General features: G+C 43.5%; 87 protein-coding genes and 1 tRNA gene (1 of these 88 cut by a window edge). 33 read left to right on the plus strand and 55 right to left on the minus strand.

What is annotated here, in order from left to right:
• The 3 genes from ACFFGT_RS15040 to ACFFGT_RS15050 all read right to left on the minus strand — a co-directional run.
• Window positions 1-584: the 5' portion of a hypothetical protein gene (locus ACFFGT_RS15040; RefSeq protein ID WP_377023354.1), read on the minus strand. It extends 19 nt beyond the left edge of the window; 584 of the gene's 603 nt are visible here — the first part of the coding sequence; its start codon is at window positions 582-584; its stop codon lies off the left edge, out of view.
• A gap of 227 nt (window positions 585-811) precedes the next feature.
• A complete protein-coding gene (locus ACFFGT_RS15045) occupies window positions 812-1,159 on the minus strand; it encodes a cupin domain-containing protein (RefSeq protein ID WP_377023355.1) in 348 nt (115 codons plus the stop codon).
• 608 nt (window positions 1,160-1,767) lie between these two features.
• Entirely contained in the window at window positions 1,768-2,124 is a 357-nt protein-coding gene (locus ACFFGT_RS15050; protein WP_377023356.1) for a winged helix-turn-helix transcriptional regulator, read from the minus strand.
• A 110-nt stretch (window positions 2,125-2,234) separates the two neighbouring features.
• Between ACFFGT_RS15050 and ACFFGT_RS15055 the strand changes: the two genes are divergently transcribed.
• The 7 genes from ACFFGT_RS15055 (at window position 2,235) to ACFFGT_RS15085 (ending at window position 11,470) form a co-directional block, all read left to right on the plus strand.
• Window positions 2,235-3,119, plus strand: a complete 885-nt coding sequence (locus ACFFGT_RS15055; RefSeq protein WP_377023357.1) for a PhzF family protein — start codon at window positions 2,235-2,237, stop codon at window positions 3,117-3,119.
• A gap of 337 nt (window positions 3,120-3,456) precedes the next feature.
• Window positions 3,457-4,377, plus strand: a complete 921-nt coding sequence (locus tag ACFFGT_RS15060; protein ID WP_121228816.1) for a family 2A encapsulin nanocompartment shell protein — start codon at window positions 3,457-3,459, stop codon at window positions 4,375-4,377.
• Window positions 4,361-6,286: a family 2A encapsulin nanocompartment cargo protein cysteine desulfurase gene (locus tag ACFFGT_RS15065; protein ID WP_377023358.1), complete on the plus strand. Its 1,926-nt coding sequence runs from the start codon at window positions 4,361-4,363 to the stop codon at window positions 6,284-6,286. The genes ACFFGT_RS15060 and ACFFGT_RS15065 overlap by 17 nt, the downstream gene beginning before the upstream one ends.
• Before the next feature lie 9 nt (window positions 6,287-6,295).
• A complete protein-coding gene (locus tag ACFFGT_RS15070) occupies window positions 6,296-7,114 on the plus strand; it encodes a serine O-acetyltransferase (protein ID WP_377023359.1) in 819 nt (272 codons plus the stop codon).
• A 10-nt stretch (window positions 7,115-7,124) separates the two neighbouring features.
• The gene (locus ACFFGT_RS15075) at window positions 7,125-8,393 is read left to right on the plus strand and encodes a cation:proton antiporter (protein WP_377023360.1); all 1,269 of its coding nucleotides are present in this window, start codon (window positions 7,125-7,127) and stop codon (window positions 8,391-8,393) included.
• A gap of 249 nt (window positions 8,394-8,642) precedes the next feature.
• Window positions 8,643-9,965: a YncE family protein gene (locus tag ACFFGT_RS15080; protein ID WP_377023361.1), complete on the plus strand. Its 1,323-nt coding sequence runs from the start codon at window positions 8,643-8,645 to the stop codon at window positions 9,963-9,965.
• Window positions 9,966-9,970: 5 nt separating this feature from the next.
• On the plus strand, window positions 9,971-11,470 hold the full coding sequence (locus ACFFGT_RS15085) for a PKD domain-containing protein (protein ID WP_377023362.1): 1,500 nt from the start codon (window positions 9,971-9,973) through the stop codon (window positions 11,468-11,470).
• A 68-nt stretch (window positions 11,471-11,538) separates the two neighbouring features.
• Here ACFFGT_RS15085 and soxC read toward each other — a convergent pair whose 3' ends face one another.
• The 10 genes from soxC to ACFFGT_RS15135 form a co-directional block, all read right to left on the minus strand.
• Window positions 11,539-12,780, minus strand: coding sequence for a sulfite dehydrogenase (gene soxC / locus ACFFGT_RS15090; protein ID WP_377023363.1), 1,242 nt, complete (start codon window positions 12,778-12,780; stop codon window positions 11,539-11,541).
• 1 nt (window position 12,781) lies between these two features.
• The gene (locus tag ACFFGT_RS15095) at window positions 12,782-13,369 is read right to left on the minus strand and encodes a c-type cytochrome (RefSeq protein ID WP_377023364.1); all 588 of its coding nucleotides are present in this window, start codon (window positions 13,367-13,369) and stop codon (window positions 12,782-12,784) included.
• Between the two features lie 12 nt (window positions 13,370-13,381).
• On the minus strand, window positions 13,382-14,638 hold the full coding sequence (locus ACFFGT_RS15100; RefSeq protein ID WP_377023365.1) for a YeiH family protein: 1,257 nt from the start codon (window positions 14,636-14,638) through the stop codon (window positions 13,382-13,384).
• 28 nt (window positions 14,639-14,666) lie between these two features.
• Entirely contained in the window at window positions 14,667-16,112 is a 1,446-nt protein-coding gene (locus ACFFGT_RS15105; RefSeq protein ID WP_377023366.1) for a phytoene desaturase family protein, read from the minus strand.
• An 11-nt stretch (window positions 16,113-16,123) separates the two neighbouring features.
• Window positions 16,124-17,740, minus strand: a complete 1,617-nt coding sequence (locus ACFFGT_RS15110; protein ID WP_377023367.1) for a hypothetical protein — start codon at window positions 17,738-17,740, stop codon at window positions 16,124-16,126.
• Between the two features lie 27 nt (window positions 17,741-17,767).
• Window positions 17,768-19,129, minus strand: coding sequence for a DoxX family protein (locus ACFFGT_RS15115; RefSeq protein WP_377023368.1), 1,362 nt, complete (start codon window positions 19,127-19,129; stop codon window positions 17,768-17,770).
• 29 nt (window positions 19,130-19,158) lie between these two features.
• Window positions 19,159-19,229 (minus strand) — tRNA-Cys (locus tag ACFFGT_RS15120).
• Between the two features lie 8 nt (window positions 19,230-19,237).
• On the minus strand, window positions 19,238-20,593 hold the full coding sequence (locus ACFFGT_RS15125) for a RagB/SusD family nutrient uptake outer membrane protein (RefSeq protein ID WP_377023369.1): 1,356 nt from the start codon (window positions 20,591-20,593) through the stop codon (window positions 19,238-19,240).
• A gap of 14 nt (window positions 20,594-20,607) precedes the next feature.
• Window positions 20,608-23,739, minus strand: a complete 3,132-nt coding sequence (locus ACFFGT_RS15130; RefSeq protein WP_377023370.1) for a SusC/RagA family TonB-linked outer membrane protein — start codon at window positions 23,737-23,739, stop codon at window positions 20,608-20,610.
• 486 nt (window positions 23,740-24,225) lie between these two features.
• Window positions 24,226-25,227, minus strand: a complete 1,002-nt coding sequence (locus tag ACFFGT_RS15135) for a quinone oxidoreductase family protein (RefSeq protein ID WP_377023371.1) — start codon at window positions 25,225-25,227, stop codon at window positions 24,226-24,228.
• 111 nt (window positions 25,228-25,338) lie between these two features.
• Here ACFFGT_RS15135 and ACFFGT_RS15140 point away from each other — a divergent pair, with 111 nt between their 5' ends.
• Window positions 25,339-25,674 (plus strand): winged helix-turn-helix transcriptional regulator, encoded by a 336-nt coding sequence (locus ACFFGT_RS15140; RefSeq protein WP_377023372.1) that lies wholly within the window; start codon window positions 25,339-25,341, stop codon window positions 25,672-25,674.
• 4 nt (window positions 25,675-25,678) lie between these two features.
• Here ACFFGT_RS15140 and ACFFGT_RS15145 read toward each other — a convergent pair whose 3' ends face one another.
• A complete protein-coding gene (locus ACFFGT_RS15145) occupies window positions 25,679-26,716 on the minus strand; it encodes a hypothetical protein (RefSeq protein WP_377023373.1) in 1,038 nt (345 codons plus the stop codon).
• 336 nt (window positions 26,717-27,052) lie between these two features.
• Between ACFFGT_RS15145 and ACFFGT_RS15150 the strand changes: the two genes are divergently transcribed.
• Both ACFFGT_RS15150 and ACFFGT_RS15155 read left to right on the plus strand, forming a co-directional pair.
• Window positions 27,053-27,832, plus strand: a complete 780-nt coding sequence (locus ACFFGT_RS15150) for an SDR family NAD(P)-dependent oxidoreductase (protein ID WP_377023374.1) — start codon at window positions 27,053-27,055, stop codon at window positions 27,830-27,832.
• 262 nt (window positions 27,833-28,094) lie between these two features.
• Window positions 28,095-28,901: a phytanoyl-CoA dioxygenase family protein gene (locus ACFFGT_RS15155; protein ID WP_377023375.1), complete on the plus strand. Its 807-nt coding sequence runs from the start codon at window positions 28,095-28,097 to the stop codon at window positions 28,899-28,901.
• A 263-nt stretch (window positions 28,902-29,164) separates the two neighbouring features.
• Here the strand turns inward: ACFFGT_RS15155 and ACFFGT_RS15160 are convergent, their stop codons facing one another.
• The 3 genes from ACFFGT_RS15160 to ACFFGT_RS15170 are packed head-to-tail and all read right to left on the minus strand — an operon-like array spanning window position 29,165 to window position 32,218.
• Complete coding sequence (locus ACFFGT_RS15160; RefSeq protein WP_377023376.1) at window positions 29,165-29,845, minus strand: phosphonatase-like hydrolase; 681 nt, start codon at window positions 29,843-29,845, stop codon at window positions 29,165-29,167.
• Between the two features lie 23 nt (window positions 29,846-29,868).
• Window positions 29,869-30,960 carry a zinc-binding dehydrogenase gene (locus ACFFGT_RS15165; protein ID WP_377023377.1) on the minus strand — a complete coding sequence of 364 codons (1,092 nt, stop codon included), beginning with the start codon at window positions 30,958-30,960 and terminating at the stop codon, window positions 29,869-29,871.
• On the minus strand, window positions 30,926-32,218 hold the full coding sequence (locus ACFFGT_RS15170; RefSeq protein WP_377023378.1) for a DUF5690 family protein: 1,293 nt from the start codon (window positions 32,216-32,218) through the stop codon (window positions 30,926-30,928). The genes ACFFGT_RS15165 and ACFFGT_RS15170 overlap by 35 nt, the downstream gene beginning before the upstream one ends.
• A 307-nt stretch (window positions 32,219-32,525) precedes the next feature.
• Between ACFFGT_RS15170 and ACFFGT_RS15175 the strand changes: the two genes are divergently transcribed.
• The gene (locus ACFFGT_RS15175) at window positions 32,526-36,848 is read left to right on the plus strand and encodes a hypothetical protein (RefSeq protein WP_377023379.1); all 4,323 of its coding nucleotides are present in this window, start codon (window positions 32,526-32,528) and stop codon (window positions 36,846-36,848) included.
• 437 nt (window positions 36,849-37,285) lie between these two features.
• Entirely contained in the window at window positions 37,286-37,849 is a 564-nt protein-coding gene (locus ACFFGT_RS15180) for a dihydrofolate reductase family protein (RefSeq protein WP_377023380.1), read from the plus strand.
• A 23-nt stretch (window positions 37,850-37,872) separates the two neighbouring features.
• Here ACFFGT_RS15180 and ACFFGT_RS15185 read toward each other — a convergent pair whose 3' ends face one another.
• Window positions 37,873-38,454 carry a TetR/AcrR family transcriptional regulator gene (locus ACFFGT_RS15185; protein WP_377023381.1) on the minus strand — a complete coding sequence of 194 codons (582 nt, stop codon included), beginning with the start codon at window positions 38,452-38,454 and terminating at the stop codon, window positions 37,873-37,875.
• Between the two features lie 131 nt (window positions 38,455-38,585).
• On the opposite strand from ACFFGT_RS15185, the gene ACFFGT_RS15190 reads away from it, so the two are divergent.
• The gene (locus tag ACFFGT_RS15190) at window positions 38,586-39,386 is read left to right on the plus strand and encodes an SDR family NAD(P)-dependent oxidoreductase (RefSeq protein ID WP_377023382.1); all 801 of its coding nucleotides are present in this window, start codon (window positions 38,586-38,588) and stop codon (window positions 39,384-39,386) included.
• Window positions 39,387-39,496: 110 nt separating this feature from the next.
• Here ACFFGT_RS15190 and ACFFGT_RS15195 read toward each other — a convergent pair whose 3' ends face one another.
• Together ACFFGT_RS15195 and ACFFGT_RS15200 are read right to left on the minus strand one after the other, a co-directional pair.
• Entirely contained in the window at window positions 39,497-40,879 is a 1,383-nt protein-coding gene (locus ACFFGT_RS15195; protein ID WP_377023383.1) for a right-handed parallel beta-helix repeat-containing protein, read from the minus strand.
• Between the two features lie 165 nt (window positions 40,880-41,044).
• Window positions 41,045-42,346, minus strand: a complete 1,302-nt coding sequence (locus ACFFGT_RS15200) for a hypothetical protein (protein WP_377023384.1) — start codon at window positions 42,344-42,346, stop codon at window positions 41,045-41,047.
• Between the two features lie 594 nt (window positions 42,347-42,940).
• On the opposite strand from ACFFGT_RS15200, the gene ACFFGT_RS15205 reads away from it, so the two are divergent.
• Window positions 42,941-43,672: a GntR family transcriptional regulator gene (locus tag ACFFGT_RS15205; protein WP_377023385.1), complete on the plus strand. Its 732-nt coding sequence runs from the start codon at window positions 42,941-42,943 to the stop codon at window positions 43,670-43,672.
• Between the two features lie 348 nt (window positions 43,673-44,020).
• Here the strand turns inward: ACFFGT_RS15205 and ACFFGT_RS15210 are convergent, their stop codons facing one another.
• Window positions 44,021-45,292, minus strand: coding sequence for a formylglycine-generating enzyme family protein (locus ACFFGT_RS15210; RefSeq protein ID WP_377023386.1), 1,272 nt, complete (start codon window positions 45,290-45,292; stop codon window positions 44,021-44,023).
• Window positions 45,293-45,440: 148 nt separating this feature from the next.
• On the opposite strand from ACFFGT_RS15210, the gene ACFFGT_RS15215 reads away from it, so the two are divergent.
• The gene (locus ACFFGT_RS15215) at window positions 45,441-46,484 is read left to right on the plus strand and encodes a S66 peptidase family protein (RefSeq protein ID WP_377023387.1); all 1,044 of its coding nucleotides are present in this window, start codon (window positions 45,441-45,443) and stop codon (window positions 46,482-46,484) included.
• Between the two features lie 17 nt (window positions 46,485-46,501).
• Here the strand turns inward: ACFFGT_RS15215 and ACFFGT_RS15220 are convergent, their stop codons facing one another.
• The 12 genes from ACFFGT_RS15220 to ACFFGT_RS15275 all read right to left on the minus strand — a co-directional run bounded on the left by ACFFGT_RS15220 (window position 46,502) and on the right by ACFFGT_RS15275 (window position 64,291).
• Entirely contained in the window at window positions 46,502-47,161 is a 660-nt protein-coding gene (locus ACFFGT_RS15220) for an SdpI family protein (RefSeq protein ID WP_377023388.1), read from the minus strand.
• A 1-nt stretch (window position 47,162) separates the two neighbouring features.
• Complete coding sequence (locus ACFFGT_RS15225) at window positions 47,163-47,432, minus strand: autorepressor SdpR family transcription factor (RefSeq protein WP_377023389.1); 270 nt, start codon at window positions 47,430-47,432, stop codon at window positions 47,163-47,165.
• Window positions 47,433-47,616: 184 nt separating this feature from the next.
• Entirely contained in the window at window positions 47,617-49,704 is a 2,088-nt protein-coding gene (locus ACFFGT_RS15230; protein ID WP_377023390.1) for a CehA/McbA family metallohydrolase domain-containing protein, read from the minus strand.
• A 9-nt stretch (window positions 49,705-49,713) separates the two neighbouring features.
• Window positions 49,714-50,724, minus strand: coding sequence for a glycoside hydrolase family 43 protein (locus ACFFGT_RS15235; RefSeq protein WP_377023391.1), 1,011 nt, complete (start codon window positions 50,722-50,724; stop codon window positions 49,714-49,716).
• Between the two features lie 175 nt (window positions 50,725-50,899).
• Entirely contained in the window at window positions 50,900-51,970 is a 1,071-nt protein-coding gene (locus tag ACFFGT_RS15240; protein WP_377023392.1) for a cellulase family glycosylhydrolase, read from the minus strand.
• Window positions 51,971-52,205: 235 nt separating this feature from the next.
• Window positions 52,206-53,345 (minus strand): sialidase family protein, encoded by a 1,140-nt coding sequence (locus ACFFGT_RS15245; protein ID WP_377023393.1) that lies wholly within the window; start codon window positions 53,343-53,345, stop codon window positions 52,206-52,208.
• A 33-nt stretch (window positions 53,346-53,378) separates the two neighbouring features.
• A complete protein-coding gene (locus ACFFGT_RS15250) occupies window positions 53,379-54,404 on the minus strand; it encodes a glycoside hydrolase family protein (protein ID WP_377023394.1) in 1,026 nt (341 codons plus the stop codon).
• An 11-nt stretch (window positions 54,405-54,415) separates the two neighbouring features.
• Window positions 54,416-56,488 (minus strand): beta-L-arabinofuranosidase domain-containing protein, encoded by a 2,073-nt coding sequence (locus tag ACFFGT_RS15255; protein WP_377023395.1) that lies wholly within the window; start codon window positions 56,486-56,488, stop codon window positions 54,416-54,418.
• An 11-nt stretch (window positions 56,489-56,499) separates the two neighbouring features.
• A complete protein-coding gene (locus ACFFGT_RS15260; protein WP_377023396.1) occupies window positions 56,500-58,341 on the minus strand; it encodes a glycoside hydrolase family 2 protein in 1,842 nt (613 codons plus the stop codon).
• A gap of 88 nt (window positions 58,342-58,429) precedes the next feature.
• Entirely contained in the window at window positions 58,430-59,128 is a 699-nt protein-coding gene (locus ACFFGT_RS15265; protein WP_377023397.1) for a DUF3823 domain-containing protein, read from the minus strand.
• Window positions 59,129-59,147: 19 nt separating this feature from the next.
• Window positions 59,148-61,043: a RagB/SusD family nutrient uptake outer membrane protein gene (locus tag ACFFGT_RS15270; protein ID WP_377023398.1), complete on the minus strand. Its 1,896-nt coding sequence runs from the start codon at window positions 61,041-61,043 to the stop codon at window positions 59,148-59,150.
• A 23-nt stretch (window positions 61,044-61,066) separates the two neighbouring features.
• Window positions 61,067-64,291 carry a SusC/RagA family TonB-linked outer membrane protein gene (locus tag ACFFGT_RS15275; protein ID WP_377023399.1) on the minus strand — a complete coding sequence of 1,075 codons (3,225 nt, stop codon included), beginning with the start codon at window positions 64,289-64,291 and terminating at the stop codon, window positions 61,067-61,069.
• A 194-nt stretch (window positions 64,292-64,485) separates the two neighbouring features.
• On the opposite strand from ACFFGT_RS15275, the gene ACFFGT_RS15280 reads away from it, so the two are divergent.
• On the plus strand, window positions 64,486-68,478 hold the full coding sequence (locus tag ACFFGT_RS15280; RefSeq protein ID WP_377023400.1) for a hybrid sensor histidine kinase/response regulator transcription factor: 3,993 nt from the start codon (window positions 64,486-64,488) through the stop codon (window positions 68,476-68,478).
• A 175-nt stretch (window positions 68,479-68,653) separates the two neighbouring features.
• On the opposite strand, the gene ACFFGT_RS15285 is transcribed toward ACFFGT_RS15280, so the two are convergent.
• A complete protein-coding gene (locus ACFFGT_RS15285; protein WP_377023401.1) occupies window positions 68,654-69,973 on the minus strand; it encodes a vanadium-dependent haloperoxidase in 1,320 nt (439 codons plus the stop codon).
• Between the two features lie 240 nt (window positions 69,974-70,213).
• Between ACFFGT_RS15285 and ACFFGT_RS15290 the strand changes: the two genes are divergently transcribed.
• Window positions 70,214-73,765, plus strand: coding sequence for a VCBS repeat-containing protein (locus ACFFGT_RS15290; RefSeq protein WP_377023402.1), 3,552 nt, complete (start codon window positions 70,214-70,216; stop codon window positions 73,763-73,765).
• Window positions 73,766-73,914: 149 nt separating this feature from the next.
• Here ACFFGT_RS15290 and ACFFGT_RS15295 read toward each other — a convergent pair whose 3' ends face one another.
• The 11 genes from ACFFGT_RS15295 to ACFFGT_RS15345 form a co-directional block, all read right to left on the minus strand.
• A complete protein-coding gene (locus ACFFGT_RS15295; RefSeq protein ID WP_377023403.1) occupies window positions 73,915-74,892 on the minus strand; it encodes a glycoside hydrolase family 43 protein in 978 nt (325 codons plus the stop codon).
• Between the two features lie 314 nt (window positions 74,893-75,206).
• On the minus strand, window positions 75,207-76,211 hold the full coding sequence (locus ACFFGT_RS15300; RefSeq protein WP_377023404.1) for a family 43 glycosylhydrolase: 1,005 nt from the start codon (window positions 76,209-76,211) through the stop codon (window positions 75,207-75,209).
• A 3-nt stretch (window positions 76,212-76,214) separates the two neighbouring features.
• Window positions 76,215-78,185: an alpha-L-arabinofuranosidase family protein gene (locus ACFFGT_RS15305; protein ID WP_377023405.1), complete on the minus strand. Its 1,971-nt coding sequence runs from the start codon at window positions 78,183-78,185 to the stop codon at window positions 76,215-76,217.
• A 7-nt stretch (window positions 78,186-78,192) separates the two neighbouring features.
• Window positions 78,193-79,365, minus strand: a complete 1,173-nt coding sequence (locus ACFFGT_RS15310; protein ID WP_377023406.1) for an aldose epimerase family protein — start codon at window positions 79,363-79,365, stop codon at window positions 78,193-78,195.
• A gap of 213 nt (window positions 79,366-79,578) precedes the next feature.
• Window positions 79,579-81,279 carry a sodium:solute symporter family transporter gene (locus ACFFGT_RS15315; protein WP_377023407.1) on the minus strand — a complete coding sequence of 567 codons (1,701 nt, stop codon included), beginning with the start codon at window positions 81,277-81,279 and terminating at the stop codon, window positions 79,579-79,581.
• 442 nt (window positions 81,280-81,721) lie between these two features.
• Window positions 81,722-83,215, minus strand: coding sequence for an L-arabinose isomerase (araA, locus tag ACFFGT_RS15320; RefSeq protein ID WP_377023408.1), 1,494 nt, complete (start codon window positions 83,213-83,215; stop codon window positions 81,722-81,724).
• Between the two features lie 45 nt (window positions 83,216-83,260).
• On the minus strand, window positions 83,261-84,622 hold the full coding sequence (locus ACFFGT_RS15325; RefSeq protein ID WP_377023409.1) for a glycoside hydrolase family 27 protein: 1,362 nt from the start codon (window positions 84,620-84,622) through the stop codon (window positions 83,261-83,263).
• Window positions 84,623-84,627: 5 nt separating this feature from the next.
• On the minus strand, window positions 84,628-85,326 hold the full coding sequence (locus ACFFGT_RS15330; protein ID WP_377023410.1) for an L-ribulose-5-phosphate 4-epimerase: 699 nt from the start codon (window positions 85,324-85,326) through the stop codon (window positions 84,628-84,630).
• 7 nt (window positions 85,327-85,333) lie between these two features.
• Window positions 85,334-87,040, minus strand: coding sequence for a ribulokinase (locus ACFFGT_RS15335; protein ID WP_377023411.1), 1,707 nt, complete (start codon window positions 87,038-87,040; stop codon window positions 85,334-85,336).
• Between the two features lie 366 nt (window positions 87,041-87,406).
• The gene (locus ACFFGT_RS15340; protein WP_377023412.1) at window positions 87,407-88,855 is read right to left on the minus strand and encodes an arabinose isomerase; all 1,449 of its coding nucleotides are present in this window, start codon (window positions 88,853-88,855) and stop codon (window positions 87,407-87,409) included.
• A gap of 155 nt (window positions 88,856-89,010) precedes the next feature.
• A complete protein-coding gene (locus ACFFGT_RS15345) occupies window positions 89,011-89,151 on the minus strand; it encodes a hypothetical protein (protein ID WP_377023413.1) in 141 nt (46 codons plus the stop codon).
• Here ACFFGT_RS15345 and ACFFGT_RS15350 point away from each other — a divergent pair, their 5' ends adjacent.
• Window positions 89,152-90,048, plus strand: a complete 897-nt coding sequence (locus ACFFGT_RS15350; protein ID WP_377023414.1) for an AraC family transcriptional regulator — start codon at window positions 89,152-89,154, stop codon at window positions 90,046-90,048.
• 125 nt (window positions 90,049-90,173) lie between these two features.
• Entirely contained in the window at window positions 90,174-91,667 is a 1,494-nt protein-coding gene (locus ACFFGT_RS15355) for a family 43 glycosylhydrolase (RefSeq protein WP_377023415.1), read from the plus strand.
• Window positions 91,668-92,132: 465 nt separating this feature from the next.
• Here ACFFGT_RS15355 and ACFFGT_RS15360 read toward each other — a convergent pair whose 3' ends face one another.
• The 4 genes from ACFFGT_RS15360 to ACFFGT_RS15375 form a co-directional block, all read right to left on the minus strand.
• Window positions 92,133-92,678 (minus strand): YbhB/YbcL family Raf kinase inhibitor-like protein, encoded by a 546-nt coding sequence (locus tag ACFFGT_RS15360; protein ID WP_377023416.1) that lies wholly within the window; start codon window positions 92,676-92,678, stop codon window positions 92,133-92,135.
• Window positions 92,679-92,763: 85 nt separating this feature from the next.
• Window positions 92,764-93,630 (minus strand): helix-turn-helix domain-containing protein, encoded by an 867-nt coding sequence (locus tag ACFFGT_RS15365; protein ID WP_377023417.1) that lies wholly within the window; start codon window positions 93,628-93,630, stop codon window positions 92,764-92,766.
• 310 nt (window positions 93,631-93,940) lie between these two features.
• Window positions 93,941-94,732: an alpha/beta hydrolase gene (locus ACFFGT_RS15370; RefSeq protein ID WP_377023418.1), complete on the minus strand. Its 792-nt coding sequence runs from the start codon at window positions 94,730-94,732 to the stop codon at window positions 93,941-93,943.
• Between the two features lie 178 nt (window positions 94,733-94,910).
• Entirely contained in the window at window positions 94,911-95,585 is a 675-nt protein-coding gene (locus tag ACFFGT_RS15375) for an NAD-dependent epimerase/dehydratase family protein (protein ID WP_377023419.1), read from the minus strand.
• Between the two features lie 141 nt (window positions 95,586-95,726).
• On the opposite strand from ACFFGT_RS15375, the gene ACFFGT_RS15380 reads away from it, so the two are divergent.
• From ACFFGT_RS15380 to ACFFGT_RS32910, 3 genes are all read left to right on the plus strand, one after another.
• Complete coding sequence (locus ACFFGT_RS15380) at window positions 95,727-98,240, plus strand: AsmA-like C-terminal region-containing protein (RefSeq protein ID WP_377023420.1); 2,514 nt, start codon at window positions 95,727-95,729, stop codon at window positions 98,238-98,240.
• A 328-nt stretch (window positions 98,241-98,568) separates the two neighbouring features.
• Window positions 98,569-99,429 (plus strand): sigma-70 family RNA polymerase sigma factor, encoded by an 861-nt coding sequence (locus ACFFGT_RS15385; RefSeq protein ID WP_090528912.1) that lies wholly within the window; start codon window positions 98,569-98,571, stop codon window positions 99,427-99,429.
• 509 nt (window positions 99,430-99,938) lie between these two features.
• Complete coding sequence (locus ACFFGT_RS32910) at window positions 99,939-100,283, plus strand: DUF6438 domain-containing protein (RefSeq protein WP_446686299.1); 345 nt, start codon at window positions 99,939-99,941, stop codon at window positions 100,281-100,283.
• 26 nt (window positions 100,284-100,309) lie between these two features.
• Here ACFFGT_RS32910 and ACFFGT_RS15390 read toward each other — a convergent pair whose 3' ends face one another.
• Both ACFFGT_RS15390 and carA read right to left on the minus strand, forming a co-directional pair.
• Window positions 100,310-100,783, minus strand: coding sequence for a helix-hairpin-helix domain-containing protein (locus tag ACFFGT_RS15390; protein WP_377023421.1), 474 nt, complete (start codon window positions 100,781-100,783; stop codon window positions 100,310-100,312).
• 121 nt (window positions 100,784-100,904) lie between these two features.
• Complete coding sequence (gene carA / locus ACFFGT_RS15395) at window positions 100,905-102,005, minus strand: glutamine-hydrolyzing carbamoyl-phosphate synthase small subunit (RefSeq protein WP_377023422.1); 1,101 nt, start codon at window positions 102,003-102,005, stop codon at window positions 100,905-100,907.
• A 300-nt stretch (window positions 102,006-102,305) separates the two neighbouring features.
• Here carA and panB point away from each other — a divergent pair, with 300 nt between their 5' ends.
• Together panB and ACFFGT_RS15405 are read left to right on the plus strand one after the other, a co-directional pair.
• Entirely contained in the window at window positions 102,306-103,121 is an 816-nt protein-coding gene (panB, locus tag ACFFGT_RS15400) for a 3-methyl-2-oxobutanoate hydroxymethyltransferase (RefSeq protein WP_377023423.1), read from the plus strand.
• 146 nt (window positions 103,122-103,267) lie between these two features.
• Complete coding sequence (locus ACFFGT_RS15405; protein ID WP_377023424.1) at window positions 103,268-103,993, plus strand: RluA family pseudouridine synthase; 726 nt, start codon at window positions 103,268-103,270, stop codon at window positions 103,991-103,993.
• A gap of 28 nt (window positions 103,994-104,021) precedes the next feature.
• Here ACFFGT_RS15405 and ACFFGT_RS15410 read toward each other — a convergent pair whose 3' ends face one another.
• Genes ACFFGT_RS15410 through yiaK form a run of 3 tightly spaced genes read right to left on the minus strand, consistent with a single transcriptional unit; the run spans window position 104,022 to window position 105,737 of the window.
• Window positions 104,022-104,480 (minus strand): type II toxin-antitoxin system VapC family toxin, encoded by a 459-nt coding sequence (locus tag ACFFGT_RS15410; protein ID WP_377023425.1) that lies wholly within the window; start codon window positions 104,478-104,480, stop codon window positions 104,022-104,024.
• Window positions 104,480-104,698 (minus strand): hypothetical protein, encoded by a 219-nt coding sequence (locus tag ACFFGT_RS15415; protein ID WP_377023426.1) that lies wholly within the window; start codon window positions 104,696-104,698, stop codon window positions 104,480-104,482. The genes ACFFGT_RS15410 and ACFFGT_RS15415 overlap by 1 nt, the downstream gene beginning before the upstream one ends.
• 55 nt (window positions 104,699-104,753) lie before the next feature.
• Window positions 104,754-105,737, minus strand: coding sequence for a 3-dehydro-L-gulonate 2-dehydrogenase (yiaK, locus tag ACFFGT_RS15420; protein WP_377023427.1), 984 nt, complete (start codon window positions 105,735-105,737; stop codon window positions 104,754-104,756).
• Between the two features lie 89 nt (window positions 105,738-105,826).
• On the opposite strand from yiaK, the gene ACFFGT_RS15425 reads away from it, so the two are divergent.
• The 3 genes from ACFFGT_RS15425 to ACFFGT_RS15435 all read left to right on the plus strand — a co-directional run bounded on the left by ACFFGT_RS15425 (window position 105,827) and on the right by ACFFGT_RS15435 (window position 107,461).
• The gene (locus ACFFGT_RS15425; protein ID WP_377023428.1) at window positions 105,827-106,333 is read left to right on the plus strand and encodes a lipocalin family protein; all 507 of its coding nucleotides are present in this window, start codon (window positions 105,827-105,829) and stop codon (window positions 106,331-106,333) included.
• Window positions 106,334-106,447: 114 nt separating this feature from the next.
• Window positions 106,448-107,026, plus strand: a complete 579-nt coding sequence (gene purN / locus ACFFGT_RS15430) for a phosphoribosylglycinamide formyltransferase (RefSeq protein WP_377023429.1) — start codon at window positions 106,448-106,450, stop codon at window positions 107,024-107,026.
• A 66-nt stretch (window positions 107,027-107,092) separates the two neighbouring features.
• A complete protein-coding gene (locus ACFFGT_RS15435) occupies window positions 107,093-107,461 on the plus strand; it encodes a hypothetical protein (protein WP_377023430.1) in 369 nt (122 codons plus the stop codon).
• On the opposite strand, the gene ACFFGT_RS15440 is transcribed toward ACFFGT_RS15435, so the two are convergent.
• Window positions 107,458-107,643 carry a hypothetical protein gene (locus ACFFGT_RS15440; protein WP_377023431.1) on the minus strand — a complete coding sequence of 62 codons (186 nt, stop codon included), beginning with the start codon at window positions 107,641-107,643 and terminating at the stop codon, window positions 107,458-107,460. The two genes, ACFFGT_RS15435 and ACFFGT_RS15440, sit on opposite strands and share 4 nt — an antisense overlap.
• Window positions 107,644-107,765: 122 nt before the next feature.
• On the opposite strand from ACFFGT_RS15440, the gene purH reads away from it, so the two are divergent.
• The 6 genes from purH to rodA all read left to right on the plus strand — a co-directional run bounded on the left by purH (window position 107,766) and on the right by rodA (window position 115,319).
• Window positions 107,766-109,292, plus strand: coding sequence for a bifunctional phosphoribosylaminoimidazolecarboxamide formyltransferase/IMP cyclohydrolase (gene purH, locus ACFFGT_RS15445; protein WP_377023432.1), 1,527 nt, complete (start codon window positions 107,766-107,768; stop codon window positions 109,290-109,292).
• Between the two features lie 238 nt (window positions 109,293-109,530).
• On the plus strand, window positions 109,531-110,553 hold the full coding sequence (locus ACFFGT_RS15450) for a rod shape-determining protein (RefSeq protein WP_377023433.1): 1,023 nt from the start codon (window positions 109,531-109,533) through the stop codon (window positions 110,551-110,553).
• 129 nt (window positions 110,554-110,682) lie between these two features.
• Entirely contained in the window at window positions 110,683-111,516 is an 834-nt protein-coding gene (mreC, locus tag ACFFGT_RS15455) for a rod shape-determining protein MreC (protein WP_377023434.1), read from the plus strand.
• Window positions 111,509-112,027, plus strand: a complete 519-nt coding sequence (locus ACFFGT_RS15460) for a rod shape-determining protein MreD (protein ID WP_377023435.1) — start codon at window positions 111,509-111,511, stop codon at window positions 112,025-112,027. The genes mreC and ACFFGT_RS15460 overlap by 8 nt, the downstream gene beginning before the upstream one ends.
• A complete protein-coding gene (gene mrdA, locus ACFFGT_RS15465) occupies window positions 112,024-114,057 on the plus strand; it encodes a penicillin-binding protein 2 (RefSeq protein ID WP_377023436.1) in 2,034 nt (677 codons plus the stop codon). The genes ACFFGT_RS15460 and mrdA overlap by 4 nt, the downstream gene beginning before the upstream one ends.
• Window positions 114,054-115,319 (plus strand): rod shape-determining protein RodA, encoded by a 1,266-nt coding sequence (gene rodA, locus ACFFGT_RS15470; RefSeq protein ID WP_377023437.1) that lies wholly within the window; start codon window positions 114,054-114,056, stop codon window positions 115,317-115,319. Before mrdA ends, rodA begins: the two co-directional genes overlap by 4 nt.
• Window positions 115,320-115,343 lie beyond the last annotated feature (24 nt).

A 115,343-nucleotide genomic window follows, 5' to 3' on the forward strand; every position in this document is an offset into this window, starting at 1 on the left:
GAGCTCCTGATGCCAGGATCCCGCCTGATGTTTATGTGTGAAAGCACTACCTTATAAAAGGTATCAATTAGGTAGTCGGCCAACCTGACGATATGTTTTTTTTCTCCGGGATTGCTGTTGTGATCAGGGAAATCTTTCGGATATATCCTGAACCTGTCAGCAACAATATCCATTGGGTTAAAATAGAAATGTAAATTTAAACCGTAACCCCCAATATCAGAAGCGGGAACAACTTCCGGTTCATTAGGTTCAACAAGCATCAGCTGTCCTCCTAAATCACAGATGACTGACTGAAGCTCATTAACTTCCCAAAGATACTTTAAGCCGTAGGTACGCCATGCGTTACTGTAAAAGCTAACAACCAATGAACTTCCCGACAACTTCCTGATCAGCACTGAATCTGGCGTATAAACGTTTGGAGGGATAAATCGACTGAAAGTACCGTTATTTTCAATGTGAGCTTCATGAGCACAGTTGCTTTTTATCGCCCGGAGCACCGATTGCCGGATGACAGGTATTTCCAGCTCAGCGATGATCTCGATTTTATGAAATCCCGGGTATCTTCCGACAGGTTTACACATCATATAAGCTTCTTTAAGTTCTTTATGTATCCTAAAAACTATTTGCCTGCTAATATAATAAATACACTATAAAATCTATAGATTTTATAGTGTATTTATTATGGAGAGTTTATAATTTTCCAGATGAAGGAGATTGCGCAGAATTGACAGCATTTTGGAACAACCTAACCGGGGGCCTTTTGGCTTCTGTTTTAACATTTAATATGGCCACGAACGACCATATCTTTAGTTTATTTATCCCTCTCTACCCGAATGGTCTCCATCGAGGCGCTTTCAAACGTTAGATTTACAGATCGCGGAGAACCGGGCCTTGTACGGTGTATCACATTTCCCGGTACTGTAAATAACTGGTTAGGCAATAATTCTACTGTCGATTCCTCAAGATCAATAAACAGTGAACCTTCAATCACTAAAAAACTTTCGTCGGAGTTTGGATGGAAATGCCAAAAGAAAGGCTCTGTCATAATACTAAGCCGTACAACGTGATCATTTACCATAGCAATTGTTGTATTGCTATACCGCGCATTAATGGCACTCTTTGCTGCAATATCGATGATTTTTGAATGTTCGGCGTTCATAGTAAATTAACCCTCTCCACGTCGGATGGTTTGGAATTGATCCACAATCTTAAAATTCTTTTTCAACCTAAGAAGCTGTTTAAATTTGATAGAGATAATATACCCCCAAACGTCATTACGAGTAGGTAAAATCCGGGGCCCTGACGGAGGAGATACGTTATCTTTCCTTCAGATGCCGCGGATTTTACTTACTACCCACGACATGATAAATAAAAAAGAATCCCGTCAGCAGATAAGCTTCGGGCGAAAACGGATAGAACAATGGTGGCCTTGAGTGCAGGAAAGGGCATAGCAAGTTTTTGCAGAAGCTCGGGTGAGTGGGTGCGAAGCAGGGCAAAATAATTGCAGTCCGTGGTTCTATCCGTTTTGCAGGGCAAAGGCTTGTGCGCAAAGAAGCCTATCTGCTGACTTGATTTTTTGGGTACTTTTGTATCAAGACAAAAGTACCTGGTCACGCGCGGCCAAGAGCGCAACGATGTAAGTTTATAGTACAAAGACCGTTACCTGCCTGTCGGGAATTGCTTCGTACCTCGCAATGACGTTTTTTTTAGCTTTTTTATAATATCAAATTTAAACAGCTTCTAAGATAGAAAGGTACAGGCTCTAAATTATTTAATTTGCTGCCGGTGATTTAACCCCCATTTCACCAGGCTTTCCGTAACCGGAAAAACGCTGAGACCATATTGGGTTATGGCATAGCTTACAGTCACAGGCTTTGTATCCATAACAGTGCGGGTAACTAACATATTGATCTCAAGCTCATGCAGTTCTTTTGAAAGCATTTTAGCAGAGATCCCTTCTACTTCGCGCTGGATTTTTTTGAACGTATTGATTTCGTGGATGTGGTTATTAAGATGCCTCATAATTCTCAACTTCCATTTACCGCCAAGGATTTCCAGGCTATCCCGGATAGCTGTCAACTCCTGCTCACAGGTAACGTCCTTAGTTTCCGCATTCTTTTCCATTATTCAAATATAAGATAGTTAACAAGAGGTAACCGGTTACCTCTTGTTAACCCATGAAGATAGCTAAATGTTACTATTTAAATTTGTGGATACATAAATATCAAACAACAATGAACGAACTAAATTATTATGTGCTGGATGTATTTACCAACCAGCGTTATAAAGGGAACCAATTATCTGTGGTTTACATCGAAAATGAACTGGATCTACAGCAGTACCACGATATTTCAAGAGAATTCGGGTATTCAGAAACTTCGTTTATACATTATAACGCAAATGAAAACATCCTTAAGGTGCGGTCATTTACGCCTGCTAAATTTGAAGTTGCCGGGGCTGGTCATAACCTTTTAGGTGCTGTTTGCCTGGCGCTGATTAAAAAGTGGGATATCTTTAAAAATCAGCACAGCGAAAAATTGGTAAAGATCAAAGACACCAACATACCATTAAAAATTACCGAATTGAATGGCATACCTTATGTGGGTATGAAACAACGGCCAGCCAGTATAAGCGGCAAGCCCCCTAAAGAAATCATTGCGGAGGCAGTAGGTTTAAGCCCAGAAGAGCTTGATCTGAACGGATGGCCTGTCAGCATTGTAAAAACAGAAGTTGCGCACCTGATGGTTCCTGTCCGCAATCTGGAGGCCCTGAAAAAAGCCACCTCTAACAAAACAATGTTAAAGAAAATCTCAGAACAATATGGGTTCGAAGGTTTTTATCTCTTCACTGTAAACGGTATTACCGAGGGGTTCCTTGCCGAATCCAGGTTCTTCAATCCGGGTATCGGGATAGATGAAGACCCGGCTACCGGTACCGCGGCAGGCCCGCTTGCCGGCTACCTTCATCAACTCGGCTACATAAAGCAGGACGAGGATCACCAGATACTCCAGGGTGCCTATATTGAACACCCATCGGTTATCCATGTAAACGTATCCGCAGACGGTGTGTGGATCAGCGGTTCATCAGTCATTGTAATGGAAGGCAAGCTGTTCCTGTAAACAACTGAAACGGAATAGCACAACCACGTTTGATCAACAGTAGTTTTACCACTGCTGATCAACGGCAATTATTCATCGTACACATCGGCATCTCTCCTTTTACAGGAGCAGGAATTAGCACCTTTTACATATGGTAATGTACAGGTTACCAAGACTTCATGATGCCTTCCCCTCCGTTTTTTCTGGATAAGTATTAAAGAACTGATAATGCAAACATGTAATAAAATCTATAATTCCTATAGATTTTATATATTTTTATTTCTTATCATTGCAAAGCAGGTGTTAATAGTTGAAAAACACCACTAAATCAATCTTTAAAACACTTATTAATTATCTAATGCCCGATCAAAAACCCAAACAAACCGCCCTTGGTGATGTAGCCGCCAGACAGTTGGCCGTAGCCACCCGTACCGTTCCGCAATTATCAACCATCACCCCACGCTGGTTAACTCATTTATTAAACTGGATCCCTGTTGAATCGGGCGTTTACCGCTTGAACAAGGTTGTTGATGCCAATAATGTGGAAGTAGATTGCTCCAACCGCGATGAGCGTGAATTGCCGTCGACATATGTTGATTATGAGGAAAACCCAAGGGAATACAACCTGAGCGCTGTAAATACCGTACTGGACGTGCACACCCGTGTGTCCGACCTTTACAGTAAACCTTACAACCAGATCAGCGAGCAGTTACGCCTCACCATTGAGATTGTTAAAGAACGCCAGGAAAGCGAGCTGATCAATAACACCGAATACGGTTTGTTAAGCAGCGTAGCCCCATCGCAAAAAATAAAAACAAGGCTTGGCCCTCCTACACCAGATGATCTGGATGAACTGATCACCAAAGTTTGGAAAGAGCCAGGATTTTTCCTGCTGCATCCCCTGGCTATAGCTGCTTTCGGTCGTGAATGTACCCGCCGGGGCGTACCGCCACCAACCGTTTCCTTGTTTGGTTCACAGTTTATTACCTGGAGAGGCATCCCGCTTATCCCATCGGATAAACTGCCTATCGTCAATAACAAATCAAAAATCATCCTTTTACGCACAGGCGAAAGCAGGCAGGGTGTAGTAGGCTTGTTCCAGCCAGGCTTACCTGGCGAACAATCACCGGGATTATCCGTGCGGTTTATGGGCATCAATAATAAAGCAATTGCCTCATACCTTGTTTCGCTTTATTGCTCATTAGCTGTTTTGGTTGATGATGCTATAGCTGTTTTGGAAGATGTTGATTTAGGTAACTATTATGAGTACAAATATTAATCCGGATAACCTGCCCAACCTTCAGGAACTGGAACAACTGGCCAACCAGTTTTTCAAAGTCGGGCCGGGCGGTATTGTAAATCAATTACCAGCTCAGCAAGCTCCTGAGGCTTTTCCATTGCCGGGCAGTATAGCTGATGCAGGTTTATTTAACCCTCATCAGCATGCAGATGCACCTGCAACTTCAGTTCCTTCAAGCACCATTGGCGATGGCGGCATTTCACCATCGGCCATTAACCAGCATAATGCTATCAACCTCAAAGATCCGCAAACCAGTTTCGCGGATCCTAATTTAAGCGCCCATGCTAACGCTTCGGAGCCTGTTCAGCATAGCCCGGTTAATACCTTTGGCGCGCAATTGCCCTCGAAGCCCGGCTTTGGTTATGATTCGTACCTGGTGAAAACTGATCTCATACCTGATGTAGCTTTAAAGCAAAACTTCCCGGTTGAGCAGCTTTCACCCGCTCCCGAAAACCTGCTTCACTTGCCTTATCAGCAGGATCAGGTTTTTGAGGGAGATTTGAAGAAAATATTGAGTAATATCCATTCATCAGGCCCCTCAAATGCTTTACCGTTTACCGGTGCACCTGTAACAACCGAAATTCCGTTTTATTTTTTATCGGATAACCATGGATTACCCAAGGTAAAATCCGATCAGGAAAAAGTTAAGCAGGTTGGTATCAGTGGGATTATAAGTCCGCCGTTTGATGTAAACATCGTAAGGCGGGATTTCCCGATATTACAGGAGCAGGTGAATGGCAAACAGTTGATATGGTTGGACAATGCAGCTACCACCCAAAAGCCCAAACAGGTAATTGACCGCATCACCTATTTTTACGAGCACGAAAACTCAAACATCCACCGTGCTGCCCATGAACTGGCGGCAAGGGCTACAGATGCATATGAAGGCGCTCGCAAAAAAGTGCAAACCTTCCTGAACGTGGGCTCCATAAACGAGATCATTTTTGTACGCGGCGCCACCGAAGCGATCAACCTGGTAGCCAAAAGCTGGGGCGAGCAAAACCTGGTTGCTGGCGACGAGATCATTGTAAGCCAGTTGGAACATCATGCCAACATCGTTCCGTGGCAGCAACTGGCGGCTAAAAAAGGGTTAAAAATAAGGGTGATCCCGGTTGATGATGACGGGCAGATCATACTTGATGAATATGTAAAACTGCTTGGGCCTAAAACCAAACTGGTTTCATTTACCCAGGTGTCAAACGCCTTAGGTACGGTTACACCGGCAGCACAGATTGTTCACCTGGCACATTTGGCAGGGGCTAAAGTATTGGTTGACGGAGCCCAGTCCGTATCGCACATGCCGGTTGATGTACGGGCTTTAAATGCCGATTGGTTTGTATTTTCCGGTCATAAGGTATTTGGCCCTACGGGTATCGGTGTGCTTTACGGAAAGGAAGATCTGCTAAACCAAACCCAGCCCTGGCAGGGTGGCGGCAACATGATTAAGGATGTTACTTTTGAATATACCCAATATCACGACGCTCCCGGCAGGTTTGAGGCCGGTACAGGTAATATTGCCGATGCTGTTGGCCTTGGTGCGGCCATTGATTATGTAACCCGCCTCGGTATGCCTGCTATTGCGCAATATGAACATTACCTGCTTGTTTATGCAACGCAATTATTAAAAGAAGTAAAAGGGATACGACTGATTGGTACGGCACCCGAAAAAGCCAGCGTTCTATCATTTGTGCTGGATGGCTACAAAACCGAAGAGGTTGGTGCAGCACTAAATCAACAGGGGATTGCAGTACGTTCGGGCCATCACTGTGCCCAGCCTATCCTCCGGCGCTTTGGTGTTGAAGCCACGGTGCGGCCATCACTGGCATTCTATAATACCTGTGCCGAAATTGATTTACTGGTAAAAACGCTTCACAGTCTTAAACGATAAACCACCACAATGAAAGACGATAAGCTCGATAGTTTTATACAACTGCTTTATCAAACCCATAAAGCCGAATGGGAGGCCACGCCAAAGATCAGGGCTTGCGTTGGCTGGCTGTCTGATCTGTTTGAGTTTTTGTTTCCTAACAATCATGCCAACAAGCTATCTATATATGGCGGTCACTTAAAAAAGAACCAGATAGACCTGGAAAACATACTGTTAAGTTATCTTGACCCGAAAGACATTGATGTTGAAGGAGCTGTAATCGCTTTCTATGATTCTTTGAATGAAATATATCAGGACCTGCGGCATGATGCGTCGATGATTTACGAAAAAGACCCTGCAGCTACCAGCGTGCACGAAGTAATTGTATCTTATCCGGGCTTTTATGCTATTGCTGTTTACCGTATCGCTCATCAGCTTACCCGGCTGGCTATACCCATTTTGCCCCGGATCTTATCCGAGCACGCACACGGCAAAACCGGTGTGGATATTCACCCCAAAGCCGAAATTGGTGTGCCGTTCTGCATTGATCATGGAACCGGCATAGTAATAGGCGCTACCAGTATTATTGGAAAACATGTAACTATTTACCAGGGGGTAACCTTAGGTGCGGCACAAGTGAGTAAAGATCTGTCTGAAACAAAACGCCATCCTACCGTTGGGGACAACGTGGTAATTTATGCCCGCAGCACTATTTTAGGCGGCCGCACACTAATAGGCCATCATAGTGTAATAGGAGGCAGCGTGTTTTTAACCAAAAGCGTCGAACCGTTTTCACATGTCTTTAATACCCATCAGTTAAGAATTGAGGTAAAGGAAGGTTTGCAATAATTTTTTAAATATGGTTTCTAAACTTAATTCATCAGAGATAATACATTTCCTGCTTATTCTCCTGATCATCCTGATACCTGCAAGATTATTGGGAGAACTGTGCCGCAGGTATAAACTACCTGCCATTATTGGCGAGATCTTCGCCGGTATCATTGTTGGGCCTACCCTGCTGGGTTTATTATTTCCCGGTCTTTTTAAAAATATCTTCATCTCAACCCCGCATGCTTTTGAAGCATTTGACGGCATTGCCAATATCGGCATCATTTTACTCATGTTTATTGCCGGTTTTGAGGTAGACCTGAAACAGATCAGGCAGAATGGGAAACAAGCTATCAGCATCAGCCTGACAGGCATTATATTTCCTTTTGCAATTGGTTTTGCGGCAGTATGGTTCCTGTACCAAAGTCATTTTGCCAATGGTTTTAATAACCAATTGGTCACTTCGTTATTTTTCGGGACCGCGCTCTCCATAACAGCACTTTCTGTGATCACTAAAATACTGCTCGACCTTGATATTCTTAACACGCGTATCGGCAACATTGTATTAACAGCTGCTATGGTTGATGATTTTCTGGGCTGGATCTTGTTCTCCGTTATCATTCAGCTCATGAACGTTGGCAAAGGCGAGGCCTCATTTTGGGCAGTAAGTGTAGTTATACTTTACGCGGTTTTTATGCTAACGGGCGGGCGCTGGCTTATTCATAAGCTGCTGGCTTTTGCAGGCAAGGGAGAAAAACCGGGCAGGGTACTCACCATGGCCGTTTGCCTTTGCCTCATCAGCGCATGTATTACCGAAGGACTTGGCGTGCGCGGCATATTCGGGGCTTTCCTGGTTGGTGTCGGCATCAATGATTCTGAATATTTTAAAGAGAAACACAAGCATGTATTACATCAGTTCACCATTAATGTGCTGGCACCGCTATTTTTTGCATCAGTTGGGTTAAGGTTGAATTTTATCGCCAATTTTAACCTTGAGGTTGTAGTGATCATCCTCGTCATCGCATGTCTTGCAAAACTTATAGGTGCCGGAATTGGCAGTGCCATGAGCGGCATGAGCAAAAATGAATCGATAGCGGTTGCTTTTGGAATGAATGCAAGGGGTTCGCAGGAAATTGTCCTGGGGCTGCTGGCCCTGCAGGCAAAGATCATCAGTGAGCCGGTGTTTGAAGGCCTGGTGGTAATGACCGTGGTAACCATGATCATATCAGGCCCGATCATGAAACATTACTTTTTGAAAGAGCAAAAATTGCAGTTAGAAACGGAAGCTGTGGTTTTATAAAAAAGGTTACTGATAATTTCTATTAAACTTCTTAGTCGCTGTTTAAAATTGATGACTGTTGTTTACAGGTAGATAAAACTTCATTGCCATTGGTTTTAACCAACGGGAATGAATATTGCATTCTTAAACAGCTTCTTAGATAGTCATAAGAGGCTGTTTTATGCTAAAAATTGTTTCAGATCAGAAAAGTTATGGGCATGCAGAATTTTACTCCAAAATATTACCTTTGCGTAACAACCCAAATCTGTCATGAACCGTGTAATCTATTGTGCTATTGCTGTTGCTTTGTTTATATCATCCTGTAAAAAAGAAACACAAACTGAATATCGCATCGTCCATCCTGATACTACCTCTTCCACATCAATAACTTTATCCATTGAGAAAGTTATAAACGACTCTACCATTACATTAAAATGGAATAAAACCGGAGGCCCGCGTTTTAAGCAATATATGCTTGCGCGCATGTCAACCACTTTTCAAAATGGAAGCTTTATCAATAATTACACTACATTAAAGACTTTCAGCAACCCCGATTCACTGAGTTTTACCGAAAAAAGTATGCCGTTTGCTCCCGACATTCAGTATACTGTTTACTCCCAGACCGACTCTGTACAATACTCCATATATTCGTCAGTAACTTACCACCGCCCTAATACCTACATAACAGCCGCTTTTTCAGACATCGTGCCGGATATTCAACATAAGGTCATGTATATGATCAGCCGGGAATCAGGTACGGTAACTGCCGTCGATTATGCAAACTACAAACTGATCAAAACAGTAAACGTTGGCAATGTTTTGGGTTATAGCGCGCTGGGCAGTTACAATGGGACTAATAATGAACTATACCTGCCAACTGCCGACGGCTGGCTCTATATTTATGATACTGCAACGTTAACCCTGAAAGACAAAATTTATGTACAGGGTCCGGAAGTAGGCTCGGTAGTTGCGGCCGATGGCTTGTTGTTTGTTTCATCATCTGATATGTCGTATGATGGTTTTTATGACAACGCCGTAAAAATTTATGATCGCAAAACAAAAAAAGTGTTAGGTATAACCGGTGTCTGGGATTATACGCGTTTAATGCTGTTACCCAACTCTAAATACAAACTGATAGACATTACCTTTAACCTTGCTCCGACAGATCTGAACCTATATACCATTAGTGCCGATGGCAAGCCGCTTACCAAAACACCTGATAGTTATCATGGTGACCATGCACTGAGCGGTAACATTCTTTCTGCTTTTCCGGATGGTTCACATTTCATTACGGCAGCCTCTGGCGCAGTATACACTAAAGATCTGCTGTATGAGAAAGATATGGCCCGGCCGGGCTCTGCTTACACAGATTTTGCCGTTAACAATGCAGGTAATATAATTTATGCGGCATCGGCCAACACTGCTCAGGTCGATCTGATCTCATACCCTTCGGGCACCATATTAAAAAGCCTGAAAACTAAACTTTATCCGGCAAAATTATTTATTGATGGCAATCAATTGATATGCATCACAGCCGACAGGTATCATGGCACCAACAACTACGCCTTTTTTGTAGAAAAATTCAACCTATAACCCTCATGTTTAAAAATATTAAAACCAAGGCAGTCTTGATATTGCCGCTTATTGTTGCTGTTTATATAGGGTGCAAAAAGACCGAGAAAGAAACCGTTGACCTGAAAGTGCCTAAAAGTACCTTCCAAACCTCTGTTACTGATGCTACGCTTCAACAGAAGAAAATATCGACATTGGCTTATACCGACTCCAATTTTTATTTCAAGAACCTTTCTGAAACCGGTACAGATATAACCTACGGCTGGGATTTTGGCGACGGCAGTAAATCAACTGACAAAAACCCTGTGCACGCATATGCTCAAGCCGGAAAGTATACAGTAAAACTGATTACTACCCGCAGCGCTAAGGCAAGCGATACAAGCAGCATACAACTTACTGCAATCACTGCCGAGCGTACCTTTGATCTAACTGTTTCAGGACAACCCGGCACTTCCTCTGCCATGCAAATAAAAGAAATGCCCAATGGCGGTTATTTATTATTAGGAACAGTAAACAGCAGGAACGGTGCCTATGACAAGGCCACATCTTTTTTAATGAAGCTGGACAATGGGCTAAAGCAAACTGCCATCAAAATGCTTGATGCCAATACCAAACTGAGCAACATGAACACTTGCGGTGATGGCAATTATATTTTTCTGGGCTCAACATCAGGTAAAACAATTTCAAATGAGCTGATCAAGATGACTGCCGATGGATCTGTATTGTGGTCAAAAGAGTTTGGCAACGATACCTTTACAGGGGTACAGCAAACACCTGATAACGGCTTTATTTTAACCGGCGTGCACAATACAACAGATATATACGGAAATCAAATACCGCATACCCTGGTTATTAAAACAGACGCTAACGGTACCGTACAATGGCAAAAATCATTTGAACAGGAGCTTAATACTTCGGGCGCGGTTAATGCAGTAATTGAAAGTGATGGCTATGTGCTGGCTGCCAATAAACCAAAAGATCCACTATCAACAACACATTGCGCATATTGTGACTCTCTTTGCATATTTAAACTCGACGGGCAGGGTAAATTAAAATGGTCAACAGCTGTAAGCTGGGGGCTTAACGGGGCCGGAGGAAGGCAGGTATTCATTTCCAGGCTAAAGAATGGTGGCTATACTGTTGTTACACAATCGGCAAGTGGCTTATTTCTTTTTTCAAATACAGGAACATTCCTCGACAGAAAATTACTTAAATACCCTGCGGCCTATTTAACAACTACCGCCGAAGATAATATTGTTGTGCAGGAACAGGAATACGGCAATGGTTTCAGATCTGAAATAAGCAGCTATTCAAACGTTGGTGTACATATGTGGGATATAGGCATCAATAATTCCCCAACCATGCCCAACGGGGGTTATCCGTGCTGCGGATACGATAGCTGGCCGGTGGTTGTAAACGCTCTTAAAAACGGTGGTGTGATCTTTTTATCAAACCGGGTTGATGTTAATGATTACCATTATGTTATAACCATTGATATGATAGATGCCAACGGCAAAGTCATGTAATAGTTTCACCAATTGTGGTTAGCAGGAGCTAACAAGTTCCTGCTAACATTAATATCTTCTTTATATTACTATTTATAACTCTCAGGTTTAAAAACCACACTACCATCGCGCTTAAGCCGCCAGGCAGTTACCGGGTTCATATGGTATCCGCCGATATCCTTTCCACGGGCATCAATCAGCTGTTTTAGTGTGGGCTGGGTATATCCTGTTTCATCAGTAACACGGCTTAAAATTTCCGTTTCCGAACCGTCCCACTGCCACAAATAGCGAAAATAGGTATGTGCTTTTTCCAGTATGGGCCCCTGCAACCTTGCCTCGTTCCAATTTTTACCGGTATCGGTACTTACTTCAACTTTGACCACCTTTCCCCTGCCGCTCCAGGCGATACCGCGGATCTCGATCCAGCCGCGTTCAACTTTTTGCGGGAAGGATGGGAACGTAATGATCGACCGGCCATCCATCTCAAAGCTGAACATCCTGATCTTATCTTTTACAGCATAGGTATATTTGGAGGTTTCTTCCCGGGTAAAATAAGGCGCGTCTGAAATCTCTATTCGTCGCAACCATTTCACATTGGTATTTCCCTCCCATCCGGGTAACAGCAAGCGCGCTGGATAACCTTGTTCCGGACGGATAGCCTCGCCGTTTTGGGCATACACGATCATGGCATCGTCCCAGGCTTTGTGCATGGGGATACTTCGGGTAAGCACCGAGGCATCTCCCCCTTCGGCTAAAAACCAGGTTGCTTTGGGATCAACGCCAAGCTCGCGGAACAGGGTTGAAAGCATCACACCTGTCCATTCGCTTTGGCTGGTTAGGCCAAGGATTTCCTGTGCGGTCATTTCTTCTTTACCTGTACGGAAATTACCTGCACATTCAATAAAACAGGTGCGGGTTACCGAAGGAAAACGTTTGAGGTCATGCAGGCTAAACTTCATGGGGCGCTCAACCATGCCATGGATCAGCAGTTCGTATGTGTTTGGATCGATGGTTGGAATGCCCGCATGGTGCCGCTCGAAATGCAGATCCGAAGGTGTAATGGTACTGTATAGGTCCTGCAAAGGTGTACGAGATGAAATATCCGAAGGTTTCTTAACCGGGTTTTCAAACAGCGAGCGTTTTCCTAAAGTACCCGGCAACGGACCGGGTTGTTTAGTTGGATCGGGAACAATCGGCACGCCCACCTGCACATATTTAGCAAACGATGATGTTACCGGGATAATAGCCGCGGCCAAAGCTCCACCCAACAAGGTGCGTCTGCTGATCTTCTTTTCAATTATTTTAACCGGTTTATCCTGTTGCTTTTCCATATTACCTTACTTCAGGGCCGCCTTTGCGGTCGTCAATAACAAAAAGTTTTTGCGCGGGCATGATCACTTTGGGCAGTGTTTGTGCATTCATAACCTCAGTAGGCTTAATTATTTTATTTGCGCTCAGCAGCCAGGCCGAAAGGCTGTAAACTTCATCATTGGTTAATGAACCCGGCGCATTATAGGGCATGGCCCGGCGCACATAATCAAATAAGGTAGTGGCATAGGGCCAGTAATTACCTATTGTTTTAGTTTTACCTTTCCCGGTAACCAATGGCGGACCCGGCAATTTAACGCCTTTAATCTCTTTGCCATCAGCACCGTGGCATGACGCGCATTTGTTGGTATAAATCACCTCGCCCAACGCAACCGTACCACTTCCCGGCGGCAGCCCTTTACCATCGGGACGTACATCAATATCAAGGGCGGCTATTTCCTGTTTCGTAGCCGTTTTACCATATCCAAAGCTTTCAGGCCAGTTTTTTTGATCAGATGAAAAAGCAGGCCAAAGCCAAACCATCAACCCAATAATGATGATCCCCGCAAAAATGAGGGCATGGCTCCGCCTTACTTTGAATTTTTTTAACATGGTAACAGCCTGTTAAAACAGTATGAACGCTATGGCCAGCGTAATAAAAATATTGAAGGTTTGTGCTATCAAAAACGCATATAAGGGTTTCTTACTGTTTTCGTTAAACAAGTCGGCAAAGTTGGTTTCGAGGCCGATACTGGTAAAAGCTAATGCAAACCAAAGCCCCTGTAAATTCTTCAGGCTATCCTTAACTGTTGCAGCGGCTACCGGCGACAGGAAGAACGAGAACAGCAATGAAGCACCGATAAACCCAAGCACAAACTTGGGAAAACGCTCCCAGATCACTTTAAGCGTTGGTTTGGTATCTTTATCCTGTGCCGATGGATGCTTGGTATATGTCCAGTAAATGGAGATGGCGAAAGCAGCCAGGCCAAGCAGCACGTTTTGTGAAAATTTTACGATTGTGCTGATCTTCAGGGCAACTTCGCCTACCAATGATCCGGAGGCTACCACCGCACCGGTAGTATCAATACTGCCGCCCAGCCATGCCCCGGTAACTTCCTGCGAAAAATGGAATTTATGGGCGATGATAGGCATAAAGATCATCATTGGGATAGCAGTAATGAGCACCATGGAGATCACATAGGAAAGCTTCTTTGAATCGCCTTTGATGGCACCTGCCGTAGCTATGGCAGCCGATACCCCACAAATGGATACCGCACTGGAGATCATCATGGCTATCTCGTCATCAACCTTGAGTTTTTTACATACCCAGAAAGCGAAATACCAAACCGAGGTTACTACTAATAAAGCCTGGATCAGGCCTAAAGAGCCTGCTTTTAAGATATCGCCAAAAATAACGCTGGTACCTAAAAGCACCAGGCCTATTTTAACAAACAACTCGGTAGAAAGGGATGACTTAAGCCACTCGGGCAGCTTGATAAAATTGCTGATGAGTAAGCCCAAAACAAGACTGAAGATCACAGCTTCAAGATTAAGCGATTTAGCCTGGCTGCTACCGGCAAGTATTAAAGCAATGATAGTAACAATGTATACCAGCGGGAATCCCAAAGTATAATTTTTAATGGATTTCCCGGTTATGAGCGCACCTATCCCGCCAATAATAATAACAAAACCAAATTGGATAAGCACTTTAATTAAATTAGCTGAACCCAGTACTTTACCGGTTAGCTCCGCGCTGTCTTTCCAGCCGAAGCTTGGCACAGGTAAAAGCAGGCCTGCTAACGAAAGGATGATGATCAATGAGCCTAAAATAACTACTGCCCAGTCTTCGTGCAGGGTTAGTTTAGTAGTGGTGGTTGACATAATTGAATTTTTATAGTGTGATAATATGTTATGATTTTATGCTGATGTTAAACACATCTTTTAGCGCGCGTTTGGCCGAATGATAGCCGCACATGCCATGTACCCCCCCTCCCGGTGGTGTGGATGATGAACAGATATATATGCCCTTTGCCGATGTACGGTAAGGCGAACGCCGCAATACAGGCCGGGTAAATAACTGGCCAAGGTCGATAACCCCACCATTGATATCCCCGCCGATGTAATTAGGATTATAGCTTTCCAGTTGCTGTGTATTAAAAGTATGCCTGCCAATGATTCGCTCACGGAAACCGGGGGCGAAACGTTCAACCTGCTTCTCTATGATATCGGTCATATCCTTATTTGAACCGTTGGGGACATGACAATAAGCCCAGGCGGTGTGCTTACCTTCGGGTGCGCGGGTGTTATCAAAAAGACTTTGCTGGGCAAATAGCACATAAGGCTTTTCCGGATGCAAACCGTCCCAGATTTGCTGCTCACCTGCGGCAATTTCCTTTAAAGTACCACCGATATGTACAGTGCCCGCTTTCCGTGCCCCTTCCGCCTTAAACGGAACAGCATCGTCAAGGGCCCAGTCAACCTTAAAAACGCCCATGCCATAGCGGTAACGTTCCAGTTGCCATTTGTACAGCGATGAAAATTTATGCCCCGCAATTCGCAATAATTGTTTTGGTGTAACATCAAACAAAACCGCATTTGCCGATGGCAGCTGATCAAAAGAAGTTATGTAAGTGTTAGTCTCAATCTTACCTCCTATCGATATAAAATACGCAGCCAATGCATCTGCTATTTTTACCGAACCACCTTTGGGCACCGGCCAGCCTTTTAAATGCCCGTTAGCCATCAGCACCAAAGCAATAGCCGATGTGCTCAGGTTGGTTAAGGGCTGAATGCTGTGTGCCGCCATGCCTGCCAAAAGTCCTTTGGCTTCTTCGGTTTTAAAGCGTTTGGCTAAATGAGTTGATGAGGTTAAAGCATCCAACCCAAAAATGGCCAGATCAACCGGGTGTTTCGGAAAAGTAAGCGGCCCCAACACATCGGGTGCCAAACCCGGCCATGATTTTACCAAATGCGCCATCAGTTTGATATAAGCATCCCTATCAGCACCCAACAAATCGGCTGTTTCAATGATGGATTTTTTGAGCACTGCCGCCGTTCCGTTATCAAAGGGATGCGCCGCAGCTACTTCGGGATATATATATTCAAGGCCATGCTCATGCAGGGGCAGCGTTTCAAAAAACGGAGAGCCCGCCGCCAGCGGATGAACGGCCGAGCAAACGTCATGCTTAAAACCGGGCAGGGTAAGCTCTTCGGTGCGCAAACCGCCGCCGATTGTACTCTTCCCTTCAAGCAATAAAACCGAAAGCCCGTTTTGCTGCAACAATATGGCCGCAGCAAGGCCGTTTGGCCCCGAGCCTACTATCACTGCATCATAATCACGTTTTTCCGGTTTCATTGGTATTTGTTTTAGTATTTGCCCGCAACTAACTTACTATCCGTAAGCGCATATTGACGGTTTACACGGTCAAGCACAATATACACATCATTTTTCTTGTCGTCTTTACCGGTCAATACAATGTGCGATCCGCTTGCATCAGCTGTATAATAAAGCACCATGCGGGCGCGTTTCCGTTTGTCCTTCAGCTCCTGCGATACGCCGCGTTCGCGTCGTGTTGATTGTGCTGCCGGGTCAATCGCAGTAACCTCATTACGAATATTCGCCTTTGCTTCGGCAGGGATAAATGATTTTGCAAGTTTGTTATCGCCTCCTTTATCACCTCCCCGGTTGCCGCGTTTACCTTTGCGTTTGGTAAATTCGGGCAGTTTATCCTGTAGGTAAAGTACTTTATTCACCGTATCGGCATCATAATAAAATACCCGTTTCCCACCTGCGACACCGGTTAGCTCAAAATTACGGTTAATATCGCGCATGGCTGCGCCCCCTCCGTTTGACAGGTCGAGATTTAATGGCTTGTTAACATTAAACGTTAATGACGACCATTTTTCAAAAGTTACCCCCTGCCAGCGTACCGAATCTAAAGGTGAATAAGGGATATCCTGCCCGTTAAACTTGAACTCGCTTACGTTATAATTACCGCGCAGTTGTTTCAATCCACTCATAGCAGGCTGCTTATAAGGGTCATATTTAAAGTTTACATATTGCAAATAATACAGCCAAACCAGGAATATACCAATGGTGGCTGTTTTTAAAACTATCCGGGTAACCCTGAGCCATTTTTGGGTAAACACGGGGATCAGCACTGGAGGAACGGTGAAACTTTCTTTAACAATCAGGTTATAAACCGGCACCGCATCATACCATAATAAAAATGCTGAAAACAGCACAAAGTATGATGCATAAACGTGTACACCGCCATCATAAGCAAAGTTTACGTAGGTAATATCGCCTAAAGCACCCAGTAATAATATGGCACCAAAAGTGGTGGTTTTGCGGAAGAACAGCATGGTGCCTGCCGTAAGCTCAACCACGCCGGCAAATACCTGGTACCAGGGCACAATCCCTACCGAAAGCCAGTAAATCTTTTGCGCAGTAAGATCACCAAAATGTGCATTGAGCACACCTAATGATGGATAAGGCATTTGAACCGGGAACAGCTTTGTAAAGCCGAACCCGATTATGCCTATACCTGCCCTGTACCGCACCACCACGCGCAGCCAGTAATACAGGTTATGATATTGCTTGTTTTTATTATCGAGGGCAGTCCAGATCAAACCGCCGACGATACCTATAGCAAGCGCTTCAACCCAGTCAATATAGCCCAACAGGTTATAAGCCGGGTTTTGAAATTTGTAAATACTTGGCGAAAAACGCGCTATATCATACAGATCGCGATAATGCAGATGGAACCAGTTGATGGTTACCAGGTTATTCCACCATTCGGCCGTTACCGGGATACACATGATGATTAAAAAAATGAACGCTATGCGGAACGCAACGCGCTGGGTAGCTGTCCACTCCTCCCTTGCGGCCGGTTCTGTTACAGGGGCCCGTTTACCGGACCTGCTTTCCGGTACAGCGTTGCCAACTTGCTCTGCCTCCGGGGTTATTACTGTTGTTGCCATGATAAATATCTTTTGAAGGTTTACGTCTTAAAGTTTAAGTGCCTTGCTCCTGCCCTGTGCGGCTTCCTGCAACAGGTATTTTTTGTTGATCCTGTCCAACTGCACATATATCGAATCGCGGTTATGATCGATGCCTGTAAGGATGATGGTACCGTTTGCAGGTCTGGTATAATGGAGCGCAAACTGATCGGCCTTGTAATTGCTGTTCCTGTTTTTGAGCAGCAAAATTTGCTTTACCGTATCAGCTGTATAGCTATAGTACGCACGGCCTGTTGTGCCATCAAGTTCGTAACTGCGGTCATTATCGTTCCTGCTGATCTCCTCGGTAACAGCAGTATCTGCCTTATATCTTTTTAACGAACCGATACTGATGGTATTCCATTTTTCAAAAACAATATCGTTCCAGCGGGAAGTATCAGTTTGCGAGTATGGTAGTTGTTTGTTGTTAACCTTAAAATCACTCACATTATATAAACCGGCTACACCTGCCAGGCCTTTAGCTTTTGGATACTGGTAAATATCATGATGATAGGCAGCGTAAGTTTTATATCCGTAAAGGAACACGAAAAAGAAAATGAACAGGCTTTTTAATACCAAACGTGATGTACGCCACTGGCCGCTCAACGAAACTTTTACTGTGTTTGGCGATGTTGGCTTGCGTAAAGCTACCAGGTTATAAATGCGCTGTGCATCATAAACAGTTAAGAACAAGGCTATGCTGATGAGATAAAGTGCATAAATAGCCTCTCCGCCGTCATAGGCTATATTGGAGATGAACACATTGCCCGTAAATACCAGGATAATTACAGCGCCGAAAGTTGTTGTTTTACGGAATAGCAACAATATACCGACCACTATCTCTACCAAGCCTAAAAACGACTCATAACCCGGCACAATACCCAGGCTCAGCGAGAATAGCTTCCAGCGATTAAAATCGCCATAAGATGTATTGAGGTTACTTAATGAAGGCAGCGGTGATTGTAATGGGAAGAATTTAATAAAGCCATAAGCGATAATGCCGATGGCTAAACGGTAACGTAAAATTACACGCAGCCAGTAATACAGGTTATTATAGTTTTCGCTCTTTTTATCGCGAAGGCTCCAGATGATAGCCCCGATCAATGCAATACCGGCTATCAGTGCCCAATCGGCAAGGGTACCGATGCCCCATGTGCCCGGTGTGCTGGCACCTGATATAAACTGGGGCGTGTAACGGCTGATATAAAAGATATCGCCAAAATTAAGGCTGCCCCATTGAATGCGGAACAGGTTGCCGAAGTACTTCCAGTCGAGCGGAAGGGCTTGCAGCACAAAGTAAATGAAGAAGAACCGAAAAGCCCCCTTTTCGTATTCCTTCCATTTGGTTTGGTTGGTGGTTAATGTGCTCATTGTTTTATGTTTTTAAATTGATTCAGAAGACGCCGGGGGCAGATTCGAACTGCCGTACAAGGTTTTGCAGACCTCTACTTAGCCACTCAGTCACCCGGCTTTATGTCCTTAATACCCCGGATTCTGCGTTAAAGCCGGATCAACATTCAGCTGATCAACCGGGATAGGCAATATATTTTTCTTAGTATCGGTTACACCCAATACGGCTGCTGCCCTGCCGGTACGGACCAAATCAAACCAGCGATGTCCTTCCAGCGCAAACTCAATACGGCGTTCGTTTTCAATAGCCAGTAAAATATCGGTTTGTGAAACAGCTGTTGTAGCTGTTAAACCGGCGCGGTCACGTACAGCGTTCAAATCGGTACGGGCATCGTCAAGCTTGCTGAGCTGGGCACGGGCTTCAGAGCGGATCAGGTATTCTTCGGCAATCCTGATAATGTAGGCAGGATCAGTTGCCGGGCTGCGGTAGTACAGGTTACCATACCATAAGCCTGCCGATGTTTTGGCAACTAAAGCACTGCGGTTACCGCCGATTGCAGGGTCATTAACCAAACTGATAAATGTGCTGTTAGGCGCCCATTGGCGGGTACCGCTATTGGCAGGCGGCTGCCATTGCCCGCGGTGACCATTGGTATAGGTAGCACTGTACGACAGTTCAAAAACCGACTCTTTGGTACCAACTACGTTATTGGCAAACCAGGCGCTGTAAGGTTTCAGTAGGGAATAGTTTTGTGTGTCGCCCAATACCAGTGTGGCATAATTTTCGGCATTAGTCCAATCCTTTTGGTACAGGTAATACCTTGCCTTTAAAGCGTAAACAGTTTCCTTATTGGCTCTAACCGGGTTTTGTGCGGTTGGCAATGGCAGCAACGGTTCAGCCGCGTTCAGGTCGCTCAGTACCTGGGCATAAGTTTGCTCAACAGTGCTGCGGGCTATGCCGTTTTTATCTGTAGCCGAAACCGTTGGTGTAGTCACTATCTGCACACCGCCCCAGGTACGGGCAAGGTCAAAATAGCACAATGCCCTGATGAAGTAAGCCTCGCCCAAAAGCTGATTTTTTTCGGCCGTAGTGAGTGTAGCATCGGTAACGCCGGGTAATTTGGCAATTACATAGTTTGCACGGTTTATAGTAGTGTAAATGGCCAGCCAGATGCCTGAAACCGTAGCGTTATCCGCTTTTACATTATGATCAATAAATTGCTGTACGATGGATTGCGAACCCGTCCATTGGATATTATCGCCTGATAAATAGCCTACCGAAACAAAGTTTACGCCGTAGTAATTATCGGCAGATAATGCCCTGTAAATACCACGAACAGCGGTTTCGGCTGATGCACGATCGACAATGGTTTGGCTGTCAGATACCGAATCCTTAGGCTGTACATCCAGGAACTTTTTGCAGGAAGCCAGCGTAACCAATGCTAAAACAGGTAATGTATATTTTATATTTTTTAATATTTTCATGATGGTTGCCCTCCTTATAAAGTAATGTTTACGCCTAACTGAACTGAGCGCGGCTGCGGCGGTGTACCCAGGTCAATACCCTGTACATCCTGCCCTCCACCTACGTTCGCCTCCGGATCGGGCCCTGTGTATTTGGTGAACAGCAGCAGGTTGCTACCCACCACATAAATGCGCAGCGACTGGATGTCTATTTTTTGGGTAAGCGCTTTGGGTAGTGTATAGCCAAGGCTTAATGATTTGAGGCGGATAAAGGAGCCATCTTCCAGAAAGCGGCTGTTTTGCTCAAGCGTATAGTTATTACCGTATGCCGTTAAACGTGGCACATCGGTTATATCGCCCGGTTTTTGCCACCTGTTTAACTGGCTGGCAAATATTACACGGTTGGCATCGCGGGTACCACCACCTTCACCAAAAAAGCGATTGAGGTTAAGCACTTTGTTACCTTCTTCAAAACTGAAGAGGAAGCTGGCGTCAAAGCCTTTGTAGGTGATAGTATTGCTTAAACCACCAAAGTATTTAGGCAGCGCGTTGCCAACTATCTGCCTGTCGGCAGTGTTGATCACGCCATCTTTATTAACGTCCTCAAATATGGCGTTACCGGTTTGCGGATCAACGCCTAACTGTTTGTACATCCAAAATGAGAACATGGAGTAACCCTGTTGCATACGGATCCAATCCCGGCTGTACTGGTTAATTGGTACCGGCAGCGATTTGATCTTATTAACGTTGCCTGAGATGTTGAAACTGCTGCTCCAGCTAAAATCCTTGGTTTTGATGTTGCTTGAGCTGATACTTACCTCATAGCCTTTATTGCTGATTTTACCTACGTTGCTATAATAAGTACTATAACCTGTAATATCGGGCACCGGCAATTGCAGCAGCACATCGCTGGTTTGTTTAGAGTACAGGTCGACAGATAAATTCAGGTGATTGTTCAGTAAACCAAGGTCAAAGCCTACGTTGGCCTGTGCGGTACGCTCCCATTTCAGGTTAGGGTTTGCCAATTGCTGCGGTGCGGTGCCGGCTTTATCGCCGCCGGCTACGTTATCAGGATAACCGGCCCCGCCGCTCCATAAGCCCTGTGCCGCAAAATTGTTGATCCCCGCCTGGTTACCGGTAACGCCATAGCTTGCGCGCAGCTTAAGATCGCTGATGGAATTTACATCCTTCAAAAAGCTTTCTTCCTTGGCGCGCCATGAAGCGCCAACTGATGGGAAATAGCCCCATTTATTATTGGTACCAAATTTAGATGAGCCATCCGCGCGGGCACTTACCTCAAGGTAATACTTACTGGCGTAGTTGTATGAAATACGTGAGAAATATGAGGAAAGGTTAGCCTTTGTCCAGGTTTGATTAGCAGTACGGGTGGAGGCGGCCGAAATATCGGTATAGGCATTATTAGGGAAGCCGGTTCCCTGAGCGGAGGTTAGCTGTACGATATTGCTTTGCAAGGTATTACCCGCCACAACATCTAACGTATGATTTTGGCCAAAAAGATGGTGGTAGGTTAAGGTTTGCTCGTTGATCCAGGCGCTGCTTTGGGTTATGGCCGATGTTGCCAGGCCGTTTGTAGGCGATGCACCCAATTGTGTTTTATCGTTCCAGTATTCAGATTCGTTATAGTTGTTATAATCAACACTCCAGCTTGAACGAAATTTTAAACCTTTCAGGATCTCGATATCCGCATATAAATTGCCTATGTAGCGCAAGCTGGTGGTGTTTACATCGTAGTTGTTAATCAGCACCTGCAGGTTATCAAAACCGGCATATCGGGCAGGTGTGCCATCCGGATTGGTTTCGGGAAGATACGTTGGCGTATGCAATGCCGACTGGAACAAACCACCCGCCGGACCATCACCCGAACGCGCCTGGTTACGGTATGAGCGTGAAACACTGTTACTTGTACCAACCTGTACCCTATCGCTGATGCGCTGGTCAAGGTTTACTTTAAAACCAAGGCGGCTAAAGTCGATTGGTTTGATATCAGCCTGCTGCTTGGTGTAACCGGCTCCTATATAATATTTGGTATCCTTTGACCCGCCTTCTAAGGAAAGGTCATAGTTAGCAAGGTTTCCCGTGCGGAACAGCTCACTCAAACGATCGTATGTATTTTGTTCCGACGGTAAGCCCCTTGGTGCCGGTGATGCTGTAGGATTATCATTTGCGGCGCGAAATGGCACATATTGATAAGTTTTAATACCTGCAGCGTTACCAGCAGCAATAGCATCCGCCTCTGAGTTACGGTAAAACTCGTTTACAATCTCAGCATGCTGAGGGCCGGTGGTCAGTTTCCACAATTTGTCTTTTGGCTGCCATGCTAAACCCTGCGAAACGTTAAAGTTGATCTTTGGCCTGGTATTGTAATTACCGCGTTTAGTAGTAACAATAACAACACCGTTTGCACCGCGCGAACCGTAAATAGCAGTGGCGCTGGCATCTTTCAATACCTCAATATTTTCAATATCATCGGGATTAATATCGGCAATGGGTGATGTTGCCCTGCCGCCGGTATTAACCGTTTGTAAGCTGGTGTTATTTAAAAATACACCGTCAACTATATAAAGCGGATCATTACTGGCATTGATAGATGTGGTACCGCGTACCCGGATAAAAATCCCATCGCCCGGTACACCGGTATTTGAATTGATCTGTACACCAGATGCTTTCCCCTGTAACTGCGCATCGAAACTGGCAACCGGGGCTTTCTTTACTTCATCTGCTTTTATAGTTGATACCGAACTGATGAGGTCTTTACGGGTTTTGGTACCATAGCCTACAACAACCACATCATTAAGCTGCTGCGGGATAGCCTTCAGGTAAATTTCAACAGGGCTGCCGTTAACAACAATTTCCTGCTGCTCATAGCCTATAAAGCGAATGATTAATGTATAAGGGAATTTCTGGCCGGTTATAAAATCGAAACGGCCTTCGGCATTGGTCGATACAGCGTGGGTTGTACCTTTAATGGATACCACAGCTCCCGGCAATACATCATGAGTAGTGGCATCAAATACGCGGCCTTTTAAAATAGAATTAACGGTTGCGGGCGGCTCCTGCTGGGCCGCTACTGCAAAGGGCAAAAAGAACAGGAGCAGGAAAAGATATTTGGAAAGTGCAGTTGTGTTTTTACGGATAAATATTTCCATATTTAACGAGGTTAAAATAAATGTTCAATGCGTTTAGTTTAGCTCAGATGCAGACCGGCGGAGTGATTGGCGTTACGTAGCTGGTCTGTCATTCGGCATACCGGCAAGGCTTCCTTGCCGGTTGTTATCTTAATCAGGGGTATAGTTTTAGTTCATATGTTGTGTTAAAGTACCTCAAAATTCAAATCACGTTTTTTCATAGCGATGCAGGGCCGGTTTGTTAACCTGCTATAATCAATTTCACGAATAGATAATGTTATTTACAACAACTGCACATACATGCTTTTGGAGAAGCGTGCATTCGTTGTATCTGTTCAGGAAGTACTGTTTGTTTAGTAAAAGAAGTGTTCATCACCCTTATTTTTTTATTAGTACGGCGACAAACATAGAAATTAAAAAATAAACTACCAAATCTATAGACTATATATTTAATTTGTTACAATTGTTACGGTAAGCATCAATAAAGGCTTCTTTTGCCCATGTTAATTAAGAAATAGTCATGACCAGTTTTTTGCCATAAATACAATTTGCCTCCATTAAGCGGTGAGCCTGCTGCACGGTTTCAACACTAAGCTCACCAATAACATTAATTTCAGGCGCATCAATTTTTCCATCATCAATCAGCCTGCCTAAATAACGGAGAGTTTCACCATACCAGCTCAAATTATTATTAGCTGCAAACGCATAGGCCGCTATGTTGCAGGTGGTAGCGCCTTTATCAAATAAAATTTGGCGGGTAAGCTCTGTGCCTAAAAAGGTAATATCAATATAATTCCCATTTGTTTTTAAAACAGTTGCCGCTGTTTCGGATATTGAACCGCCGACAATATCAACTACATAATCAAACAATTCTTCACCGTTAGCAGTAATAATCTTTCCTGCCAGATCCTCTTGATTGTAGTTGATAACTTCTGTCGATGAAAGCCCCAGGCTGTAAAGGGTTTTTATGCTTTGTTCGCTCCCGGCTGTGGCAATGATGTTTGATATACCCTGCGCTCTTAGCAGCTTTATCAAAAAACGCCCTACCCCACCTGCTGCGCCGTTAATAAAGATAGTATCGTTAGCCCCGGCCTGCATTCTTGTAAAACTGTGCCATGCCGTTAAACCCGATGAAGGTATTGCTGCTGCCTGTTCAAAACTTATTCCTTTTGGCTTTATCCCAATCATTTGATAGTTAAGTGCCATTAGCCCGGCATAACTCCCGTTTGAACCCCGGCTCCCGGCCAGTGCCATCACTTCATCACCAGGTTTAAAACCAACAACACCGGGCCCCGCCTGCACAATAACCCCGGCAAGCTCACGCCCTAAAACCGGCGAGCACATCAGCCTGCTTTCGCGCAGCCCCAAACGCATCTGGTAATCTATCGGATTAAATGCAGCCGCCTTTATTTGTATCAGTACCTCGTCATTTTTAATTACAGGTGTATCCATTTCAACTAAACTAAAGTTGGATACATCACCAAAACCATTCAATTGTATTGCTTTCATTAGGGTATAACTTTAAATTTGCTTATGGCTCAAAACTAAATACCAGCCATATTAAAAATCCATACTCCTTTAATTGGGAGCAACTCACAAAAAAGGGAGCAGTAAATTATCATGATCAAAGAAAACTCGTCCAATTCCATCAATAAGGCTTTTCTATATAAGTCATGCAGGATTAATGGTGCTTTAGATACCATATCTGGCAGGTGGAAGGCTTTGATGCTTATCCATATTGATGAGGGTAACAACAGGTTTAGCCTGCTAAAAAACGTTATGCCCGGGATTACCGATCAAACCCTGGGCAAACAACTAAAGGAATTGGAAATGTCAGGGCTGATCATTAAAACCATTATACCCGAAGTACCAGTACGGGTTGATTACAGCCTTACCCCAAAGGGAGAAGCATTGTTACCTATACTGGCGCAGCTATCTGAATGGAGCGATATGTAAGCTGTTACCTATAAACCTCATCAAAATTGATGAACAAATCATCTTTATCGCCATCATTGAACACACCGCCTGCTATAATGCTTTGCCCGGTTGTGCCCGGGTTATTGCCGTGGCCTAACGGCCATGAGCCCTTTGAATTGGTTACCCCAAAGCCGGCAAAAGATGCCGCCTGGAGTGCAAAATCAGTACAGTTGTTTTTGGATAGATGATACTCCAGTCCTTCGTACTGACGGGTAAGTTTCAGGATCCTTTTAAACCTGCGTTCGGTTATAAACTTACCCATAACCTCGTCCCATTGATGAGCCGAATCATTTTTGAACCCGCCTGTGCACTCGGGCTCCCAGGGGGTTGCCGAAAATATATTATCTTTTTTAGGATAAAAGCCGAAAGAAACAGATACCGAGGTTGAATCGGTATTATACTTGATCAGGGTAATAAACGTATGCCCCGTATTAGCCCGTATAAACACGGCTGGCTTGCCGGGTTTGGGCTGTTTCACATGAAACAGTATAGCATAAGCAGCTGCTTTTTTCCCATCGTTAAAACTATTGAGGATACGGTTATAGGTGATGGATTTGCTCTTCTTCTCCTTTTTGTCCTTTAGCTGAACCGGATCATTTACAAAAACAGAATCATCTGCGGCATTAATAGCCAACAAACCATTGTTCAGGTTAAGCACTTTGCCCGAAGTATCAGCTATTGTTGAATCACTGCGGTTTTGTCCGTCCCGTTTATAGGCCATCGTTTTAAAAAAACATTTCATAGCCAGCGGATATAAATGCAATTTGGCAAACACGTTGGCCAGCTTGTAATAAACCTTCACTTTTGCCTGGTTATAAGCAGCCTCACTGTTATTATTTTCAGACAGGTCTTTGAGATAATCCAACAATTGTTTACGGCCGGCGCGGGTATCCAGCTGACTTTCTATATTTTGTTCGATGCCGGTAATATGTTCATTGATTGCCAGCTGGTTTGTTTTTGGAATAACAAGTCCTGCCGAATAGTTATCGTTGATAACGTTATGGACTGAGGTATCCGGCAAGTTAACCTTATACCTAATTGAGGCGGAAACCTGAGCGGATGACGGCAATGCAAATAAAATGAAGCTGGTAATTACAAAAGCGCCAAAAAAATACTTTATGCTAAAGGAGGTCATGGTCAAATTTTAAACTGTGATTGTTGTATGGAGTACGAGATATTTAACAGCCTAAGGGCGATCGGTATCAACAACAACAGCCAATCGGGCTACAGCTTAAAAAATGAAAATGAAGCATAATATTTTTCATATTGTATACAAACGTACTAACATTTTAAATAGTCTACAATATTAGTAGATTATTTTTGTTTAAACTTGTCACCCGATCAAATAAGTATATTAATGATGGATGAATACGCTTTAATAACCGGTGCCGGTAAGGGCATAGGCAAATCAATGGCTTTGCAATTGGCGCAAAAAGGGTATAACCTGCTGCTGGTGTCACGCTCAGAAAATGATTTACAGGCACTATCTTCCCGACTAACAACCGAATATCAAATTAAAGTTGAGTATCTGGCGATCGATCTGTCAAATATGGGTGCGGCTTTAAGTGTATTTAACTGGGCAAATACGCTTGCAGTTCCTGTATCCATATTAGTGAACAATGCCGGCCATGGTTTATGGGGCGATTTTGATATACTGGATATCACCGCGCAAACAGCCATGATGCAGGTAAATATGAACGCGCTGGTTGAGCTTTCTTATCATTTTATCCCGCTTTTAAAACAGCAAAATCAGGCATACATACTTAATACAGCAAGCACAGCGGCTTACCAGGCCGTACCAACATTAGCCATATATTCGGCAACAAAAGCTTTTGTGCTATCTTTTAGCAGGGCATTACGATACGAATTAAAAGATACACCGATAGCTGTAAGCTGCCTTTGCCCCGGCCCAACCGATACAGGCTTCGCCCATAGCGCCGGAATGGACGCATTGGCCGAATTGGCCGCCAAATTCAATATGGCTGCCGACGATGTTGCCCGGATAGGCTTAAACGGGATGCTCAATAAAAAAGCCGAAATAGTTCCTGGTTTTTTAAACAAGCTTTCAGCAGCCGCCGCCAGGCACAGCCCTAAAGCATTTATTGAACGCGTAACTGCAGGCCTTTACAAACGTTAAAATTATTTTCACAAAAATTTGGCGTGATTAACAATTTGTTTACATTTGTAATTATCTACTAAAAAGATAGACGTAATATACATTGAACAATAAACACCACATATTATTTGCATGCCCAATGCGAATGTCCTTGACAACAGGGGCCATGTGCAGCTGTTGTTGTTAATTTTCCCTTAAGGATCCTGATCCTTCCACCGGTACCTCTATAGGTAATCATACAGGTTTACATACTCATTTTCAAGCATTTTAATTATTCCGTTTTATGGCTGCGTCATATCAAAAATTTACCTTAGGCTCAACAATTACACCCGAACAACAAGCTTTTTTCAACCTGCACGGTTATATCCATTTTAAAAACTTCATTAAACCCGAAACGGTAAACGATATCATTAACGCAGCCAAACAGGTGGAGCAAAAATGGCTTAACGATAAAACCGAAAAAGTAAACGGCGTTCCCATCAAATTTGGCAAAGACCTTGACGGTTCGCCCATAGTGCAGCGTTTTGCTTTTATCAATAAACATCACAGCCTGTTAGATGAGTTTTCAAAAGATCCGCGTTTCCAGGTGTTACTGAATTTAGTGGGTGATGGTGCACGCTTAGGCACCGAAGAAAAGGACGGAATGGTTTTTAACCACTATGTAAACGGCCCCGAAAGCAGCTTTACTAAAATGGGCTGGCATACCGATGGCTTACGCGATATATTCCATGGGCAAAAATTAAACCCGATGCTTAATGTAGGCATCCACCTGAGCACTTTAAAACCGGAAAACGGCGGACTGCGGATCCTTCCGGGTACTCATAAACAAAACCTTTATCAACTGCTTTTTCGTAAAAAGTATTTCCTTGATCACGATACCGATGAAAACGAGGTTGCTATAACCCCTACTGCCGGCGACCTTACCATACACGATGGCCGTTTATGGCATCGTGTGGCCCAATCGTCAGTAATTGGTGAAGAAAGCCGCCGCAGGGTGATATACATCCCCATTATCGCCGGTAAATTTGAGCCTAAGCATGCCGACAGTCCAACGGCTTTTTATCAACGTTTTGCAGGTATAGTTAAATAAAAAACATGTTAATAGCCTTATTCATCGGCTACCTGGTACGTACCGGTAAAATAGTTGCCGTTAAGAATTTCATCTCAAGCAAATTGCCCGGCAGGTCGGTAATATGAGCCTCTCGGTGCACCTGTTCTTCCTAAAATCGACATAAAAACAATAACAGTAACGGGCGCCACTTCGTGCGTTACTGTTATTAAAATAATTAAAAGCTTTTGTACCCGTGAATTTGCCGGCTACTACGGTATAAACAGAATCCCAAGATAAGCTACTCAATCAATCAGCGGCAGCAAATCTATCAGATCGTCAATAACCGCATCAGGGTTTGCCGACAGCAATTGTTTGGCAGTATGGGCTCCTGTGGTGATGCCGATACTCAGGCTGCAACCGGCATTTTGCCCCTCTTCAATATCGATTATCGAGTCGCCCACCTTTACTACTTCGCTTCCATTTGAAACACCAAACTTATTCATCGCAAAATAGATCATATCGGGGTTGGGCCTGTTTTTGCTCACATCAGATGCGGTAACAAGACCGTCAAAATCTCCCCCTTCCTGCCATCCCAGTTTATTGATGATAGCCTGTGCGGTTGCGCGGTCATACCCGGTATTTAATACTGCATATATATTACGCTGTTTCAATGCGCTGAAAAGTGCTAAGGCATTGTTTTGAGGCAGGATATCGGCTGTGGCATATGCTGCTGTAAGCTGCACCATAAAATTCTCAAAGATTTGCCCGATCAGCTCTTCATCATTATTATTTGCGTAAACAGCTAAAACCGACCTGATGGCCTGTTTTTTTTCTTTACCGGCACCTTCGGCCAGCACCTGGTCAAGGTTAAAATCAAACCCGGCCTCATTAATAGCTTTCTGAAGGGTTTTATATACGAGGTTATTTTCGTTAACTGTTGTTCCGGCCATATCAAAAACGACCATTTTTATGTTATGCTTCATTCTTATATTTTTTAATTGATTGTTTAGCTAATAGTGACCCCTACCCGTACCGGCTTAATTTCAGCAGCGTACCGGAAAGCATTGTCCACTTCATCAAGGGTAAATTCTTTTTCTACAAGTTTTTCAAAAGGATATTTGCGATAGTTGTTTTCAATAAAGATGGCGGCGTTCAAAAAGTCGTCATAATTGTAATTATGGAGCCCTTTTATTCCAAGTACACGGCGTACTATCCGTTGCGCATCAACAGGTACCGGAGCAGCCGGAAAAACAGCCCCTATCCAAATGGCGGTGCCGCCAAGTGCAAGCGACTCAACACCGGCTTTCATCGCCTCCGGATGGCCGGTCATATCAAATACAAGATCAGCATCGGGCCATGCAAAACCCTCACTATTGTTATTTTGCGCAAAGGTAAACATTTCATCAGCACCGAATTTTGGCCCCCAGGTAAGGCGCGCCTCATCATTATCAATAAGTCCTACCCATTTAGCGCCCGCTTCGCGACACATAGCCACACAAGAGATCCCCAGCAGGCCTGAGCCAAAAACAAGCACGTTTTTACCTGCTATATCACCTGCTACCCGCAGCGCACCTGTTACAGTAGCATGTGCACAACTGATAGTTGCTGCAACTTTTAAGGGAATTTCAGGAGATATTTTCAGAAAGGCGGTATTAGGCTTTAATACACAATAATCAGCAAGGCCGCCGTTAAACAGGTCGTCCTGTTTTGCCGGTGCATGCCCGTATTTAAATAATTGTTCGCTTTTTTGCGGCAGATCCGGCCTTGGCGCTTCAACCCCGGGCGGCACAGCAAAAATAGACCAGGTAACCCGGTCTCCCACTGCTACGGTTTCGCCACGGAGATCAGTGACTACCTCTCCCTGGGGCAACCACAGTATATCACCTACAATTTCATGTCCTAAAACTACCTCATCTGGTTCTTTGCGGTGCCCGCAAAAGGTATGAATATCGCTGCCACAAAGTGTGGTATAGCGGTTTCTGACCACTATCGACTCCTTATCGGGGTAAATATTCCCTTCAACCGTACGGAAGGGTTTTCCGGTGCCCTCAAACACGATAGCCTTACCCGGCGGAAAGTTTGGCGTTTCTTTGTACATAAGGTTTTAATTTTGTTTTAAAGTATAAATAACTGAACAGCACCAGCAACAACCCCGCAATACCAAGGAACAGGCATATTTGTAAAAACAGCGATAGTATGGAATCTGCCGTGTGCGTAAAATACCGTAAAAACATCAGGCCGATATAACCCGTATACCCAACCGAGTCAACCACGTACATCAGGAAGCTTACCGTTGCGTGCTCGCGGGTAATAGCGATAAGCCGCTCAAAAATAACCGCATGTACGGCTACATAGGGCAAATAAACCCCCAATCCAACCAATACCATAAAAGTAAATTTGCCCATCCCCCCGTATAGGCCGGTTAAAGCCAGCAGCAGGATAAGGAAACCGGTAAAAGTGGTGAACATTGAAAGGCTGAATGCCTGGTAGTGGTTTTTGATGAGCACCGCAAGGCCCGTGATCAGGATAACACAGAATGAAACTATCAATTCGGAAGTTGTGAACAATTGTGGGGTTTGTTTATATCCAAGGCCCGCCCATAACTCAAGGGCAAAATCGGCCCGTACGCTACGCAGTAAAGTAACAAACAGGTAAATGGCGATAATGGCTATTAAACCCGGCGTGTATTTATTAAAGAAGTGCCAGCGATCGGCAGCGGTCATCGGTTCTCTTGCCGAGCGCGAACTAATATCCATGTCGGAGGGACGGGGAACACAGGCCAGCATCGCAATAAATAACAATGCCGGCAACAGAAACACCAGGCCGGCAACAAATGGCATCCAGTTTTCATTAACGCCAACGGTCAGAAGAAAGGCGCCTACCGATTTTGATACCCCATCCGACAGGATAAAACTTGCGCAAAGCCCGGCAATCAAAAATTCTGTTTGTTTGCGTCCCTCTAAAAAACTGAGCACTAAACCAAATATTACCCCTAAAGGCAGACCATTCAATAACATGAACATTAAATTCCATGGACGCGGCGCCAAAGCAAAAAGCAATAACATGGCTTCAGCAAACCCTATCAGGGCGATGATGGTCCCGATGCGCCTTGAGGGCCTTATCTCTGATACGAATTTAATACCTATCCATTTTGCAAGCACATAGCCAATGGTTTGGGCAATGATCATCCCGAATTTGTAACTTAAACCCCATAAACCAGCGTCTGTGTAAGCTGCGGCGGTATAGGGTTTCCTGTAGCCATACATACAAAAGTAGGTACCGAATGCCGCGATCAATGACCATGCAGGATTCCCAAATATCTTCTTTAATCGATCAGAACTGTTTTGGAAATACATTTTTTGACTCAGGTAAATAATGTTTAGCAAAACTAAACAAAGTTTACTAAAGCAATGCTTAATACATGTTAAGTTTATATTATCAATTAATTTTTTAAGCTCCTGACAGCCTGAAACGTAAAACCCGACATAAAAAAACGTAAAAACACGCTTGCATTAGCCACCGGCGCCAATTACTTTTATAAAATACTCATTATCAGAATACTAATGTAACTGCCGATATTTTTTGACTGTAGAAGTCAATATTTTCTACTGACACTCTCTGGTTTTGGCCCTGGTTCGACAAAAGTTTTTAATAGCCTAAATTATGTTCAAATTCCCCGCTATAGGTAAAAACCAGATGGTTGCTATTGTCACTTTCCTTACATTGATCATGTTAGGGGTAAGTTACTTTTACATATACATACCGGCTAATGAAAAAATAGTACAGGAGCGGCGGTTTCGCTGCCTGCAAAATATCAATATCAATATCCACTCAAAAATTGTAAACAGCACCTGGATGCTGAATAACTTCCTGAAAACCTTTCCTTATGATGATCAACTACAGGATTATCTGAGCAATTATCCCAGAACCAATTTCACTTTACTGCCTGTAACAAGCCGTCTTAACCTACTGACAACTAAAAAATTGCCACAAGCAACCAAAGTTAACTGGACAGACAGCACAGTTAAAATTAATACAAACGTATCTGTGCAGCAGCTAACGATATTTCTCAGCAAAAGAATAGCTGTAAAAAAACAATATGACACCATAAGCATGGGCATTCAATACGGCTTTGATCATTTTATCAAACCGCTCCTGGTGCCGGATGTTTTTGACAATTATATTGTTTTTAACTGCAACATATCGGGCAATAATAAAACCTACGACAACATCGTTTACGAAACCTTCCCGTCGGGCTTAAGTTACCAGTCAAAAGACTCATTATTAACCTTTAAAAACAAAATAAGCAGTCCCGGACTACGCGTTTTAAACATTGGCGGAAAAGATTACCGGGCATTTTCACAGCCCGTTAACCTTGATGGTAAAAACCAATTGATCATAGTTGGCTTAGTACCGGGCAAAAGCTATGACCAGGAACGGAAACGGCTGCCGCTTGTGGTTGTGCTGTTACTGTTAACCCTTGCCACAGGTACTATTATATCCTTACCATGGATAAAGCTTTACCATACAGGCAATAAGGATAAACTCACTGCAACCGATGGCATTGCATCTGTATTGGTTGCAATACTGATGATGGCGCTTACCTTTTTTGTGTTTATGTATTTTGTACTTTTTACAAATACGCACGGCAAAATATCAACATCGTCAAAATCATTGGCAAATAGTATCTCTAACGCCTTTTCTGCTGAACTGGAAAATGCCTATCAAACACTCCAGAATTTTGACTGGCAATCACAAGTTTATGCAAATGATGATATCGCTAATCTTGGCAAACCAAATTTAAAGTTCAGATCAGGATTATGGCCCAGGGAATGTTATTTGGAAAGCAGGGATAAATTAAACGCTATTGCTAAGCCAACCGCATTGGAAGAGGCCTTTTGGATTGATTCGACCGGGAAAGAACTCCTTAACTGGACTACAGACAGCGTCTACACCCCCCACAGCAATTTAGGCTGGCGCGACTATTTCAAAAAGATCAGAAACAACAATACCTACAAGTTTAACGGTCATGAATTATATCTTGATCAGATCTTTTCTGTTACCAACGAAACCTTCAGATCAGTAATCGCCATAAAGTCATCTTCAAAACTGAGCCAGCCGGCTGCTGTGGCAGCAATGACGTTTACAATGAAAAGTTTAGACCATGTTATAATGCCTGATGGCTATCAGTTTGCCATTATTAACAATAGCGGTAAGGTGTTGTACCATAGCATAACCACCAGAAACCTGAATGAGAACCTGAAGAGCGAATTTGCCGACAGCACTAACCTGGTAAGTTGCCTGGAGGCAAAATCTGACACAGGATTTGCAGCAGCATATTACGGGCGGGAATTGAATATTAAAATTAAACCGGTAAAAGACCTGCCTTATTTTGTAGTAATATTTGAAAGCCAGGAATATAATGACAATCGTGATATGCAGGCCTATGCCTTTACAATAGCTATGCTGACATTCCTGCTGATATTTCTCATTATACAATTTGCCATTGTATTTTTTGTATCTGCCAAACGGTCATTTTTTAAAAAGCAGCTTTTTGAAACTTCGTGGATAGGGCCCAAAAGATGTTTTCACCGGCAATACAACCTCATTATTGGTATTAACCTGGTTGTCATTGCGTGCATGCTCCTGAGCATTGATCAAAACTCGTTTCTGAAATCATTATTTGCCATCCTGTTTTCTATTACGTTCATAGGTATTGTTCCCAATATTTTGTTTGCCATTGATTACCGGAAAGACAAAAGCTACAATTTCAATTTTAAGCTGTATGCCATTGTATGGCTGCTGGTGTTTGTTTTGCTCATTGATGTTGCAGCAGCAAAAACACTGACAGCACACCATTTAAATATGTTGTTTTTATATGAGGCAGGAATAACCTTGTTTGTTTTTATAGTTATCTCTGCTATCTATATCGAGACATGCAATAATTGGATAACAAATAAAACACAGTTATACCAGCCCAAACTACTAATATCTATCAGAGCGTTAAGAAAGCTTGATACCCCTTTCTGGACTTATACACATAGTTTCGCCTTTATGGCTACTACACGCCTGGTTATTACAAGCGGCATCCCCGTGGCTTTCTTTTTTATTTATTCATCCAACTATGAACAAAATTTAGAAACCCGGTATAAACAGTTTCATTTTGCCAAGGATTTAGTTCAAAAAACGCCCAAAAATATCATTGAAACCGGTAAACTTCCACAGGGTGTTTACATTGACAGTTCGTTTATCAATGAACACAGTATTATCTCTCAGGAAAAACAGATTGACAGCATTAAACGCAATAACCGGTACCTTAAAGAAGATTTCCTGACTGTACAATTATTAAGTGCCTTTAAGCTTCAGGTAAAAGACATCGAAATAAAAAGCAATAACATGATCTATGCAACTGTTGGTTCTGATGCTTTTTTCAACAAACTCACAAACACCAATGATACATCAACAAGCACAATTTACAAGTTAGGTAAAAATGCTTTCCTCAACCTTAACTCGGCCGGTCTCGGCTACCATCCATCCTTTGATGCCGTATTTCAATTACATTATTTTATACCCCTTTTTGTACTTGTGCTGCTGGTTATCGGTTTCTTTTATATGATCCACAATGTAATAAGGAAATTATTTGCGCTTGGGTTACCCCTTCAGGATGGCTGGCGGGAAATGGACGAACAATTACTGCTTGACGACAGACTTAACTCCCTGTTATTGATAGTAGGCCCTCCGGGTTCAGGAAAATTAAAGAACATACAGAACAAAATAAAAAACAGGCTATTTAAAGACAAACACGGCAAACCCCTATTATACAGTGAAGGCACAAAGCCCGACGACAATGTATACATTGCTGATATGATCAGGATCCCGACAGAAAATGGCGACACGGATGAGGATTGGAAAAAATGCAAGGCAGATGCATTAAAAAAGAGCAACAAACTTGTTATTATAAACCACTTCGAATACAACATTAAAGACTCCCAAACCAATAGTATAAAGCTCAATTTCCTGGAATCGCTGATGCTGCAGGGCAAAAGCAAGATCATGATCATTTCAACAGTTCACCCGCTCACTTTTCTTGATTCATTTACAGAGGAACAAAGGAAAAACAATGCCGATAAACCGCAAAATGCAGAAACTACCAATACAGCAAAGCGGAGCAGCAATGTATCAGAAAGTGAACTGGAAAGGTGGCATGTATTGCTGGGGCATTTCCGTATAATTATCCAGCCCTTGTTCGGTGTTGGCGACCGGTTAAGGAAGAAGAAGAAAAATGCAGTTATGAAGATGCCCTGCAAGCCATCGGAACGGGAATGGCGTTTACATTATTCGCGCAGGGTAAAATTAAAAGAAATGCCGGCAGTACCCGGGTTACCTAAGAATATGATCAATTTAAGGCACAGTATAACGGAAGAAACCCGCTACACGCACTATCTTCATCAAATGAAAGAAAAGGCTATGGATACCTTGCCGTTACTCAATGACGAAGGCGTTGGTATTGCAAGCGACACTTTGATTTTTAAGATGCAGATCAGTTCGCACTATTTTTATACCTACATATGGCAATCGCTTACCAAAGAGGAAAAGGTATTGCTTTATGACCTGGCCGAAGACGGACTGGTTAACCCCTATGACGATTATAACCTGAGCATGCTCATATATAAAGGCCTTATCACCAGGGCACAGGGAACCCTGATGCTGTTTAATAAGGGCTTCCGTAACTACATCCTCACAGCTATTGGTAACAGCGAGGTTGAACGTATTAAAGCCCAGGTAAAAGATACAGGCAACTGGAGCAGTTTAAAAGTCCCTTTAAATCTCTCTATAGTAGGCATACTGATTTTCCTGATTGTATCGCAGCAGGAAGCTTACTCGCAGATACTAACTTATATTACTGCACTTGGCGCAGGGATCCCGGCTGTTTTAAAGGTTCTTTCTTTGCTCGGCAGTAATAGCAATACACAAAAAACTGCATAGGTTATAATACGTGTCTGTCAATTTGCAGGTCCGTATTAATAAATCACTGCAACGCCGTTAATTTCTCATTATTTGATGAAGTAAATTCCGAAGACAATTGCAAAGAAAATAGCATAAAAAAGTAGAGCAAGGATAATAACAATACAGCCTACTAATAACAAACGGGGATTACTATATTCCTGATTACTCATAACTCAAGGCTTTTATACTAAAGTATACGGATATATAGTGCTTCCGGTTGTATACTATTGAAAGTTTGCATCTTAATTGGCATTTCATTTATTGAACAAGCTATATTAATACCGTCATTTGGCATCGATAATTGGTTTTTATAAATTTGTCTGGAGGCCATTAAGTTACTAATTTTTATGATATCCTCATAAACAGGTTATCTGCCCAACCAATTACAGCCCGCTACAGCTATCAATAATGCACAAATGACTACTCACCCATTTAAAATAACCATCCATATGGTCTCAAGCCTCGATGGTTACATTGCAAAAAAAGACAATAGCATCTCCTGGTTTGAAACATCAGATAACTACGAGAAAGGGGTTACTGTTACAGAACAGGATGCTGCGGAGTTTCTTAAAAAGATAGATTGCTATATCATGGGCTCCCGCACCTATGAACTCGCGCTTGAACTTTCAAAATTGTATGGGTGGGCTTATGGAGATGTGCCGACTATTGTATTAACTCACAGAGCGCTGCCGGTTGAAAGAGAGAACGTTGAAATTTATTCCGGCGATTTAAACACGTTTGTAAACGAACAACTAAAACCAAACTACAGTAATGTATGGCTTGTAGGCGGCGCTGAGCTTGCTAAAGATTTCCTTCGATTAAACCTGGCAGATGAAATAAGGCAATCAATACTGCCGATTATTTTGGGCGACGGAACACCATTTTTTGATCAGATTGGCCAAGAAAAAACACTACATCTAAAAAACGTAACAGCCTATAAAAACGGAGTGGTGGAACTATGTTATGAAATAATAAAATAGCATATCTGCTCAACAACTTTGCGTTATTGATTACAGATGAGTTTTGCAGCCTCTTTTGCCAACCTAACCGATTGGGAATTTCCAGTTGCCTTACTTCGGATAATTGCCCCTTCAAAAAGCATCACCACCTGTATAGCCGCTGATTTGCTATTTGTTACGTTTCCCTCTTCTAAATAAAGCTCAATAAGTTGCTGAACCGCCGCAACATAAGCCTCATAAGCTGCTTCTATTTCCCTGGCCTTGTTTGCATATTCGGTTTTGGCATTCATTGCAAAACACCCATCTAACATTCCTGAATCAACCAATTCGGCCAAAAAATCAAAAAGCACTAATATCTTCTCTACAGGATTTTTCAAAGTCGATTTTTTAAGGTAGCCGGAAATCGTCTCATACCTCATTGCATGATAATAATCAATGGTCGCCACAATCAGGCCTTCTTTAGATGTAAAATGCTTGTATAGTGTGCGTTTGGAAATACCGGTACCTTCTGCAATAGTATCTACCCCTGTAGCATGAAAGCCATTTTTATAAAAAAGATCATAGGCGTATTTAATCATTTCATCCCGTTTTAAGGATTTTGAAGCTGGTTCCAATTCTTTATTCACAATCAGTAATATTTTATTGCAAATGTAAACAAACCTGTTTACATTTGCAATGTGTAAACAGATCAGTTTACTATCTCTTCATAAAAATATAAGCACTGATCAAAATAATCAACAATTTAAAAACACTCAAAATGAACGGAAACAAAGAAATGGGGACTGCAGTAGTAACTGGAGCATCTTCAGGCCTCGGCGAAGTATTTGCCGAAAGATTGGCCAAACGCGGCTATAATTTAAAACTGGTTGCGCGCCGTAAAGACAGGCTGGAAAGTATTGCAGATAAGCTGCAAAGCAAGTATGGTATAACGGTTACCAACCTGGTTGCAGACCTCGGCTCGGAAACAGACCTAAAAAACGTGGTTAATGACTTATCTGCTGATAAAAGTATTACCCTGCTTATAAACAATGCGGGCACCTCTACACTTGCATCAACCACAACAACCAGTGTAGCAAAACAAAAGGCTATGGTTGATGTAAATATTACCGCCTTAATGCTGCTGTCGAATGCGGTTATACCCAATTTTGTCGAAAAAAATGAGGGCACCTTAATCAATATAGCTTCTGTACTGGGATTTTATTCATTACCAATCAGCGCGGTTTATAGCGGTACAAAAGGTTTTGTAGTTCAATATACCCATGGGTTGCAGGAAGAGTTAAAAGGAACAAATATTAGGGTTCAATTGGTAAATCCTGCTACTACGGCAACAGAAATATGGGAAGTTGGCGGAGTTCCGCTATCTGCATTAGATCAGGCTACAATTATGACAACCGAAAATTGTGTTGATGCAGCCCTTTCCGGATTAGATCAGGGTGAGCTGGCCACACACCCATCAGTAAATGATCAAAAATTAATTGACGCTTATGAAGATGCCCGGATCAAATTATTCCAGGGCTCACAAAGCGGCAGGCCTGCTGATCGTTATATCCAAAACTAACCGGGCAAAAAACCAGTTTGAAGATTTGTATAGTAACTATCAAAAGCAAAAGCTCCTTAGCACTAACCAGGGAGCTTTTGCTTTTGTATAAAAAAGCTACCGGCAATATATTAATACTCCGTACCCCCAATATCAAAAGCAGTACCCGAAGGCCGTGCGGCGCCGAAATAATCAGCTTTTACACCGTATGATAAAACATTTGCCCCTTTATCAATAAGCGGTGATGAGGGCAGTAAGTGGAACTCATCTTTGTTAAAATTCACATACATGCAAACACTTATATCTGTATTTACATAGTTATTTGAAGCAGTAAGCTTAACATCACTGCTCTTTCTAATTATGGCCTCTAAGGATGCCGACTGTATAATAACGTTGTTGATAACGGTATTCATCGGGATAGTTTCGGAGTTTAATTTTATACCCCCCAAAGCCGAACCAACAATGGTATTATTAATAAACTGAAAGTTGGGGCCGGGGGTATATCGTGAATCTGCAAAAATGCCGTAAGCTTTTGAATTTACAATATAGTTATTGTACACGAGGTTGTCTCCCAGTCCAAGAACTATAATACCATTGCCGGGAGCATTTTTAATCAGGTTATTATAACATTTGCCGCCGGTACCTTCCCCTATTTGTATACCGTTATCCTGGTAAGCAGCAAACGGACTTTGTCCCGGATTTTTAACCGTATTATTATAAACTTCGCAGGTTGAAGTAGCACTGCCAACCTGGATCCCTTCAGAACCTGTTGAATCAACAAGATTTCTGTGGATCTTAAGATTGGCCACATCATGGGGCAAAACCGTACCACAGGAAGTCGAAACCCCATCTTCATAAAAAGAATTTCCTACATAAAGCCCTTCACCGCCGGTTTTATGAACATAATTATCATGAATTACTACGTTTCTCATAGTAAAATGACCGCGCCATGTAGCAGGATCACATGATGGATCTGTTTTTGCCATGATCCCGGCAAACCCGCTGTTACGGACTTCAACAAAAGCAATTTCAAAATCCGAACTCAGATCATCCATTGTCATACCGATATTTCCGCCGTTTACATCAAACCCGTACCTGATTGTGGGAAAGCCATTCCCCAGCACCTTAAAGTACTGGCAATTTTGAGTCTTAAATGCGTATGAAGCTGTGGTTTCGGCAGTAAATGACACCCTGCCTCCCTGGTTAACAACAAGGATAGGAGCTGCGGCCGTTCCCTTAAAATTTTTAAGCAATAAAGAGCCTCTTTTGCCTGCAGGGATATATATTATAGCCCCTGCAGGGATACTGCTCCCATCAACCATCCACTCGGTAGTTTTAACCGTATAAGTATAGTTAGTTACCTCCTGTGTGTTTAAACTTTGCTTTGCGGTATTCTGTTCCGGAATTTGGGCTGCCGGTTTTTCAATTTTATTTACGCTTTTTGAACACATCGCAAAGCTTGATATAATCAATGCCCCTGCTATTATGCGGATCAAGTAATTGCTATTTCCCATTTATGAATCTAAAAGTATCCTGATTATTGAATTAAAATTCCCGATAACCGACTTATCTGCACTGCGCAGAATCTCGTGTTATACGTCAAATTTTTAATATTGTTGCCTGGCAATTATCACAGCAAACTACAGCATCGGGAGGTTTTATTAAAACAGGTAATTATTTTACTTATGCACTTTTGCCCAATCGCGCAACCTGGTTATAGCCGAGTAAAGCACACCGGCTTCCCCCCTAAAATCGCCGGAACCTTTCGCCTCGCCTGTTTTTACATCATACCATTCAAAAAAACCTTTATTTTTTAGTACGCGGTCAATCATTGGGCTCAACTCATTACAGGCCTCATTTGCCATATTGTTTTCAATTAAGGGAGCAATCATGCGGCCGCCAAACCATGTCCAATCGCCGCCGTTTTGGTAGGTGAACGGTGGCATATTCGGAAACTCTTCAAGGGGATAAGGCGGGTAAACGGTGAGACCGATAGTAGCATATTTTTCCTGCGAGGCAGCTTTCAAAAACTGATTGTTTATATCGATGATCTCCTTTGGAGTATTCAAACCGGCTTGTATTGCACATATAGTGCCGCCAAGGTAAAGGATCTGTTTTTCATTAAATAATGGTGGAAAAGGCGAGCCATCAAGATAGATGTGCGGGATATACTTGCCTGCTTTTGCATCCCATAAGTGACTTCTGGCGCTGAGTTTCATTTCTATGGCTAAATCGCCCCAATACCTGGTTGCTTTATAACCGGCAGGCTTCATAGCCAAAAAATCATGTATAGCCATTAAAAACATGGCATTATCATAAATATCAATGGCCCATTTTGTTTTGTCGTTGATAGCTACGCCCCAGCCTTTTTGGGTTTGCACGTCGCCCCAGTCAACCGTAGTGGCGCCGATAACCAAACCATACTTAACCGACCAGCGCTCTTTCCTAACGTAGTTCATGGCATCTTCCATCCGCTGCTTTACTGTACGCCCACCAATGGTATCTGTCAAAATGCTTTTATCTCCGGTTATATCGATATACTTTTTTACCGCCTGGATCAGTGAGGATTCTTGGTCGGTTTCAACAGTGTTTTTATGGATAGCCCAACCAGGCGCCAGGTCAGAATACAGATATTGATACCCTACGTTTGCCTGGTCTTTATGAATAGCGCCGTCGGGAATATTACCGTCTTTACCCTGGATCTTAAAAAACAGCAACAGTTTATCTTTAACCTCATCCCTGCCGCGTGCACGCAGCGAACCCTCAATAAAAGTGTTAAAATCGCGGATCCAGATCTCGCCGTATGAAGTACCAGCCGTAAAGCCGGTTAGCAAACGCAATGCCCGTGCTTCAACTGTATCCAAACGGCTGTCGTTCATGATCTTGTTTGCCAGCTCCTTTTGAGATGCGGGACTTTGCGCTAACAGGGCTCCCGGAACAGTTAGTGTAATAAATAGCAGTAATGTTTTTAGTAAATTCATCGAAGACAATAATCAGGTAAATTTATAAGTAATTAAAGATTATTTGCCTGCACCTTATGTTTTAGATCTATAGCTCCCTGCATACTATACATTTATTAAAACTTACTTCTCTTTATTTATTGCGATAAAACTGCAATAATACCAAAACAACAAAACAGTTATTTGTATGAACATTTAATTTCAAAAGCCCTGAAAAGCAATTACCCAATAGAAATAACCGCTAATAGTTAAGCAAATAAAAATAAATCAAATCACTATGCGCAATATCATTATTAAAAAAAATCCCCGGAGGGGGAACAGGTTTGTAGCAACATAGATATAGAAAATAACCGTGCCAGAGGTACGGAACACCGGAGTTGTGTACCTCTGGCACACTAAAAATTCATTCATTTTATTTCTACAAACCTTTTGCACCTCTGGTGCAACCTGTCAATTTCTTAAATAGTGACATTGCACTATACTTCTAACACACTATACAATCTAATTCATTGTATACAAAAAATTATAAACACCGGCTTAAATCATGTAAATACATAGTTCAGCTTTTTACTATCTTTACTGGAATTAAACTCATTAAGGTTAGTAAAAACCACTATGAAATTATCCATCGACCACAAAAGCCCTATACCTCTCCATATCCAGGCCGAGCAACTGCTTCGCGAACTGATTAAAGACCCTGCTTACCAGGCCGGCAAATTACTGCCTAACGAGGTTGAGCTGGCTAAAAAGCTGGCCATATCCCGCACAACCCTGCGCCAGGCAATTAACAAGCTGGTTTATGACGAGTTGCTGATCCGCAAAAAAGGCTTCGGCACCAAGGTTGCCAATTCAAAAATCAGCTCGAAATCAATGAACTGGCTTAGCTTTTCGCAGGAAATGAAAGCAAGGGGCATCAACGTAAAAAACTATGAGCTGCATGTAAGCTGGGTATTTCCGGATGAAAGCACTGCCAGTTTTTTTGATATCAGCACAGAGAAAAAAATCGTAAAAATGGAACGGTTGCGTGGCAGCAGCGATAATCCTTTTGTTTACTTCATATCCTATTTTCACCCGCGGATAGGCCTTACCGGGGAAGAAGATTTTAAACGCCCGCTTTACGAAATGCTTGAGGATGAATACTCCGCAATTGCAAACCTGTCAAAAGAGGAAATCAGCGCCCTTTCGGCAAATAAATTCATAGCAGGAAAGCTTGAAATTGAAACCGGCAGCCCTGTATTATTCAGAAAAAGATTTGTTTATGACCAGGGCGAGCGCCCTATGGAGTATAACCTTGGCTATTACAAAGCCGAAAGTTTTGTATACACCGTTGAAAGCCGCAGAACATAATCTTGTCCGTCATATTGAACTTCGCGTATTCCGGGACACTTCAAATACTGTAATTCATTGCCAATTATCCATCAACTAATTGCCATTTATAAAAAAATACCAATAAAAGTAATTTTTTCATATTAAGATGACAATAAATGTAAGGATTACACGTATATTTGCACCATCATGTGAATAGCTGACAGGCAGCGAGACCGGTTCGACCCCGGGTTTACATCTCTTCTCATAATTTAGGTTTATAATTGGTTAGAACGCATTCCTGCCCATCAGGAGTGCTTCTTTTTTTTATACCCTTTTTAAACTAAAAGCAGAGGGCATAAAGCTTAAAGCTATTATCCACATAGTAATTTAAAGTGATTTTGGAGCAACCCGCATTTGATTATTGCTTTGTTTAGCGTCCTGCACACACCGAAAGCCCACATGATTTGTTGCCGAACGATATTCACCTTTACCCCTTGAGCCTACCATATACCGTGTACAGTATTGATCGGTACACAAAAACGATCCCCCTCTTTGTACCTTCTTTTTTTGCCCGGGCTCCTGCGGATCTAATGAATTGGCCGGGCCTTTTGGATTATATGCAACTGTATTTGGATTAAAACTATTATAATAGTCACTACGGTACCAATCGGCACACCATTCCCAGGCATTGCCGGCCATATCATATAAACCATAAGCATTCGCCGGATATTTTTTCACGGGGCCAAGACCGGTTTCACCATCTTCGGCATTATCATGATCAGGGAAAGATCCCTGGAATGTATTGGCCATCCAACGCCCTTTTTGTTGTAACTGGTTGCCCCATGGGTACAGCTCGCCCGCTTTGCCTCCCCTTGCAGCAAACTCCCATTCGGCCTCGGTGGGCAGGCGCTTTCCGCTCCATTTGGCATAGGCAACGGCATCCTCCCAGGCCACTTGTACAACCGGGTAATCCTCTTTTTCCTTTAAATCAGAGCCCGGCCCAAGCGGGTGTCTCCAATCGGCCCCTTTTTGGTACGACCACCATTGCGAAATATCATTTAGAGGAACTTTCTGACTTGGAGGGGTAAAAACAACCGATCCTGCAACCAGATCTTCGGGCGGTACACCCGGAAATTCAGCTGCTGTGGGCTTTTGCTCCGCTACAGTTATATACCCGGTAGCTTTTACAAATTTGGCAAACTGGGCATTAGTCACCTCGGTTTTATCCATATAAAAACCATCAACAAATACCCGATGAACAGGCCTTGCATCGTCCATAGCTTCCATGCCGCCATCCGTCATTCCTGTTGGATTAATACCGCCCATGCTAAAAGTACCACCGGGAATCCAAGCCATATCTGCATTGGATTTCCCGGTTGTCACATTAACCACCGTAGGTTCAAACGCCTCGCCACCCTGGTGCATGTACAAAATACTATCCTCTTTGATCATCCCGTTTTTGGTGCAGGAAATAGCGGCCTTTATTTTATTGAAACCAGTCGCGGAGGCATTAGTCGCTCTACGTGAAATTGCAGTATCAGCTTCATTATGATTCTTATTACCGGCAGTGTGGCAACCCTGAAAAACCAACAACAATAACAGCAGTGCAGGCACTGTCAGTAATGCAATTCCATGAAATTGGCTGAGCTTAATTTTCATTAAATTCAAACTTAATGATCTTTATGCAAAGGCAAACGCGTTTTTTGTAAAGATTACGGGAGGTAGTTTAAAACACCATTTAATTATCTGGCTTGTGCCCCTACTTGTATCCCGTTTTTCATACTTTTATAAACCATGCTGCATCAAAATGCAGCAATACAAAATGGACAGAAAACGCTTCATCTCCTCTTTAGTAACTGCCGGTGCCGCATTATCAACCTCAAAGGCATGGGCAATTACGCCTGAAATTCCTTATGCCGGTACTCACCATAAAATCCCGCCCTATTTACAACCGGGCGATACTATCGGCATTACCAGCCCATCCGGATATATCAGCTTAGCTGATATTATGCCATCTGTGCAACTCATGAAAAGCTGGGGTTTCAAGATAGAGATTGGCGATAACACCGGCAAAAAGGATTTTATATACGGCGGAACCGATGAAGAACGCGCGGCAGACCTGCAGCAGATGCTCGACAACTCGGAGATTAAAGCCATTATGTGTGCAAGAGGTGGCTATGGATTGGTGAGGATCATTGACAGACTCAACTTCAGGCATTTTAAAAAGAACCCCAAATGGGTCATCGGCTTTAGCGATATCACCGCTTTGCATTGCCATATTAACCGCAATTTTGGAATTGCAACCATCCATTCAAAAATGTGCAACAGCTTTCCTGACGATTGGACAAAGGCCGACCCGATCCAGGTTGCTACAATTCAATCCATCAGGCAGGCCCTTGTTGGCGAAAGTCTTGATTATTCATCGCCTGCCGTTGTGCAAAACCGGACAGGCAAAGCCGAAGCACCCATAGTTGGCGGCAACCTGAGCCTGATCGCGACACTTTCGGGTACTCCGTCCGATCTGGATACCGATGGCAAGATCCTATTTATTGAAGATACGCATGAATACCTTTACAATATCGACCGCATGTTCTGGAACCTGAAACAAAGTGGCAAACTTTCGCGCCTGGCCGGATTAATTATCGGAGGTTTTCAGTTAAAGCCTGATATTGAAGGCGAAGAATTTGGCCGTACCATTTATGATATCGTTACCGAAAAAGTAAAAGAATACAGCTATCCTGTTTGCTTCGATTTTCCGGTAGGGCATCAAAAAAACAATTTCGCACTTAAATGCGGCGTACAGCACACACTTGAGGTAGGCGCAGAAGGTAGCACGCTAAAATCAATGTAATCTTTATTTTTCACACACTATTGCGGCCTGTGCTTTTTGAAATATACATAAGAGTATATAACCGGTACAAGTACCATTACCGCTACGCCGCTCATAAATACTGCCGTGCTCGCTTTTGCAGGCAGAAACAATACCAGCGCCGTTAAGGCCAAACCACCGGTGAACCAAAGCTTACCTGCAAGTCTGTGAGTAGCCCGCCAGGTGTCATTATCTTCCAGGGTCCATGGGGTACGGATGCCGGCGAAGTAGTTAGGTTTAATGCTGTGCATTACGTTACCAATAAAGGCCAGCAGCATGCCTATAATAGGCAATATCAGTTTATCAATTTTAAATTCGCTGTTTACTGTGGCAAAGGCTATGGCAATATCAAGCAGCGTCAAAAACACCACTATGCCAAAAGCAAGTTTTTGAAATGTAGCCTCACCATATTTTACATACTTTTTAGGGTCGATAGCAGGCAGATACTTCATCAGCAGGTATACCAATGCCGATGCACCCATCAAAATGGCTTGCGTACCAATAAATTCATCCTTGCTGCCATACCTGTCGGGCTTACCACCCATACCAAAATGTACCGGTACCGAAGCAGGGAGCGATGAATAAATATAAGCGATGTATGCAACAGGGAGCAGCCATATTAATAATGCGGCAGCATCAACCCAGGTAAACTTTTTCATTTTATTTATTGTTTTGTGATGATTTAAATTGCATGATCCATTTCAACATTTCGTCCATTACGGTAGTGTTGATCGAGTAATAAATAAACTGTCCCTCTTTTACCGAAACCACCAAACCCGCCTGCCGCAACAAGTCAAGATGATGCGAGATACTTGGCTTTGAGATAGAAAACTGGTCGGCAATATCACCGGCTGTCATGTCTTTATCTTTCAACAGTTCAAGTATTTCCCGTCGGGTGGGGTCGTTCAGTGCTTTAAACAGGGCATTCAAATTATTGGCTATTTATATATTTAGACAAATATCTAAATACTTTGTTACAAAAACAATTAAGTATAAAGTTATGTCATTGCTGTAAGGGGGAACGACGAAGCAATCACGTAGCTATGCAAATCGGCTATGCATTGGCTACGAGATTGCCACGCTACGCTCGCAATGACATATTGTATTTGATTCTTTACCTAAACCAAACAGTTTGTGTAAAAGCACCATCCACAGCAGCATCCCAAACTTCCAAACGTACCCATTTGCGGCCTTTCAGGTTCAACACCTTGTTGAATGTTTTTGTGCCGAAGGCTTGCGTTGAGGTGAGATCAATCTGCTCACGGTAAACCTTCTTCCCATCCCCTGATATGATTTCAGCAAAATTGAGCGGGAATGTCCAGCTGGTTTTAAAACTCACGGTGCATTTGCCATTGGCAGGCATGGCGATGGTTTCGCCGGAAGAATGACCGTTTACGGTGAAATCTGCTATCAAAACCTCGCCGGTGGTGGAAAAGAATTTGCCCTGCTCCAGTACATCAAGTACCGGCTGCCAGCCGTTTTTATATTGCGGCTGTTTGGCAAGTTTCAGGTAGTTTACATTAAGGTGGGCGTATATTTCATTTTCAGGTTCAATGCTGAACAGATCGGCTTCAGAAAGCACCTTCTTTTTCAGGCCCCAGTTATTCATATCATCCATCAGGTCAAGCACACGCTTGCCTAAACGGGGCTGGGATAAATCGGCAGGCATCGCTTTCCAGGCAGCACCTAAAAACCTATCCGACAGGTAAAAATCTTCTTTCTTATAAGCATCCGGAAAACCGGTAGAGCCCTTGGTACGAGCATGCGCCGTCCAGGCTAACCCTTTTTCGGCTTTGAGCAGGTTCAGCATATCAGCTTTATCACCAATATGATAAATCTTATCATGCTCGGCATCTGTACTTTCAAATGGCGTACCCGCTTTGCGCGACATGATCCAATAAACAGGCTTCGGAAAAAACGCCAGCCAGTGCCCGCCGAAAAACTCGTTAGGTTCCTCGCCCGGTAACAGTAAAAAATTGCTGTCCGATAAACGGCTACACTGGTCGAACAGCGCTTTCAATTCTTTAAGGCGTTGCTCATCCGGCCCTTTGGGATGGGCGGTGTAATGAAACTCAGCCAAATGAACAATATTGATACCCTGCCTTTTCAGCACCTTCACAAACGAGGGACTATCAGGCACAGGTTTACCAGCCAATACAACGCTCATGATAAACTCGTTATGAAAATGGCTCGCCATGGTTTTATAGCCGGGCAGTGGTTTGTAACTGTCATCATGGGTAAATTGCTTCACCTTATCCAGTAAAGCCCCTGCTCCATCGGTACCCAGCAGACAGAAGAAATTGAGGCGTTGTTTGGTTCCGGGGGGCGCATTAAACCAGGGGACATAACGCTTATCGCCCTGCAGTTCCTGCCTGATACCCATGCCATAACCCGGAAGCAGGTTGCAGTAATTATCGCCATACCATACAAATTTGAGGTTAAAGGCTTCATCCAAAGGGTAAAAATACTGGTGCGGTGCGGGGAATATAGCAATGCCCGCTTTATCATTTGTGCCGATAATGGTACGGTATTTTACAGCAAGGTTTTTAGCAGTGTCAGGCTTGCTGATCTCATCTGTTTGCAGGTGTTCATAAACATCGCTGTAATTGATTGCTTTAACCGGCCGACTTTTTGCAACCAAACCGGCATCATACAAAATAGCGGTTGAATCCATTTGGGTTGAGATCACTGCTGCCACGTTAAATAAAGGTTGCCCATTATAAAGCGTGATCTCCAGGTCGCCTTTAAAATTGGGGGCTTCCAATCCTGGTATAGTAATTATAGTGCGTGAGCCTTTATTATTAACACTAATGGTCTTTTTATGAAAATCGATCTTGTACGAGTGGTGAGGTTTCAGCGGTACTTTATCAAAAAAGATGTTCCAGCCATTTTGGGAGATCAGATCGCGCTTACCTTCGGTAAGGATAAACTGCGGGTCGACGTTTTCAATTACCTTTTGATATATCTCCCCTTTGCCTACTTGCACGCTACTGAAGAGCGGCTCACTATCCTTCAAATTTAAAACGAGCCTGCCATTGCGGTTATCCCCTGCCGGCCAGGTTACTGTTACATTCGTGGTATTTGTATTTAGGCTTACCCCGGCTGCCGGTTTAAAGTTTTTATCGCTTATAACCTGTGCATCGGCTTTACAAGCAAATGCTATCAATCCGTAAAATACAAGGTATTTGATCTGGTAAATCATTGCGCTCCTTTATTTAGTTACAACCGGCCAGCCATTTTCGTATTGAATGGAGCTGATACACATTACCCTGCCTTTTTCCTTATGGGCTATTTCGATGGCATGATAGGCTATGAATTTGTTCCCCTTTTCATCAGTAAAAATAGAATTATGGCCGGGTGCTGTATAAACGGCATCTTTAATCAGGATAGCACTATTCAGCGTTTGATTACTCTCCCCCAATCTTACAAACGGACCAAGCGGATTGCTGGCCTTAGCAATCATCACAGCATAGTTAGCCCCGGCACCGCAGCAATTGTCGCCAGAATAATAAAGGTAATAAGTGCCATTATCATAGTCGAGCCATGAGCCTTCAACAAGACTGCTGTAGCTTTTATCCTTACCGGGAAAAACAACCGCCGCAGCTGTAGAGCCATCGGCAAAATCCGACCAGTCGTCTTTCATCTCCCGTACCCTCAATGGTTGAAAATCCGATCCCCAGTAAAGAAAATGTTTACCGCTTTTAGGATCAACAAACGCTTTGGGATCGATACATTGAAAACTTGGCCCTTTCATCAATGGCGTGCCCCTATCGGTAAACGGCCCAAGCGGGTTATCGGCATAGGCCACACCCATCCATTTACCGGTTAATTCATTAGGATCGGCAGAGAAAAGCATCACAAACTTTTTGAGTTTGGCATCAAAGAATACATCAGGCGCCCAAAAGTTTTGGGTATTGGAAGCCCAGGAAGGTTTTTGCGGCAGGGCATCGCCGGCATGAACCCAATGTTCATGATCGGTTGACCAGGCCACCTGGATATTGATCATCCGGCCATCGCCGCCGGGTGATTGCGTTGCATAGGCGTAATATTTCCCCCCGTAACTGATTACGGTTGGATCAGGAAAATCCCTGTCGAGCACAACGTGAATGAGCCCGTTATAAGGTGCCGTTTGTTTGACAGGCGCCGCCTGCTGTGCATGACTGCTGCAGGCACTTAGCGTGCTGACCAGGCCCAACATCAGGTAGATCAATGTTTTTTTCACAGGTATAATTGGTTTAAACTTAAACAAAAACGTCATTGCGAGGTACAAAGCAACCCCCGATTAGCAGGTCTGCCCTGTATAGTTCGCGATTGCTTCGTACCTCGCAATGACGTTTTTATTATTCACTTTTTGCAAAATCATCTGCACATCTGAAATCTGCATATCTGCACATCCACTACCTTCCGGTCAATTTTTTGATCAGCTCAGTTTCTTCCGTTTTATAAGCGGTACCATCCTTGCGGAAAATATCATGAAACCATAATTTAGGTTCGCTGCCATCAGGTATCGGGGTATCCCAGGCGTAAATGGTATTGGTTTTACCGCTTACAAAACCCCAGTTTATTGCACCTACATTTTCTTTTTTAAGCATTGGCAAAACAGTGCTGAATAAGCTATTTCGTGGACGGGCCATATACTCGGTACAAATTAGCGGGCGACCGATCATTTTCAAAAACTGTACTGTTTTTAAATGGTCATCAACCGGCGAGTAATCATGATAGGTAACAACATCCGAATTAGCAGCCTGAAATTTATTCAGATCTTCCAATCCCCAAGACCAGATTCCGGCACTAACCGGTTGGCTTGGGTTTACCTGCCTTGCCCATTTGAAAACGCTTTTAAGCAGCGGCAAAGTTTTGTTGCCTTTGCCTGAGTTGCCTGGTTCGTTGTACAAATCCCAAAGCAAAATGCGTTTGTCATTGGCGAAACGTTTTAATACATCCTTTACATATTTTTCAAGCACCGGAGAGTTTGCCGCATTATCAGACGCCGGCTGACCCGGGTCCTGCATCCAGCCTGAATTATGGATGCCCGGTTTTGGGGCCGGTTGTTTACCTGTTTTTGGTTCTTTGTTCCAGCAATCGTCAAAAAACACAAACATGGTTTTAACGCCGTGTTTGCTTGAAATGGTTAAGTACTCATCCATGCGTTTTTTAAAACCTTCAGGATCTTGTTCCCAGGCTAAATGATGGAGGAACACGCGCATTACATTCATGCCGATCCCCTGTGCATACCCTAACTCCCTGTCAATTGTTTTAGGATCGAAAGTATCGGCCTGCCACATTTCTAACTGGTTTATGGCGGTGCTTGGGATAAAATCGGCACCTACCAGCCATTGCTGCTGCGCATACCACGTTGTTGCCTTTTGCTGCGACCATACCTGCGCCGGTGCCTTCTGCTGCGCCATTACCCTCATCCCCAACGGCATCGCCAAAGCCAGGGCCAATACTTTTAATTTTGTTTGCATGTATATTTATTTAATAGTTTAATTCTGTTTTATAAATCACCAAAGCCAATTGTCATTTCGACGAATCAGCTCGGGGCATGTGTGGCGGAGTAAGGAGAAATCTTATACACCCTGCTTTAAACTGTACATAGTTATCATGCGTGGTGTATAAGATTTCTCTTTCGCCCCAACGCTCGCCTCTCCACTGCTCTATCGAAAAGACAATTTTTTATTAAAAAGAAGAATCGCTCCTCTTTTATTTCTTCTTTACCACCCTCCCTTTTATCATCCAAACCTCCGTTTTATCCCCATAAGCATTAGTTGATGTAAGTGCGATAATGGTATCATCATCGAGCACACATAACGAATTCCAAAGCCCCTGCTTGTTAAGCGGGATGCTGAATGGCGTTGGTACACCTATAAAATCCTTAGCATCACTATTGCCTATTGCTACCTGCATACAGGATTGCTCCCAATTGTGGTTACGGTTAAGCGTGCTTTGGTATGATAATATCGTTTCGCCGCCGTGTAATTGTCTTAAATAGGGTGCGCCCGCATAAACCGTATCGGGGAGCTTTGGTGTAAGCGCGTAGGTGCGTTCAGCATCATCAGGCCCAACAGCTTTTTGCCAGTTTTGGCCGATGCTGTTACGGATGGTGGATGGCTTAAAACTCGCACCGGCATTATCCTCTATCGAAAACACGATCTCGCTTTTCCCTTTCAGGATGATGGGTACCGGCATACCATCCCGGTGACCGGGCCTGAAGGACACTATCTCGGGTTGCTTTGTCCAGCTTAAACCATTATCCTTTGACCGGAAAATGGAAATATTCTGCTCGTTTGATTTGGTATAAACACCCTCGTTTGAAAAGAACAACTGGATTTCGCCCGATGGCAGTTGAATTTGTGATGGCTCCCAGCAGCCATCATCAAAGTTGTAATGCGCTTCGTAAATCAGGCGTTCATCTGTCCATGTTTTGCCCTTATCGTAGCTTTTTTTAGTACAGATGGCAAAGTGTTTGGTGGTATCCCAACTGCCGTTAATCTTATAGGGCCTCGGATTGTATGATAACAAAAGCGAATGATCTTTAAGCTCCAATACCTCGGGCACAGCCATTTCCATACCTTTAAATGAGGCCGTAACAACCTCCGGCTTCAACCATGTTTTGCCGGCATCATTACTCGTGGTACATATAATACCAGCCCTGCTTTGATAAACACAAAGCAGGCTACCATCCTTCAACTGGATCATGCGGGCATAATTACCATCTGTCAAGCTTACCTTTTTTAAAGTAGCCTGATCCCAAACAATGGTTTTATCCTTAACGGCATTGTGTTGCCCCAGAACCATCACCGGGGCAAACACACCCATTAACCAAATGAATATCTGCCGCATAACCAATTATATTCTCTTTATTTATATTGATATTTATTGAACATCAGCAAGCCAGAAACCAAATGGCTTATCCCTGTCACATACCAGCGTTTCGCCGTCAAATTCCAGTTCGGCGGCATGGATGGATGTACGCTTGGTTGAATAGCTGTAATCACCATCTGTATCAAGCCCGCCATCTTCAAAATGCTTTTTACGGCCTGGATGGGTAAAATAAATAATGTAAGCATGTCCATCACTCACTACCACATCGGCATGTGCCCCCGTCGGCGTATCCTCCGGCCGGTGACCGGGCTTATCCAGTACCAGTCCCTGGTGTTCCCACGTTTTGGCATCCTTTGAACGGTAAACCCGCTGGCCCTGCCACTCATCGGTTATCATCCAATAATAATCTTTAAACCAAAATATCTTAGGGCCTTCGTGCGCCCTGCCTTCAATGACAGGCTTATCAGCTACTTTCCAATTCACAAGATCATTGCTTTCGGCGGTCATGGTAATGCTGCCCAGCTTTTGATCCTTATACCACATATGCCATTTACCGTCGGGCAATTTCATGAGGGTTGGGTCGATGATATTATGATCGGGCAAGTTCAGCGGACCTTCGTATTTCCAGTCCCATAGGTTTTTACTGGTATAATGTACCAGGTGTGAGTCACCGCCCCATTGGCTGTATACTCCACGGATATACACCACAAACATGTGGTAAACGCCTTTATCAAAAACCACATCGGGAGCCCAAAAAGTGTTTTGCCCGCGCTCATGCTCCAGGTTAAGCGCACCCCGGTAAGCCCAGGTATGTCCATGATCTTTTGAGGTAGCAACGCCAATAGCAGTACCATAACAAAAAGCCACTCCCGGCGATTGTACATTAGCCCGGCGCTGGGTATATAACATCGTCCATTCCTTTTCGCCCTTGTTGTAAACCAGTACCGGATCGGCGGCACCATCATAAATCGGGTCGCGGTATAGCGGCGATGGTGGCTGATTTTTAACCGCAGCATCCTGGGCTACGGCAGTTAAACCAGCCATCATCAGCAAACCGCATACTATTCCTTTTACCATCGGCGTGTTCATTATTCGGTAACCGGGAAAGCCGAAATCCTTAACCTTGCGCCGCCCATAGGTACCAGCGTAAGTGTTTTGGCAGGTTCTTCTGTTTTTACCGGGCTTTGTGGTAACACGCCGCATAAACCAGTTTCGTCAATTTTCCAACCTGGGATCTGTTTGCCTTTTGCTTTCAGCTCTATCGGGGCATTGGTATTGGTAAAGGGATTATTATCCTTTGGCCATGCACGGTGAACTATTTCTATTGATTTTTCAGGGTGCTGCTCATCTATCAGCAAGCCATAGTTCCATGGTGATGCGGCGTAGATGTTAAAAGATGGCCATTTTTGAGGATCCGCGCCTGGTTGCCAGTGCGAATCGCCCTGGGCATCTTTCAGGTTATCTCCCTTGGTATACTGCTCCTCAATTTTCAATGAATAAGTAAGCGGACCATAGCTAACGCTCACGCTGTTCTTATTCTTTGCCCATTCCTGTACTTTCAACTGCATTGGCAATTGCAGGGTTACTTTATCGCCGTTTTTCCAGCTTTTAGCCAGACGGATATAATTGCCTGTCGACGTGTTCATATTTACAGCAACACCATTAATTTTTACTGATGCGCCTTTACACCACTCTGGTATCCGCAGGTAAAGCGGAAAGTCAACTGCTTTTGGCGTGTTGACCGTAAAATTGATCTGATCCTGGAAAGGGTAATGACTTGTTTCGGTAATACTTACCGCAGTACCATTACCAACTTTTGCCTTAACCTTGCCTTCGGTATAAAGCAAAGCAGCTATGCCATTATCAGGTGTGGCCATCCAGCTGTTTTCGGCATAATATACCCAGCCAGCTGCGTGGTTATGCTGGCAGCAACGGCTGCCGAAAGGGTTCATCATTAAAAACGGCCCTTCGTTAGCTATACCCGGATGGTGATTTTTGCCATCACTTACCACCATGTTTGGAGCAGTTAAATAACGCAGTGCGCGGTAATCGGGCATAAAGGCCGCCGGGAAAGTATTGAAAGCAACATCCTCGCAATTCTCGGCCCAGAAGCGGTCGCCGGTGTTACCAAGCAGCATTTGGTCGGATGTCATTTGTTCAACCAGTCCGCAGGTTTCAACCGCCTGGCGCGGACCATCATAACCTTTGCGGGCGTTTTCATCGGCACCAAACATACCACCTGGCACCTGCCCGTAAATATTACGGATCAGCTTAAAGTCGTTGTAGGTTGCATCCAGATCTTTTTGATCATGGCTTTGCAGATAATATGTTGCCGGCTCGCGGAAACACTGGGCCACGTTAACATTGTGCCAGTTGGGCAAGTTATTGGCCTGGCGCCAGTCTGCAGTGTTTTTATCCAATTTGGTAGCCAGGTCAAGCAAAAACTTATCACCGGTGCGGTTGTACAACCAGTAAACACTCAGCATATTATCTCCGCCGCGGCTGTTTTCCCAGTAATCTTTCAAAAACTTACTATCGGGTACTGATAGCTCGTATTTGAAATATTTGGTCATGAAAGGGATTACCCTCGGATCCTTAGTGTATTCATAGTACGATTGCAGGCACCAGAGCATCGGCATGTTAGTCCACAGATCGCGGTTACCGTTATGCTCAACCGCTGGGCCAAAATCACCGTTATCACGCTGGTTATTCAGCACGGCATCTATCCAGAATTTGGTTTCGGCCATCATCTTTTTATCCTTCAGCATATAGGCTATATCGGCATAACCTTTTAGCCAGTAAGGCAACTCTTCCCAACCGTATTCGCCTTTACCCTCTTTATTAAGCCAGGCATTGTTAGTTTTTGAAAGCCATACACTGATCTCGCCAAGGTTACCGGTCAAGCCATCCCGTTGCAGCTCCATCATTTTTTTTAACCAGCCTCCGGCCTCAATGCTACCTGTAGGCAGTTTGGTAAAATATTGCCTTTGCAGCGGGGCACGGTTATTTACATAAAAAGCATTTGCGCCTTTGTTATCAACTGTTGTAACCGTGGTTGCTTTCACGCCCTGGGCGTTCACAGTTGCAAAGCCTGCACATATCATCGCCACAGAAAGACAAGCCTCCCTGCGTATCAGTTTTATACTGTTTTTTATAGTCATATGTAAAGATATTATTTCACTAACGCCGGGTTATATAGTTTGGCGTTGGCTTTTTGTAACAATTCAACAGGCATTTTAATCACTTTACGGTCATAGGTCATGAAGCCGTTCACCTCTCCCTCCACATCTGTTGTTTGTGTGTATACCGCCGCCGAAAGGCCAACTTTAATCAGCTCTTCCAACCTATCGGTAAAGGTTGAATATCTTTTAAACAGGTCGTCACCATTTTTAAAGTTTTGGTAGCCCCAGTTTTTATTGGCTTGCCAGGTATGGCCATCCACGGGCCAGCCAAGACCACCAAACTCGCCTAAAACCACCGCCTTGGTCTTGCCGAAAATTTCGGGGCGCGGCATGGCCGGGTGCGGGTAATTGTGCAGATCAACAATGTTACCGGTATCATAAAAATTGCCTCCGCTGGCGCTGTTCACCAGTCGCGACGGATCTTTTTTCATTGTCCATTCGGTAATTTCAACAGTTTTAAACTGTCCCCAGGCTTCGTTGAATGGCGTCCAAACCACAATGCACGGGTAATTGTACAATGAGTTCATGATGGCGTTCCACTCTTTGCGGTAGTAACCCTCTGATTCGGGCGTGCGCTGCTGATCGGTAGCGCGGTCAAGCACGCCGGGACGGTTTTCCCAATGGTTGCCCAAATCGCCGCTTGGCATATCCTGCCAAAGCAGCATCCCTGTTTTATCGCAATAAGCATAATAACGGGCAGGCTCAACCTTAATGTGCTTGCGGATCATGTTAAAGCCCATCGCCTTCAACTTATCAATATCAAAGCTCATGGCCTCATAAGTTGGCGGGGTGTACAAGCCATCGGGCCACCAGCCCTGATCAAGCGGGCCGTATTGAAATACGAATTTGTTGTTCAGCAGCATGCGCTGAATACCGTTAGCATCAGGACCAAGCGAAATTTTACGCATAGCGAAGTAGCTGCCCACTTCGTCAATAGATTTGTTACTGCGGATAACAGCAACTTTCAGATCGTATAAAAACGGATCGGTAGTTGACCATAAGTGCTGATCCTTGATATCCAGTACGGCGGTTTCGCCGGCATCAATTGTTTTTTCGGATACGAGGGTTTTGCCATCCCAGGCACTGATCTTCAGCTTATCGCCTGGCTGGCTATTGGTAACTTCGGCTGAAACCGAAAGTGTGTGATCGTCAATGTTGGGGGTTTGTCTGGTGGCTTCGATGTGCGTTTTAGCTACACCTTCCAGCCAAACAGTTTGCCAGATACCGGTAACCGGTGTGTACCAGATCCCCTCGGGCTTTTTAACCTGTTTACCGCGTGGCTGAGGACCGTCATCTGTCGGGTCCCACACGCTTACGGTAATTTCCTGTTTTGAACCGCCTTTTAAGTAAGGGGTAATATCAAATGTAAAAGGATCAAAGCCGCCTTCGTGGATCCCGGCGCTTTTACCATTTACAAATACTTCGGTACGCCAGTCAACTGCACCAAAATGCAGTAGCACATCTTTACCGTTTAATGTTTTGTTTAAGCTGATGGTGGTTTTGTACCATAACATGCTATCCTTGCCAACCGTTTTACCAACTCCCGACAGTGCCGATTCAACCGCAAAAGGCACCAGGATCTTTCCTTCGTATCTGGCAGGCCCGGTTGCTGCTTTGGGCACTATAGCATAGTTCCATAAACCGTTTAAATTTTGCCAGTTGCCGCGTACCAATTGCGGACGGGGATATTCGGGGAGGGGCGCCTTAGGGTCAACCTTTTCGGCCCATGGGGTGGTGATCCTGTCTTTTATCAAATGCCATTCGCCTTGCTGTGCATTGGCAGATAGATAAGTAGTAATAAAAAGAGACAGGCAAAGCGATAGTTTCTTCATCAGTTAAACGGGTGGATTATTTATAACAATTAAAATTATTCAGGGGGATAAAAAGGGCCCTGCCTTGCAGCAGGGCCCGCTTAATTATTTAGTAGGTCACCTTAACCACAGGCGAGAAGATCATATCCTCTACACCGGAAATCTTGATGCCAACACGTGCAAAAACATAATTTTGCGTTGGCGAAATGCCAGGGATGTTCACACTCATGCTGATATTGTTTAAGCTGGTGATGGCAGAACCGGCAAGGTCTGTTCCTGCTATCTGATCGCCACCCGATACAAACTGGGTTTTGTTAATATACAAGCTCACCCTGTCAATATCTTTGGCATTAACATCGGTAATTACCTTTTCGATATTGAAAACGGCAGTTACAACTTTTGCTGCAGCTGTTATTTTGGCATCGCGCACCATGTAGTAAGGTGTTACCTCAATATTGAGGGTTTGGTTACCGTTAACTACAACTGCAAGGGTATCGCGTTTGTTGGGGCCAAGCTCCTTCCACATAAAAGGGCCCTGATTTGGCGGTATGGTAAACTTATAGTTACCGTTAAAAAGCAAGGTTGAATACGTGCCATCCTGTTGAAATGTACCAACAATGGGGGCTGACTTACCAAAGCCAGGCTGATATAAGTTAAAAGGCACCTGGTTATACTCAACACCAACCGGCGAGCCCTTGTAGGTTAACTGCCCGTTGAGGGTTGCCGAGGGCGCAGCGTAATTATCTTTCTTACAACCTGTGGCCGCAAGTAAAAGACCTAATATAATATGATGAAATCTTATTTTCATGATGTTAATTTATTAAAACCTATTGATTTGGTTGCCTAACAATTTTAGGGTTTGCCGCTAATACATCATCACCTATTTGTGAATAATAATTACCTAACTGAAACCTGTTTGCGCCTGTTACCGCGCTTGGCAATACCTCTTTAAAGAGCCATTTACCATTGTTGGCATTACCCGGATTGTAATATTTATATGGCCATAAGCCGTAAGGCTGCGTGTTGCGTTTGGTAGCCTTACCAATATTGCTAACCAGATCGGCAACTGTCATGTGGTTACCATCCCATACTACGTTTGCAAGTCTCCAGCGTTTCATATCAAACAGGGTATGACCTTCAAATACCAGCTCAACACGGCGTTCGTGAACTATCCTGTCAAAAGTAATCTGGGCAGGGGTTAACGGTATAGTTAAACCCGCACGGGCCCTTACCTGGTTCATATAACCTGCGGCTACCGCATTTTGCCCTAATTCAAAAGCAGCTTCGGCAGCATTCAGCAATACTTCGGCATAACGGTAGCGGATAAAGTTAACATCGCTACCACGGCCACGACGGCCAGAGCCCACAGTTGGGTCGAGATATTTACGGATATAAAAACCGGTTTGCGTTCTAAACTCTAAACCATTTACCGGGCCATCTTTACCTACAACCTGTACCGGTGTGCTGGTACCAGGCAGGGGTTTTAACTGCACAGCATCGCCGCTGGTTAAGATACTGCCATCGGCTAACTGGTAACCTGCCCATACATCGGTACGTTTGCCTTTAAATAAACCGTTTGGCAACAGTACGGTACCGGCAAGCCTTGCATCCCTGTCAGCAAAAATATCCAACTGGTTGGTGTAATAAATAGGATTACCTGAACCATCTTTGGTTGCCATTGGCGCGTAGGTATTATCCAGCTTTTCAAATGCTTCCACTAAATTTAATGAAGGGTCTAAACGGCCGGCATCCAAACCTTCGTCTGATATGGAATAGGGCTGATCGTTAGTAGTAAAGCCGTGGGTTTTACCACCGTTTGCTTTAAAATCCTCCACAAATATTGATTCAGAACTGCTTTTATCAAGGAAAAGGTTGGCAAAGTTATCGCTTGGATCAGGCAATTGTTTGTAAAGCGAATAGTTGCCTGCTGCGCCTGTTATAATAGCCTGTGCTGCGGCCAATGCTTTGGTATAGTATCCATTAGCCATGCTTGCCGGGATGCCTACCTCGCCACCAGGTAAAGTAACCTGTGGTGTAGTAGCACCATATTTAGCAATTGAACCTGCATATAATGCCGCCCGTGCTTCCATTGCTAAAATAGCGCCAGGGGTAGCCCTTGATTTTTCTTCTGGTTTTGGAGGCAGCAAGTTTTTGATTGCTTCAGCTTCACTTATAACAAAATCATAGATCTCAGATTCTTTGGCACGCGGCTTTTGTAATATTGCCACATTGCCCGAAAAATCATATTCCAACGGTTCGGTAATAAGCGGTACACCGCCCATACGTTTCACCATTTCAAAATAATAGTTAGCGCGTAAAAACCTGCCTTCGGCAATAAATTGGTTTTTATCGGCATCGGTAAGTTTAGTTGCGGCGGTAGCACGCTGTATAAACAAGTTCAGGTCGCGGACATACTTATAATCCCATGTTCCCCATTCGCCGTAGCCCCAGCCGGTTCTTTGTACAAAAAAGGAACTGCCGTTTTCTGAAGGGAAGGCTTCGCTAAAATCAACAAATGAAGCCCATCCATTATCAAGGCCCGAAAAATCGACCGTACGGTTATATAAATCTCCCAAAATAGAAAGTACCAGTGCGGGGTCTGAAAACGCCACATCGGCAGTAATCACCTGCTTGGGCGGTACATCTAAAAAGGAACTGTCTTTTCTGCACGATCCCGTTACTATCAGGAGTGCAAACATTGTTAGTATTGATATCTTTTTCATTGAAATTTAAACTTAAGGAGTAATTAAAAGGTTAAATTAACACCGAAGTTGAGGACCTTGCTCTGCGGGAACTGCAGTCCGTTATCGTCAGTAGTTTCAGGATCAACCGAGTATTGTTTAAGGTTATCAAATGAAAACATGTTGTATGCGTTAACATAAAATCTCGCCTTTCTTATCTTCACTTTTTTCAGCAACTCAGTAGGCAATGAATAGCCCAGCTCAAGCGTACGCGCACGCAGGTACCTTACGCTATGCAACCAAAAGGTGGAGTTATTTTGCCCGTTGAGCGAGTAATCGCTATGGCCAAAGCCAGGGTTTATCCTGTTTGCCGGGTATTTGCCCGGTACCCAGGCACTGTTTATATCAAACGGATCCTGACGGTGCCACCTGTCTTCAAAAATGGTGTTTAAGTTACCGTTGTTCTGGAACGCCCAGCGCGACTCATAGTTTTGGAACCAGGTATAACCCGCACCTCCCGAGAAATCGGCGTGAAAATCAAAACCTTTATAAGCTGCGCCAAACGTAAAGCCAAAGTTAATGTTAGGCTGTGTGCCGTAACCATACCCTATAGGCCGCTCATCATACTGGTCAATTTTACCATCACCGTTTTGATCCTTATACATCAGGTCCCCTGGAATTAAACTGCGGTTACCTTTTCCATCGTTGTTAATGGTGTAATTATTGATCTGATCCTGGGAAGTAAACTGCCCGATAACCTGGTAACCCCAGTCGATATGAGAATACCTGTTTTCGGTAGAGTTACGGTATTGGTCCCACGAGTTGTAAAACAATGGGTTATAAGATTGCAGGTTTTTTTGGCGCGAATACGAAAAGTTACCACCAACATTAAAATTAACCTTGCCAATAGTACTGTTGTAGGCAAGGGAAATTTCCGCACCTTGCTGTGAGTCACTGCTGGTATTTTCCTGCGGCAGGCCATAACCTACTTCAATAGGTAATATCACATCATTTTTTGTACCGATGAGGCCTGTTCTTTTACGATAAAAATAATCGACAGTACCTGATAATTTGCTGTTAAACAAGCTAAAATCGGCACCTACATCGGTTATCTTACTTTTTAACCAGGATATGTTTGTAGTAACAACACCCTTATCGGTTGAAGTTACAACTGCATTACCATCAATAATAGCGGTACCTGTATTATAGTTGTAACCCGGTAAATAAGCGTAAGGAGTAACAATTGGGTTACTTGTATTATTAGGATCACGGTCATCCCCTAACACACCATATGAAGCCCTGAATTTTAAATCGCTCAGGATACTGTTGTTACCCAGCAATTTCTTCATAAATCCTTCCTGCGTAATGCGCCAGCCCACAGATACACCGGGGAAGTAACCAACACGCTTATTAGGTGCAAAAAGGTACGATGCATCGCGCCTGGCCGAAGCCTCTAAATAGTACTTATTATCGTAGTTGTAGTTAATACGGCCAATGTAACCGATACGCGCTTCCTTGTTATCGCTATCCTGGTACTGATCGGCAGTTGGGAAATAAATAAGGGGCAGGTTATTTGAAATTGGCGAGGCATGTATCCAGTTACGTAAATGCTGAAGCTCAATACGTTCAGATACGAAAGTAGCACCAACAGTATGTTTGCCAAACGAGTTGTTATAATTAATCTGGAACTGGTATGTTTTTGCAAACTCCTTACGCTGCTCACGCTCGCGCCACGGATTTGTACTACCTCCTGTTACATCATAAGTATCAGTTGCCGGTCTGTAGGTATATGCATTGTAAGTATACTCCTGGTTATTCAGCAAATAATCGGCAATGTAATAAGAATACAAACCTTTTAAATTTAAACCTTTTACACCCGGTACCTGGTATTCGGCGCCAAAGTTGGTTTGTAATACGCGCCAATCACTATGATAAACCCCCGAAAGCTTATCATTCAGGAAAGCATAATTTGATTCTGTGTGGCCTATATCATTAAGGTATGCCGGGTTATCATTGGCGTAAGGACGCTCAAGCGGCGTATTCCTTAATACGGCAAATTTGGCAAGGAAGTAATCGTCACCACCCGGTACACCAGGGTTTTCACGCGTTTCGATACGGCCATTAATGTCCAGGCTTACTTTTAAACCATTGGCAACTTTAACCGAAACGTTCGACTGGATATTTGAACGGTTAAATTTATACTCTTTACCTAACTGCGAGTTTTGATAAAGGTTAGTTGCCGATACATAATAGTTAACCTTGTCGTTACCGCCGGTAAAATTGGCGTTAACCGAGTTCTGCGGAGCGTTATTATTACTTTTCAAAACATAATCGCGCCAGTTAAAGCTTTGGTATCCTTTTTCGGTACCGGCTTTGTATTTATCAAGCTCGGCCTGGGTAATGCTGGTTGAACCATTGGTATTCACTTCTGCATCAGCACGGTAACGCATATAATCATACGAATTGGTAAGCACGTTAGGGAACCTGTACCAGTTTTGGTAACCGGTATAGGCATCAATATTAATGCGTGCATCACCGGCTCCTTTTTTGGTAGTTACCACCACAACACCGTTAGCCGCACGCACACCATATATGGCGGCAGATGCGTCCTTCAGTACGGTGATACTTTCCACGTCGTTAGGGGCAAGGTTATTAAACTGGCCTTCATCCTGCTGGATTCCGTCAATTACATATAAAGGTGTACCCATGTTACGGATCTGGATGCTGGCGCTTGCTCCCGGCCTGCCTTCAGACATCCTGAACGTTACACCCGGAATTTTACCCGCCAAACCCGTACTTACCGTCGAACCGGCATGTACACGGTCAAGGTCTTTACTGGTAACGGTTGAAATAGCTCCCGTTAGTGATCCTTTTTTCTGTGTACCGTAACCCGTTACTACAACTTCCTGCAAAGCAGCGTTTGATGCACGGAGACGCACCCGGATTGTGGTTTGGCCGTTTAAAGGCAACTCCTGGCTTATGAAACCAATGTAAGTAAACACCAGCGTACTGTTTGCACTGGGTACACTAATAGTAAAATTACCTTTAACATCACTTGTTGTGCCTCCCTGCGTGCCCTGCACCCTGATGGCCACACCGGTAAGTGCTTCGCCGGTGGTGTCAACAACAGTACCTGTAACCTTAATTTTATTTTGCGCCGATGCACTAAATGAAAAAAGGAAAGCGGTCATGATGAAGAAAGCAATTAGTGTTACTTTTGGGCCCCACTTACTGGGCGGCCACTGCACATGAGGACATCCCCCATGCCTGAGTAGTAAAAATTTTCTCATAAATGATCTATTAATTGGTTAAGTTTTGATTTTAAAAATGTAGAATTGACATATCTAAAATCATATTGTAAAGAAAAAGGATTTTGCCCCCGGCGATTAACCAAATCATATCAATACTTAGTCGAAAAGTATCAATTTTCAGGAGGGTGAAAACGCTGCAACAGATTGGTTATATTTGCTTTAAGCTAATTATTTTGAAACCACTATACATATTTTTATTCCTTTTTACAGTATCATGCGGCATGTGTAATGCCCAGACTTACTACTTCAGGCATTACCAGGTTGAACATGGTTTATCGCATAATACCGTTTACTGCAGCCTGCAGGATAAGCGCGGTTTTTTGTGGTTTGGCACCAAAGACGGGCTTAACCGTTTTGACGGTTATACCTTTAAAACATTCAGGCATAACCCAAGTGATAAAAGCACCATTTCCAACAATATGGTGCATACCCTGTGCCTCGATAAGGAAGGTACACTTTGGATAGGCACCGATGAAGGGCTGGATAAATATGATCCGCAATCCGAAACATTTGCACATGTAAATCCGGCAAACATTAATGGCGTGCGCAGCATCACTTTTGATGAACATAATAACTGCTGGTTTGTAGCCGGTGCTTCATTAATAAGGTACAATACCCAAACCGGCGAAAAAACCGATTACTGGCCCTGGCAGCACTTTGAGGCTACATCTGTAGTTATCATTAATAGTACAGTTTGGACATCTTCTTCATCGGGCGTTATGGAGAAACTGGACCTGGCAAGCCGCACCTTTACAGCTTACAATGTGTTTAAGCCAACAGATAAGGTTACATCAAAGTTTATAGAGAAGATTTATTATGCCGGCAATAACAAAATATTTGTAGCCACCAACAGTCATGGCTTTAAGGAGTTTGATGCCGAAACCGGTACATACAAAGACCTGCTTAACTACAATCCGGATAAAACGGCGCTTTACGTACGTGATTTTTTGAAATACAGTGATACCGAATACTGGATAGCAACAGAATCGGGCGTGTTTATTTACGACTCAATAAAGGGAACGTTCCTTAATCTCAGAAAACATTTCAATGATCCTTATTCCATATCAGATAATGCTGTTTATTGCCTTTTTAAAGATTCGGAAGGTGGTGTTTGGATAGGCACTTACTTTGGCGGCCTTAATTATTATCCTAAACAATATTCAACTTTTAACAAATTTTATCCCGACACCGAGCCAAATTCGCTTAAAGGAAACGTAGTGCGTGAAATTAGTAAAGACATGTACGGCAACCTGTGGATGGGGACTGAAGATAACGGCCTTAACAAATTAGCGCCTGATAAACATACCTGGACCCATTACTATCCCAAAGGAAATGCCACCATCTCCAATACTAACATTCACGGCATATTACCCATAGGCAATGAGCTGTTTGTAGGCACTTTTGAACGGGGCCTGGATATCATGAACATTAAAACCGGCAAAGTTGAGCGCGTTTACCTGGCCGGGAACCAAAGTAACGACCTTAAAAGTAACTTCATCATTTGCTTTTGTAAAACCCGTAACGGGTCCATTTTTGTTGGTACCACCCGCGGCATGTACAGGTACAATTTAGCAACTAAGGATTTTACCCTGATAGATAAATTACCTCCGTATGATTTCGTTTATGCCATGACCGAAGATCATAACGGTAAAATATGGGTAGGTACTGTACGGGATGGCATTTACTGTTACAACCCGGCTAATAATACAAGCACTAAACTAAACTACCGGTACCCGGTTAAAAATGTGCTTAACACTACCACAGTTAATGGCGTTTTTGAGGATAGCAGCAATAAATTATGGTTTGCTACCGAAGGCCTGGGCTTATGGAGATATGACCCGGATGCTGATACTTATCAATTTTATGACAGCAATAATGGCTTTCCAAGCAATTACATTTTCAGGGTGGAAGAAGACAATCACAAAAACTTATGGATCAGCACTACACGCGGCCTGGTTTGTTTTAACCATGATAGCGGGAGCATAAAAATTTATACAAAAGCAAATGGTTTGTTAAGTGATCAGTTTAACTACAACTCATCTTTTAAGGATGCCGACGGTACGCTGTACTTTGGTTGTGTACGTGGTATGGTTAGCTTTAACCCTGCCAATTTTAAGTTAAACCACTTTGTGGCCCCGGTTTATATAACCGGTTTCCAGGTACACAATAAAGAGATCTCTGTTAATGGCGCCGATTCGTTGCTAAAGCAATCTATCATCAGCACAAAAAAAATCAATCTTAATTATAACCAATCTTCATTTAGTATTGATTTCGCGGCATTGAGTTTTCCATCGCCCGAAATGACCCAATATAAATACATGATGAAAGGATTGGATAAGGGCTGGACCGAACTTAAACGCAATCGTAAAGTTTACTTTACCCAATTACAGCCCGGTCATTACACCTTTGTAGTAAAGGCGGCAAATAATAACGGCATCTGGAACCAAAAAGAAACAAGCCTTGAAATTGATATAGCCCCTCCCTTTTGGGAAAGTATTTGGGCATACATTGCTTATTGCATATTGTTTTTATTAACAGGCTATTACCTGCTCAGAAGCTACCACCGCAAAACCCGCGAAAAAAACAAACGCATTATCGAAACCCTTGAAAATGATAAGGAAAAAGAGATCTACAATGCTAAAATTGAATTTTTCACCAACGTGGCCCATGAAATCCGTACACCCCTAACCCTTATTAAAGGGCCAATGGAAAAAGTGATCAAAAAAGCCGAGCATGTTCCGGAGATTCAAAACAACCTGAAGATCATGGAAAAGAATACCAACCGGCTCCTTGACCTTACCAACCAGCTGCTTGACTTCCGGAAAACCGAAACCAATGGTTTTAGCCTCAGCTTTGTTAAAACCGATATCATCGATATGCTTGCCGATACGTTTGTTAGATTTAAACCCATGGCCGAACAAAAGAACCTCAGCTATACCTTTAAACACCCGGTTAAAACTGTTTATGCCTATGTTGATATTGAAGCATTCACTAAAATTGTAAGCAACCTGATCAATAATGCCATCAAATACAGTACCTCTGTTGTTGAGATCGAACTGCTTGACCACCCCGTCAACGATCCTACTTTTACTATCGAGATAAGGAATAACGGGCACCTGATCCCTTATGAAATGCGTGAAAAGATCTTTGAGCCTTTCTTCAGGATGAAAGAATCAGAAAAGCAAATTGGTACGGGAATAGGGCTTTCCTTGTCGCGTTCACTTGCCGAACTGCATAAAGGTTTACTGGTGTTGAATAAATCTATTAACGATTTTAATATATTTAACCTTACTTTGCCTGTACACCAGGAAAAAGAATTCGACCTGCATATTACCCCCGATGAATATGAACAGGCAGACCTAAGTAACAGAGAGGAGAATATTGACTTTATGAAACCAGTTATACTTTTAGTGGATGATAACCCGGAAATACTTGATTTTATTTCGGATGATCTGAGCGACAAATATTCGGTTATTAAAGCCCTTAACGGCCAGGAAGCGCTGGATATGATAGGCATTGAGAACATCCAGCTTATTATAAGTGACGTAATGATGCCCGGGATAGATGGGTTTGAACTATGCAAAACCATTAAAACCAATTTTGATTACAGCCATATCCCCATCATACTTCTTACTGCAAAAAACACCCTCCAAAGTAAAATTGAAGGCCTGGAAGTTGGCGCGGATGCTTATATCGAAAAACCGTTTTCGCCCGAGCATTTGCAGGTGCAGATAGCAAACCTGCTTATCAACCGCAATAAAATCAGGGAACATTTTGCAAGCTCGCCGCTGGCGCATATCAAGTCGATGGCTTACTCAAAACCCGATGAAAGCTTTTTGGATAAGCTTAATGGGGTTATCTACAAAAACATTCAAAATGCCGAGCTTGATGTGGAGCAGATAGCCAACCTCATGAACATGAGCAAGCCAACACTGTACCGTAAGGTTAAAGCTATCTCAAACCTTACCATTAACGAGCTCATCAATATCACCCGCCTTAAAGCCGCTGCCCAATTACTGGAAGAAGGTGATTATAAGATTTATGAAGTGGCCAACATGGTGGGTTACAGCTCACAATCGCACCTGGGCCGCAACTTCCTGAAACAGTTTGGTACTACACCTACGGAGTATCAGCAGGCTAAGCGGAGTAAGGTGAAGCAGGTTTAGTACGCAGGGTCAAGCGTCTCACGGCTATTCGAAGTCTCTGACTTCGAATCCAATATGCATGTAGTTTGTAACTACATGAAACCACTGTAGTCTGAAGACTACAAGCATAATCGTGCGAAGTCAGAGACTTCGCACAGCCGATAGCGGTTTATTGAATTGAATCAGAGTTCTTCAGCTACTTCCTCGTATGCAGTTTAGTTAAAGCAAACTGCCCTATCCTATCACCTTCATCAACACCGTTAGTTATAGATGGCATATAATGGATGCCACCATAAAACCTGCTGATGGCTGCTTCTTCTGCCGCGGCTTTAAACGATTTGAAGTTACGCGCAGGTATAGAAAACTCCATTTCTGTTGAATCAATAAAAGGAAATTCATCACCAAATAGCTTGCTCAGCACCACCGCCGAAGCAGTAGATACAACACTATGCCCGCTGGTATACTCGGGGAAAGGCGGCGTTTGCAGCAGCGGCATCCAGCTTTGATCAATATATTGATTAATATAAGTTTCGGGCCTGATTACCTTGCTTCGGTATTTTTCGTCCCAGCAGTTTATAAAACTATCGGCAATAACCACCGCTATACTGGCATACGCTTCAGCGCTCCGCATATAATCGGCCTTTGCTTTACGGCATACCAGCGCAGTGATATTGATCCAATGGCCGCCCGGTGAGATCTTTTTGGTGGCAAACATAGTATGGCCATTGATATTCACTTTAAAGGGGTTATCATCCCAAAAAGTAGCAATGGTGGCCTCGTCATCAGTGAGGTGCTTGCCGGTGTCGTATACTTCCATAGCCAGCTTGTAAAAATTACTGCCGGGAATATTACTAAAAGTAAAGGGATGTGATGGTTTAAACTGCTGTGCCGAATCGAGTAAAAAAGGGCGGATCTCGTTCCAGTGCGGTTCAATGCCTTTCATGTAGGCCGGCGGTGTAGGTTTCCAACTGGCATCGTCGGTTTGCACATCGTATTTTGACAGTGAGCGGGTATGTTTATAATTATCCTTACCCGCCCATTTAATGATCCTGTCGGCAATGAGTTTACCGTATGCTATCGAATTATTATACACACTATCGGGCATCCCGGTGTCTTTAAACTCCTGCATCAGCTTGTCATGGAAACCTTCAATCCTACCCTCACTCATCACCAGGATTTTGCCAACGGTTAAAATAGCATGCGATGCCGACAGCGTAAAGCAATATTTTTTACCGGCGATAGGCTTAGGTACCGAGTCGAGTCCTTTCAACTGCCCTTCAAGCGACTGGTAATGATTATCTCCATTACGTGAAGCCTCGTATGCCGCTACACTGATATAGGCATAAATCCGGCTTGCAACCGGCGGCGAATAAATATCATGCCGTACCACATCAGTAACATCTTTTATAGACCGATGAATAAAATCCGGATTTTCGGCCGGTTTTTCCCAGCTTTTTTTACCGCATGATGAGCAGGTTATAATAACGATAAGGGCAAAGTATAGTCTCTTCATCATGATGAACAGGAAGGGATTGATCAGTTTAATTGGTTTACCCCTCAAAACAGGGTTCAGATCAAAGCTAACAGTTAATAAATATTTAAGTATGAGCCGATAGTAAATAACTAACTTTTGATACAATTTGCAGAATCAGGAATTATAAAATCTGTTTTCTTTACAGTGGCTTGTTGCATTATAACCAATAAGTTAAAGCTTAACCAAGGCATAAACCATCAATCAATTATTAACCATTTCTGCATGATAAAAAGTTTACCCAAAGCGTTTAAGCTATCTGCCTTATTGTTATTGTTTTTAGGTGCCGGATGCTCCCAAAAATCATCTGGGCCAACGCTGTTTAAACTGCTGGATGCATCACAAACAGGTATAGATTTTAAAAATACCATTACCGAAAGTGACAGCATCAACATCCTCAATCATCCCTACCTGTACAATGGCGCGGGTGTTGGTATCGGCGATTTTAATCACGACGGTCTGCCCGATGTTTACTTTGCGGGTAACATGGTTGCCAATAAATTATACATCAATAAGGGTGCACTTACCTTTAAAGATGTTACCGATGCAGCCGGTGTAGCCGGTAATGGCGACTGGTACTCAGGGGTATCAGTAGTGGATATAAACAATGATGGCTGGCCGGACATCTACGTATGCTCGTCGTTTAAAAGTGACCCCAACCATCGCAAAAACCTGCTTTACATTAACCAAAGAAATAACAAAGACGGCATACCGACTTTCAAAGAGTCGGCAGCAGCATATGGACTGCAGGATACCGGCTACAGTACCCAGGCCGTATTTTTTGATTACGATCATGATGGCGATCTGGACATGTACCTGCTCACCAATTTTTTAGGCAAGGAAACACCGGTTGCCTATCGCCCAAAATTAACCGATGGGAGCGCCCAGAATAATGACCGGCTATACCGTAACAATGGTAACGGCACGTTCACCAATGTAACCAAAGAGGCAGGTATTTTGATTGAAGGCTTTGGTAACTCGGTTTCCATATGCGATGTAAATAACGATGGCTGGCCGGATGTGTACGTAGGTAACGACTTTATATCAAACGATCTGCTGTGGGTGAACAATAAAAACGGAACATTCAGCAATCGCGCAGGAGAGTATTTTAAACACACGGGCTGGTCGGTAATGGGTTCGGATATGGTTGATATCAATAATGACGGCAAGGCCGACCTGGTATCCTTAGAGATGCTGCCCGAAGAGAACGTCCGTAAAAAAACCATGTTGGTTGGCGATAATTATATCACCTACATCAATAATACCAAGTTTAAATATGAGCACCAGTACATTCGTAATGTGCTGCAGCTTAACCAGGGGCAAACACCGCTTGGTCACCCGCAATTCAGCGAGATTGCCTACCAGGCCGGTGTTTATCAAACCGACTGGAGCTGGACGCCCCTCGTAGCCGATTTTGATAACGATGGTTACCGCGATATGATGATCACCAACGGATACCCTCGCGACGTAACAGACCTTGACCACGCCCTGTACAGTAATGATCAGGGCCGTACCGTTAAGGAAAATACTACTTTGGCGGCTGCCGATTCATTCCCGGTAGTAAAAACACCGAGCTATGCTTTCAGAAATGCAGGCGGATATCTGTTTAAAGATCAATCCAAAGATTGGGGAATTGTGAAACCTACCTTTTCAACCGGCGGCGTTTATGCCGATCTGGATAATGATGGTGATCTTGACCTGGTGATCAACAATATCGATGATGATGCCTTTGTTTATGAAAACACTGCCAACAGCAAAACACAGGTATCCAAAGATCATAACTACCTTACCGTTGCGCTGCAGGGTGACAGTAAAAATATTGGTGGCATTGGCGCTACAATACGAGTTTATTATAAAGACAACCAGCAATTTTATGATCAGCAACCCTGCCGCGGCTATATGAGTACAGACGACGCCCGCGGACATTTCGGTATAGGTTCATCAACTACTGTCGATTCGCTGCGGGTGCGCTGGCCCGATGGTAAAACCCAGTTACTTACCAATGTAAAGGCAAACCAAACGCTTACACTGCAATACAAAAATGCTTCCGGCTATTTCCCGCCCGAAGCACCCGGCAAAGTTACCCCGGTGTTTCAGCCTGCTAACAACCAATCGGGCATAAAATATGTACACCAGGAAAAAGACGCTATCGATTACAATATCCAGCCTACGCTTCCACACAAGTTAAGCCAGTACGGGCCTGGTATTGCCGTTGGCGATGTGGACGGCAATGGCTATGATGATCTTTTTGTGGGAGGATCGGCAGGCAACAAAGGAGTATTTTTCATTCAGGATGCCAGCGGTCATTTTACTATGGATAACAATCGCTTTGTAAACGAAGAAATCAAAGATGAGGAGGACATGGGCGCCTTGTTATTTGATGCCAATGGCGATGGCTTCCCGGATCTTTACATCGCAAGCGGTAGTTACGAATTTCAAAAAGGCCATACAACCACGCAGGACAGGCTTTACATCAACGATAAAAAAGGCCACTTTACCCGCGACCTCGCAGCCGTGCCTGTTGAATACGATAACGGCTCATGCGTTCGTGCTGCTGATTTTGATGGCGATGGTGATCTTGACCTTTTCGTAGGCTCAAGGTCGGTTTCGGGGGCCTACCCTTCATCGCCGGTTAGCCATCTGCTCAGGAACGACGGCGGGAAATTCACAGATGTTACCAATGAACTTTGCCCAGATTTGATCCATGGCGGCATGATCACCGATGCCTTATGGTCGGATTTTGACAAGGATGGTAAAGTTGATCTTGTAATTGTTGGCGAATGGATGCCAATTACCTTTTACAAAAACACAGGGCATGGTTTCAGCAAGATCAAATCCGGCATCGATGATCATGTAGGTTGGTGGAATAGCATTGTAGCCGGTGATTTCAACAACGATGGTAACGTAGACTACGTAGCCGGTAACCTCGGCCAAAACTCAAATTACAAAGCATCATTTGAACAACCTATGACCATTATGGGTAAAGACCTTGACGGCAACGGCTCATTCGATGCCATGATATTTTGCTATATGAAAGATGAGGACGGCTCACAGAAACCTTTCCCTATGCATACCCGCGATGACCTGATCAGTCAGCTGATCTCCATCCGTAAAAAATATCCAAGCTATCGTGGTTTTGGGCATGCCACCATGAATGACCTGTGGGCTGAAAAAGATAAAGAAGGTGCCGTCATCCTTAAAGCTACAGATATGAACACCAGCCTTATCACCGGTAAAGGCACTGGTACTTTTAGTATCAGTGCACTACCGCAAAATGCACAGATGGCTCCGGTTTATGGCATGATAGCCAAAGACGTTGACCGTGATGGTAATCTCGACCTTGTAATGGTTGGCAACGACTTCGGCATGGAACCTTTTACCGGCCGTCATGACGCCTTTATGGGTTTATACATGAAAGGCAATGGAAAAGGGGGATTTGCTTCGTTATCGGTAGCCAACAGCGGTATTTATGTTGCGGGGGATGGTAAAGGTTTGGCAAGTATACAATCACCCAAAGGTGATTTACTGATAGCTACGCAAAATCAGGACAGCCTTAAGGTATTCCGCAGTACCGGTGTTAACATTGGTAAGCGATACATCAAATTAAACCCTGATGATTTTTATGCCGATATCACGCTTAAAAACGGCAGTAAAAAGCATGTTGAGTTTTATTATGGATCAACGTATTTGTCGCAATCATCAAGGGTATTGGAGTTAGATGGCAATGCTGGTGATGTAACGATTACAAGTTATAATGGTAGAAAGAGGAAAGCCTAAATACTCCCTTATAAAAGACTTACGAAGTTTAAAAACTTCGTAAGTCTTTTATCAACAAATTTAGGATGGGCCTTTATGGCTATTAGGACAATAAAATGTAGAGACGCATAATTGCATCTCTACAGTAATAAATAATTTAATAACGCGCACTACTTCACCGGTTTCACTCCTTCACTGGTCATTATCACACGTTTAATACTGCCATCTTTGTTGTAGTACAGATAATCGATACAAACCGAACGGTGAAAACTACCTGCATCAGGCACCAGCGCACCATTGTGATATATAAAATACCATTTGCCTTTAAAATCAATAATAGCCTGGTGATTGGTATTGGAGTTACCGGCAATCTCATTGATAATCCCCTTATACTCCCAGGGGCCATTGATGTTCCGGCTCATGGCATAGGCTATTTTTTCGGGAAACTCATAGGCGTATGATAAATAGTACCAACCGTTGCGTTCATGGATCCACGGCGCTTCGGTGTAATGCGGCAGGGTGATGGTTTTGATCTCGCCGTCGAGTTCGGTCATATTGCTTTTAAGTTTGGCATAATAGCAAATACCATTGCCCCAAAACAGGTAGGCCTGTCCATCTTTATCAATGATAACAGTCGGGTCGATATCATCCCAGGAATGTTTTACAGCTTTGGTCATATCGTTGGTAACCAAAGCGCTGCCACGGGCATCCTTAAAAGGACCCAGCGGACTATCAGATACCGCCACACCGATAGCTTTACCTGGAATCGTGCCATGTTCAACAGCCACATACCAGTAAAACTTACCGTTTCGTTCTATCACCTGCGAAGCCCAGGCATCGGCCTTTGCCCACTTAAATTCTTTAACATTCAGTGGAGATGGATGCTCTGTCCAGTTCACCATATCGGTTGAAGTAAAGCAGGTCCAGTCGTGCATGGTATAACCGTTATGGCCCGGTGCCGCCTCATCATGCCCTGTGTACAGGTAAACCTTGTCCTTGTAAACCATAGCCGCCGGATCGGCAGTGTACTTATGTTTGATGATGGGGTTACCATCGGCGTGGAAAGTGGTATCACGTGGAGTGGCTTTGACCGAGGCTAAACTACCAACAGCTATGGCTAACACGATTAATTTTTTTAATATTTTCATATTGTTCCTATCGCATGTTCAAGCGTCCACGCTTGAATAATACAAAATGTGAGCGTCCACGCTCACGTTATTAGTTATTTCAGGTGTGTAAGCGTGGACGCTTAACCTGCGGAGGCCAACAAGCCTTTTCAATTCCCTCCCTCGGGAGGGGTGCGGCAGGTGAGTGTAGTGGCGGGGAGGGGTTTGTACGGTTTGCCAAGGAATATGCGTGGTGAAGAAACCCCTCCCTACACCCTCCCAAGGGAGGGAATCGCAATGCCCGGCCCTCTTTTTCCATTCCTTTATCCCGTGTCCTCACGGGCTGCATTATTAACTCACTTACCCACCTCAGGCCATCCATCAACCCAATCCAGCTTCTCTACCCTCAACTTCGAGATCCCCCTATCCGCAGCGTCATACCCGTGGAAGATGATATAATCAACCCCATCAAAAGTACTTACACCATTATGCCCTACGCCGTACCAGTTGGCATCACCTGCCAGCAGGATACTCCCGCCACCTTTGTTCATAGCAATACCCTCTTTATCCAGATACGGACCTTTCAGGTTTTTTGAGCGGCCGATGATCATTTTATAGGTACTCTTCGGCCCTTTACAGCAATAATCTATCGAGGCAAACAGGTAAAAGTATTTATCATGTTTAAAAATAAACGGAGCTTCAATAGCATTACCGCCCGCATCAACCGGGTTACCATCAACAGCGGGAAGGTTTTCTGATATGACCTTCCGCCGGGTGGCGATAGTTGGGATCTTATCAAGATCTTCTGCAACGCTTAGCCTGTCTTTATTCAGCTTTACCAGTTTCAGGCCATCCCAAAACGAACCAAAAACAAGGTATGGCGTACCGCCATTATCCGTAATTAAGTTCGGATCGATGGCATTCCAGTTGGTTTTACCGGGGATGGATTGGAGCACTTTACCGTGATCAACCCATTTATAGGCCGGGTCATCGGTATGCAGCGTCGTGTTTGTTGCTACCCCAATGGCCGAAGTGTTTTTACCAAAAGCCGATACCGAGTAAAACAGGTAGTAAGTGCCTTTATAAAGTGAAATATCCGGTGCCCAGATGTGGCCTTTAAAACCGGGGATAGCATCAACTGCCCATTGCGGCGCTGCTGCAAATACAGGTTTCTCCGCCTTCCATTGTACCCTATCTGCCGACGACCACATAGCGATGCCGTTACCTGTACAGAAGATATAATAGGTACTGTCTTGCCGGGTCATTACCGGGTCGTGCACCGATATATCAGTCCTTAGTTCCTGGGCATTACTTACAATGCCCGGGAACAATAAGGATATGATCAGAAAGATCTTTTTCAACGGTTATTTATTTTTAAGCCTTACTATTTTAAACGAGTATGGCTCAATTGCAAGCTTCAGGGTATTGCCTGAAATATCAACAGTACTTTCAACAGGACTAACAGCTGTTGGCGCGGCCAATGAATTTTCAGCGTCTTTACTGTCAGCTTTCAGCGTAGTAACGGTAGCTTGTTTTTGATAACCTTTTGAACCTGTAATTTTAAAGCTCACGTTTTGTGCCGATGTGCTGGTATTCACAAATTTGATCACCAGTTCGTTCGTGTTTTTGTCTAAACTGGCGGTGGCGTAGCTGTCATTTTGCCCGGCCACGGCTTCATTATTCAGGGTAAGCGGCACTACATCGGTGCCTTTGTTTAGCGAGAACAATTGCTGCACATAGTAATTCGGCGTGGCATAGCTTTTCAGGTTATCAAACCAGATCAGGTTTGGTGTCCATTGCCAGCCTTCCACATGGGCGAAAAGCGGGGCATATGAGGCCATGTTCACTACGTCGGCATTACGCTCCAGGCCGGTCATAAATGCAGCTTCAGAAAGTGCACACTCCCAGTTATTTTTATTTTGCGGGCTTACTGTTGCAACACTTTGTGCCGCATATTCGCCAGCGAAGATCTTAGGGCCTTTACGGTCGTAATTATCATAACGGCGGGCATTATCCCTGAACCATTTTGGCGGCGCATAATAATGCTCGTCTAAAATATCAGCACCCAAACTGCGGAATGTTGTATTTAACAGATCAAATTCCTTTCCTTCAGGCGATGGCCCTAATGCCGATACGATCTTGATATTCGGGTATTTTGTTTTGATAGCCTTGGTAAAAATTTTCCAGCGGTCAACATATTGCTGTCCCCATTGCTCGTTACCCACACCAATCATTTTTAAATTAAACGGTGCCGGGTGACCGAGGTCTGTACGCAGCTTACCCCATTTGGTGCTGGCATCGCCATTGGCAAACTCAATCAGGTCGAGCGCGTCCTGCACATAAGGATCAAGCTTATCCAAAGGCACCAGCTCAGCCGTATTAAATTCGCAGGCCATACCGCAATTCAAGATCGGCAAAGGCGACGCACCGATATCTTCGGCAGTCATGAAATACTCCATAAAGCCCAGACCGAAAGTTTGATAATAATCAGGTGCCGGACGATGCTTAAATTCGGTATTCCAACGGTTAATGATATTCTCGCGTTTATCAACTGCACCTATAGTTTTTTTCCACTGATAACGGTTGTTCAATTCACGACCTTCCACAATACAACCACCAGGGAAACGTAAAAAACCGGGTTTTATATCCGCCAGCTTCTGTACCAGGTCAGCACGTAAACCACCAGGACGGTTTTTCCAGGTATGCTCGGGGAACAGGGAGATCATATCCAGATCAATAACGCCCTTGCCGCTCATCCAAACATATAGTTGTGCTTTGGGAGTTGTAGCGCTTGACTTAAATTTCACGCTGTAACGGTTCCATTCCTTATCGGTTGGGGTAAGCTCGGCGTTACCTATAATGGCGTCATTATCGCCGTGCAGCTCAATGTTCAGCTTTACGTTGGTATCGCCTTCCTGTTTAGCTATCACCGAAAAGCTGTATTCTTCGCCTTCCTTAACGCCCATCCCCCCGCGGAACCCTTCATTTGAGAAACCGTAAAAACCGGCATCGCTTGTGATGTAGCTTTTTATAAAATGCGCGTTCTCCGGCCGTTCAACAGCACGGTTAATTACCTCTGTTCTGCCATCGCCCCCATCCTTTTTCTGTTCTTTCCATCCCATCAAAGGCATATTGAACTCAAACGAACGGTTTTTTACCAATTCAGCGTATACACCACCATCGGCAGCAAGGTTAATATCCTCAAAAAAGATCCCATACATAGTAGGCTGAATGTGTGCCTTCACCTTATCTGCCGCAATAGTATATTGTGTTTGCGCATGTACCGCGGTAAAAGTACCGGCAGTACACAGCATTAAAAAAGCTCTTTTTAACATAGCTTATTTATTTGGAGAATTTGTAAATGGTAACCGTATGGTAAGTTTGGCCCGGCTTTAACACGGTTGAAGCAAACGCTGCCTGGTTTGGCGCATCCGGAAAATGCTGGGTTTCCAAACAAAATGCCGAGCGGTACGGATAAGCTTTACCGCCTTTACCATCTTTGGTTGCGCCGGTTAAAAAGTTACCCGAGTAAAATTGCAGACCAGGCTCTTCAGTAAATACTTCCAAAGTGATACCGGTAACAGTGCTTTTAACCGTGGCTATTGGGGTTGTAAGATCATGTTTGTTCAGTACAAAGTTATGATCGTAACCTTTGCCATTTTTCAGTTGCTCATCGGCGGTGCCAATGTCCTTACCAATAGTTTTTGATACAGTAAAATCAAAGGGCGTGCCTTTAACCGGTTGCAGCTTGCCGGTTGGGATAAGTGTGGTATCCACGGGCAAAAATGCATCGGCATTTATTTGTAATACGTTGTCGGTAATGGTTGGGCTACCCGCACCGTTCAGGTTAAAATAGGCGTGATTAGTTAAGTTAACGACCGTGGTTTTATCGGTAGTGGCTTTATATTCTATTTTAAGTGAATTATCATCGCCTAAAGTATAAACCACGGTTGCAGTTAAATTACCGGGATAACCGCCTTCACCATCTTTTGAAACATAAGTAAGTTCCAGCTGCGAAGCGCTCAATTGCTTAGCCGAAAACACCTTGCCATAAAAGCCATTAAAGCCGCCATGAAGGGTATTAACACCATCATTTATATCCAGTTGATAAGCTTTGCCATCAAGCGTAAATTTACCTTTAGCTATCCGGTTACCATAACGGCCAATGATAGCACCAAAATAAGGTTCTCCACGTTTTTGATAACTTTTAACCGAGTCGTAACCTAAAATAACATCGGTAGCTTTGCCGTCTTTATCGGGGACTAACAAGCTTACCAGCCTGCCGCCATAATTGGTAATGGCCACAGTAGCGCCGCTGGTGTTTTTCAGGGTGAAGAGTTTTACTTTTTGTCCCTGTAAATCAGCCTCAAAATTGGCCGAATCAGGTACATGTTGAGTGGTTGTTGATGCCGAATCTTTCACGGTTGAATCAGTTGTTTTTGGATTACCGTTACAAGCCGCAAAAAGCGCTGCCGAACAGCTTAACATCATTAGTAAATTCTTGTTATTCTTCATAATTTGAGGTTGTTAGCTTGCCTTTTTAAAGCATTGCTGTTTAACTATTATAATTTCCGGAATAAATAATTGGGTTTAACTGATGGTTAGCAATCAGTGAGACCAATGTATAAAAATTAATTTATAATTGTTAAAAAAACACTTAAAATATTAATTAAAAAAAGCCCGCCTCGCGCGGGACTTTCTTATTCAAAAATCAAATATTTCAACTATTTACCAGAACTTCACATAAAGCATGGTAAGCAGTATAAGTGTAACTATAATTAATGCCATGGTCGATTTCTCAACCTTGAACATAGTGCGCGGAATTTCGAGCGCTTTAGGATTAACTTTAGGTCCGGCTAAGCTTACTCCTATTGTCACGATCATTGTGAACAGGAATGATAGGCCCATACAAATCAGGAAAGGGATCTCATAACCACCTTTACCGTTAGGGAATGCCGTGTAAAGGAAGGTTTCGTGACCGAACAGCTTAGGCGCGTAGTTATTAAACAGAACCGACATGCCGAAACTTGTTAAAATACCTGCTATGGCTGCAGCACTTGTAGTGCGCTTCCAAAAGAAACCTAAAATAAAAATAGCAAAGATCCCCGGACTGATAAAGCCGGTATACTTTTGAATGAAGGTAAAACCACCTTCGCCGCCTATACCCAACAGGTCTTTCCAGGTAAGTATGATAGAGAATACCAGGGCAGCTACAATAGTAAGCCTTCCAAAAACTACCATGCTTTTTTCACCAGCTTCTTTATTGATGTGCTTTTTGTAAATATCCAGTGTAAAAATGGTAGAGATACTATTAGCTTTACCTGCCAGCGATGCCACAATAGCCGCCGTAAGCGCGGCAACCGAAAGGCCTTTTAAGCCGGTAGGCAGAAAGCCGAGAATGGCAGAATAAGCATTGTCTATTTTAAAATGTCCGCCCGAAGCCATTTCCTGATGTAAAGCACCGTTCTTGTATAATACGTAAGCGGCAATACCCGGTAAAACCACAATTACAGGCATAGTCAGCTTCATTAAACCGGCAAATAAAATCCCGGTACGGGCAGTTTTCAGGTCGGCTCCAAGTGCACGCTGGGTGATATACTGGTTACATCCCCAGTAGTTAAGGTTTACTATCCACTGACCGGCAAAATACATCGCAATACCAGGCAGGGCCAGGTATTTATTGATCTCTTCCTGCGGCGCTCCCGGTTTAGGCTTAGCCATCATCATTTTAAAGTGATCAGGCGCATCGCTCATCATTTTGTTTAAACCAGCCATGGCGTCTTTACCCAAACCAAAATGTTCACTCACCAGGGTAAGCGCTATGTAAGTAGTAGCCAAACCGCCAATAACCAATACCAAAACCTGTATAACATCGGTAAAACCAATCACCTTCATACCACCAAGGGTAATGAACAGGGCAAAAATAGATAGTGCGATGATGATCTCATGCAGGTAGCCGCCACCCATCAGGTTGTTAATAGCTAAAGCGCCGAGATAAAGTATCGAGGTAAGGTTCACCAGAACGTATAGCAATAACCAAAAGATAGCCATAATAAAGCTCACCGTTTCGTTATAACGGTTATGCAAAAACTGCGGCATGGTGAATATCTTATTTTTCAGGAAAATAGGAATAAACCAAACGGCCACAATAATGAGCGCAATAGCTGCAACCCATTCGTAAGCAGCAACGGCAAGTCCTACTTCAAAACCCTGTCCGCTGGTGCCTATAAATTGCTCGGCAGATATGTTCGAGGCAATCAGCGACGCACCAATAGCCCACCAGGTAAGTGAACCCTCGGCCAGGAAAAAATCATGACTATCAGATACGCCTTTGACCTTTTTACGACTGTATACCCAGTACCCGTAGCTCGTAACTACAATAAAATAGATTACGAAGATCACGTAATCGATAGTGGAAAATTTGTTCATTATTTGGTTTAAAATTTAGTTTAGTTTGCTTTTGGTTTAGTTTAGTTTACTTCTTCCTGTTAATGTTATAGCCGTAATACCCATTATTAATAGGCTATGTATTTGTTTTATCAGGGTTATCTTTTTAGTTTTTGTTAATCAATATATTAATTAGGGCGTTCCTGCGGCCGGGCTATCCGCTCATACTGCACAGGCCTTAACCACGTGGCCGGTATCCGCTTCTATCCCTAACGCGTTGTATTCGTTACTTTAACCATGTCATTGCGAGCGTAGCGCGGCAATCTCGTAGTCATGCTATTAACACTGCAAAGTGGCCATGCATTGCTACGAGATTGCCACGTCGCCCCGTTTACACAATCCCTTCACCGCTCCTCGCAATGACATTTTTATTTTTTAGTCCCCTCAGGGTCTCTCATAGAGGACCCTGAGGATCTTTGCTTCGCTACAACTTATAAGCCGCATCATTCCACCTGATCTCGTTCCTGAACTGATCAAGCTTAGTATCCTTACCAATCCGTAAAAACTCAATACCGGCCATATCAGCAAAATCATTGATCAGCTCGGCAGATAGGTTTTGGCTGTAAGCAGTATGGTGAGCACCACCAGCGTAAATCCAGGCTGCGCAACCGGTTTTCATATCCGGCAGTGGTTTCCAAAGCACTCTTGCAACCGGCAGGTTTGGCAGGTCTTCAACCGGCTCAATAGCTTCAACTTCGTTAACGATCAAACGGAAACGGTTGCCCATATCTACAATTGATGCATTGAGGGCTGCGCCACCGGCTACGTTAAATACCAAACGTGCAGGATCGGCCTTGCCGCCAATACCAAGCGGATGCACCTCTAACGATGCTTTGCCGTTAGCTAAGCTGCTGTCAACCTCCAACATGTGCGAGCCTAACACCAACGCATTGTTTGGGTCGAAATGATAAGTATAATCTTCCATGAAAGCGTTACCGCCTGGCAGGCCTGCACCCATTACTTTAAAGGCACGTACTAAAGCAGCAGTTTTCCAGTCGCCTTCACCGGCAAAACCGTAACCATCGGCCATTAAACGCTGTGAGGCAATACCCGGTAACTGGATCATGCCATGCAGGTCTTCAAACGTATCGCTGAAACCTTTAAAGCCGCCATCCTGTAAAAACTTGCGTAAACCAAGCTCAATTTTGGCAGCGTCATAAACCGAAGTATGACGCGAGCCACCTTTTTTCAGGTCGTCGGCAACGTTATAGGTAGTTTCGTATTCATCAATCAGGGTGTTAACCTCAGCATCGGTTACACTCTCGATCACCGCAACCAGGTCGCCAATACCGTAAGTATTTACCGAGAAACCAAATTTCAGTTCGGCCTCAACCTTATCGCCATCTGTTACCGCAACAAAACGCATGTTATCGCCAAAGCGGGCAAATTTTGCACCCTGCCAATCGTACCACCCGGCGGCAGCGCGGGTCCAGCTTTCAATGTCTTTCAACACTTCGCTATCCTGCCAGTGACCAACAACTACTTTGCGGTTAATGCGCATACGTGATACCATAAAACCAAACTCCCTGTCGCCATGGGCGCTTTGGTTCAGGTTCATAAAGTCCATATCAATTGAGCTCCATGGAATATCGCGGTTATATTGGGTATGCAGGTGCAGCATCGGTTTTTTAAGAATACTTAAACCCCTGATCCACATTTTGGCAGGCGAAAAAGTATGCATCCAGGCAATAACACCGATACAGTTTTCGGCAACGTTAGCTTGCTGTAAGGTGTTATAAATTTCTTCGGTTGATTTAACAACAGGTTTGTATACCACACGCACTGGAATATTGGCTGCGCCGTCAATTCCTTTAGCTATTTCCTGCGAGTGCTCGGCAACTTTTTTAAGTGTTTCCTCTCCGTATAAATTCTGGCTCCCGGTAATGAACCATACTTCAAATGTTTTCAGATCGATCATTATAATTAATTATTGATTTTGCTAATTAGTGATTAGTGAATTGGTTTAGTTTTTTGGCGACAGTCTTAAAAGCGCTGCACCGTGTTTATTTATTTTTTGCTGATAGCCTGAGCTATACTGGCCAACATCCTGTTTTTTCCACAGGTCGCGCACAGTTACTTTTCCTTTCAGGCCCAGGTCTTTAAAATTCAGAGATACCGATTTGTCATCGTCGCCGATGTTGAAAAAGGCTGCGTAAATGTCCTTGCTGCCGGGGATCTGTGAGTACCAGATCATGGCGCCGTCCTTTTTATACAATTGTTTGGGGCTTGATCCTTTTTGGTTTACCGCAATTACCTCATCATTGGTAAAAAGATTCAGTTCAAAGTCGCGGTTTTCGGGTAGATTGCCGCCTATCATCAGGGGAGAACGGAAGATGCTCCAAAAGGTCATGTGGGTATACTCTTCATCCTCGGTAAAGCGGCTGTAACGCTCCTGACCTACCGGACCACGTTTGCTCAGCTTACCGATCTGGATCATGTCACAATCGGGCCAATGACCGGGGCCGCTTACGCCTTCCCAGCTTTTGGCATAATCAAACATATGCAGGATCTCTTTCCAGTTATCCCAAAAATCATCGGCCATTCGCCACATATTGGCATATTTGGTGGCGTGAGCAGCTTGCGCAACCGGGGTTTCGCCGGGCGAAAGACTTAGCACAACCGGTCTGCCGCATTGTTGGATGGCTTTCTGGTAACCTTCAACCTCAGCATTGCTATAAGGGCGCGAAAGGTCATCTACCTTAATAAAATCAACTCCCCATGAGGCATAAAGCTCCAGCAGCGAGTTCAGGTATTCCTGGGCACCAGGCTTTTTCATGTCCAAACCATACATGTGGTTCATCCATGGGCATTTTGAGTTGGTATCGGCCACCATATCGGCAGTGATGCCATTGGTGCCTTTTACCGGCGATTTTGACCAAACGGCCTGTCTCGGGATACCGCGCATCACGTGGATACCGAATTTTAAACCTTTGCTGTGGATATAATCGCCCAGCGGTTTAAAACCGTTACCACCAAAAGCCGATGGGAATTTGGTAGGCTGGGGAGTTAACCTTCCCCATTTATCCATAGTAAGCCATGGCACGTATGAACCATCTTGCAACCGTAATTGAAATGGATTGCCGATGTTACTGCCCGGAGGGTTATCGTACGACCATAAAAAATCGACCACTACATACTCCCAGCCGTGTTGTTTGAGATGTTCTGCCATGTAATCGGCATTGGCCTTTACTTCATCTTCATGTACTGCCGAACCAAAACAGTTATAACTGTTCCAGCCCATAGGCGGTGTAGCTGCTACCTGTGCGGATAAACGGGTGCAGGCAAAAAAACAAAGCAGCAGGAAAAACAGGTTTATTTTTTTCATCAGGTTTATTGTCCGTAATATGAATCAGGTCCGTGTTTGCGCTCGTAATGCTTTTTGATCAGCGCATCTTTTAAGCGGGGGGCGCTTTTATCAATTTGCTCGGTGAGGTAGGCCATTTGGGCAACAGCCTCCAGCACTGCACTGTTATAAACTGCTTTCTCGGCAGTTTTACCCCAGGTAAATGGTGCATGATTACCAACCAATACCATTTCAACCTCTTTATAATCCAGGCCTTTTTCTTCAAAGCATTCCATGATCTGGAAACCGGTTTGGTACTCGTAGTTGCCTTTGATCATTTCATCATTCATGGGAGGGGCACACGGTATATCAACCGTTAAATGATCGGCATGAGTGGTGCCGAAAATAGGAATATCCCGTTGCGACTGCGCCCAGGCTGTTCCGTAGGTGGAGTGCGTATGCACAATACCGTTGATACCTTCCCAGTGTTTGTAAAGCACGGCGTGTGTTTTGGTATCGCTTGAAGGACGAAGATCGCCCTCGATTGTATTGCCTTCAAAATCAACGATCACCATTTTTTCAGGTGACAGGTCTTCATAAGGTACGCCGCTTGGTTTAATGGCGAACACGCCTAATTCCCTGTCCGCAGCACTTACATTACCAAAGGTGAACAACACCAGGCCCAGTTTGGGCAGCTGCATGTTGGCATTATAGGCACTACGCCTTATATGATCATACTTACTCATTACTTTTTTATGCGTTTTGCAGTTCAGGATTATTTTTCAAAGCAACTTCGGCAGCTACGAACTTGCCCAGTATACTGTATTGGTTATAGCGCTGCTGATATACTTCTTTCAGCGCAATGTTTGGTTCATAAACCACATCAAAACCGCGGCCCATAGCGGCCATAGCTTCTTCAACAGTTGGATAGATGCCTGCAACCACAGCAGCAAACATGGCTGCACCTAAAGCACAAGTATGTTTAAACTGGTGGATGCGGATAGGCATTCCCAAAATATCGGCCATCATTTGCATTACGAATGGTGACTTTTTAGCCACACCACCAATACCGATGATCCCTTTAACAGGGATCCCTTCACTGATGAAGCGATCGACAATGCTTTTAGCGCCAAAACAGGTAGCCTCGGCCAATGCACGGAATACCCTTGGCGCATCGCTGCCCAAACCTAAACCGGTGATAGCACCTTTCAGCTCCTGGTTGGCATCAGGCGTACGACGACCGTTAAACCAGTCTATAGCCAGCTCATTGCTTTCTTCAATTGGTAACAAAGCAGCCTGCCTGCTCAGCTCAGGGATGATCATTTCAGAAATTTCTTCCTTCAAAGCTTCGGCAGTAGCCGCATCAATTACCTGCGATTGTGAAAGCAGGTTATTTAATGGCCAGGCCAGGATATTTTTAAACCAGGCATAAGTATCACCAAAAGCCGACTGACCAGCTTCTAAACCTGCCATGCCGGGAATAACTGAACCGTTAACCTGTCCGCAGATCCCACGAACCAGCTTGCCTTCCATTTCTGATGATGGGGCTACTAAAATATCACAGGTTGAAGTGCCCATAACCTTACTCAGGTGATAAGGCTCAATCTGGCCACCAACAGCGCCCATGTGCGCGTCAAAAGCGCCGGTACCTACAACTACATCGGTTGAGAGTCCCAATATCTCCGCCCACTCTGCGCTGAGGTTTCCGGCTGCTTCATCGGCAGTGTATGTATCTTCATATAATTTATCCCTGAAACCAGCCAGCACAGGGTCGAGGGAAACAAAAAATTCTTCAGGAGGCAGGCCGTCAAATTCTTCTGCCCAAAGGGCTTTATGCCCGGCAGAGCAGCGGCCCCGTTTAATAGCCTTAACATCGGTACCTCCGGTTAACAGGAAGGGGATCCAGTCGCAATGCTCCACCCATGAGGCAGCAGCATCACGTACGCTTTTATCAACCCTTAATACATGCAGCAGCTTTGCCCAAAACCACTCCGACGAGTAAATACCGCCAACATATTTCAGGTAATTGGTATCAAATTTTGTAGCGTGCTCGTTGATCTGCGCCGCTTCTTTAACCGAGGTATGATCTTTCCACAATACAAACATGGCATTGGGATTACTTTCAAAACCAGGAGTTAGGGCAAGCGGTGTTCCGGTAGCATCAACCGCAACGGGGGTTGAACCGGTAGTATCTACAGAAATACCTTTTATATTTTTTGCGATGGCCTCGCCGCCGGCCTGTGCTATACAATCTTTAATGGTGGCCTTAAGCCCGTCGATATAATCCTGCGGATGCTGGCGAAACTGGTTTTCGGCAGGTACGCAATACTTGCCATCGCGCCAGCGGGGATAATTAAATACAGATGAAGCTATTTCTTTTCCGTTGGCCGCGTTTACTATCACGGAGCGCACGGAGTCAGACCCGTAATCAACCCCGATCACTAATTGGTTATTGCTCATATAAAGATTTATAATTATTGTCGAAATAACACTTAATTATTGACAAAGAAAAATTTTATTTAAAATTTTATTCAGATAAAATGCATTATTAGTTTAACAAGATCATTACCCCCGTAAAAAAGTCATTACATAGCAAAAGTAACCCTGAAAAAGGTTGAAGGAGAGATTAAACCCGGAAGCAATAATTAGTGTTGTTTTAACAATATAAAGATATCATTCTGTAGCAGATTAGGCGTTTTGAGGTGATAAAACGTTTAATTTACAAAAGTAATATAGAGATCATTTTGCAGGAAATGGGATTTTATCCCCCTCAAACCTCCGCGTCATTGCGAGGCACGAAGCAATGACGGGATTAAGAAATCAGTGTCAACAAACCTTCACTATCTCCACCCCTAACAAATCACCTAATTTTTTCACTTTTGATGCGATATGCCCCTTCCCCACGGCGCAATGGTGTGCAGGCCCGTGCGAGTTCCAGGTTTCAACAAAAGCCCTTGCCCCAATTGTAAATTTATAGCGGCTGTTGGTATTACCTATTTCAAGAATTGGCCCCGGTACCGATTCGGCTTCGGCTACCAGGAAAATGATCTTGCCACCTGCGGTTTCCACAACGGAAAGCATGGTTACAGGGCCATGGCTTACCGACATTTCAACCGAAAGCCCGTTGCCAACCTTTCCATGATAAACCTGCAGTGGCTTTACTTTAATCTTACCTTCGGCAATGGCAGGGTGACACGGGCCATCATGCCCCATCAGTACCACATCGTCATTAAAATCCATGGCATAGTATTCGGTAAAGGAACCTCCGGCACCGAAACTATCCATTATTTTCATGGCCTGGGCATTCTTGATCTCGTACTCGCCAGCCACCGGAATGCCCGCGGCAGTGAGCAGTGAGTTACCTAAAATCACCGAACTCATGGTGTCCTCGTTAACCGCATTGCCTGTTCCTTTATGGTAATAAGCCATGGAGCCCAGGTTATATTTTGCCACCAGTTGATCCAGGGCTACGGCGGTTATTGCAGCACGTTCCAATTCTGCATCCGGACAATCGGGTTGTACATCAAAACGTTCATGAAACTCTTTAATCTTATCCTGTACTTCAACCGCCTGAACGGTGCCACGTAAACCCGATAACTCATCCACTTCCATAATCTCAATATGCCCGCCAAATGTGGCGCATTGCAAGGTAAGATCCGAGTAAATATCCAGCATACCGCCATAGTAATTGCCCATAACCCCCAGTGTATTGTGATACATGATGTGGGCTACTTTAGCTGCTGCAATCCACTCTTCAACCTGCTGCCAAACATGCGGGTCATTATGCAGCATGCCTGTTATTTGGTAAAACGGGATCGTAGCCCGTTTAAAAACATTGGCAATTTCGGGCACAGGACAGGCGGAACAATAGGCCAGCCATTCGCCGGTCATGGCTGTACGATTTTTCATTTGATTAAATGAGGCGTAATCAATTGCTGCGCCTGGTGTAAGATTCAGGATCACAACCGGAACTTTAGCCCTTTTTACAACAGGTAATACAGTTGATGATAGCGCGTAGGTGGTAACATACAGAAATATCAGGTCGACATCCTCACGCCGGAAACGGCTACCTGCCTCCAATGCTTTTTGCGGCGTGTCAATCAAACCCAGGTTAACCACACCGGCGCCAAAACCCGCCAGTTTACCCGCCACCTCATCTACATAACCCGAAAGTCGTTGTTCAAGGCCTTCAAACTGATCCCAATAGGTATTGAGCCCTATGCCGAAAAGTCCTATTTTGAGGGTTGAGGTTATTTGATTGCCGAAGGTATTCATTGTATGTAGTTTATTTTATTGGCGATGGGTGGATAATCGGTTATTGATTAATAGTTAAAAAACTATAAAAGATATATTAACTTAGATGTTGTTTAATTAGTGCCAAAGATTGTGTTATACAATATACAGTGCGAATTTGTAAATGGGATATACAATTATGTATCTCTGCAATAAATATCGTTTTTAAACAACTCATCATAATTGGGGATGAGCCAAATATTGCCATATAAACCCTGGGCATCAATACACTTTTTGATATTTAAGATGTATTTATTGATGCCGGTAAAAAATGCCATATGATCAACTATTACAAATACCTGCCCGTAAGTAAGGAAGATGAAAGCTGGGGCCTTTGCGTGTTAAATACCGGCTGTACTCATATTGAGGCTTCCTGCTCTTATCCCGGCAAGGCACACCCGGCGCATCATAATTTTAACTGGAATACCGGCCGGGTATTGAACGAATACCAGGTAATTTATATCACCAGGGGCAAAGGTTTTTTTGAATCGGACAGTTGTAAACGGCTTGAGGTAAAGGCGGGCAGCGTTATTATTCTTTTTCCGGGAGAAAGGCACCGTTACAAACCCGACGATAAAACCGGCTGGGACGAATACTGGATTGGCTTTAAAGGCGAGGTAATGGATAACCTGATCAATAAAAGTTTTTTCAAGCCCGAAACGCCTTGCCTTAGCATCGGTTTTAATGAAGGCATTTTTAGTTTGTTCAACAATATTATTGAAAAAACAAGACAGGAGGATACCGGTTATCAGCCCATGATATCAGGAGCGGTACTGCACCTGTTAGGGAGTTTTCATGCGGTAAGTAAACAAAACTCGGTAAGTGATGGCCGGGAAGTATTGATCAATGAAGCGAGGTTGCTGTTTCGTTCAAACATAACAGCCGATTTTTCGCCCGAACAAGCGGCATCTCAGCTGGGTGTGGGCTATTCGTGGTTCAGGAAGGCTTTTAAAAACCATACGGGACTATCGCCGGGCCAATATTTTATCCAGCTGAAAATTGAACGGGCAAAAGAACTGTTGAATGACCCTTCTATTCCAATTAAAGAAATTGCTTACGACCTGAGATTTGAATCATATTTCTATTTTTCCAAGCTATTCAAAGAAAAAACCGGCATCGCCCCTACCGATTACCGGAAACGGGCGCATGGCGATCATTCAAACCTGCTATCATAAATGATAAACCGAATATCAAAAAGTGTAATCGTTGCTTTCATATTCATTGATAGATTTGGTTAGATGATATTACCTGTTTTGTGCCGAAGATTTGGCGCCGGCAGGTTCTGCAATAAACAACACCAATGAAAAAACTTATCCTGCTTAGCCTGTTGGCTATTATTTTCACTGCCCGGTTTGCATCGGCACAAAGCATTAAAAATTTTGGCAACAACGGCAGGCAGATAACCAAATTTGATAACCTGGGCAATGCGGTTGACGCTCATGACGGCGAAATAGCACTGTTTAACGGTGTGTACTACCTGTACGGCACCAGTTACGATTGCGGTTTTGAATGGGGAAATAAAACAGCCCCGTTTTGCGGCTTTAAAACCTACTCGTCAACCGACTTGCAACACTGGACCGACAGGGGCTTTATGTTTGATGCTAAAACACCTGTTTGGCAAAGCCGATGTGACGGTAAAACTTATGGCTGCTTTCGCCCGCATGTTATCTACAATAAAAAAACAAAACGCTATGTACTGTGGATCAACGTTTATGACAACCGGGTAGGCTACCGGGTATTTACAAGCAAAACCCCGGTTGGCCCTTTCGCCGAAGTTAAAGAACCAACCCTGGCCGTAAACAGCGAAATGCCAGTTGCAGGCTTAAACAATGGAGATCACGATACTTTTGTTGACGATGACGGCACAGCCTATTTAGCCTATACCGACTGGCGCACCAAAGGCAGCATCGTGATTGAAAAACTAAGTGCCGACTATTTAACCGGCACCGGGCAGCATGTAAAATCCATTACCACGGGCAATACCGAAGCACCTGCCCTTTTCAAGCGCAAAGGCAAATATTACCTCATTTACTCCGACCCTAATTGCGGTTACTGTTCGGGTACAGGTACATCTTATCGTACCGCATCGTCGCCTTTAGGGCCATGGTCGGCAGGAATAAAGATCAGTGATAACTCCTGCGGCGGGCAGCCATCGTTTGTATCAACCATTAAACTAAACTCAGAAACTATTTTCCTTTTTGGCAGTGACTTGTGGAATAACGCTGCAAAAAATGAAGCGCTTGCCAATTTTTACTGGGCACCGCTAACCTTTGCAGCCGATGGTTCCATCAACCCGATGAAATGTGAGCAAACAGCCAATTTTACCAAAAAACAAAGCCCCAGTAAACCAATCGAAGATTTTACAACCGGCTGTGATATCGGTAAAAATATTCAGCGCTCGCAAACATTCACGGCAAGCAAAAGCGGTACTTTGACAAAGATTAGCTTTACTACTTTTCAAACCGGCTATCCTGATGCCGGGCTTTCTGTTGAGGTATTTGAGCTTGGCAATACCGGGCAGCCAACGGGTAGCGCTTTGGCTTCTGTTACTTTGCCTGTTGATTCTATTTCATGGTCGGCCAGGAACGCCATCGTCAATCCAAACATCCCTGTAACTGCTGGTAAGCGATATGCCGTTGTCATCAAATCGGCTGCGACAAAGGGATGCTATGGTTTTGCTTACAGTGATATTTTAACCGATCCAACTGATGTTTCATTGATAAGTAATGACAACGGGGCAAGTTTTTCGGCAGAGAAAAACAGGGTGCTTAAACTGAATATTTTAATCAAATAGTTTAAGCACCGGTTATAAGCCGAAGGAATAAAAAAGTGCGGGACTGTGCGATTCCCCTCTTGAGAGGGGTGGAGGGGTGTGTTTATACTTTGATAAGCATGTAGAAGAAACACACCCCTGCAACCACACATTCCATCGCGCCCCCTCTCAAGCTACTGTGTGTACATATTTTGGGGATATTAACAATCAATAAAACAAATTGTCATTTCGACGAACCTGTTGGGGAATTGTGAGTTGAAGGTGAGGAGAAACTATCTCTTGAGCGATAGCGAAAAATCTTATACGTCCTGTTTCAAACATAGTAAATAATATATATCGTATAAGATTTCTCACCCTTGCCCCCCTCTATTTTCCACCTCCAAGGGTTCGAAATGACATTTTCTTTTATTTAAAAAAGATGTGTACACACAGTAGCCTCTCAAGAGGGGAATTTAAAACTTAATTACTTGCGTACCATCTGTTCGGTCATCTTTTAAAATAAACCATCAATGAGGCTTTGGCCAATAATTGTTTACCCAGCATAAAACCCGTTAAAGCTGCTGTTGAAGCCTGTGTTGTACCCAGTTTAGCTGTTTTTAAAGCGTAAACGGTAATCAAATAACGATGATCGCCTTCGCCAGCACCGGGACATGGGCCCTGGTAACCGGGAATACCAACATCGTTAATGCTTTGCAGGCTGCCTTGCGGGGCTATGCCGCTTTTTACGTCGCCGGCACCTTGTTTTAATTCATGAACATTTGCCGGGATATCTACAATAACCCAGTGCCAAAAACCACTACCCGTTGGCGCATCAGCATCATACATGGTAACCGCAAAACTTTGGGTTCCTTCGGGTGCGTTAATCCAGCTCAATTGCGGCGATTTATTACCGCCGCTGCAGCCAAAATTACCGGCAACAAATTCATTGCTGAACTGCCCGCCAAGGTCAGCGCTTTTTAAGGTAAACGTTTGCGAACATGCAGCCTTAGCTATCAAAAGGCTGATCAATAAAGAGAAAATCATTTTCATCATAAACAGTATTTAATTACCTTACAAAGGTGGCTTTGTGGGTATTTATACTGTTATTGCAAACGGTTCAATTAGTAGTGCAGGCGGCTCAAACTGCAACATGCTGACCGTAAGCCGCCGGAGTTACGCCGAACTTTTTCTTAAAAGCGGTATTAAAATTCGACAGGTTTTCATAACCGTAAGTATTATACAACTCACTTGCTTTCTTGCCCTTTTTCAATTCGGCACAGGCCGATTCCAGCTTCCTCTCGCGGATATATTTTTGAGGGGATAGGCCGTAAGCCTTTTCAAAATCACGCTTGAATGACGACAAGCTGCGATTAGCCAGGAAAGCCAGTTCGTCAAGCGTTAGATTATTGAACAGGTTATTTTCGACCAGTTTTTGCAGCGATAAACCGGCAGCCTCATGCCCGTCGCCAAACAAAGCGATTAATTGCGCAGGGTATAGCTCATAAATAATGAGTAATAATTCTTCCAGTTTATGCAGCGCTACAGGATATGAAAGCTGCTGACCGCCATCAACTAAGGCCCTAACTCCTCGTAGATATTCGTTAAGATATGCTGTGTTTGAAAAGAGCACATAAGGCGGTGCGTCTGCAAATGTATTTTTTTTGCTAATGGCATGTTTTGTAAAAAAATCGGTTATCAGCCTCTGCGGAAAAAAGATAATAAAACTGCTGTATAACTCATCTCTTGAAGTCCCCTTTACCACATGCTCGGCAATGAGGGTATTACCTTCGGGAATAAGTAAACCCTGGCCGGGCCTGATGATGGTACAATCGGCATGGCGGTACAGTTCCTTTTGCCCGTTAAGCACAAAGCTAATGGCGCACTGATTAAAAATCACCTGTTTTTTGAACAGGTCGCCGCGCTCCCGGTAGTATACAAAAGAGATGTCGCCGGCTTTAATTTGCGGTTTGTCTTTAACGGCTTCGGGTACGGTGATAGCTTCCATTTGATGATTGTCAGGGGTAAAACTATAGGTGTTCGGAAGATGAAGATCGGTTGAAAATGTTGGTTAAAAAAGCTATGTCATTGCGAGGAGCGGCATGGGCAAAAGCACCTGGGGCGACGCGGCAATCCCGTAGCTATACAGGGCGGATATGCATTGGCTACGAGATTGCCGCGCTACGCTCGCAATGACATATTTTTTTCAGAGATGATTTCATCTTCCAAACAGCTATGCAGTAAAACTAACAATTATCCAATAAAAAAAGCGGAACGGCCAATCGCCGGTTCCGCTTAAAACTGTAACAAAAACTATTTTACTTAACGCTGTTTGCCGCCTCGATAATAACTTTGGCAACAGCCTCGGGCTGCGAAATGAAGATCACGTGGCTGCCTTTAATTTCGGTTATTTTAGCACCGGCACGTTTGTACATGGTACGCTCAACATCAGGCACAATGCTTTTATCTTCGGTGGCAACTATGCCATAACTTGGTTTAGTTTTCCATGCGGCTTCGGCAACCGGGGTTATAAAACACTGAACAGAGGTTGGGCCCTGCGATGCAAACATAAAGTCGGCTTCGGCCTTGCTCAAATCACCGGCAAAACCACCATGAAATTTAGCTTTATCATAGTAAACATAGCCTTTATCGTCCGGCGGCAAAATTCCGTTTTCAGGTGCCGGAGGTGCCGACTGCACCCACTTTATGGTATTCTCCCCTTTGTCTGGTGCAAAAGCGGCAATGTAAACCAATGCTACTACTTTTGAATTATTCCCGGCTTCGGTAATTACCGTACCGCCATAAGAGTGGCCAACCAAAACCGTAGGGCCATCCTGTTTATCAAGGATCCGGTTTGCCGCATCAACATCGTCCTTAAGCGAGGTTAACGGATTTTGAACCACAGTAACATTGTAACCCTTTTTAGTAAGGATGTTGTACAGGGCTTGAAAGCCCGAACCATCGGCAAAGGCGCCATGCACTAATACAATGTTTTTGACAGGTGTACCCTGGGCATCTGCATTGGGAGTAAAGGCAAATAAGCTGGCTGATAAAATAGCTGCTGCAACTAAATATCTATTCAGGCAGGCTTTAAGTGATTTGGTTTTCATTGGTTTTCGGAGTTTAGTTTTCATAAAAGATGATGATGTTAAGTATAACAGCAATTATCCAAACACCATTCCAAAAACACAACAAACTAACAATCAAACAGATAAATTAAAATCACCAATTACCAGTAACGATATATCGGATTTACATCGTGACACTATCCGTATATCATAACCCACCCTATTCCTTCGCCATCGCAACAATATCCTTTCCGTCCAGGATCCAGCGGCCGGTACCGCGGTTCACCGTATTGATCATGGCTTTGCCAACTTCCTCCAGCGTAATAAAACCTTTAGGGTAAATAAGACGGCCGATGGGGTACATCCAGCTGATATATTTATAAAACGACAGCGTATTTTTTGCACCCTTAAAACTTTTCATAAAACCCGGCCTGAAGTTAAACACCTGTTTAAAGGGCAGCTTCATCAAATCATTCTCGGTTTTACCTTTTACCCTGGCCCACATGCTGCGGCCTTTTTCTGTACTGTCGGTACCGCCGCCCGATACATAACAAAAGGTCATATCGGGGTTGATGCGGCTCAGGATCTCGGCCACGTGCATGGTAAGCAGGTAAGTTACTTTATAGTAAGCTTCTTCGCTCATCCCCACCGACGAAACCCCTAAACAAAAAAAGCAGGCATCATAACCATCCAGCTGATCCTGAATGGATGTCAGGTTAAAAAAATCAGCATGAATAATTTCCTTTAGTTTAGGGTGCGTTACGCCGCAGGGTTTGCGGTTAATAACCAATACTGCCTCAACCTTATCGCTCAATAAACACTGATGCAGCACGCCCTCGCCTACCATGCCGGTAGCGCCTGTTATAATTGCCTTTATTTTATTAGTTGTTTCCATGATACTGATGTAGCCGATTATACATTAAAAATATTGTATCTTATTGCAGATTTATTTACCTATTCTTATACCGTGTGTTAATTATATGTTACAATACAAACAATTATATAACCATAACGCTTTAACTATAAATTAGTTGAAATGCCAAGATGGTTAAAGATAACCTTAAAGATCGCCGCTGCGCTCGTGGGTTTAATTATAATTCTGTTTATTGCCCTTACCGTTTATGTTAATAATAATAAACAGAAGGTGCTTGCTATGATCACCACCGAGCTTAATAAAAACCTGAACGGCACCTTAACTATCGGCACTATCGATCCAACATTATTTAAAGGTTTCCCGGGTGTATCTGTTGAGCTGAAAGATGTAGTATTGAAAGATGACCGCTGGGCCCAACATCATCACACATTACTCACCGCCAAAGATCTTGTAGTTTCAGTAAATGCCTCGGCCCTTTTAAAAGGCGAGGTGGTGATCAATAAGATTGATATCGACAATGCTGATATCGACCTTTTTACCGATAGCACCGGCTACAGCAATACATCGATATTTAAAACAAAACCCAAGGTTGAAAAAGGCCCGAAAGAAAAACAAACCAGCTCATCAACACAGATAAAAAGGTTTTCGTTAAACAAGGTAAACTTTGTAGTTGACGACCGCCATGCTTACAAACTGTTCAAATTTGCTGTTAATGAGATCCGGGGGCGCATGGATTATCCCGGCAAGGGATGGAATGCAGATATTGATCTGAATACGATGGCAAACAGCTTTTCCTTTAACACCAGAAAGGGAAGCTTCATGAAAAACAGGCTTTTAAAGGGACATTTTGATATCAGCTATGATGATAATTCGCAGGTTATCAATGTGGCACCTAATAATTTAAATATAGGCGATGACGCTTTTAACGTTGCCGCTAAATTTGACCTTAAAAAGCCCGAAACCCCGTTTACCATCAACTTAAAGGTTAATGATATTTTGTGGAGCAGTGCCGCCAACCTGCTGGCGGCCAACATCACTAAAAGCCTCAAAATGTTCGACCTGCAGAAACCTATCGACGTTACCTGCGACCTGAATGGAAGTTTTGGCGGCAGCGGCGATCCGTTAATTTACGTTACGGCTAAGGTAAAGAACAATGTATTGAAAGCCCAGGGGGGCACTATTGAAAATTGCAGTTTCAAAGGAGTATTCAGTAATAATTACATTAACGGCAAGGGTTTAAATGATGAAAATTCGGTAATAAAGCTCTACCATTTTAACGGCAGCTATAAGGATATTCCTTTTACTATTGATACTGCATTTATCAATGACCTGAATACACCCGTTGCTACGGGGATCTTCCGCTCGCGTTTTCCGGTTACTAAACTTAATTCAGTCATTGGCGATGAGAGTTTAAGATTTACTAAAGGGATTGCTGATCTCAAACTGGCTTATAAAGCTGATATAGTAAACTTTAAATTCACCAAACCGATGATAACCGGTAATGTGGATATCAAAAATGCCGATGTTAATTACATACCGCGTGGTTTAGTATTTAAAAACAATTCCATCGCACTGAAGTTTACCGAAAAAGATCTTTACATCAACAATATCCGCCTGCAAAACGGCAGCAGTATAGTTAACATGCAGGGAAAAGTGAGTAATTTTTTAAATTCGTATTATAACGACCCCGAAAAGATCCTGATAGTTTGGCAGATTACCAGTCCGGAGATTCGCCTGGGCGAGTTTTTGGGCTTCCTGAACAGCCGCGGGGGAGGCGGAGAAAGTAGCGCAAGTACTTATAAAAACAGCAGGGCTGCAAAAGCCAGGGTTACCAGTCAGCTCAATACAGCTTTTGATAAGGGGCAGGCTGAACTGCATATCCGCGTAGCAAAGCTATACTATAAAAAGTTTTTAGCTACCGATGTCACAGCCGATATTTTGCTGGCCGATAACTCTATGAAAGTACGCAACGTAAACCTTAAAAGCGCAGGCGGCTCACTAAAAATGGCCGGGCTGATATTGCAGGGGCCTACCAATAACTTTGCCATCAGCACAACCATTGATAATGTGAATACTAATACGTTTTTCGCATCGTTTAATAACTTCGGGCTTAAGGATTTCACCAGCGATAACCTGCGGGGCTTTCTTTCGGCAAAGGCTGATATTAAGGGGGGCATCAATAATGCAGGGAACCTGGTACCCAAATCAATAAGGGGTACCGCAATAGTTAATTTAAAAGAGGGTGCGCTGGTTAATTTTTCGCCGATAAAAAGTGTGGGTAAATTTGCCTTCCCGTTTCGCAATCTGGATAACATAACCTTCGGCGATTTGAAGGCACAGTTTGATATCAACGGCGATCAGATCAAAATAGCCCCGATGCAAATTAACTCCAGTGTGCTGAACATGGATGTGGAGGGGGTTTATTCCTTATCGCGAGGCACTAACATTGCCCTTGATGTGCCATTACGCAACCCGAAAAACGACAACAAAATAGCCGACGACGGCGAGCGTAACAAAAAACGCATGAAAGGCATTGTATTACACATACTTGCGACCGATGGCGACGATGGAAAAATAAAGATCAAATGGAATAAGAACCATAAAAAAACAAAAACAGACGATGATGACCAGAAGACAGATGACAGCCAGCAAACACCCGAACCTAAACAAGATTAATTTACCTTAAAAAAATATTCAATTAACCGTTGTTCATGGTGTTTAAATGACACTATAATAGCAAATAAATACTTACCTTTGTGCCGTTCATTATAGGGTAATATGTTGATTAAACATTTATTGGTTAACACATTATTTAAAAACTTTTAAACCGCTCGCTCCTTACAGCAATAATATCAGTAGCAAACCCTCGTTTTAACAAATACTATCCCGGGTTCACAAAAAAAGAAGGAAGCAAAGTTTAATGTAATCTGTTTTTACCCCGGTTGTTTAACCCGGCAAATGTATCTTATTGAACTGTTTTTAGCTTAATAATCCGTATTAAAAAATGAGACAACTTAAAATATCCCAATCAATCACCAACCGTGAATCAGCATCGCTCGAAAAATACCTGCACGATATCGGCAAGGTAGATTTGATCACTGCTGAGGAGGAAGTGATACTGGCGCAAAAGATCCGTGAGGGCGACCAGGTAGCGTTAGAGCGTTTGACAAAAACAAACCTTCGCTTTGTGGTATCGGTTGCTAAGCAGTACCAAAACCAGGGCCTTACCCTGGGCGACTTAATAAACGAAGGAAACCTTGGTTTAATTAAAGCGGCCAAACGCTTTGACGAAACCAAAGGCTTTAAATTTATTTCATATGCCGTATGGTGGATCCGTCAGTCAATTCTGTCGGCCATTGCCGAGCAATCGCGTATTGTGCGTTTACCTTTGAACCAGATTGGCTCATTGAGCAAAATTCACAAAGCAGCTTCAAAACTGGAGCAGGAATTTGAAAGACAGCCAACACCCGAAGAACTTGCAGACAACCTGGAAATTTCGGTTGATAAAATTGCCGATTCGATGAATAATGCAGGTCGCCAGATTTCAATGGACGCACCTTTTATCCAGGGTGAAGAAAACACCTTACTTGATGTATTGGCCAGCTCTGATGCTGCAACCGATACCGAAGTAATGGCTGATTCACTATCACAGGAAATTAAACGTTCGTTAGGCATTTTGGCCGAACGCGACCGTGAAGTACTGATGTTATTTTTTGGCCTTGGTGGCCATGCGCCTCACTCGTTAGAGGAAATAGGTGAGAAATTTGATTTAACCCGCGAGCGCGTTCGCCAGTTGAAAGACAAGGCTTTGATGCGTTTACGTCACAATTCAAAATCAAACCTGTTGCAATCATACTTAAACTAATCCAGGATATATCCGCCTGAGTTTTTATACCAAAAACGCGAATGAGTAAATTGTTCGCGTTTTTTTGTGGAATAAAGTCATGTCATTGCGAGACACGAAGCAATCGCACGGAAGCACAGCCGTTCTGTATAGTATGCGATTGCTTCGTCGTTCCTCCTCCTTTGCCGTTGTTGATGTTGTCACCAACAACTCTACTCCATACATTTACAACATTACATAAGCAATAAGGATCAACGTAATAAATATGAATTTACGAGGTTAAAAGAGCATTAGGAATTGTTGATGACAACACCAACAATGGTGGAGTACCTTATTTATGGTTGATATCACGAATCACAGACGGAAAGCTTAATCAAGCTGTTAGTCATCATCTGCTAATTATCCATATATTTAAGTGACTCTTTTAAGTCCTCGATTTAATGAAATATAAATTACTCCTGCTAATATTTTTTTGCTTTAGCATCCAGCGGTGCAGCATGAATAACGTAAATTCAATATCGAAAATCGAGATGCATCTGAGTCCACTGGGGGTAGAATCTGATAATTCCCCTGACATAACCGTACTTATAGATTTAAAACGCAACTTGGGTAGTTGCAAAAAATTCTATTATAATCCAAAGTATCAGGATTCAACTTACTCACTAAGTAAAAGTGAAATAAATTCAATTAAATCATTATTAAATGATTCCGATTTTAAAAATTTAAAAAGCGAGTATTCAGTTGATATATCGGATCAGCCTACATCAACAACAAAAATTTACACTGATAAAAAGACTTTTGTAATTCGGGATTATGGGTTAAAAGGTGAATATCCTTTACAAAAGCTATATAAAATAGTCTACAAAATTAATTAGAACATGAAGAGGACACACCCTAAAAATCACTTTTTGTATTGAGGCAATTCATACCATGCTTTGGTTGGCCTGTTTTCCGGGAAACCGTGTTGCCCCCGATATGCCTTACGTTCGGCGGTAAAATGCCACCAGCTTTTACCGGTGTCGCCGTGTTTGATATAGTGGGCCAATAAGCGGTATGAATCCTCCACGCAGGGATCGGCCCATGCACCAACATGTCTTTCAAATGCATTAAACAGTTCTACCGGGTCTTTACCCTCCAGTTGTTTCAGCGAATAATAACCCTGCTGTATCAACTCAGTTGCAAAATTAATCCCTAACGACGGAATACTTTGAAATTCAATAAGCGCATTGATCTCTTTTGCCCGTTTGGTATCTGCATTTAAGATCATTGCAATTTCATCAGGAGCGAAACCGGTCAGATCTGCTATTTTAGTTTTTTGAGCCCGGAGAATAGCTTTCTCTTCTGCTGTTAAAAGCAGGTTAATTGATTTCTTCATAATTCAGGCAGGTATACAACTAAGTTAGGAAGGAATGACGAGAAATAAAAAAGCCTTCCAAACTAAATTGAAAGGCTTTCGAACATCTGCACATTTAAAATCTGCACATCTGTAATCAATATTATTTCATCAGTTTGATAAAGTCATCAAACAAATACCTTGAATCATGCGGGCCAGGTGACGATTCCGGGTGATATTGTACCGAGAAGGCTTTTTTACCTTTTACACGGATCCCTTCAATCGACTGGTCGTTCAGGTTAACGTGGGTAATTTCCACTTTGTCCGAAGCACGAACAGCGTCCGGCACTACGCCAAAACCGTGGTTTTGTGAAGTAACTTCGCAATGGTTAATGATAATATTTTTTACCGGGTGGTTTAAGCCGCGGTGTCCGTTAAACATTTTTTGGGTTGGGATATCGTTAGCTAAAGCCAGCAGCTGGTGGCCTAAACAAATGCCGAACATCGGTTTATCGGCAGCTAAAATTTCCTTTACAGTTTCAACCGCATAAGGCATGGCTGATGGATCACCGGGGCCGTTTGAGATAAAATAGCCTGTTGGGGCAAAATCCTTTTCCATTTCGGCATAGGTTGTTTTTGCCGGGAACACTTTGGCGTAAACCTCGCGCGAATCAAAATTGCGAAGGATGTTTTTCTTTACACCAAGGTCAAGCACTGCTACACGGTAAGGTGCTGCCTCATCACCAAAGGTATAAGTTTCGGTAGTTGATACCTGCGATGAAAGCTCAAGGCCATCCATTGAAGGCACCAGGTCAAGCTTCGCTTTCAATTCATCCAGGTCCAATATTTCTGATGAAATGATGGCATTCATAGCTCCCTTATCACGAATGTGACGAACAAGCTGGCGGGTATCAATATCAGAGATCCCTACTATGTTTTGCTCCTGGAAATAATCCTGTATCGATTCATTAGCCTGTTTACGGCTGTAGGCGATGTTATAATTTTTACAAACCAGGCCTGCAATCTGGATCCTGCCCGATTCCACTTCCTCATTGGCAATACCATAGTTACCAATATGCGCATTGGTGGTTACCATAATTTGCCCAAAATATGAAGGGTCGGTAAAAATTTCCTGGTAGCCGGTCATCCCGGTATTAAAACAAATCTCGCCGGTGGTAGTACCCATTTTGCCCGCAGCTTTGCCGTAAAAAACGGTGCCGTCGGCAAGCAGCAATATAGCCGGTAATTTGGTTAAATAGTTCATCGCTTAAAAAAATTGAAAGGGTTAAATGATCGGATCGCCTGGTTCAAAGCCCCGTGAAAACTGATAGAAATAATGAAGTAAGGAACTTCCGGATTCACGGCGCAAAAGTAGAAAATAATTTCGGATTTCGAATATGGGATTTCGGATTATTTTTTGATTTCGGATATTCGGATGTGGAATTTCGGAATTATTCAAAGTGTAATCCTTAAGCAAATCAAAAATAGAAAAATCCGAAATCGAACATTCGAAATCCGAAATCAAAATAATCCTACCTTTGCATCGCCGATAAAACATTTATCAATGTCTGTAAATAAAGAAATAAAGCGTATCACCACCAATACCATCCAGGAGATGAAGGTTCGTGGCGAAAAGATCTCTATGCTTACCGCATATGACTATTCAATGGCTACTATAGTAGACGAAGCCGGAACGGACATCATCCTTGTTGGCGATTCGGCCTCCAATGTGATGGCCGGTCACGAAACTACGCTGCCTATCACGCTCGACCAGATGATCTATCATGCATCATCTGTAGTACGTGCAGCTAAGAGAGCATTGGTAGTTGTCGATCTGCCTTTTGGATCATACCAGGGCAACTCAAAGGAAGCGCTGAACTCGGCCATCCGCATTATGAAGGAAGCCGGGGCACATGCCGTCAAAATTGAAGGAGGCGTTGAAATAGCCGAATCGGTTAGTCGCATTTTAACGGCCGGGATCCCGGTAATGGGGCACCTTGGCCTTACACCGCAATCAATATATAAGTTTGGAACATACACCGTGCGCGCCAAACATGAAGCCGAAGCACAAAAACTGCGTGAAGATGCCCTTAAGCTGCAGGAGCTGGGCTGCTTTGGCATTGTACTGGAAAAGATCCCCGCTAAACTGGCCCAGGAAGTGTCCGGCAGCCTGCAAATCCCCACAATAGGTATCGGCGCTGGTCAGCATTGCGACGGACAGGTTTTGGTGATCCACGATATGCTGGGGATAAACAAAGGCTTTAAGCCACGCTTTTTACGCCAGTACTCCAACATGTATGATATTATGCACGACGCAATCAAAAATTACAACAGCGACGTAAAAAGCAATAGCTTCCCTAACGAGAAGGAACAGTATTAATGTGCAGATTATAGATGTTATAGATGTGCAGATTTCAGATGATAAATAAATTGGAATTGGCACATCTATAATCCAAAAATAAAGATGCATGATTTGCAAATCAAAAATTAAATCCGAAATCGAGCATCCGAAATTCGAAATAAAAAATGGCCCGTCCTGAATTTAATTATAATAGTACCGATATTACCGATAAGGATGTTCTTTATGAGGACAATCACCTTATTGGCATAAATAAGCGCGCGGGCGATATTGTACAGGTTGATGAAACAGGCGATGAACCGCTTGATGAAAAGGTAAAAAAATACATCGCACAAAAATACAGCAAGCCAAACGGTGCGTTTTTAGGCGTGGTACACCGCCTGGACAGGCCGGTGAGCGGCGTGATCCTCTTTGCTAAAACCAGCAAAGCGCTCGACCGGATCAACAAAATGTTTAAAGCCCGCGAAATGCATAAAACCTATTATGCAGTAGTGCGCAAAAAACCATTTCCCGAAGAAGGCACCCTGGTGCACTGGCTGGTAAAAAATTCGCAAAAAAATGTAACCAAAGCCCATGACCGCGAAGTACAGGGCAGTTTACGATCAGAGTTGAGCTACAAATTGGTTGGCGAGCTAAACGGGTATTATTTAATTGAGGTTGACCCGATAACCGGTCGGCCGCACCAGATCAGGGTACAGCTTTCAACCCTTGGCTGCCCTATTGTTGGCGATAATAAATATGGTTATCCCCGCGGCAGCTTACGCAAAAGCATCTGCTTACATGCGCGCAAGTTAACTTTTATGCACCCGGTAAAAAACGAGCCGGTTGCTATTATAGCACCTGTACCACGCGATGGCTTTTGGGAAAAATTTGAGGGGATGATGGTGGGGTGATGAGTAATTTTATTACTGCTTCCTTTCCTTAAAAGAATGCTAAAAAATCAACAGGACTAATACACCTCACATCAAAAAACACATTATGGAGATGATTAAAATCTGCATCTGTTGTCACAAGCTCTAAGCTTAGAAGAGCAGCAAGCGACGCTATCCACAAATCATTCTTACCCATATTACGCGGAGTGTCAAAATCATAACCAGGAAAAGCCGGATTTGCTCTTTGTGAAAAAGCGTCAATCTCTGCATAGATGTTCACATACAGCTGATTCACCCCTATAATACTTACTTCATCTAAAAAACTATCAAGTAAAGCACGCCTATTGACACCCCAATTATTCCTAATGGCTATTGATTTAAGTTCGGCTTCCGAAACAATTGAAAGATATAACTGAGCATTGTTTGGATTGATAAATTTTATAATGCCAGCAAAGTCCTTAGCTCTTATAACATTTAAAACAATGTTAGTATCAAGTAATAAATTCATTACTTGTCCTTATCCATTTGTTTTGACAAATCACTCCACTCTTTGTCGCTGAATGGTTCAACTAAAGGTGAGTTTTGAAGAGCTTTAATTAATTTTTTTGTGCTTTTATTGGATTTTAAGCTAAAAGCTGTTGTTCCACCTGCAGCTAACACCTCTTCGGGTGAATGTGTAGGATGAATTTTAAGTGAGCCGTTATTAGTAGAAATATTATGCTTCATTGTTTTTAGCCTCTATCAAAGATAAAAAATATTTCAAATATTACTTCCAGAGCTATCACATTTCCAAAACCTTCTCCCATATTTTTTCATCAACAGGCACCCCTTCCTGTAAATTCTTCTCCCGTGTTCTGAGCATATTTTCACCGGGGTATGAAACCCGACTGCCATCAACAGGATTGCTGCTTTTGGTGTATTCGAGGATGCCGTTAATGATCTGCTCATTCTGTTCCCCTCCGGCTTTCAGGCAGATGAATACCTGCGATACGCCCCACTCCTTTTCATGTTCGCTGATCTGCATGGTTGATTTTCCGCCGCTCAATAAAGTAGCCAGCAGATCAAGCATCAGCGACAAGCCCGATCCTTTCCAAAAGCCAATTGGCAGCATCCGTTTTGACTGCAAAATGGCATTGGCATCGGTGCTTAAGTTTCCTTCGCTATCATAACCTCCTGGCAGGGGCAAAGGTTTATTCTGCGCTTTACTCTCCATCAGCTTACCTACCGAATATTGTGAGATAGCCATATCCAGCAGGATATGTCCCTCCTTACGCGGTACCGCAATAACCAGTGGATTATTACCAAGCCGCGGATCGAGCCCACCCCATGGCGGCAGGTTAGCAATAGTATTGGTAAAGCAGATGCCTATAAAACCGGCATCGGCAGCCTGCAGGCCGTAAGTACCGCCGCGCATCCAGTGATTGGTGTTTTTAATAGCAACACAGCCTATGCCGTACTTATCAGCCAGTTCAATAGCCCGCCCCATGCAAGTGCCTGCATTAATCATACCCAGACCAAAATTACCGTTCCACTGTTCAATTGCCCCAAGGCTGTTTTCCATTACAGGTTCAGCATCCGGTTTAAACAAGCCTTCCTTTACGGTTTGAACAAAAGAAGGAAAACGGTTGAGGCCATGACTATAAACACCATCCCTGCTGTTGGCGGCAAAAATAGCGGCGCATTGCCGTGCTTTTTCAACCTGCAAACCGATACTTAATAACACTCTTTCAAATTCGGCTTTAAGGTTTTGGTACGGAACACGCATAGGTTTTGAAATAAATTTAATTTATAACGTTTATTACAGTATACTGATGCAAGGTAATCAACCATATTTTATAATTTTGCCCACAATCAATGAAAAGAACTCCGCTGTTGTTTTGCCTGTTTTTAATAAGCATTGCGCTGATTGTTAACTCATGCAAGAAAGATAACTTAAGTCACATACCCGGCTTATTAGCCGGGAAATGGCAATTGGCCTCCATAATTGTTACCAATTACGTTGGCGATGCTCAAACTTCCTTAGATACTTTAAATACAACCTGCACCGATATCCAACTTTTTACTTTTAATGCGGATAATTCATGCAGCTATGTCAATTTTCAATGCAATCCCGATTCAACAATAGGCAGGTGGTCGCTTACGGCAAATAAATTATTTTTAGTTTCGGATATGGTTTGCAAGGATAGCACCAAAGCATCGGGTGGTACTTCAAAACCTTTTGAAAATACTAAAATAGTTAACTTAGGTAACTATTCGCTGGTGTTGGAAACGGGGGATGTGGAGCCCAACTATTCGGCAACAAAAAAACGACGTGTTATGCGCTACGGGTTTATCAGGCAAAAAGTAACTGCAACCCAATAGCGCAAAATATTTTAAAATTGTAAAATGGTTTTATTATAATAGTTTCAATACCAATTAAACAATCAGCCCGATGAAACTATTGTAGCTTCATCTTCGTTGAAAAACATATTATCGATGAAAAAAAGAATTGCCATTTTCGCTTCAGGTTCAGGCTCAAACGCCCAAAAGTTAATGGAGCATTTTAAACGCAATGCCGATGCCGAAGTTGTACTGATACTTACCAATAACCCGCAAGCTTACGTTTTACAGCGTGCAGATAACTTTGAAGTGCCATCGCATATTTTTAACCGCCACGAGTTTTATGAAACAGATGGAGTTATCCGCCTGCTAAAAAACTTACAGGTCGACCTGATTGTACTGGCCGGTTTTTTATGGCTTGTACCACAATCATTACTAAAAGCCTTCCCCAATAAGATCATTAACCTGCACCCTGCCCTGTTACCTAAATACGGAGGCAAAGGCATGTATGGCGATAACGTACACCGTGCGGTACTGGAAGATAAAGAAGAAGAAAGCGGTATCACCATCCACTTTGTAAACGAAAACTTTGACGAGGGCGAGATCATCCACCAGTCGAAATTTAAGATAGAACCTGGGGATACGCTTGAAATAGTGAAATTTAAAGGCCAGCAGTTGGAGCATAATCATTTTCCTAAAGTTGTAGAGGCGCTGCTAAAGAAAATGAAGAGCTGATTGTTGAGAGATTAGAGGTTGGAGGTTAGAGCAATAAATAACAAGCGATACGACTAATCCTTAATCATGTCAATTCTAAATCAATATTGCTTATCATTTGACAAGGCAGAAAAAGATAAAACGCCAGAAAAATTCAGCAATCCCACTGCTATAAGTCACCACCTAAGCGGCTACTTAATGGGCCAAAGCGTTGAATTTATAGCTGAAGATATTTTATCTGAAATAAACAAAGCCATCTCTGGAACGCCCTTTGATGAAGATGCTGGTGGATTTTTAAGCTTTCTTACCATAGGCCCCTCAGTTAGCACCTTTTCTTCTATTAACGAGGCAGACGCAGACTATTCAATCCCAACAATTGATTTAAAAGAAATACTGTCAATTTGGGTTGATTGGGTTAATCAGCATGAAATAAAAACACCCGGATTTTCCTTTTAACTATTTTGGATCGAATACTTGGCAAACGCGACTTCAAGATCGATTGCTTCATCGTAAATGCCTTTATTAACGTATTCTATCAATTCATTGTCAGTTGCTTTTCTTCCAATACCTCTTATCATATCATCAACACTCAATTCTTTTTGTGTTGATTTCAGCCCTGAAATATCCAATTCTTCCATATTCCTAAATTAAACTTTATTGTGGATAAATAATGTAATCGACGCTAATAACTAATCTCTAATTATCTAATCACCAATTAACTAAATATCACTACCTTTGCGGCTCAAAAAACAGCGTGTACATGAGCCAGTCAGTTCAAATAAAAAATGCTTTAATTTCTGTTTATTACAAAGATAATTTAGAGCCCATTATTCATGAGTTAAACCGCCTTGGTGTAAATATATATTCAACCGGTGGTACCGAAACTTTCATCCGTAATTTAGGTGTAAATGTAATTCCGGTCGAAGACCTTACTTCATATCCTTCCATCCTTGGCGGTCGTGTTAAAACCCTGCACCCTAAGGTTTTCGGTGGCATTTTGGCCCGCCGTAGTTTTGATGGCGACAAACAACAATTAAAGCAATACGAAATTCCTGAAATTGACCTGGTAATTGTCGACTTATACCCTTTTGAAGAAACTGTACAATCGGGCGCAGGTGCCGAAGACGTGATTGAAAAAATCGACATCGGTGGCATTTCTTTGATCCGCGCAGCTGCAAAAAACTTTAAAGATGTAGTGATCGTAGCTTCAAAAGATGACTATGCAGGCCTTGAAAATATCCTGAAAACACAGGATGGTGCTACCACGATTGATCAGCGCCGTTCATTTGCTCAAAAAGCATTCAACATATCGTCGAACTACGATACACATATTTTCAACTATTTTAACGAGGCTGAACCGCTTCCGGTATTTAAACAAAGCATCCAAACCAGCCAGGTTTTACGTTACGGTGAAAACCCGCATCAAAAAGGCACTTTTTATGGTAACCTTGATGCCATGTTCAACAAACTGAACGGTAAAGAGCTTTCATACAATAACCTTGTTGACGTTGACGCAGCCGTGGCCCTGATAGACGAATTTACCGAGCCTACCATTGCTATATTAAAACATACCAATGCCTGCGGCATTGCATCCCGCTCATTCATTAAAGAAGCCTGGATAGATGCTTTAGCCTGCGACCCTGTTTCGGCCTTTGGCGGGGTAATTATCGCTAATGCCGAGATCGACGCTGAAACTGCTGCCGAGATCGACAAAATATTTTACGAAGTATTGATCGCCCCAGCATTTACAGATGAGGCCATACAGATCCTTTCAGGTAAAAAGAACCGCATCCTGTTGGTGCGCCAGCCGGTTGAGCTGCCTGTTAAGCAGTTCAAAACTTTATTGAACGGCGTGATTGAGCAGGATAAAGACGCTGTGATTGAAGGCCCGGCCCAAATGACCACAGTTACCGAAAAAGCACCTACCGAGGCCGAGTTAAAAGATCTTTTCTTTGCCAATAAAGTAGTAAAACATACCAAATCAAACACCATTGTTTTTGCTAAAAACAACCAGTTAATGGCAAGCGGTGTTGGCCAAACTTCAAGGGTTGATTCGTTAAAACAAGCCGTTATTAAAGCGCAAAGCTTTGGTTTTGATTTAAAAGGCGCGGTGATGGCATCTGATGCGTTTTTCCCGTTCCCTGATTGTGCCGAACTGGCTGCCGAAGCAGGCATTACTGCCATTTTACAACCGGGCGGTTCAATTAACGACAAGCTTTCGGTTGCTATGTGCAATGAAAAAGGTTTGGCTATGGTTACAACCGGTGTACGTCATTTTAAACATTAATTTTGAGTTGGTTTAATTGGTTGATTAAGTTGATTAGGAGAGTGGTTGGATTAGGGAGTGAGAAGTTAGTCGGTTTAATCAATCAAAAAAAACTAATCAACTTAATCTAACCTAATAAACCTAATCAACCAGCACCCAACACAATAAATGTGATTTTTTAACGCTTTAAACTGCAAAATGCTAATTTAATTAAGCGTATTTTTATAAACTTTGCATAACATACTGAAAGAAATACCAGATGGGTTTATTTAACTTTTTTACACAAGAAATTGCTATCGATTTAGGTACCGCAAATACCCTCATTATACATAACGATAAAGTTGTTGTTGACGAACCCTCGATCGTGGCGTTCGACAGGACAACCAATAAAGTGATTGCCATTGGGCGTCAGGCCATGCAAATGGAAGGCAAAACGCACGATAATATCCGTACCGTACGCCCGCTTAAAGACGGGGTAATTGCCGACTTTAACGCTGCCGAGCACATGATCCGCGGGATGATCAAAATGATTAACCAGGGCAAGGGGTGGTTCTTTCCATCGCTGCGTATGGTGATCTGTATCCCATCGGGCATTACCGAGGTGGAGAAACGCGCTGTGCGCGACTCGGCAGAAATTGCCGGCGCTAAAGAGGTTTACCTTATTCATGAGCCAATGGCTGCTGCCGTAGGTATCGGTATCGACGTAGAAGAGCCTATGGGCAACATGATCATTGATATCGGTGGTGGTACTACCGAGATTGCCGTTATCGCTTTATCGGGTATCGTGTGCGACCAGTCAATCCGCGTAGCGGGTGATAACTTTGATTCGGATATTGTTCAATACATCCGCCGTCAGCATAACATTATGATTGGCGACCGTACTGCCGAGAAAATTAAAATTGAGGTTGGCGCCGCCCTTCCTGAACTGAGCGATCCTCCGGGCGATTTTGCCGTTCAGGGCCGTGACCTCATGACCGGTGTGCCAAAGCAAATCATGGTATCGTACACCGAAATTGCACATTGTTTGGATAAATCAATCTCAAAGATTGAGGAAGCGATATTGAAAGCATTGGAGATTACCCCACCCGAACTTTCGGCCGATATTTACCAAACCGGCATCTATTTAACCGGTGGCGGTGCATTATTACGCGGCCTGGATAAGCGTGTAGCCGCCAAAACCAAACTTCCCGTTCACGTTGCCGAAGACCCTCTTCGCGCCGTAGTACGCGGAACCGGCACCGCCCTTAAAAACATTGGCAATTTTAAATTTTTAATGCAGTAACTGAGGTTAGTGATTAGAGGTTAGTGATTGGAGATTAGTTTTATTGTAATACTTATCTTTAATTTCTAATCTCTAATTTAATTTTGCAAAATAACTAATCTCTGATCTCCAATTAACTAATCTCCAACAATGCGTAACCTTTGGATATTTATAACTAAGTATAACGCGTTTTTTTTATTTCTGATTTTTGAGATTAGCTCGCTACTTATTTATATCAAATACAACTCGTTTCAAAAAGCGTCTTTTATTAATTCAACCAGCCAGGTAACCGGTACGCTTTACAGCCAGGTTGATGCATTAAAAGGATATCTGTCATTAAAGGAAACCAATGATAGCCTTGCCCGCGAAAATGCAAAGCTCCGCGGTCAGCTTAAAGCCTCTTTTTATGTCGACAGCGTTGAAAAGCGCAAGGTTAATGACACTGTTTACAAACAGCAGTATAGCTATATTGTGGCCAAAGTTATCAATAACTCATTTAATAAACGCAGCAACTACATTACCATTGACCGGGGCAGCAGGGACGGGATCCAAAAAGATATGGGTGTAATAACCGGGGCAGGCGTAGTGGGCCAGGTTATTGCCGTAACCGATCATTTGGCTATTATCCAATCTGTTTTGCATAAAAATACCCGGTTTAGCGCCATGCTTGCAAGCACAAAGGATATAGGCTCATTTGTATGGGGCAATGACCTCGACCCGCACAAAGGTGTACTGATAGATATCCAGAATAACGCACAACCTAAAATTGGCGAAACGGTAGTTACCTCCGGCTATTCGCTTTTCCCTACAGGCATACCGTTTGGCAAAATAACTAACCTGCATGCCAAGGGCGGTGGTTTATTGATCAACGTTGAGGTAGCCCTGGCTGTCGATTTTACAAAGCTTCAATACGTTTACGTGGTGAACAACAAATTTGCCGGTGAACAAACGGGACTGGAGGCCGTACAAAACAAAAATGAGTAGGACTATCCTTGTTAACCTTGTCAGGTTTATGGTTTTGGTTTTCATGCAGGTTTTCCTGCTAAAAAACATTACGTTTTATAATCTCGCCACCCCGTATTTCTATATACTTTTTATCCTGTTGCTTCCCTTTGAAGTACCTAATCCGCTGCTGTTTCTACTGTCGTTCCTGATAGGCCTCACTATTGATGCCTTTTATGATACACCGGGGCTTCATGCTTCGGCCTGCGTTGTACTGGCACTGGTGCGTGTGCTGTTTATCAGCATTACCGTACAAAAGGATGGCTTTGATAACGAGCCCGAACCTACTTTGAGTATTATGGGCTTCAGGTGGTTTTTCACTTACGTTTTGATCCTTACTTTGTTCCACCATTTTTTCCTGCTTAATTTAGAGGTTTTTAGTTTTTCTGAAATACAATACACACTAAGCCGTGTTGTTTTAAGTTCATTGTTTACAGTATTTTTAATACTAATTTCGGGCCTGCTATTTTTCAGAAGGAAAGAACGTAAATGAATAAGTTTTTTGAACGCCGCTACGTTGTTACCGGTATCTTTATTGCTATTATTTTAGCCCTGCTGGGAAGGCTTTATTATATCCAGATAGTTGACACTAAATACGAGATTTACGCTAACAGCAATGTAAGGCGTACCACCATACTTTACCCCGCCCGCGGACCAATACTTGACCGCAACGGCAAAATCCTTGTACAAAACGAACCCATTTATGATGTTACCGTTAACCCCAAGGAGGTAAAACCTTTTGATACCCTGCTGCTTTGCAAAATGATAGGTATTGATAAGGAAGGTTTTGACAAGCGCTTTGCCAAGGCTAAAAAACAGTCGCCCAATACAGCATCGGTATTTGAAAAACAAGTTTCGGTTGAGTTGTATGCTTCATTGCAGGAAAAGCTATTTGAATTTCCAGGTTTTGATATCGTTCGCCGCACTATACGCACCTATCCCGATTCTGTTGCTGCACAGTTTTTAGGTTTTATAGGAGAGGTTACCGACCGTGATATTAAACGCTCCAATAACTACTATCGTTTGGGTGATTATATCGGCGTAACCGGCGTTGAAAAAGCGTATGAAAATGTACTGCGTGGCCAACGGGGCGTACAGGTACAAATGGTTGATTCGCATGGTGTGCCAAAAGGCTCGTTTGCCAACGGCGCGCTTGATACCGTACCCCGGTCGGGCGAGCGCCTGACATCATCATTAGATGTTGATCTGCAAAGGCTTGGCGAAAAGCTGATGCAAAACAAACTGGGCAGTATTGTGGCTATAGAACCATCATCGGGCGAGATCTTGTGCTATGTAAGCAGCCCTACCTACGATCCTAACCTGATGGTGGGCCGTCAGCGTGGTAACAACCTCGCTAAAATGTACAATAATCCGTATAAGCCGTTCTTCATCAGGCCTATACAGGCGCAATATCCGCCGGGATCATCGTTTAAACCATTAAGCGCCCTCATTGCCCTGCAGGAAGGCATCATCAACCCCAACGAAACTTTTTATTGTACCGGAAATTACCGGGCGGGCAACCGAATTGTACACTGTAACCATGGCGAAGCGCACGGAACGGTGAATATGGCCCGGGCTGTGGCCGAATCATGTAATGGCTACTTCTCGATGGTTTTTCAGCGTATCGTTGACCGGTACGGGGTAAAAAACACAGAAGCCAATTTTCTGGCATGGCGAAATAATGTAATGAAATTTGGCCTTGGCGCCCGGCTTGACCTGGATATGCCGGCCGAAAGCCGCGGCAACGTACCAACGCCTTTACATTATGATAACGTTTACCATAAAGGTGGCTGGCGTTCAAGCACCATTGTTCCCTTGGCTATAGGCCAGGGCGAACTTTTGGCAACGCCATTACAAATGGCTAACCTGGAGTGCACTATTGCAAACCGCGGTTTCTTTTATAAACCCCATCTGATTAAAGCCATAGGTACCGAAAACGTAATTAAAAAGGAATATACCCTAAAAAATTATGTGGGTATTGATTCCGGCTATTTTGAACCTGTTATTAACGGGATGCAGGCAGTGGTTGAAAGTGGTACAGGTATCCGGTCAAAAATCCCAGGTATTATCATGTGCGGTAAAACTGGTACTGCACAAAATCCACATGGCGAGGATAACTCGGTATTTGTTGCCTTTGCCCCGCGCGATAATCCTAAAATAGCAATAGCTGTTGTAGTTGAAAACTCGGGCGAGGGTGCGCATTGGGCGGCCCCTATTGCCAGCTTTATAGTTGAAAAATATTTAAGAGGTAAAGTAACTCCACGCGAATCAGGAATTACGGTTGACTATTTTGCAAATGCAAACCGCCTGCCCGATCTTAGTGTTTATGCCCACGACTTACAAAAAGAACGGATGCGCGACAGCATCAGGGCAGCAAAGGTTGATTCGATTAAAAAGTTCAAAGCCGATTCAATTAAAAAATTCAAAGCCGATTCGATAAAAAAGGAACGGCGTGAAACGGCCAATAACAATAAGCCGGCAAACTGGGTTAAATCATTAACAGGCGGGAGGAGCAAGTCATGAGCACTCAACAGCGTAGTTTCTTTTTTAATGTAGATTGGCTTACCGTTTTTCTGTATCTAATACTTTGCACCATAGGCTGGTTTAATATTCATGCGGCTGTTTTTGACCCTAATCACTCCAGCTTTATTGACGCTTCAACCAATTATGGCAAGCAGTTTATTTTTATTTGCGCATCCGTAGTTGTTGGCATTGTTATTCTCCTGCTCGAAAGCCGGTTTATTGCCGCCCTGGCCCCCGCATTTTACGTAGTGATAGTTTTGCTGCTGATACTGGTGCTGGTAATAGGCCGGAATGTAGGCGGTAACCAGGCCTGGATAAACATGGGTGGTGGTTTCAGGCTGCAGCCCTCGGAGTTTGCCAAGTTTGCAACCTGTTTATTACTTGCCCGATATTTAAGCGGCACCAATATCCGTGTTACCGACCCTAAATCATTTTTAATGGCAGCGGCCATTATCGGGTTCCCGATGCTGCTGATCATGCTGCAGCCCGATACCGGCTCAACACTGGTGTTTTGCTCATTGATATTTGTTTTATACCGCGAGGGTCTTTCGCCTTATTTCCTGATCATTGCGGGCTTGTTTATCACCCTCTTTGTTACATCGTTATTATACAACCCGCTGTATATTATCCTGATCCTGGTTGTGTTAACAGCCCTTATCATCTTTTTATTTAAACGTAACAGGCAGCTCATTAAAACTATGGTTATCGGCCTGGCCATTTCCATTGCGTTTATGTTCAGCGTAAAGTTTATCTATACGCACGTTTTAAAGAAACATCAAACAGAGCGTATTAATATATTGCTGGGTATCACTACCGATTTAAAGGGGAAAGGCTATAACGTAAACCAATCCAAAATTGCTATAGGCTCCGGTAAACTTTGGGGTAAAGGTTATTTACATGGTACCCAAACCCAATACTCTTTTGTGCCCGAACAAAGTACCGACTTTATTTTTTGTACCGTTGGTGAAGAATGGGGCTTTGCCGGCTCATTAACCGTGATAAGCCTTTTCATGTTCCTGATACTGCGCGTCATTTTAATAGCCGAACGGCAGCGATCGCCTTTTACCCGCGTTTACGGTTATGGCGTAGCTTCAGTACTGTTTTTTCACGTGGTGATCAATATCGGTATGACTATCGGTGTGGTGCCGGTTATCGGGATCCCTTTGCCGTTCATCAGCTACGGAGGATCATCGTTATTAAGCTTTACTATGCTCCTGTTCACGCTCATCAAGCTCGATTCAAACAGGAAATCGAATGTCTGATTTTTTTTTAAGTCTGAAGTCGGA

This window comes from Mucilaginibacter angelicae, assembly GCF_042434235.1.
Taxonomy (GTDB): domain Bacteria; phylum Bacteroidota; class Bacteroidia; order Sphingobacteriales; family Sphingobacteriaceae; genus Mucilaginibacter; species Mucilaginibacter angelicae.

Coding starts and splice junctions, on each gene's coding strand:
- ACFFGT_RS15045 (WP_377023355.1), bottom strand. CDS start 1,159: ATGAACGCCGAACATTCAAAAATCATCGATATTGCAGCAAAGAGTGCC.
- ACFFGT_RS15050 (WP_377023356.1), bottom strand. CDS start 2,124: ATGGAAAAGAATGCGGAAACTAAGGACGTTACCTGTGAGCAGGAGTTG.
- ACFFGT_RS15055 (WP_377023357.1), top strand. CDS start 2,235: ATGAACGAACTAAATTATTATGTGCTGGATGTATTTACCAACCAGCGT.
- ACFFGT_RS15060 (WP_121228816.1), top strand. CDS start 3,457: ATGCCCGATCAAAAACCCAAACAAACCGCCCTTGGTGATGTAGCCGCC.
- ACFFGT_RS15065 (WP_377023358.1), top strand. CDS start 4,361: ATGAGTACAAATATTAATCCGGATAACCTGCCCAACCTTCAGGAACTG.
- ACFFGT_RS15070 (WP_377023359.1), top strand. CDS start 6,296: ATGAAAGACGATAAGCTCGATAGTTTTATACAACTGCTTTATCAAACC.
- ACFFGT_RS15075 (WP_377023360.1), top strand. CDS start 7,125: ATGGTTTCTAAACTTAATTCATCAGAGATAATACATTTCCTGCTTATT.
- ACFFGT_RS15080 (WP_377023361.1), top strand. CDS start 8,643: ATGAACCGTGTAATCTATTGTGCTATTGCTGTTGCTTTGTTTATATCA.
- ACFFGT_RS15085 (WP_377023362.1), top strand. CDS start 9,971: ATGTTTAAAAATATTAAAACCAAGGCAGTCTTGATATTGCCGCTTATT.
- soxC (WP_377023363.1), bottom strand. CDS start 12,780: ATGGAAAAGCAACAGGATAAACCGGTTAAAATAATTGAAAAGAAGATC.
- ACFFGT_RS15095 (WP_377023364.1), bottom strand. CDS start 13,369: ATGTTAAAAAAATTCAAAGTAAGGCGGAGCCATGCCCTCATTTTTGCG.
- ACFFGT_RS15100 (WP_377023365.1), bottom strand. CDS start 14,638: ATGTCAACCACCACTACTAAACTAACCCTGCACGAAGACTGGGCAGTA.
- ACFFGT_RS15105 (WP_377023366.1), bottom strand. CDS start 16,112: ATGAAACCGGAAAAACGTGATTATGATGCAGTGATAGTAGGCTCGGGG.
- ACFFGT_RS15110 (WP_377023367.1), bottom strand. CDS start 17,740: ATGGCAACAACAGTAATAACCCCGGAGGCAGAGCAAGTTGGCAACGCT.
- ACFFGT_RS15115 (WP_377023368.1), bottom strand. CDS start 19,129: ATGAGCACATTAACCACCAACCAAACCAAATGGAAGGAATACGAAAAG.
- ACFFGT_RS15125 (WP_377023369.1), bottom strand. CDS start 20,593: ATGAAAATATTAAAAAATATAAAATATACATTACCTGTTTTAGCATTG.
- ACFFGT_RS15130 (WP_377023370.1), bottom strand. CDS start 23,739: ATGGAAATATTTATCCGTAAAAACACAACTGCACTTTCCAAATATCTT.
- ACFFGT_RS15135 (WP_377023371.1), bottom strand. CDS start 25,227: ATGAAAGCAATACAATTGAATGGTTTTGGTGATGTATCCAACTTTAGT.
- ACFFGT_RS15140 (WP_377023372.1), top strand. CDS start 25,339: ATGATCAAAGAAAACTCGTCCAATTCCATCAATAAGGCTTTTCTATAT.
- ACFFGT_RS15150 (WP_377023374.1), top strand. CDS start 27,053: ATGATGGATGAATACGCTTTAATAACCGGTGCCGGTAAGGGCATAGGC.
- ACFFGT_RS15155 (WP_377023375.1), top strand. CDS start 28,095: ATGGCTGCGTCATATCAAAAATTTACCTTAGGCTCAACAATTACACCC.
- ACFFGT_RS15160 (WP_377023376.1), bottom strand. CDS start 29,845: ATGAAGCATAACATAAAAATGGTCGTTTTTGATATGGCCGGAACAACA.
- ACFFGT_RS15165 (WP_377023377.1), bottom strand. CDS start 30,960: ATGTACAAAGAAACGCCAAACTTTCCGCCGGGTAAGGCTATCGTGTTT.
- ACFFGT_RS15170 (WP_377023378.1), bottom strand. CDS start 32,218: ATGTATTTCCAAAACAGTTCTGATCGATTAAAGAAGATATTTGGGAAT.
- ACFFGT_RS15175 (WP_377023379.1), top strand. CDS start 32,526: ATGTTCAAATTCCCCGCTATAGGTAAAAACCAGATGGTTGCTATTGTC.
- ACFFGT_RS15180 (WP_377023380.1), top strand. CDS start 37,286: ATGACTACTCACCCATTTAAAATAACCATCCATATGGTCTCAAGCCTC.
- ACFFGT_RS15190 (WP_377023382.1), top strand. CDS start 38,586: ATGAACGGAAACAAAGAAATGGGGACTGCAGTAGTAACTGGAGCATCT.
- ACFFGT_RS15195 (WP_377023383.1), bottom strand. CDS start 40,879: ATGGGAAATAGCAATTACTTGATCCGCATAATAGCAGGGGCATTGATT.
- ACFFGT_RS15200 (WP_377023384.1), bottom strand. CDS start 42,346: ATGAATTTACTAAAAACATTACTGCTATTTATTACACTAACTGTTCCG.
- ACFFGT_RS15205 (WP_377023385.1), top strand. CDS start 42,941: ATGAAATTATCCATCGACCACAAAAGCCCTATACCTCTCCATATCCAG.
- ACFFGT_RS15210 (WP_377023386.1), bottom strand. CDS start 45,292: ATGAAAATTAAGCTCAGCCAATTTCATGGAATTGCATTACTGACAGTG.
- ACFFGT_RS15215 (WP_377023387.1), top strand. CDS start 45,441: ATGCAGCAATACAAAATGGACAGAAAACGCTTCATCTCCTCTTTAGTA.
- ACFFGT_RS15220 (WP_377023388.1), bottom strand. CDS start 47,161: ATGAAAAAGTTTACCTGGGTTGATGCTGCCGCATTATTAATATGGCTG.
- ACFFGT_RS15230 (WP_377023390.1), bottom strand. CDS start 49,704: ATGATTTACCAGATCAAATACCTTGTATTTTACGGATTGATAGCATTT.
- ACFFGT_RS15240 (WP_377023392.1), bottom strand. CDS start 51,970: ATGCAAACAAAATTAAAAGTATTGGCCCTGGCTTTGGCGATGCCGTTG.
- ACFFGT_RS15245 (WP_377023393.1), bottom strand. CDS start 53,345: ATGCGGCAGATATTCATTTGGTTAATGGGTGTGTTTGCCCCGGTGATG.
- ACFFGT_RS15250 (WP_377023394.1), bottom strand. CDS start 54,404: ATGGTAAAAGGAATAGTATGCGGTTTGCTGATGATGGCTGGTTTAACT.
- ACFFGT_RS15255 (WP_377023395.1), bottom strand. CDS start 56,488: ATGACTATAAAAAACAGTATAAAACTGATACGCAGGGAGGCTTGTCTT.
- ACFFGT_RS15260 (WP_377023396.1), bottom strand. CDS start 58,341: ATGAAGAAACTATCGCTTTGCCTGTCTCTTTTTATTACTACTTATCTA.
- ACFFGT_RS15265 (WP_377023397.1), bottom strand. CDS start 59,128: ATGAAAATAAGATTTCATCATATTATATTAGGTCTTTTACTTGCGGCC.
- ACFFGT_RS15270 (WP_377023398.1), bottom strand. CDS start 61,043: ATGAAAAAGATATCAATACTAACAATGTTTGCACTCCTGATAGTAACG.
- ACFFGT_RS15275 (WP_377023399.1), bottom strand. CDS start 64,291: ATGAGAAAATTTTTACTACTCAGGCATGGGGGATGTCCTCATGTGCAG.
- ACFFGT_RS15285 (WP_377023401.1), bottom strand. CDS start 69,973: ATGATGAAGAGACTATACTTTGCCCTTATCGTTATTATAACCTGCTCA.
- ACFFGT_RS15290 (WP_377023402.1), top strand. CDS start 70,214: ATGATAAAAAGTTTACCCAAAGCGTTTAAGCTATCTGCCTTATTGTTA.
- ACFFGT_RS15295 (WP_377023403.1), bottom strand. CDS start 74,892: ATGAAAATATTAAAAAAATTAATCGTGTTAGCCATAGCTGTTGGTAGT.
- ACFFGT_RS15305 (WP_377023405.1), bottom strand. CDS start 78,185: ATGTTAAAAAGAGCTTTTTTAATGCTGTGTACTGCCGGTACTTTTACC.
- ACFFGT_RS15310 (WP_377023406.1), bottom strand. CDS start 79,365: ATGAAGAATAACAAGAATTTACTAATGATGTTAAGCTGTTCGGCAGCG.
- ACFFGT_RS15315 (WP_377023407.1), bottom strand. CDS start 81,279: ATGAACAAATTTTCCACTATCGATTACGTGATCTTCGTAATCTATTTT.
- araA (WP_377023408.1), bottom strand. CDS start 83,215: ATGATCGATCTGAAAACATTTGAAGTATGGTTCATTACCGGGAGCCAG.
- ACFFGT_RS15325 (WP_377023409.1), bottom strand. CDS start 84,622: ATGAAAAAAATAAACCTGTTTTTCCTGCTGCTTTGTTTTTTTGCCTGC.
- ACFFGT_RS15330 (WP_377023410.1), bottom strand. CDS start 85,326: ATGAGTAAGTATGATCATATAAGGCGTAGTGCCTATAATGCCAACATG.
- ACFFGT_RS15335 (WP_377023411.1), bottom strand. CDS start 87,040: ATGAGCAATAACCAATTAGTGATCGGGGTTGATTACGGGTCTGACTCC.
- ACFFGT_RS15340 (WP_377023412.1), bottom strand. CDS start 88,855: ATGAATACCTTCGGCAATCAAATAACCTCAACCCTCAAAATAGGACTT.
- ACFFGT_RS15345 (WP_377023413.1), bottom strand. CDS start 89,151: ATGGCATTTTTTACCGGCATCAATAAATACATCTTAAATATCAAAAAG.
- ACFFGT_RS15350 (WP_377023414.1), top strand. CDS start 89,152: ATGATCAACTATTACAAATACCTGCCCGTAAGTAAGGAAGATGAAAGC.
- ACFFGT_RS15355 (WP_377023415.1), top strand. CDS start 90,174: ATGAAAAAACTTATCCTGCTTAGCCTGTTGGCTATTATTTTCACTGCC.
- ACFFGT_RS15360 (WP_377023416.1), bottom strand. CDS start 92,678: ATGATGAAAATGATTTTCTCTTTATTGATCAGCCTTTTGATAGCTAAG.
- ACFFGT_RS15365 (WP_377023417.1), bottom strand. CDS start 93,630: ATGGAAGCTATCACCGTACCCGAAGCCGTTAAAGACAAACCGCAAATT.
- ACFFGT_RS15370 (WP_377023418.1), bottom strand. CDS start 94,732: ATGAAAACCAAATCACTTAAAGCCTGCCTGAATAGATATTTAGTTGCA.
- ACFFGT_RS15375 (WP_377023419.1), bottom strand. CDS start 95,585: ATGGAAACAACTAATAAAATAAAGGCAATTATAACAGGCGCTACCGGC.
- ACFFGT_RS15380 (WP_377023420.1), top strand. CDS start 95,727: ATGCCAAGATGGTTAAAGATAACCTTAAAGATCGCCGCTGCGCTCGTG.
- ACFFGT_RS15385 (WP_090528912.1), top strand. CDS start 98,569: ATGAGACAACTTAAAATATCCCAATCAATCACCAACCGTGAATCAGCA.
- ACFFGT_RS32910 (WP_446686299.1), top strand. CDS start 99,939: ATGCATCTGAGTCCACTGGGGGTAGAATCTGATAATTCCCCTGACATA.
- ACFFGT_RS15390 (WP_377023421.1), bottom strand. CDS start 100,783: ATGAAGAAATCAATTAACCTGCTTTTAACAGCAGAAGAGAAAGCTATT.
- carA (WP_377023422.1), bottom strand. CDS start 102,005: ATGAACTATTTAACCAAATTACCGGCTATATTGCTGCTTGCCGACGGC.
- panB (WP_377023423.1), top strand. CDS start 102,306: ATGTCTGTAAATAAAGAAATAAAGCGTATCACCACCAATACCATCCAG.
- ACFFGT_RS15405 (WP_377023424.1), top strand. CDS start 103,268: ATGGCCCGTCCTGAATTTAATTATAATAGTACCGATATTACCGATAAG.
- ACFFGT_RS15410 (WP_377023425.1), bottom strand. CDS start 104,480: ATGAATTTATTACTTGATACTAACATTGTTTTAAATGTTATAAGAGCT.
- ACFFGT_RS15415 (WP_377023426.1), bottom strand. CDS start 104,698: ATGAAGCATAATATTTCTACTAATAACGGCTCACTTAAAATTCATCCT.
- yiaK (WP_377023427.1), bottom strand. CDS start 105,737: ATGCGTGTTCCGTACCAAAACCTTAAAGCCGAATTTGAAAGAGTGTTA.
- ACFFGT_RS15425 (WP_377023428.1), top strand. CDS start 105,827: ATGAAAAGAACTCCGCTGTTGTTTTGCCTGTTTTTAATAAGCATTGCG.
- purN (WP_377023429.1), top strand. CDS start 106,448: ATGAAAAAAAGAATTGCCATTTTCGCTTCAGGTTCAGGCTCAAACGCC.
- ACFFGT_RS15435 (WP_377023430.1), top strand. CDS start 107,093: ATGTCAATTCTAAATCAATATTGCTTATCATTTGACAAGGCAGAAAAA.
- ACFFGT_RS15440 (WP_377023431.1), bottom strand. CDS start 107,643: ATGGAAGAATTGGATATTTCAGGGCTGAAATCAACACAAAAAGAATTG.
- purH (WP_377023432.1), top strand. CDS start 107,766: ATGAGCCAGTCAGTTCAAATAAAAAATGCTTTAATTTCTGTTTATTAC.
- ACFFGT_RS15450 (WP_377023433.1), top strand. CDS start 109,531: ATGGGTTTATTTAACTTTTTTACACAAGAAATTGCTATCGATTTAGGT.
- mreC (WP_377023434.1), top strand. CDS start 110,683: ATGCGTAACCTTTGGATATTTATAACTAAGTATAACGCGTTTTTTTTA.
- ACFFGT_RS15460 (WP_377023435.1), top strand. CDS start 111,509: ATGAGTAGGACTATCCTTGTTAACCTTGTCAGGTTTATGGTTTTGGTT.
- mrdA (WP_377023436.1), top strand. CDS start 112,024: ATGAATAAGTTTTTTGAACGCCGCTACGTTGTTACCGGTATCTTTATT.
- rodA (WP_377023437.1), top strand. CDS start 114,054: ATGAGCACTCAACAGCGTAGTTTCTTTTTTAATGTAGATTGGCTTACC.